The 115,343-nt window shown below is 72.2% G+C and carries 97 protein-coding genes and 1 pseudogene (2 of these 98 running past the window's edge); 60 read left to right on the forward strand and 38 right to left on the reverse strand.

What is annotated here, in order from left to right; all coding sequences use genetic code 11:
• From ABEA34_RS12410 to mctP, 6 genes are all read left to right on the forward strand, one after another.
• A protein-coding gene (locus ABEA34_RS12410) for an RNA polymerase sigma factor (RefSeq protein ID WP_345521592.1) crosses the window boundary here: on the forward strand, positions 1-748 show its 3' portion. 479 nt of this gene lie to the left of the window's left edge; only the last 748 of its 1,227 coding nucleotides appear in the window; its start codon lies beyond the left edge, outside the window; the stop codon is at positions 746-748.
• On the forward strand, positions 745-2,658 hold the full coding sequence (locus ABEA34_RS12415; RefSeq protein ID WP_345521593.1) for a M3 family metallopeptidase: 1,914 nt from the start codon (positions 745-747) through the stop codon (positions 2,656-2,658). Before ABEA34_RS12410 ends, ABEA34_RS12415 begins: the two co-directional genes overlap by 4 nt.
• Before the next feature lie 215 nt (positions 2,659-2,873).
• On the forward strand, positions 2,874-3,578 hold the full coding sequence (locus ABEA34_RS12420) for a PadR family transcriptional regulator (RefSeq protein ID WP_345521595.1): 705 nt from the start codon (positions 2,874-2,876) through the stop codon (positions 3,576-3,578).
• Entirely contained in the window at positions 3,571-3,960 is a 390-nt protein-coding gene (locus ABEA34_RS12425; RefSeq protein WP_345521596.1) for a DUF1707 SHOCT-like domain-containing protein, read from the forward strand. Before ABEA34_RS12420 ends, ABEA34_RS12425 begins: the two co-directional genes overlap by 8 nt.
• 119 nt (positions 3,961-4,079) lie before the next feature.
• Entirely contained in the window at positions 4,080-4,385 is a 306-nt protein-coding gene (locus ABEA34_RS12430; protein ID WP_345521597.1) for a DUF3311 domain-containing protein, read from the forward strand.
• Positions 4,382-6,022, forward strand: coding sequence for a monocarboxylate uptake permease MctP (mctP, locus tag ABEA34_RS12435; RefSeq protein WP_345521598.1), 1,641 nt, complete (start codon positions 4,382-4,384; stop codon positions 6,020-6,022). The genes ABEA34_RS12430 and mctP overlap by 4 nt, the downstream gene beginning before the upstream one ends.
• On the opposite strand, the gene ABEA34_RS12440 is transcribed toward mctP, so the two are convergent.
• Complete coding sequence (locus tag ABEA34_RS12440; protein ID WP_345521599.1) at positions 6,019-7,743, reverse strand: cholesterol oxidase substrate-binding domain-containing protein; 1,725 nt, start codon at positions 7,741-7,743, stop codon at positions 6,019-6,021. The two genes, mctP and ABEA34_RS12440, sit on opposite strands and share 4 nt — an antisense overlap.
• A 141-nt stretch (positions 7,744-7,884) precedes the next feature.
• Between ABEA34_RS12440 and ABEA34_RS12445 the strand changes: the two genes are divergently transcribed.
• On the forward strand, positions 7,885-9,114 hold the full coding sequence (locus ABEA34_RS12445; RefSeq protein ID WP_345521600.1) for an acyl-CoA dehydrogenase family protein: 1,230 nt from the start codon (positions 7,885-7,887) through the stop codon (positions 9,112-9,114).
• Positions 9,111-9,692 (forward strand): hypothetical protein, encoded by a 582-nt coding sequence (locus ABEA34_RS12450; RefSeq protein ID WP_345521601.1) that lies wholly within the window; start codon positions 9,111-9,113, stop codon positions 9,690-9,692. The genes ABEA34_RS12445 and ABEA34_RS12450 overlap by 4 nt, the downstream gene beginning before the upstream one ends.
• On the opposite strand, the gene ABEA34_RS12455 is transcribed toward ABEA34_RS12450, so the two are convergent.
• Together ABEA34_RS12455 and ABEA34_RS12460 are read right to left on the reverse strand one after the other, a co-directional pair.
• Positions 9,682-10,653, reverse strand: coding sequence for an LLM class flavin-dependent oxidoreductase (locus ABEA34_RS12455; protein WP_345521602.1), 972 nt, complete (start codon positions 10,651-10,653; stop codon positions 9,682-9,684). The two genes, ABEA34_RS12450 and ABEA34_RS12455, sit on opposite strands and share 11 nt — an antisense overlap.
• Positions 10,654-10,814: 161 nt before the next feature.
• Entirely contained in the window at positions 10,815-11,720 is a 906-nt protein-coding gene (locus tag ABEA34_RS12460; RefSeq protein WP_345521603.1) for a GNAT family N-acetyltransferase, read from the reverse strand.
• Between the two features lie 58 nt (positions 11,721-11,778).
• Between ABEA34_RS12460 and ABEA34_RS12465 the strand changes: the two genes are divergently transcribed.
• Together ABEA34_RS12465 and ABEA34_RS12470 are read left to right on the forward strand one after the other, a co-directional pair.
• Positions 11,779-13,275 (forward strand): DUF1800 domain-containing protein, encoded by a 1,497-nt coding sequence (locus tag ABEA34_RS12465; protein ID WP_345521604.1) that lies wholly within the window; start codon positions 11,779-11,781, stop codon positions 13,273-13,275.
• A gap of 25 nt (positions 13,276-13,300) precedes the next feature.
• Entirely contained in the window at positions 13,301-14,629 is a 1,329-nt protein-coding gene (locus ABEA34_RS12470) for a DUF1501 domain-containing protein (protein WP_345521605.1), read from the forward strand.
• A 76-nt stretch (positions 14,630-14,705) separates the two neighbouring features.
• On the opposite strand, the gene ABEA34_RS12475 is transcribed toward ABEA34_RS12470, so the two are convergent.
• From ABEA34_RS12475 to ABEA34_RS12485, 3 genes are all read right to left on the reverse strand, one after another.
• Positions 14,706-15,296, reverse strand: coding sequence for a YceI family protein (locus ABEA34_RS12475; protein WP_345521606.1), 591 nt, complete (start codon positions 15,294-15,296; stop codon positions 14,706-14,708).
• 157 nt (positions 15,297-15,453) lie between these two features.
• On the reverse strand, positions 15,454-15,588 hold the full coding sequence (locus ABEA34_RS12480) for a hypothetical protein (protein ID WP_345521607.1): 135 nt from the start codon (positions 15,586-15,588) through the stop codon (positions 15,454-15,456).
• Positions 15,589-15,627: 39 nt separating this feature from the next.
• Positions 15,628-15,864 (reverse strand): hypothetical protein, encoded by a 237-nt coding sequence (locus ABEA34_RS12485; RefSeq protein ID WP_345521608.1) that lies wholly within the window; start codon positions 15,862-15,864, stop codon positions 15,628-15,630.
• A gap of 7 nt (positions 15,865-15,871) precedes the next feature.
• On the opposite strand from ABEA34_RS12485, the gene ABEA34_RS12490 reads away from it, so the two are divergent.
• From ABEA34_RS12490 to ABEA34_RS12505, 4 genes are all read left to right on the forward strand, one after another.
• Positions 15,872-16,153, forward strand: a complete 282-nt coding sequence (locus ABEA34_RS12490) for a hypothetical protein (protein ID WP_425576873.1) — start codon at positions 15,872-15,874, stop codon at positions 16,151-16,153.
• A gap of 11 nt (positions 16,154-16,164) precedes the next feature.
• Positions 16,165-17,985, forward strand: coding sequence for a glutamine--fructose-6-phosphate transaminase (isomerizing) (gene glmS, locus ABEA34_RS12495; RefSeq protein ID WP_345521609.1), 1,821 nt, complete (start codon positions 16,165-16,167; stop codon positions 17,983-17,985).
• A gap of 64 nt (positions 17,986-18,049) precedes the next feature.
• Complete coding sequence (locus ABEA34_RS12500; RefSeq protein WP_345521610.1) at positions 18,050-19,798, forward strand: DEAD/DEAH box helicase; 1,749 nt, start codon at positions 18,050-18,052, stop codon at positions 19,796-19,798.
• Positions 19,799-19,837: 39 nt separating this feature from the next.
• Positions 19,838-21,721, forward strand: coding sequence for a penicillin-binding transpeptidase domain-containing protein (locus ABEA34_RS12505; RefSeq protein ID WP_345521611.1), 1,884 nt, complete (start codon positions 19,838-19,840; stop codon positions 21,719-21,721).
• 3 nt (positions 21,722-21,724) lie between these two features.
• On the opposite strand, the gene ABEA34_RS12510 is transcribed toward ABEA34_RS12505, so the two are convergent.
• Both ABEA34_RS12510 and ABEA34_RS12520 read right to left on the reverse strand, forming a co-directional pair.
• Positions 21,725-22,063, reverse strand: a complete 339-nt coding sequence (locus ABEA34_RS12510; protein ID WP_345522785.1) for a hypothetical protein — start codon at positions 22,061-22,063, stop codon at positions 21,725-21,727.
• Positions 22,064-22,069: 6 nt separating this feature from the next.
• Positions 22,070-23,763, reverse strand: a pseudogene (locus tag ABEA34_RS12520) (elongation factor G); the annotation flags it as partial.
• A 124-nt stretch (positions 23,764-23,887) separates the two neighbouring features.
• On the opposite strand from ABEA34_RS12520, the gene ABEA34_RS12525 reads away from it, so the two are divergent.
• The 3 genes from ABEA34_RS12525 (at position 23,888) to ABEA34_RS12535 (ending at position 30,393) form a co-directional block, all read left to right on the forward strand.
• The gene (locus ABEA34_RS12525) at positions 23,888-26,602 is read left to right on the forward strand and encodes a helix-turn-helix transcriptional regulator (protein ID WP_345521612.1); all 2,715 of its coding nucleotides are present in this window, start codon (positions 23,888-23,890) and stop codon (positions 26,600-26,602) included.
• 131 nt (positions 26,603-26,733) lie between these two features.
• The gene (locus ABEA34_RS12530; RefSeq protein ID WP_345521614.1) at positions 26,734-28,632 is read left to right on the forward strand and encodes a M4 family metallopeptidase; all 1,899 of its coding nucleotides are present in this window, start codon (positions 26,734-26,736) and stop codon (positions 28,630-28,632) included.
• Between the two features lie 303 nt (positions 28,633-28,935).
• A complete protein-coding gene (locus tag ABEA34_RS12535) occupies positions 28,936-30,393 on the forward strand; it encodes an NAD-dependent succinate-semialdehyde dehydrogenase (protein ID WP_345521615.1) in 1,458 nt (485 codons plus the stop codon).
• Here the strand turns inward: ABEA34_RS12535 and ABEA34_RS12540 are convergent.
• Positions 30,379-31,353 carry a hypothetical protein gene (locus ABEA34_RS12540; protein WP_345521616.1) on the reverse strand — a complete coding sequence of 325 codons (975 nt, stop codon included), beginning with the start codon at positions 31,351-31,353 and terminating at the stop codon, positions 30,379-30,381. The genes ABEA34_RS12535 and ABEA34_RS12540 overlap by 15 nt on opposite strands.
• Positions 31,354-31,411: 58 nt before the next feature.
• Here ABEA34_RS12540 and ABEA34_RS12545 point away from each other — a divergent pair, with 58 nt between their 5' ends.
• A complete protein-coding gene (locus tag ABEA34_RS12545) occupies positions 31,412-32,416 on the forward strand; it encodes a DUF2332 domain-containing protein (protein ID WP_345521617.1) in 1,005 nt (334 codons plus the stop codon).
• 87 nt (positions 32,417-32,503) lie between these two features.
• Entirely contained in the window at positions 32,504-33,769 is a 1,266-nt protein-coding gene (locus ABEA34_RS12550) for an MFS transporter (RefSeq protein WP_345521619.1), read from the forward strand.
• Here ABEA34_RS12550 and ABEA34_RS12555 read toward each other — a convergent pair.
• The 6 genes from ABEA34_RS12555 to ABEA34_RS12580 all read right to left on the reverse strand — a co-directional run bounded on the left by ABEA34_RS12555 (position 33,764) and on the right by ABEA34_RS12580 (position 39,811).
• Positions 33,764-34,996, reverse strand: a complete 1,233-nt coding sequence (locus ABEA34_RS12555) for a low temperature requirement protein A (protein WP_345521620.1) — start codon at positions 34,994-34,996, stop codon at positions 33,764-33,766. The two genes, ABEA34_RS12550 and ABEA34_RS12555, sit on opposite strands and share 6 nt — an antisense overlap.
• Positions 34,997-35,018: 22 nt before the next feature.
• A complete protein-coding gene (locus tag ABEA34_RS12560) occupies positions 35,019-36,038 on the reverse strand; it encodes a LuxR C-terminal-related transcriptional regulator (protein ID WP_345521621.1) in 1,020 nt (339 codons plus the stop codon).
• A 66-nt stretch (positions 36,039-36,104) separates the two neighbouring features.
• Positions 36,105-36,653, reverse strand: a complete 549-nt coding sequence (locus ABEA34_RS12565) for a TIGR03086 family metal-binding protein (RefSeq protein ID WP_345521623.1) — start codon at positions 36,651-36,653, stop codon at positions 36,105-36,107.
• Positions 36,650-37,639: a sigma-70 family RNA polymerase sigma factor gene (locus ABEA34_RS12570; protein WP_345521625.1), complete on the reverse strand. Its 990-nt coding sequence runs from the start codon at positions 37,637-37,639 to the stop codon at positions 36,650-36,652. Before ABEA34_RS12570 ends, ABEA34_RS12565 begins: the two co-directional genes overlap by 4 nt.
• Positions 37,640-37,661: 22 nt before the next feature.
• Positions 37,662-39,212 (reverse strand): glycerol-3-phosphate dehydrogenase/oxidase, encoded by a 1,551-nt coding sequence (locus tag ABEA34_RS12575; RefSeq protein ID WP_345521627.1) that lies wholly within the window; start codon positions 39,210-39,212, stop codon positions 37,662-37,664.
• The gene (locus ABEA34_RS12580; protein WP_345521629.1) at positions 39,209-39,811 is read right to left on the reverse strand and encodes a TetR/AcrR family transcriptional regulator; all 603 of its coding nucleotides are present in this window, start codon (positions 39,809-39,811) and stop codon (positions 39,209-39,211) included. Before ABEA34_RS12580 ends, ABEA34_RS12575 begins: the two co-directional genes overlap by 4 nt.
• A 17-nt stretch (positions 39,812-39,828) precedes the next feature.
• Here ABEA34_RS12580 and ABEA34_RS12585 point away from each other — a divergent pair, with 17 nt between their 5' ends.
• A complete protein-coding gene (locus tag ABEA34_RS12585) occupies positions 39,829-41,409 on the forward strand; it encodes an FAD-binding oxidoreductase (protein ID WP_345521631.1) in 1,581 nt (526 codons plus the stop codon).
• Positions 41,406-42,311 carry a diacylglycerol/lipid kinase family protein gene (locus ABEA34_RS12590; protein ID WP_345521633.1) on the forward strand — a complete coding sequence of 302 codons (906 nt, stop codon included), beginning with the start codon at positions 41,406-41,408 and terminating at the stop codon, positions 42,309-42,311. The genes ABEA34_RS12585 and ABEA34_RS12590 overlap by 4 nt, the downstream gene beginning before the upstream one ends.
• A 94-nt stretch (positions 42,312-42,405) precedes the next feature.
• Here the strand turns inward: ABEA34_RS12590 and ABEA34_RS12595 are convergent, their stop codons facing one another.
• The gene (locus tag ABEA34_RS12595; protein ID WP_345521634.1) at positions 42,406-43,071 is read right to left on the reverse strand and encodes a pirin family protein; all 666 of its coding nucleotides are present in this window, start codon (positions 43,069-43,071) and stop codon (positions 42,406-42,408) included.
• A gap of 16 nt (positions 43,072-43,087) precedes the next feature.
• Between ABEA34_RS12595 and ABEA34_RS12600 the strand changes: the two genes are divergently transcribed.
• Entirely contained in the window at positions 43,088-44,449 is a 1,362-nt protein-coding gene (locus ABEA34_RS12600; protein WP_345521635.1) for a GH1 family beta-glucosidase, read from the forward strand.
• Positions 44,450-44,492: 43 nt separating this feature from the next.
• Positions 44,493-45,860, forward strand: coding sequence for a CapA family protein (locus ABEA34_RS12605; RefSeq protein WP_345521636.1), 1,368 nt, complete (start codon positions 44,493-44,495; stop codon positions 45,858-45,860).
• Here ABEA34_RS12605 and ABEA34_RS12610 read toward each other — a convergent pair.
• Positions 45,835-46,803 (reverse strand): M28 family metallopeptidase, encoded by a 969-nt coding sequence (locus tag ABEA34_RS12610; protein WP_345521637.1) that lies wholly within the window; start codon positions 46,801-46,803, stop codon positions 45,835-45,837. The two genes, ABEA34_RS12605 and ABEA34_RS12610, sit on opposite strands and share 26 nt — an antisense overlap.
• A 50-nt stretch (positions 46,804-46,853) precedes the next feature.
• Here ABEA34_RS12610 and ABEA34_RS12615 point away from each other — a divergent pair, with 50 nt between their 5' ends.
• From ABEA34_RS12615 to ABEA34_RS12625, 3 genes are read left to right on the forward strand one after another with little or no spacing between them, the layout of a single operon-like run.
• Positions 46,854-47,738: an ABC transporter substrate-binding protein gene (locus tag ABEA34_RS12615; RefSeq protein WP_345521638.1), complete on the forward strand. Its 885-nt coding sequence runs from the start codon at positions 46,854-46,856 to the stop codon at positions 47,736-47,738.
• Positions 47,735-48,583, forward strand: coding sequence for an amino acid ABC transporter permease (locus tag ABEA34_RS12620; RefSeq protein WP_345521640.1), 849 nt, complete (start codon positions 47,735-47,737; stop codon positions 48,581-48,583). The genes ABEA34_RS12615 and ABEA34_RS12620 overlap by 4 nt, the downstream gene beginning before the upstream one ends.
• Entirely contained in the window at positions 48,580-49,317 is a 738-nt protein-coding gene (locus ABEA34_RS12625; protein ID WP_345521642.1) for an amino acid ABC transporter ATP-binding protein, read from the forward strand. The genes ABEA34_RS12620 and ABEA34_RS12625 overlap by 4 nt, the downstream gene beginning before the upstream one ends.
• 143 nt (positions 49,318-49,460) lie before the next feature.
• Here ABEA34_RS12625 and ABEA34_RS12630 read toward each other — a convergent pair whose 3' ends face one another.
• Positions 49,461-50,435, reverse strand: a complete 975-nt coding sequence (locus ABEA34_RS12630; RefSeq protein ID WP_345521644.1) for a hypothetical protein — start codon at positions 50,433-50,435, stop codon at positions 49,461-49,463.
• A gap of 147 nt (positions 50,436-50,582) precedes the next feature.
• Between ABEA34_RS12630 and ABEA34_RS12635 the strand changes: the two genes are divergently transcribed.
• The 5 genes from ABEA34_RS12635 to ABEA34_RS12655 all read left to right on the forward strand — a co-directional run bounded on the left by ABEA34_RS12635 (position 50,583) and on the right by ABEA34_RS12655 (position 55,876).
• A complete protein-coding gene (locus tag ABEA34_RS12635) occupies positions 50,583-51,740 on the forward strand; it encodes a CaiB/BaiF CoA transferase family protein (RefSeq protein ID WP_345521646.1) in 1,158 nt (385 codons plus the stop codon).
• A 52-nt stretch (positions 51,741-51,792) separates the two neighbouring features.
• A complete protein-coding gene (locus tag ABEA34_RS12640; protein ID WP_345521648.1) occupies positions 51,793-53,244 on the forward strand; it encodes a flavin-containing monooxygenase in 1,452 nt (483 codons plus the stop codon).
• A 48-nt stretch (positions 53,245-53,292) separates the two neighbouring features.
• Positions 53,293-53,487 carry a CsbD family protein gene (locus ABEA34_RS12645; protein ID WP_345521650.1) on the forward strand — a complete coding sequence of 65 codons (195 nt, stop codon included), beginning with the start codon at positions 53,293-53,295 and terminating at the stop codon, positions 53,485-53,487.
• A 220-nt stretch (positions 53,488-53,707) separates the two neighbouring features.
• A complete protein-coding gene (locus ABEA34_RS12650) occupies positions 53,708-55,195 on the forward strand; it encodes a DEAD/DEAH box helicase (RefSeq protein ID WP_345521651.1) in 1,488 nt (495 codons plus the stop codon).
• An 84-nt stretch (positions 55,196-55,279) separates the two neighbouring features.
• A complete protein-coding gene (locus tag ABEA34_RS12655) occupies positions 55,280-55,876 on the forward strand; it encodes a CPBP family glutamic-type intramembrane protease (RefSeq protein ID WP_345521652.1) in 597 nt (198 codons plus the stop codon).
• Here the strand turns inward: ABEA34_RS12655 and ABEA34_RS12660 are convergent.
• Both ABEA34_RS12660 and ABEA34_RS12665 read right to left on the reverse strand, forming a co-directional pair.
• A complete protein-coding gene (locus ABEA34_RS12660) occupies positions 55,873-56,781 on the reverse strand; it encodes an NAD(P)H-binding protein (RefSeq protein ID WP_345521653.1) in 909 nt (302 codons plus the stop codon). The two genes, ABEA34_RS12655 and ABEA34_RS12660, sit on opposite strands and share 4 nt — an antisense overlap.
• Before the next feature lie 28 nt (positions 56,782-56,809).
• Positions 56,810-57,535, reverse strand: coding sequence for a MerR family transcriptional regulator (locus ABEA34_RS12665; protein ID WP_345521654.1), 726 nt, complete (start codon positions 57,533-57,535; stop codon positions 56,810-56,812).
• A gap of 140 nt (positions 57,536-57,675) precedes the next feature.
• On the opposite strand from ABEA34_RS12665, the gene ABEA34_RS12670 reads away from it, so the two are divergent.
• The 18 genes from ABEA34_RS12670 (at position 57,676) to ABEA34_RS12755 (ending at position 81,588) form a co-directional block, all read left to right on the forward strand.
• Positions 57,676-58,887: an acetyl-CoA C-acetyltransferase gene (locus tag ABEA34_RS12670; RefSeq protein WP_345521655.1), complete on the forward strand. Its 1,212-nt coding sequence runs from the start codon at positions 57,676-57,678 to the stop codon at positions 58,885-58,887.
• Between the two features lie 31 nt (positions 58,888-58,918).
• A complete protein-coding gene (locus ABEA34_RS12675) occupies positions 58,919-61,114 on the forward strand; it encodes a 3-hydroxyacyl-CoA dehydrogenase NAD-binding domain-containing protein (RefSeq protein WP_345521656.1) in 2,196 nt (731 codons plus the stop codon).
• Between the two features lie 12 nt (positions 61,115-61,126).
• A complete protein-coding gene (locus tag ABEA34_RS12680) occupies positions 61,127-61,777 on the forward strand; it encodes a histidine phosphatase family protein (protein WP_345521657.1) in 651 nt (216 codons plus the stop codon).
• A 39-nt stretch (positions 61,778-61,816) separates the two neighbouring features.
• Positions 61,817-64,807 (forward strand): S8 family serine peptidase, encoded by a 2,991-nt coding sequence (locus ABEA34_RS12685; protein WP_345521658.1) that lies wholly within the window; start codon positions 61,817-61,819, stop codon positions 64,805-64,807.
• 133 nt (positions 64,808-64,940) lie between these two features.
• On the forward strand, positions 64,941-65,531 hold the full coding sequence (locus ABEA34_RS12690; RefSeq protein WP_345521659.1) for a PadR family transcriptional regulator: 591 nt from the start codon (positions 64,941-64,943) through the stop codon (positions 65,529-65,531).
• Positions 65,528-66,250, forward strand: a complete 723-nt coding sequence (locus ABEA34_RS12695; RefSeq protein WP_345521660.1) for an ABC transporter ATP-binding protein — start codon at positions 65,528-65,530, stop codon at positions 66,248-66,250. Before ABEA34_RS12690 ends, ABEA34_RS12695 begins: the two co-directional genes overlap by 4 nt.
• Positions 66,247-68,868, forward strand: coding sequence for an FtsX-like permease family protein (locus ABEA34_RS12700; RefSeq protein ID WP_345521661.1), 2,622 nt, complete (start codon positions 66,247-66,249; stop codon positions 68,866-68,868). The genes ABEA34_RS12695 and ABEA34_RS12700 overlap by 4 nt, the downstream gene beginning before the upstream one ends.
• 65 nt (positions 68,869-68,933) lie before the next feature.
• Positions 68,934-69,542, forward strand: coding sequence for a TetR/AcrR family transcriptional regulator (locus ABEA34_RS12705; RefSeq protein ID WP_345521662.1), 609 nt, complete (start codon positions 68,934-68,936; stop codon positions 69,540-69,542).
• Between the two features lie 67 nt (positions 69,543-69,609).
• Positions 69,610-70,395 (forward strand): TIGR03084 family metal-binding protein, encoded by a 786-nt coding sequence (locus tag ABEA34_RS12710; protein WP_345521663.1) that lies wholly within the window; start codon positions 69,610-69,612, stop codon positions 70,393-70,395.
• Positions 70,388-72,094 (forward strand): acyclic terpene utilization AtuA family protein, encoded by a 1,707-nt coding sequence (locus ABEA34_RS12715; RefSeq protein WP_345521664.1) that lies wholly within the window; start codon positions 70,388-70,390, stop codon positions 72,092-72,094. Before ABEA34_RS12710 ends, ABEA34_RS12715 begins: the two co-directional genes overlap by 8 nt.
• Positions 72,094-73,212: an acyl-CoA dehydrogenase family protein gene (locus ABEA34_RS12720; protein ID WP_345521665.1), complete on the forward strand. Its 1,119-nt coding sequence runs from the start codon at positions 72,094-72,096 to the stop codon at positions 73,210-73,212. Before ABEA34_RS12715 ends, ABEA34_RS12720 begins: the two co-directional genes overlap by 1 nt.
• Before the next feature lie 14 nt (positions 73,213-73,226).
• Positions 73,227-74,777, forward strand: coding sequence for an acyl-CoA carboxylase subunit beta (locus ABEA34_RS12725; protein ID WP_345522786.1), 1,551 nt, complete (start codon positions 73,227-73,229; stop codon positions 74,775-74,777).
• Entirely contained in the window at positions 74,774-76,648 is a 1,875-nt protein-coding gene (locus tag ABEA34_RS12730) for an acetyl/propionyl/methylcrotonyl-CoA carboxylase subunit alpha (protein ID WP_345521666.1), read from the forward strand. The genes ABEA34_RS12725 and ABEA34_RS12730 overlap by 4 nt, the downstream gene beginning before the upstream one ends.
• On the forward strand, positions 76,645-77,829 hold the full coding sequence (locus tag ABEA34_RS12735) for an acyl-CoA dehydrogenase family protein (protein ID WP_345521667.1): 1,185 nt from the start codon (positions 76,645-76,647) through the stop codon (positions 77,827-77,829). The genes ABEA34_RS12730 and ABEA34_RS12735 overlap by 4 nt, the downstream gene beginning before the upstream one ends.
• 44 nt (positions 77,830-77,873) lie before the next feature.
• A complete protein-coding gene (locus tag ABEA34_RS12740) occupies positions 77,874-78,485 on the forward strand; it encodes a carboxymuconolactone decarboxylase family protein (RefSeq protein WP_345521668.1) in 612 nt (203 codons plus the stop codon).
• 41 nt (positions 78,486-78,526) lie between these two features.
• On the forward strand, positions 78,527-79,771 hold the full coding sequence (dinB, locus tag ABEA34_RS12745) for a DNA polymerase IV (RefSeq protein ID WP_345521669.1): 1,245 nt from the start codon (positions 78,527-78,529) through the stop codon (positions 79,769-79,771).
• Positions 79,772-79,776: 5 nt separating this feature from the next.
• Entirely contained in the window at positions 79,777-80,553 is a 777-nt protein-coding gene (locus ABEA34_RS12750; protein WP_345521670.1) for a carboxymuconolactone decarboxylase family protein, read from the forward strand.
• A gap of 9 nt (positions 80,554-80,562) precedes the next feature.
• Positions 80,563-81,588: a YihY/virulence factor BrkB family protein gene (locus ABEA34_RS12755; RefSeq protein WP_345521671.1), complete on the forward strand. Its 1,026-nt coding sequence runs from the start codon at positions 80,563-80,565 to the stop codon at positions 81,586-81,588.
• Here ABEA34_RS12755 and ABEA34_RS12760 read toward each other — a convergent pair.
• Genes ABEA34_RS12760 through ABEA34_RS12770 form a run of 3 tightly spaced genes read right to left on the reverse strand, consistent with a single transcriptional unit; the run spans position 81,576 to position 84,439 of the window.
• A complete protein-coding gene (locus ABEA34_RS12760) occupies positions 81,576-83,039 on the reverse strand; it encodes a glycosyltransferase family 39 protein (RefSeq protein WP_345521672.1) in 1,464 nt (487 codons plus the stop codon). The two genes, ABEA34_RS12755 and ABEA34_RS12760, sit on opposite strands and share 13 nt — an antisense overlap.
• The gene (locus ABEA34_RS12765; RefSeq protein ID WP_345521673.1) at positions 83,036-83,830 is read right to left on the reverse strand and encodes a tyrosine-protein phosphatase; all 795 of its coding nucleotides are present in this window, start codon (positions 83,828-83,830) and stop codon (positions 83,036-83,038) included. The genes ABEA34_RS12760 and ABEA34_RS12765 overlap by 4 nt, the downstream gene beginning before the upstream one ends.
• 45 nt (positions 83,831-83,875) lie before the next feature.
• The gene (locus tag ABEA34_RS12770) at positions 83,876-84,439 is read right to left on the reverse strand and encodes a protein-L-isoaspartate O-methyltransferase family protein (protein WP_345521674.1); all 564 of its coding nucleotides are present in this window, start codon (positions 84,437-84,439) and stop codon (positions 83,876-83,878) included.
• 61 nt (positions 84,440-84,500) lie between these two features.
• Here ABEA34_RS12770 and ABEA34_RS12775 point away from each other — a divergent pair, with 61 nt between their 5' ends.
• Positions 84,501-84,887 (forward strand): PLDc N-terminal domain-containing protein, encoded by a 387-nt coding sequence (locus ABEA34_RS12775; RefSeq protein WP_345521675.1) that lies wholly within the window; start codon positions 84,501-84,503, stop codon positions 84,885-84,887.
• 4 nt (positions 84,888-84,891) lie between these two features.
• Here the strand turns inward: ABEA34_RS12775 and ABEA34_RS12780 are convergent, their stop codons facing one another.
• The 5 genes from ABEA34_RS12780 to ABEA34_RS12800 are packed head-to-tail and all read right to left on the reverse strand — an operon-like array spanning position 84,892 to position 90,514.
• The gene (locus tag ABEA34_RS12780) at positions 84,892-85,944 is read right to left on the reverse strand and encodes an acyltransferase family protein (RefSeq protein WP_345521677.1); all 1,053 of its coding nucleotides are present in this window, start codon (positions 85,942-85,944) and stop codon (positions 84,892-84,894) included.
• 25 nt (positions 85,945-85,969) lie between these two features.
• The gene (locus tag ABEA34_RS12785; RefSeq protein ID WP_345521678.1) at positions 85,970-87,199 is read right to left on the reverse strand and encodes a class I SAM-dependent methyltransferase; all 1,230 of its coding nucleotides are present in this window, start codon (positions 87,197-87,199) and stop codon (positions 85,970-85,972) included.
• Positions 87,196-89,172, reverse strand: coding sequence for an FAD-dependent oxidoreductase (locus tag ABEA34_RS12790; RefSeq protein WP_345521679.1), 1,977 nt, complete (start codon positions 89,170-89,172; stop codon positions 87,196-87,198). Before ABEA34_RS12790 ends, ABEA34_RS12785 begins: the two co-directional genes overlap by 4 nt.
• Positions 89,169-89,906: an anti-sigma factor gene (locus tag ABEA34_RS12795; RefSeq protein ID WP_345521680.1), complete on the reverse strand. Its 738-nt coding sequence runs from the start codon at positions 89,904-89,906 to the stop codon at positions 89,169-89,171. The genes ABEA34_RS12790 and ABEA34_RS12795 overlap by 4 nt, the downstream gene beginning before the upstream one ends.
• Positions 89,903-90,514 (reverse strand): sigma-70 family RNA polymerase sigma factor, encoded by a 612-nt coding sequence (locus tag ABEA34_RS12800; RefSeq protein ID WP_345521681.1) that lies wholly within the window; start codon positions 90,512-90,514, stop codon positions 89,903-89,905. Before ABEA34_RS12800 ends, ABEA34_RS12795 begins: the two co-directional genes overlap by 4 nt.
• Before the next feature lie 113 nt (positions 90,515-90,627).
• On the opposite strand from ABEA34_RS12800, the gene ABEA34_RS12805 reads away from it, so the two are divergent.
• Both ABEA34_RS12805 and ABEA34_RS12810 read left to right on the forward strand, forming a co-directional pair.
• Positions 90,628-91,374, forward strand: a complete 747-nt coding sequence (locus ABEA34_RS12805) for an enoyl-CoA hydratase-related protein (RefSeq protein ID WP_345521682.1) — start codon at positions 90,628-90,630, stop codon at positions 91,372-91,374.
• Between the two features lie 48 nt (positions 91,375-91,422).
• Complete coding sequence (locus ABEA34_RS12810) at positions 91,423-93,609, forward strand: HelD family protein (protein ID WP_345521683.1); 2,187 nt, start codon at positions 91,423-91,425, stop codon at positions 93,607-93,609.
• Here the strand turns inward: ABEA34_RS12810 and ABEA34_RS12815 are convergent.
• On the reverse strand, positions 93,593-94,861 hold the full coding sequence (locus ABEA34_RS12815; RefSeq protein WP_345521684.1) for a hypothetical protein: 1,269 nt from the start codon (positions 94,859-94,861) through the stop codon (positions 93,593-93,595). The two genes, ABEA34_RS12810 and ABEA34_RS12815, sit on opposite strands and share 17 nt — an antisense overlap.
• A gap of 168 nt (positions 94,862-95,029) precedes the next feature.
• On the opposite strand from ABEA34_RS12815, the gene ABEA34_RS12820 reads away from it, so the two are divergent.
• From ABEA34_RS12820 to ABEA34_RS12830, 3 genes are read left to right on the forward strand one after another with little or no spacing between them, the layout of a single operon-like run.
• Entirely contained in the window at positions 95,030-95,947 is a 918-nt protein-coding gene (locus ABEA34_RS12820; protein ID WP_345521685.1) for an NAD-dependent epimerase/dehydratase family protein, read from the forward strand.
• Positions 95,944-97,161: a glycosyltransferase family 4 protein gene (locus tag ABEA34_RS12825; protein ID WP_345521686.1), complete on the forward strand. Its 1,218-nt coding sequence runs from the start codon at positions 95,944-95,946 to the stop codon at positions 97,159-97,161. The genes ABEA34_RS12820 and ABEA34_RS12825 overlap by 4 nt, the downstream gene beginning before the upstream one ends.
• Entirely contained in the window at positions 97,158-99,629 is a 2,472-nt protein-coding gene (locus tag ABEA34_RS12830; RefSeq protein WP_345521687.1) for a hypothetical protein, read from the forward strand. The genes ABEA34_RS12825 and ABEA34_RS12830 overlap by 4 nt, the downstream gene beginning before the upstream one ends.
• 15 nt (positions 99,630-99,644) lie before the next feature.
• Here the strand turns inward: ABEA34_RS12830 and ABEA34_RS12835 are convergent, their stop codons facing one another.
• The gene (locus ABEA34_RS12835) at positions 99,645-100,334 is read right to left on the reverse strand and encodes a class I SAM-dependent methyltransferase (protein ID WP_345521688.1); all 690 of its coding nucleotides are present in this window, start codon (positions 100,332-100,334) and stop codon (positions 99,645-99,647) included.
• On the reverse strand, positions 100,331-101,653 hold the full coding sequence (locus tag ABEA34_RS12840; RefSeq protein WP_345521689.1) for a nucleotide sugar dehydrogenase: 1,323 nt from the start codon (positions 101,651-101,653) through the stop codon (positions 100,331-100,333). The genes ABEA34_RS12835 and ABEA34_RS12840 overlap by 4 nt, the downstream gene beginning before the upstream one ends.
• A gap of 192 nt (positions 101,654-101,845) precedes the next feature.
• Between ABEA34_RS12840 and ABEA34_RS12845 the strand changes: the two genes are divergently transcribed.
• Positions 101,846-103,678 carry a polysaccharide biosynthesis protein gene (locus tag ABEA34_RS12845; protein WP_345521690.1) on the forward strand — a complete coding sequence of 611 codons (1,833 nt, stop codon included), beginning with the start codon at positions 101,846-101,848 and terminating at the stop codon, positions 103,676-103,678.
• Here ABEA34_RS12845 and ABEA34_RS12850 read toward each other — a convergent pair.
• The 7 genes from ABEA34_RS12850 to ABEA34_RS12880 form a co-directional block, all read right to left on the reverse strand.
• Positions 103,575-104,918, reverse strand: coding sequence for an O-antigen ligase family protein (locus tag ABEA34_RS12850; RefSeq protein ID WP_345521691.1), 1,344 nt, complete (start codon positions 104,916-104,918; stop codon positions 103,575-103,577). The two genes, ABEA34_RS12845 and ABEA34_RS12850, sit on opposite strands and share 104 nt — an antisense overlap.
• A complete protein-coding gene (locus ABEA34_RS12855; protein WP_345521692.1) occupies positions 104,919-105,926 on the reverse strand; it encodes a Gfo/Idh/MocA family protein in 1,008 nt (335 codons plus the stop codon).
• Between the two features lies 1 nt (position 105,927).
• Positions 105,928-107,016 carry a DegT/DnrJ/EryC1/StrS family aminotransferase gene (locus ABEA34_RS12860; RefSeq protein WP_345521693.1) on the reverse strand — a complete coding sequence of 363 codons (1,089 nt, stop codon included), beginning with the start codon at positions 107,014-107,016 and terminating at the stop codon, positions 105,928-105,930.
• Positions 107,017-107,037: 21 nt separating this feature from the next.
• Positions 107,038-107,634, reverse strand: a complete 597-nt coding sequence (locus ABEA34_RS12865) for an acyltransferase (RefSeq protein WP_345521694.1) — start codon at positions 107,632-107,634, stop codon at positions 107,038-107,040.
• 139 nt (positions 107,635-107,773) lie between these two features.
• On the reverse strand, positions 107,774-109,006 hold the full coding sequence (locus tag ABEA34_RS12870) for a glycosyltransferase family 4 protein (RefSeq protein ID WP_345521695.1): 1,233 nt from the start codon (positions 109,004-109,006) through the stop codon (positions 107,774-107,776).
• Positions 109,003-109,599 (reverse strand): sugar transferase, encoded by a 597-nt coding sequence (locus ABEA34_RS12875; protein WP_345521696.1) that lies wholly within the window; start codon positions 109,597-109,599, stop codon positions 109,003-109,005. Before ABEA34_RS12875 ends, ABEA34_RS12870 begins: the two co-directional genes overlap by 4 nt.
• On the reverse strand, positions 109,596-110,864 hold the full coding sequence (locus ABEA34_RS12880; RefSeq protein ID WP_345521697.1) for a DegT/DnrJ/EryC1/StrS family aminotransferase: 1,269 nt from the start codon (positions 110,862-110,864) through the stop codon (positions 109,596-109,598). Before ABEA34_RS12880 ends, ABEA34_RS12875 begins: the two co-directional genes overlap by 4 nt.
• A 287-nt stretch (positions 110,865-111,151) precedes the next feature.
• Between ABEA34_RS12880 and ABEA34_RS12885 the strand changes: the two genes are divergently transcribed.
• The 4 genes from ABEA34_RS12885 to ABEA34_RS12900 form a co-directional block, all read left to right on the forward strand.
• The gene (locus ABEA34_RS12885; RefSeq protein ID WP_345521698.1) at positions 111,152-112,375 is read left to right on the forward strand and encodes a glycoside hydrolase family 5 protein; all 1,224 of its coding nucleotides are present in this window, start codon (positions 111,152-111,154) and stop codon (positions 112,373-112,375) included.
• A gap of 23 nt (positions 112,376-112,398) precedes the next feature.
• The gene (locus ABEA34_RS12890; protein WP_345521699.1) at positions 112,399-114,333 is read left to right on the forward strand and encodes an anthranilate synthase family protein; all 1,935 of its coding nucleotides are present in this window, start codon (positions 112,399-112,401) and stop codon (positions 114,331-114,333) included.
• 99 nt (positions 114,334-114,432) lie between these two features.
• Entirely contained in the window at positions 114,433-114,999 is a 567-nt protein-coding gene (locus ABEA34_RS12895) for an anthranilate synthase component II (protein ID WP_345522787.1), read from the forward strand.
• Positions 114,996-115,343, forward strand: the 5' end (the start) of a protein-coding gene (locus tag ABEA34_RS12900; RefSeq protein WP_345521700.1) for an anthranilate synthase component I family protein. Its footprint extends 948 nt past the window's final position; 348 of the gene's 1,296 nt are visible here — the first part of the coding sequence; its start codon is at positions 114,996-114,998; its stop codon lies off the right edge, out of view. Before ABEA34_RS12895 ends, ABEA34_RS12900 begins: the two co-directional genes overlap by 4 nt.

Genomic DNA, 115,343 nt, shown 5'->3' on the forward strand with positions numbered 1-115,343 from the left:
GCGCAAGATCAAGGACGCCCACATCCCGTTCCGGGTCCCGGGGGCCGACGACCTCCCGGCTCGGCTGGCCGCGGTGCTCGCGGTCGTCTACCTGGTCTTCAACGAGGGCTACCTGTCGTCCTCCGCCGATGCCGACCCGGTGCGGGAGGACCTCACCGCCGAGGCCATCCGGCTCGGCCGGATCCTGCGCCGGCTGCTGCCCGACGAGCCCGAGGTCGCGGGCCTGCTCGCGCTGATGCTGCTGACCGAGGCGCGCCGTACGGTCCGGGTCGCGGGCGGCGAGCTGGTCGTGCTGCACGAGCAGGACCGCGGCGGCTGGGACCGGGCGCTCATCGCAGAGGGGCACGAGCTGGTCCGGGAGTGCCTGGCCCGCAACCGGCCCGGCCAGTACCAGCTGCTCGCCGCGATCAACGCCGTGCACACCGACGCCCCCGTCGCGTCGGCCACCGACTGGGCCCAGATCGCCGCGCTCTACGACCAGCTGTACGCCCTGGTGCCCGGCCCGGTCGTGGCGCTGAACAGGGCGGTCGTGATCGCCGAGCTGGACGGCCCGGAGGTCGCCCTGGCCGAAGTCGACCGGCTCGACCTGACGACGTACCACGCCTGGCACGCGACCCGCGCCGACCTGCTGCGCCGGCTCGGCCGCAGCGCCGAGGCGCGGGCGGCGTACGACGCGGCGATCGCGACGACCGAGAACGCGGCCGAGCGCGCCTACCTCTCCCGGAGGCGTGGCAGTCTGGCGCCATGACGCTTGCTGCTCTGGCGATGCCCTCTGTCGACGACGCCCAGGCCTGGGTGGAGAGCCGGGCCCGGGACGGCCTGGCGGCCGCCCGTGAGCTGGTCGACGCGCTCCGGTCCTCGCCCCCGGAGACCACGCTCGAGCTGCTGCGGCAGTGGGACGAGGTCTCCCGCCACCTCGGCGACGTCGCGGCCGTCGGCTCCCTGCTGGCCAACGTGCACCCCGTCGAGGCGGTGCGCACGACCTGCGAGCAGACCGAGGTCGAGGTGGACCGGCTCGTCACCGAGCTGCGCCAGGACCGCGGTCTCTACGAGGTCTTCGCCGCTGCCGACGCGACCGGGCTCGACCCGGTCGCCACCCGCCTGCTCGACAAGACGCTCGACGACTTCCGGCGTGCCGGCGTCGACCTCGACGACGAGGCCCGCGCCCGCCTGGTCGAGATCAACGAGCGGCTGACCGAGCTCGGCCAGGACTTCGGGCGGACCATCCGCGACGACGTCCGGACGGTGCGGGTCCCGCCGGAGCGGCTGGCCGGGCTGCCGCAGGACTGGCTCGACGCGCACCCGGCGGACGAGGACGGGCTGGTCACGGTCACGACCGACTACCCCGACGCGCTGCCGGCGCGGATGTTCGTCCACGACGCCGGCGTACGCCGCGACGTCACCGTCGCGTTCCTCCAGCGCGGCTACCCGGTCAACGAGCCCTTGCTGCACGAGATCTTCGCGCTGCGCCACGAGCTGGCGACCCTGGTCGGGTACGCCGACTGGGCGTCGTACGACGCCGACGTGAAGATGATCAAGAAGGGGCCGGCGATCCCCGAGTTCATCGACCGGATCGCCGAGGCCGCCGACGAGCCGATGCGCCGCGACCTCGACCTGCTGCTCGAGCGCTACCGCCGCGACGTCCCCGGCGCCACCGCCATCGACACGGCCGACTCCCTCTACTACGAGGAGCTGGTGCGCCAGGAGCGGCACGACGTGGACTCCCAGCGGGTGCGCACCTACTTCGACTTCCCGAAGGTCCAGCAGGGCCTCCTCGACGTGACCGCCCGGCTCTTCGGGGTGACCTACGAGCCGGTGGTCGACGCGGTCGTCTGGCACGACGAGGTGACGGCGTACGACGTGCACCGCGACGGCGCGCGGATCGGGCGGATCTACCTCGACCTGCACCCGCGCGACGGCAAGTACAAGCACGCCGCGCAGTTCACCCTCGTCGACGGGCTCGCCGGCCGGCAGCTGCCCGAGGGCGTGCTGGTCTGCAACTTCTCCCGCGGCCTGATGGAGCACGACCACGTGGTCACGCTCTTCCACGAGTTCGGGCACCTGCTCCACCACGTGCTGGCCGGGGCGGGCGAGTGGACCCGCTTCGCCGGCGTCGCCACCGAGTGGGACTTCGTCGAGGCGCCGAGCCAGATGCTCGAGGAGTGGGCGTGGGACGCCGACGTGCTGCGGACCTTCGCGACGTCCGCGTCCGGTGAGCCGATCCCGGCCGACCTGGTGGCGCGGATGCGGGCGGCCGACGACTTCGGCAAGGGCTACCAGGCGCGCACGCAGATGTTCTACGCCGCGATGTCCTACTGGTTCCACACCGACCGGCCCGCCGACCTGTCCGCCGCGATGCGCGAGCTGCAGGCCCGCTACTCGCCCTTCGCCTACATCGACGACACCCACATGTTCGCGAGCTTCGGTCACCTCAGCGGCTACTCCTCGGCGTACTACACCTACATGTGGTCGCTGGTGATCGCCAAGGACCTCTTCTCCGCCTTCGACCCGGCCGACCTCTTCGCCCCCGACGTCGCCGGTCGCTACCGCGACCGGGTGCTCGCCCCCGGCGGCACGAAGGACGCCGCCGACCTGGTCGCCGACTTCCTCGGGCGGCCGTACACCTTCGACGCGTACGCCGCCTGGTTGGCGCGGTAGCTCCTGCGGGTTTCACCGGCTGACCGCCGAATCCCGCACGACACGCCGCCTCGGACCGGCGTGTCGTGCGGGTTCTGGCGGCTGACCGGTGAAACCGGCTTGTGTCGTCACCACAGTCGGCGTAATCTAGCGATATATCGCGACAGGTTGACGACAGTCCCAGGACTGTCGCCCCGCGATATCGACACACTCGTACTCAGCAAAGGAGTTCCCCCATGGGACACCCAGGATTCAACCGACAGTGGGCGCAGTACGGCGAGCAGGAGCGCCGCCAGCACGGAGGCCGCCGCGGCGGCGGGCCGTGGGGCGGCGGAGGTCCGTGGACCGGGCCGGGTGGCTTCGGCCGGCCCGGGCACCCGGGTCCGCCGCCGTGGGTCGCGGGCCTGTTCGGCCTCGCCCAGGGCGACCGCCAGCGCGGGCCGCGGGTCCGCCGCGGCGACGTCCGGTCCGCGATCCTCGACGTCGTGCACACGGCCCGCACCACCGGGGAGCCGGTCAACGGCTACCAGGTCATCCAGCAGATCACCGAGCGCAGCAACGGCGCTTGGCGGCCGAGCCCCGGCTCGGTCTACCCGACCATCTCGCAGCTCGAGGACGAGGGCCTGCTCCAGACGGTCGACCAGAGCGGTCGCCGCAGCCTCGAGCTGACCGCGACCGGCGAGACGTACGTCGCCGAGCACGCCGACGAGCTGGCCGCCGTGTGGGCCCCCTTCCAGGAGGAGCGCACCGCCGAGGGCGACGCGTTCGCCGACATCAAGCCCGAGATCGGTCAGCTCATGGGCGCCGTCTGGCAGGTCATGACGACCGGCAGCGACCCCCAGCGCGCAGCCGCAGCCGAGATCCTCGCCGAGACCCGGCGCCGGCTCTACGGCCTCCTCGCCGAGGGCGACGACCTCGCCCAGGACACGACCGATGAGTGACGAGCACCTGCGCATCGGCGACGCCGAGCGCGAGCAGGCGGCGGCGGCCCTGGGCGAGCACTACGCCCAGGGCCGGATCACCGCCGACGAGCACGCGGAGCGGCTCGACCAGGTCTGGCACGCGCGCACCCGCGCGGAGCTGCAGCCGGTCTTCCGCGACCTGCCCGGCCCGGCGCTTCGTACGACGTCCGAGGATCGCCCCCGGTCGTCCCGCCGCGGCTTCCGCCCACCGCTGTTCGCGATCCTGGCGGTCCTCCTGCTGCTCACCATGATCACCCACAAGCCGCTCATCCTGATCGGTCTCCTGGTGGTCGTGTTCGTGGTGTCGCGGCGTCGTCACCGCTTCGCGAGCCCGGCCCGGATGCAGCACTGGTCCAGATGACGCGTGCCGGGCCGCAGCAACCAGCCTGTCGAGCGTCCCCGAGGTGTACGGGCCGGCTGCGTGGGTAAGTCGCCGGGAGGTGACGCACGTCACCACGCACACCTATCTCGGAGGTGTTCATGTCCGACGTCCCCGCACGCACCGGTCCGCCCTCGGCGAGCCGCTGGGCCCTCATCTACGTCCTGCTCACGCCGGCGGTCATCCTGCCGCTGTGGGTCGGGCTCTACGACCGGGTCGACCCGACGTTCGTCGGCTTCCCCTTCTACTTCTGGTTCCAGTTCGCGCTGATCCTCGTCGCGGTCGCGCTGACGCTCCCGGCGTACCTCCTGGCGCAGGTCGCCGACCGCCGCGACCGGGTCCGGCACGGGCTGCCACCCGTGCCCGACGGCACCGGGTCCGACCGGAAGGCCGGTGACGAGCGGTGATCGACCACGTCAACGGCGTCGTCTTCGCCGTCTTCATCTTCCTCTTCCTGCTCGTCACCGTGCTCGGCTTCGCCGCCGCGCGCTGGCGCCGCGCGGACCTCGACAGCCTCGACGAGTGGGGCCTCGGTGGCCGCGGCTTCGGCACCTTCATCGCCTGGTTCCTCATCGGCGGCGACATCTACACGGCGTACACCTTCATCGCGGTCCCCGCGACCCTGTACGCCGGCAGCGCGGTCGGGTTCTTCGCGGTGCCGTACACGATCGTGGTCTACCCGCTGATCTTCCTGTTCCTGCCGCGGCTCTGGTCGGTCAGCCACCGGCACGGGTACGTCACGCCGGCCGACTTCGTGCAGGGTCGCTACGACAGTCGCGGCCTCGCGCTGGTGATCGCGCTGACCGGCATCCTCGCGACGATGCCCTACATCGCCCTGCAGCTGGTCGGCATGGAGGTCGTGCTCCAGGTGATGGGCATCGGCACGACCAGCGACACCTGGTTCGTCCAGCACCTGCCGCTCTTCATCGCGTTCGGCGTGCTGGCGGCCTACACCTACTCCAGCGGGCTGCGGGCGCCGGCGCTGATCGCCTTCGTCAAGGATGCCCTCATCTACCTCGTGATCCTGGTCGCGGTCTTCTACATCCCCTCGCAGATCGGCGGCTGGGACCACATCTTCTCGACGGTCACAGACGGGTTCGCCGACTTCAACGCCACGAACGCCGACGCGATCGCGGCCGGGGACGCGGCGCCCAAGGCCGTGATGCCGCCGCAGCCGCTGCAGTGGGCCTACGCGTCGCTCGCCCTGGGGTCGGCGCTCGCGCTGTTCATGTACCCGCACTCGGTGACCGGGGTCCTCTCGACCCGGAGCCGGTCGGTGATCCGGCGCAACGCGGCCCTGCTCCCGGCGTACTCCTTCCTGCTGGGGTTGCTCGCCCTGCTCGGCTTCGTCGCGATCGCGGCGGGCGTGAAGGTCGACAACCCGCAGCAGTCGGTGCCGCAGCTCTTCGAGGACCAGTTCAGCCCGTGGTTCGCCGGCGTCGCGTTCGCCGCGATCGTCATCGGCGCGCTGGTGCCGGCGGCGATCATGTCGATCGCGGCGGCGAACCTGTGGACGCGCAACATCTACAAGGCGTTCATCAACCGCAGCGCCACGCACAAGCAGGAGGCGACGCAGGCCAAGCTGGTCTCGCTGCTCGTGAAGTTCGGCGCGCTGGTCTTCGTCCTGGCACTGTCGAAGGACTTCGCCATCAACCTGCAGCTGCTCGGCGGGGTGTGGATCCTGCAGACGCTGCCGGCCATCGTGATCGGGCTGTACACCCGGTGGATGCACCGGTGGGCGCTCTTCGCCGGCTGGGCGGTCGGCATGGCCTACGGCACCTGGCTCGCGTACGGCGTGAAGTCGCCCGTGCAGGACCACTTCGGTGGCCCGCTGGTCAACTTCCCGGGGACCGAGACCAAGGTCTACATCGCCGTCGTCGCGATCCTCGCCAACCTGCTCGTCGCGGTCGTGCTCACGTTCGTCCTGCGCGCCCTGAAGGTGGACGAGGGCGTGGACCAGACCCGACCGCAGGACTACCACGCGGACGCCGGCGACCCCGGGGTCGAGGAGGAGCTCTCCCCGGACGTGCCGGCGCACGCCTAGAGGAGCAGCTTGTCCACGAACGCGCTGCTGAAGACCCGGGCGGGGTCGAGGATGTCGAGCATGGCCCGCCCGGAGTCCCAGTTGTCGTTCGTCGGATAGCCGGTCCGGAAGGTGGTCGGCACCCTGGTGTCGACCACGTCGTTCGACGTCCAGGCACCGGCCGACGTGTAGGCCCAGCCCTTCGACCACTCGGGCCGCACGTCGGCGTACGACGCGTAGTTGCTGTAGATCCACTGCTCCATCTCGGCGTAGAACACGTCGGCGTACGGCGTGCCGGGCAGCGTCAGGATGTCCAGCCAGACCGCGCAGTCCCACTCGGGGTGGTCGGGCCGCGGCCGCAGCGCCGACAGCTGCGGTGACCGCGTGGCGCCGACGTCGGCCGGCTTGTCGAGGCCGGTGACCCGGATCTCGACGGGACCGTTCATCGGGAACCTGCCCTGGCTGCGGAAGTCGGCGAGCCGGGCCGAGTAGCGGGACGTGAACTCCTGGATGACCCGCTGCACGTCGGCGCGCTTGCAGACGATCGCGTAGCCGTTGGCGGTCACCCGCAGCGTGGACGGCCGCACGTAGAGGAGCAGGTTCTTCGACCAGCCCCAGATGTCGTAGGTGAAGGTGGTGACCAGGCCGGCCGCGACGATGTTGTAGTTGAGCGGGCCGAAGTCGACGACCGCTCCGGGGTTGCCCCCGATGATCTGCGCAGACAGGTCGAAGATCGACTGCGGCAGGCTGTCGCTGAAGGTGTAGTTGTACGGGCTGTTGACCTGCCGCGACAGCAGCGGCTTGGACGGTGCGACGCTCCACACCTTCAGCCACGGCTTGTCGGTGAAGGGGAACCAGATCGCCTCCACGCGGCCGGCCGAGCTCAGGTAGCTCGTGAACGTCCTGCCGCTGGAGCCCGCCGGCGCGAAGAGCTCGGTCGCCGGCACGTCGAACCAGCTCTGGCAGCGCAGCCGCTGGTTGGCGCCGGCCTGCAGCACCACCTCGGTGATGAACGAGCGGCCGACGTGCGTCATCAGGGCGCCGGCCTCGACGTCGTTGCGGTGGTAGGTCTTCAGCACGTACGACGAGGTCGCGGCGTCCCACACGACCGCGGTGATCTGCTGCACCAGGTTGCTGATGGAGCCGTACGTGTGGCCGGCCGGCTTCGTCTCACCGGTCTTCGGTACGGCGGTGCCGTGGCCGTCGATCGCGAGCACGCCCCCGACCGTCAGGTCGCCGGGGGCGGGGGAGGCCGTGATGCCGAGGCCGGCCGCCTCGAGCGCGGTCATCATCGCCAGCATCGTGGCGCCGGTCTGCACCCGGACCCGCGAGCTGCTCGTGTCCACAGAGATAGCCGTCAGCTTGGTCTTGGTGTCGACGAGCACGACCTTCGCGGCGTCGCTGCCGTTGACGGCGAGGGAGAGGGGCGACCAGTTGTGCGAGCTGCCCTTGGCACGCAGCCGCCAGCCGTTGGCCCGGGCCCAGTTGGCGAGCGTGACGACGTCCGCGGGCGTGTTCGGCGTGCACGTCCAGACGGCGTCGACGGAGATGGCGCCCGACCAGTTCTTGTAGGCCTGCTGGAAGAGCGGGATGCCGCCGGGGAAGGACGGTGGGGTCGGCAGCGCCGACTGGGCCGCGGGGATCTGCTCGAACGGGATCCAGGCGGCGACGCCGACTGCCGCGACGCCCTGCATCAGGCGCCGTCGGGACAGTCCTCGTGCGCGCTCGTCGTCGTCACTCATGATGCGGTGCTCCCTCAGCCGGTCTGTCCCCACATCCCGGTGTGACGCCCGTCACTGTAACGAGTTCTAGTTTTGCCGGCTGTGGTCCGTTCGGGTCATTTCCGGGCCAGGGGTGCGGGGCCGCTCGGTAGCCTGCGACACGTGAGCACCCCCGAACCCACGCAGCCCTCGTTCGACCTCGGCCAGGACCACCTCGACCTCCGCGACTGGCTGCACGGCTTCGCCGCCGACGTGATCCGGCCCGCCGCGTCGGAGTGGGACGAGAAGGAGGAGTTCCCCTGGCCGGTCCTCGAGGAGGCCGCCAAGGCGGGCATCTACTCGGTGGACTTCATCGTCGCGCAGGCGCTCGACGAGACCGGCCTCGGCTTCCCGATCGCGATGGAGGAGCTCTTCTGGGGCGACGCCGGGATCGGCCTCTCCATCGTCGGCACCTCACTCGCGGCGGCCGGCGTACGCGCCAACGGCACCGACGAGCAGGTCGCCGAGTGGGTGCCGCAGATGTACGGCGCACCCGGCGACCTCAAGCTCGGCGCGTTCTGCTCCTCCGAGCCGGACGCCGGCTCCGACGTCGGCGCGATGCGCACCCGGGCGACGTACGACGAGGCGACCGACGAGTGGGTCCTCAACGGCACCAAGACCTGGGCGACCAACGGCGGCATCGCCGACGTCCACGTGGTCACCGCCGTGGTCGACCCCGAGCTGCGGACCCGCGGCCAGGCGTCGTTCGTCGTTCCGCCGGGCACGAAGGGACTGAGCCAGGGGCAGAAGTTCCACAAGCACGGCATCCGCGCCTCCCACACCGCCGAGGTGGTCCTCGACCAGGTGCGCATCCCCGGGCGCTGCCTGCTCGGCGGCAAGGAGAAGCTGGACGCCCGCCTGGCCCGGGCCCGCGAAGGCACCCGCGCCGGTGGCAACGCGTCCATGGCGACCTTCGAGCGCACCCGGCCCGCGGTCGGTGCCCAGGCGATCGGCATCGCCCGCGCGGCCTACGAGGTGGCCCTCGACTACGCGAAGACCCGCGAGCAGTTCGGCAAGCCGATCATCGAGAACCAGGCGATCGCCTTCATGCTCGCCGACATGGCCGTCTCGATCGAGGCCTCCCGGCTGCTCGTGTGGCGGGCGGCCTGGATGGCGCGGCAGGGCAAGAAGTTCGAGAAGGCCGAGGGCTCGATGTCCAAGCTCTTCGCTGGGGAGACCGCGGTCAAGGTGACCGAGCGCGCCATGCAGATCCTCGGCGGCAACGGCTTCACCCGCGAGTACCCCGTCGAGCGGTTCGCCCGCGACGCCAAGATCTACACGATCTTCGAGGGCACGTCCGAGATCCAGCGGCTGGTGATCGCGCGCGCCGTCTCGGGGGCGCCCATCCGGTGAGCCGCTTCTGCGGCCACATCGCCGGCGTCGGCACCACCAGCGGGGTCCGCGTGGTCGTCGGCCGGTGGGACGAGTCGCCGTACGGCGTGTTCGCGGACGTGATGGTCGAGACCGCCGACGGGCACCGGGTGCTGCTCGCGCCGACGCAGGAGGTCGCCGAGTTCGTGGCGTCGACCTACACGTTCGACGAGGTGCGGATCGAGCCGATCACCCTCAACGGCTGGGTCCTGAGCTCCGCCTCTCTGTCGCTCTCGCTGGCGCTGGGCGCTCGCACCGGACTCGGCCGGCTGCTGCGGCTGGTGCCGGCACGGCTCGCGGAGAGTCCTGCCTGGTGCACGGTCACCGACCCGGTCGCCCGCATCGTGCTGCGGGGCGTGCGCACGCGCGGGACCGCCGGCAACGGCCGTCGCGAGTGGTACGGCGCGACCGACGTGCACGCGATCACCGCGGCGACCGGCAGCTTCGACGGCGCCGACCTCGGGACGCTCACGCCGGTCACCCCGGCGCCACGCTTCGGCTTCTCGTCGACCCCGAAGCGGCCGTCGGTGACGGCCGTCGTCACCACCGTCAGCGAGTAGCCCGCACGGCCGGCAGCACCGTCTCGCACACCGCGCGCAGGCTCTCCCAGGACGGCTCCGCCGGGAGCCCGCCGCAGGCGGGGTGGCTGGTGACCAGCCGGACCTCGCCGGAGCGACAGCGCTCGATGAGGTCGTCGGCGCTGACGACGAGGTAGACGCCGGCCGCGCGCATCTCCTCCACGGTGCGCGAGTGGTCGACGACGTACGACCCGGCCTCGCCGTGCCACTCCTGGTACGCCGTCGCGTCGGCGAGGAGGTGGTGCCCGTAGCGCTCCCAGAAGTCGTCGGGCCGCTGGGCGCAGAAGACGTTCGCCGGACCACCGTCGGGTGCCTGCAGCACGAAGCCCGGCTCGCGTCCAGTCTCGCGCGCGGTCTCCTCGTAGATCCGCTTCAGCTCGTCAGAGCCGTGCTGGGGCTGGAAGTTGAGCCCCAGGCGCGCCGCCCGCCGCGCCGCCGCGGGCGAGCCGCCGCCGTAGAAGAGGAAGGGGTGCGGCTGGGAGTACGGCGCAGGGGTGGTCGTCCCGGACGACCATGCGTCGAGCACCGCGGTGATGCGCTCCTCGATGTCCGCGCCGCGGCCGGCCCAGGAGCGGCCGTAGAGCTCGTACTCCACCGGCCGGTAGCCGAGCCCGAACGTGTAGGCCACCCGGCCCTTGCTGAGGTGGTCGAGGACCGCGATGTCCTCGGCCAGCCGCACCGGCTCGTAGAGATTCACCAGCAGCGCGGAGACCGTGATCGGCACCGTGCTGGTCACCGCCGCGAACGCCGAGGCCACGAGCAGCGGGCTGGGCAGGTAGCCGTCGTCGGCCGCGTGGTGCTCGGAGATCATCAGCGCGTCCATGCCGTGGGCGTCGACGTACGCCGCCTGCTCGACCGCACGGGCGAAGATCTCCTGGCGCGTGGCCGGGTCGGCGCCCGGGGCGCGGAAGTCGTAGCGGGTGGCGAACTGGGTGCGGGGCATGGGCTCAGCCTCCCAGACCGACTGGAACTTGTTCTAGTTCCGCGTCGCGCGACCGGACTGGACCGGGTCTGCCCCAAATGAGGTAGCCGTCGCGGGTGCTGGTCGCACCCGATCTCGGACTGCGAACAGTGACACCAGGAGGAAGGGGAGCTCCGATGTCATCAGAGGTTGATCGCCCGGTTGACCCAGGTCTGGGTCACGACCATCCCGACCCGTTCGTAGAGGCCGAGCGCGCCGGTGCGCGAGTCGGTGTTGAGTCCCGAGGTCGTGGCGCCGTGCGCCCGGGCCGCGGCGAAGGCGTCGACGAGCATCGCCTGGGCGATCCCCTGTCCACGCTGGTCCTTGCGGGTCGCGATCCGGTCGACGTAGCCCTCGGTGCCGACCGGACGGACGACGGTCGCTCCCACCGCCACGCCGTCGGCGTCCGTGACCAGGCGGAGGTTCCACGGCTCGAACCCCGGACGTTCGACGGTGCGCGAGAGGAAGTCCTCGAACGGCTCGCGGTCGCGCACCGACCACTCCAGGAACGCGTCCTCGAGCACGGTCCAGCAGGCCTCGTAGTCGTCGGGCGTCGCCTCGCGGATCGTGTAGCCGGCCGGCAGCGCGCGCTCGGGCACGGTCGCCCCCTCGGGCAGCTGGAGCACCCAGCTCTCCCAGCGGACGTGGTAGCCGAGCGCCTCGAGGAGGCGGTCGCCGTCGGAGCCGCGCGGCACCGGCATCCCGACGACGGAGGCGCCGGCGGCCCGCGCCCGTGCCTGCATCCAGCCGGCCAGCACGGTGCCGATGCCGCGCCCCCGGTAGTCGGGGTGCACGGCGGCGTCACCGCGGTCGGCGCCCATGTGCTCGGCGTACGCGACCAGTGCCTCGCCGTCGAAGACACCGATCGTGCTGGCGCTGACGTCGTACGACGGCCGCTGCCAGTCACCGACGATGTCGCCCTCCTCGATCCCGATCTCGCCGGTGTCATGGCTCTCCTGCGCCGCCATCACCTCGAAGACCGCGCGGGCGTCGGACATCACCAGAGGCCGACCGGACAGACCGGCGGGCACGTCGAGCGTCTCGGACATGGACGCCAGTGTCGCGCAACCGGGCTGGCCACGTCCGCCTCTTTTCGGAGCGTGCGAGATGGCGACTGACCAGGCCTCCCGCGTGTCGGCGCCGAGGGCGGTCTCGTACCGACCCGGCAGCTACCCCCGCACCCAGGTGCTCCGCGAGCCTGCCCGCCACCTCGTCAACCGGTTCAGCTACGGCATCACGCCGCAGCTCGCTGCCGAGGTCCGCGCAGCCGGCGGCCACCTCGCCTGGTTCGACCGCCAGCTCGCCTCGGCGTACGACGGCAGCGCCGACAACCTCTGTGACTGGTGGCCGGACCTGCACCGGGACGCCACCGACCTCTTCAACCGCACGACCAGCGGCGTACGCGGCGGCTGGGAGGTCATGTACGACTACGGCAACCGCACGATGATGCGCCGGATGACGTCGCCGCGGCAGGTGCTCGAGGTGATGACGGAGTTCTGGGAGAACCACTTCCACGTCGCCACGAGCTCCGACAACATCTACGTCTTCCGGACCGGGTACGGCGAGGTCGTCCGCCGGCACGCGCTCGGGCGCTTCGACGAGCTGCTGCCCGCCGCCGTGCTGCACCCGGCGATGCTGATGTTCCTCGGGGCCGCGCGCTCGACCAAGGCGCACCCCAACGAGAACCTCGGCCGCGAGCTGCTCGAGCTCCACACCGTCGGCGTCGGCAGCTACGGCGAGGACGACGTGAAGAGCTCGGCCCGGATCCTGACCGGCAACCGGGTCGACCTGTACCGGACCTGGGAGGCCTCGTACGTCCCCGGCGACCACTGGACCGGCCCGGTGCAGGTGATGGACTTCCAGCACCCCAACGCCGACTCCGACGGTCGCGCGGTCACCGCGGAGTACCTCTCCTACCTGGCGCACCATCCCGCGACCGCCCGCCGGATCGCGACCAAGCTGGTGCGTGCCTTCGTGAGCGACACGATCCCGGCGAGCCTCGTGGACCGGCTGGCCTCGGTCTACCTCGCCAACGACACCGCGATCGTCCCGGTGCTCAAGGCGCTGGTCCGCTCGCCGGAGTTCAGGTCGGCCGTGGACGAGAAGGTGCGCGACGGCGACGAGGACGTGCTGGCGACCTACCGCGTCCTCGGTGTCGGCGTGCGGAAGCCGAGGACGGAGGCCTCCGCCGCCAACCAGGTCTACTGGCAGACGGCGATGCTGGGGCTCGCCCCGCTGACCTGGCCGCGTCCCGACGGGCAGCCCGTCGACAACGCCTCGTGGTCCTCACCGACCCGGGCGCTGGCGTCGATGACCTTCCACTGGGACATGGTCAACGGCTGGTGGCCCGGCGACGCCGTGTCCTTCCCCCGGCCACGCTCCTGGCTGCCGCGCAATCGGCCGATCCACTTCCGGGACCTGGTCGACCACCTGTCCCGACGGCTGCTGCACCGACCGTCGACGGGGGCGCTGCTCAAGGCCTGCTGCCAGGCCGCCGAGCTCCGGCCCGAGAGCCGGGTCGCGCGCAGCTCCCCGCTCTTCCGCGAGGCCTGGCCGCGGGTCCTCGCGACGATCCTCGACAGCCCGACCTTCTACCAGCGCTGACCTGCGCGCCGACCGAGGAGACCTCATGAGCGCCCTGCCTGATGAAGCACTGTCTTTCGAGGCCGTTCCCCACGACCCCACGCATCCCTGTGACTGCCGACCCGCCGGTCGCGACCTGAGGCAGGCCTTCGCCCCGAGCCGGCGCACGCTGCTGCGCGGTGCGGCCCTGACCGGCGCCACCACCCTGTTCGGGACGGCCGCCGTCACGACGGGTCCGACGATCGCCGCGGAGGCCGCGCCACGGCGTACGCCGACCTCGGCCGTCGTCGTGATCTCGCTGCGGGGAGCCGCCGACGGCCTGTCGCTCGTGGTCCCGCACGGCGACCCGGCGTACTACCAGGCCCGGCCCGGCATCGGCATCCAGCGGGAGGCCCTCGTCGCCGCTGACGGGTTCTTCGGGATGCACCCGGCGATGGCGCCGCTGGTCCCGATGTGGGAGGCCGGGAAGCTCGCCGCGATCCACGCGACCGGGTTGCCCGCGCCCAACCGCTCGCACTTCGCCGCGATGGAGGAGCTGGAGGACGCCGACCCGGGCTCGACCCAGCGGGTCGGGTGGCTCAACCGCCTGGTCGGAGGGGACGACGTGAGCTCCACCCTGCAGGGCCTGGTCGTCGGCCCGAGCTTGCCCGCCTCGATGCTCGGTCCGGAGCCGGTGATGTCCTTCGTCTCGCTGGAGACTGCGCGGGTGGCCGGCGGCGACCGGGCCAGCGACCCGCGCGGCATGCGGATGAAGGCCCTCCGCACCCAGTGGACCACCAGCCGGACGACCCTCGCCGGCGGGTTCCGTGAGGCCCTCGACGCTGTCGTCGACCTCGATCCCGCCCGGGCCGCCCGCAGCCGTCGTCGGCTCTACCCGGAGGGTGACCTCGGTGACGCGCTGTCGGCGGTGGCGCGCACGCTGCGCGCGGACGTCGGCGTCTCGGCGGTCACGGTCGACTGCGGCGACTGGGACATGCACGTGGGTCTGGGCAACAACGGCGGCGGCTGGATGCAGCGCAACGCCGCCGACCTCGCCTCCGCGATCGCCGCGTTCTTCACCGACCTCGGTCCCACCGCCGACCGGGTCACCCTCGTGACGATCAGTGAGTTCGGCCGCCGGGTGCAGGAGAACGCCAACGGCGGCCTCGACCACGGGTGGGGCAACGTGATGCTCGCCGCCGGGGCGGGCGTGAAGGGCGGCAGGTACTACGGCACCTGGCCGGGCCTGACCGACAGCCTCGATGCCGACGTGTCCGTCACGACCGACTACCGCAGCGTGCTGGCGGAGATCGTCGCGGCGCGCACGACCGCGTCCACTGCGACCGTCTTCCCGGGCTTCCGGCGGGAGCGGGTGGGGTTCATGCTCGGCCAGTAGGACCGACCCCCGACGTACGACGACGGCCCGCCCCTGGTCGGGGCGGGCCGTCGGTCGCGCAGTGTGGTGCGGTGGATCAGGCGTTCTTGATCGCGGAGACGTCGAACTCGAGCTTGATCTTCTCGGAGACGAGGACGCCGCCGGTCTCGAGCGCCGCGTTCCAGGTCAGGTCCCAGTCCTTGCGGTTGATGCTGGTGCCGCCCTCGAAGCCGATGCGGAGGTTGCCGAAGGGGTCCTGCGCCGAGCCGGTGGGCTCGAAGGTGATCGTGATCGGCTTGGTGGTGCCCTTGATCGTCAGGTCGCCGGTGACGACCCAGTCGTCGCCGTCGCGCTCGACCTGGGTGGAGGAGAAGGTGATCTCCTTGTTGGTGTCGGCGTCGAAGAAGTCGGCCGACTTCAGGTGGCCGTCGCGGTCCGCGACACCCGTGTCGACGCTGGCGGTCTGGATGGTCAGCGAGACCGAGGAGTTGCTCGGGTTCGCGGCGTCCACGTGGGCGGTGCCGGCGAAGTCGGTGAAGTGGCCGCGGACGGTGGTGACCATCGCGTGGCGGGCGCTGAAGCCGAGGCGCGTGTGGGTCGGGTCGATCGTGTAGTCGCCGGAGATGTCCTCGACGGCGGCGGTGGGAGCATCGAACTGCTCGGTGGACTTGCGGTTGAAGAACGACATGTTGACTCCTGGTCGAGGTGAGTAGTTGAACCTTTGACCATCGTAACCGGACCGGGGTCCGATTCATTCCCGGATCACGTACGTGTTCCCCGTCGTCGTCCGAACATGCGTCGACCCCGCCCGGAGCCGTCCGGACGGGGTCGAGCTGCCGCGAGTGTCAGGCGGCGTGCGTGATGTGGGTGGCCGGCGCTGCGGCGTCGGTCCAGTGGGCCTCGAGGTGCGTCCGGCCCTGGGTGTCGGTGACCGTCACCCAGGTCTGCACCAGGCCGGTGGCCATGCGGTGGTTGCTCATGAGATCGCCCTCTTCGTTCGTGCTGTGTTCACCTTCTGTTCACCTAAGGTAACTCATCCCCACCCACGGTGTCACTTCTTCGGCGAAATCGGCCTTCTCGCCCCACTTCGCCGGGTCGAGAACGGCGTGGCGGGGGGTGCGCGCTCCATCCACGCCGCACGGCGCCCGGTGGATCTCGACGTACGGCGGTGGTGACAGGCGTCCTGCGCCCGGAAAGCCGCCTTCCTGCCCGAAATCGGGCAGGAAGTTGCGTTTCGCCCGGGAAGTGCGGACCATCGAACTCGTGCCGACTCCCGCCTCTCCCGGGGCCGATCCCGACCTGGTCGCCCGCATCGCGGCCAGCACCGGGCTCACCGCCTCCGAGGCCGCCCGCGTGGTGGAGGACGTGATCGCCTTCCACGCGGAACCCGTGGAGGACTACGTCCGGCGGCGGCACGCCCAGCTGAAGACCTATGGAGCGAAGAACCCGGAGATCTTCGCCCGCATCGCCGCGGAGCTGGCCGACCGCGTGGTCGCCGCTCCCGATCTCACCGAGCGGCAGCTCCGCCGCCTCGTCTACGGATAGGAACCAGGAACATGTGCGGAATCGTCGGCTACGTCGGGACCCAGCAGGCCACCCCCGTGCTCCTCGAGGGGCTGACCCGGCTGGAGCACCGCGGCTACGACTCGGCGGGCATCGCGCTGCTGGGGGGCACCGCGCTCAAGGTGGCCAAGAAGGCCGGCCGGGTCCGTGACCTCGCGGACGGGCTGCCCAAGCGGTTCGCCGGCCGGGTCGGCATCGGCCACACCCGGTGGGCGACCCACGGTCCCGCCAACGACGTCAACGCCCACCCCCACACGGACGCGAAGGGCCTGGTGGCCGTCGTCCACAACGGCATCATCGACAACGCGGCCGCCCTGCGGCAGCGGCTGACCGACGAGGGCGTCGACCTCGCCAGCGACACCGACACCGAGGTCCTCGCCCACCTGGTCGGGCTCTCCGACGCCGCGACCCTCGAGGGCAAGGTCGGCGACGCGCTGGCGCAGGTCGAGGGCACCTACGGCCTCGCCGTCCTGCACGCCGACTTCCCCGACCGGATGGTCGTTGCGCGCAACGGCAGCCCGCTCCTCATCGGCGTGGGCGAGAAGGAGATGTACGTCGCCTCCGACCTCGGCGCGATCGTCCGGCACACGACGACCGTCGCCCACCTCGGCGACGGCGAGATCGCCACCGTCACGGCCGGCGGCTTCACGACGTACGGCGGGGACCTGCGCCCGGTCACCCGGACCGCCGTGACCGTCGACGTCGACCCGGCGGCGTACGAGGCCGGCGACCACGAGTCCTTCATGCACAAGGAGATGCTCGAGCAGCCGGCCGCGGCGGCCAGGGCGCTCAGCGGCCGGCTCGACGAGCGGTTCGGCACCGCGCATCTCGGCGGCCTCAACATGGACGCCCGCGAGACCCGCGCGATCCGCCGGGTCAAGATCCTCGGCTGCGGCTCGGCGTACTACGTCGGCCAGATGGGCGCCGCGCTCGTCGAGGAGCTCGCCCGGATCCCCGCCGACGCGGAGGCGGCGAGCGAGTTCCGCTACCGCGACCCCGTGATCGAGGCGGACACGCTGTACGTCGCGGTGAGCCAGTCCGGCGAGACCATCGACACCCTGCTCGCCGTCCAGGAGATCCGCCGCAAGGGCGGCCGGGTCGTCGGGCTCGTCAACGTGGTCGGCAGCGCGATCGCCCGCGAGTGCGACGGCGGGATCTACCTGCACGCCGGCCCGGAGGTCGCCGTCGCCTCGACCAAGGCGCTGACCAACATGTTCCTCGGCTTCGCGCTGCTCGCGCTGCAGCTGGGCCGCGTCCGCGACCTGTCGATCGCGGACGGTCGCCGGCTGATCAACGGCCTGACCCGGATCCCTGCGCAGATCCAGGAGATCCTCGACGACGAGGCGGCCATCGCCGCCGTCGCCGAGCAGCTCTCGGAGGCCGAGAGCGTCTTCTTCGTCGGTCGCGTCCGGGGCTTCCCGGTCGCCCGCGAGGGTGCGCAGAAGTTCAAGGAGATCTCCTACCGCCACGCCGAGGCCTACCAGACCTCCGAGCTCAAGCACGGCCCGCTGGCGCTCATCTCGCCGGCCGTGCCGACCGTCGCGATCGTCCCGGACGACGAGCTCACCGACCGCAACGTCGGCGCGCTGCACGAGATCGCCGCCCGCCGCGGCCCGCTGGTCGTCATCACGCACGAGGGCGTCGACCTCGGCGAGGTCGACTGCGTGCGGATCGACGTACCCCGCAACGAGCGTGAGCTCGACCCGGTGCTGCTCGTCGTACCCCTGCAGCTGCTGGCGTTCCACGCCGCCCAGCGGCTCGGCCACGACATCGACAAGCCGCGCAACCTCGCGAAGTCGGTCACGGTCGAGTAGCAGTGACCCAGCCCACCGCGCCGGCGAAGGTGGCGCCTGTGGGCGAAAGCACTACCGTTGACGGGTGAGCAACGATGAGAACGACGACACTTCGACACCTGAGGTGACGTTCGCCGACCTCGGGCTCAGCGACAAGGTCCTGAAGGCGCTGGCCGACGTGGGCTACGAGAAGCCCTCCGCCATCCAGGCCGCGACCATCCCGCCGCTGCTGGCCGGCCGCGACGTCGTCGGCCTCGCGCAGACCGGCACCGGCAAGACCGCGGCGTTCGCGCTGCCGATCCTGTCCCGCCTCGACCTGGCGCAGAAGAAGCCGCAGGCGCTGGTCCTCGCGCCGACCCGTGAGCTCGCGCTCCAGGTCTGCGAGGCGTTCGAGAAGTACGCCGCGCACATCAAGGGCGTGCACGTGCTCCCCGTCTACGGCGGTCAGGCGTACGGCGTCCAGCTCAGCGCGCTGCGCCGCGGCGTGCACGTCGTCGTCGGCACGCCGGGCCGGATCATGGACCACCTCGAGAAGGGCACGCTCGACCTCACCGAGCTGCGCTTCCTGGTGCTCGACGAGGCCGACGAGATGCTCAACATGGGCTTCGCCGACGACGTCGAGACGATCCTCGCCGACACCCCGGACGACAAGAACGTCGCGCTCTTCTCCGCGACCATGCCGGCCCAGATCCGCCGGATCTCCAAGCAGTACCTGAACAACCCCGAAGAGATCACGGTCAAGAACAAGACCTCGACGGCCCCCAACATCACCCAGCGCTACCTGCTGGTGTCCTACCCCCAGAAGATCGACGCCCTCACGCGCATCCTCGAGGTCGAGAACTTCGAGGGCATGATCGTCTTCGTCCGCACCAAGAGCGAGACCGAGATGCTGGCCGAGAAGCTGCGCGCCCGCGGCTTCTCCGCCGCCGCGATCAACGGCGACGTCGCCCAGGCCCAGCGCGAGCGCACGGTCAACCAGCTGAAGTCGGGCAAGCTCGACATCCTGGTCGCCACCGACGTCGCCGCCCGCGGTCTCGACGTCGAGCGGATCAGCCACGTCGTCAACTACGACATCCCCACCGACACCGAGTCCTACGTGCACCGGATCGGCCGCACCGGCCGCGCCGGCCGCAGCGGCGACGCGATCTCGTTCGTGACGCCGCGCGAGCGCTACCTGCTCAAGCAGATCGAGAAGGCCACCCGGTCGCCGCTCAACCAGATGCAGCTGCCGACCGCCGACGACGTCAACGCGACGCGGCTGTCCCGCTTCGACGACGCCATCACCGCGGCCCTGGAGCAGACCTCCCGGATCGACCGCTTCCGCGACATCATCGAGCACTACGTGCGCGAGCACGACGTGCCGGAGACGGACGTCGCCGCCGCGCTGGCCGTCGTCGCGCAGGGTGACACCCCGCTGCTGATCGACCCCGCCGCGGACGCCCGCCAGCAGCAGCGCGACGACCGTCCGGTCCGCAACGACCGCCCCGGCGGCGACCGCGGCGGCCGACCCGAGCGCGGCGAGCGCCGTCCGCGCGGCCGCTCCGACGTCCCGATGGCGACGTACCGGATCGCGGTCGGCAAGCGCCACAAGGTCGAGCCGCGCCAGATCGTGGGCGCGATCGCCAACGAGGGCGGCCTGTCCCGCGGGGACTTCGGCCACATCGACATCCGCGGCGACCACTCGCTGGTCGAGCTGCCGGCCGACCTGCCCGGCGGTGCCTGGGACAAGCTCCGGGGCACCCGGATCTCCGGCAAGCTCATCGAGCTCACCCCGGACGCCGGCTCCCCGTCGTCCAACGCCGGACCGCCGCGGAAGCCGCGGCACAAGGACTGAGCGCGTGCTCTGACGGCGGCGGCTGGTAGAACCGAGGGCGTGCGCCTCCTCGTCTCGATCGCCGCCACCGTCCTCTCCGTCACGGCCCTCGTCGGGTGCGACGGCGCCGACAAGGCGACCGGCCCCGACCCGGACAAGGCCGCCGACGCACTGGCCTCGGCGCTGGAGTCGGGGGATTTCGCCGACGTGGCGTTCACCGGCGAGCAGACGCCCGACCTGGTCGCGGCCGACTACGCCGAGGTCGTCGACGGCATGGGCGACCTCGAGCCGACCGTCACCGCCGGCGGCGTGAGCGAGAGGGGCGGCACCGCGACCGCGACGCTGGCGTGGGTCTGGCCGGTGGCCGACGACGAGTGGAGCTACACGACCGACGTGAAGCTCACGAAGGCCGACGACGAGTGGCAGACGACCTGGTCGCGCGCGCTGGTCGAGCCCAGCCTGCGCAAGGCGACCGTCCTCGACATCACCCCGATCGGCGGACCGCGGGGGCTGATCCTCGGCAACCACGGCGACGTCCTGGTCACCGAGCGGGAGGTGACCCGCTTCGGCATCGACCGTTCGCAGGTGTCGGCCGCGCGGGCGGGGGAGTCCGCCCGCCGGCTGGCGCAGCTCGTCGACATCGACCCCGGGGCGTACGCCAAGCGGGTCGAGGCGGCGGGGGACAAGGCGTTCGTCGAGGCGATCACGCTGCGCAAGGAGGACGTGCCGCTCCGGCTGGCGCGCGGGTACGACGGCATCAAGGGCGCGGTCGCGGTCCCCGACCGCCTCCCGCTGGCGCCCGACCGGGGGTTCGCCCTGCCGATCCTCGGGTCGGTCGGCGAGGTGACCGCCGAGATGATCAAGGACCACCCGGACCGCTACCAGGTCGGCGACGAGGCGGGGCTGTCCGGGCTGCAGGCGCGCTACGACGAGCAGCTGCAGGGCGTGGACGGCGCGGTCGTCAACGCGGTGGCGTCCGACGGGATGGAGCGCGAGCTCTACCGCGTGGACGGCCAGCCGGGGAAGCCGCTGGAGCTGACCCTGGACCTCCAGCGTCAGCAGGCCGCCGAGGCCGCGCTCGCGAAGGTCGGGCCGGCCAGCGCGCTGGTCGCCGTACGCCCCTCGGACGGCGCGATCCTGGCCGCGGCCAACGGTCCCGGCACCGACGGCTACAACTTCGCGACGTACGGCCAGGCGGCGCCGGGCTCGACCTTCAAGACGGTCAGCAGCCTCGCCCTGCTGCGCGCCGGGCTGAAGCCGTCGTCGGTCGTGCCGTGCACGAGCCGGATCGTCGTCGACGGCAAGCCGTTCGAGAACTACGACGACTACCCGAGCGGTGCGCTCGGCGACATCCCGTTGAGCACTGCTGTCGCCAACTCGTGCAACACCGCCTTCATCTCGCAGGCGGGCAAGGTGAAGGCCGGCGCGCTCGCCGACGCGGCCGCGTCGCTCGGGCTCGGGATCGACCACGACCTCGGCTTCCCGGCGTACTTCGGCCAGGTGCCGACCCCGAAGTCGGACACCGAGGCAGCCGCCGACCTGATCGGCCAGGGCGGGATCCTGGCGTCGCCGATGGCGATGGCGACCGTGATGGCGTCGATCCAGTCCGGCACCACCGTCGTGCCCCGGCTGATCAGGTCGGTCAAGGTGTCCGTGCCGGAGGACGCCCCGCCGCTCGGGGCCGGTGAGGCCGCCGGGCTGCGGCAGATGCTGCGCGGCGTCGTCACGTCGGGCAGCGGCCGCGGCCTGCTCGACCTCCCCGGACCGCCGGCGATCGCCAAGACCGGGACGGCCGAGTTCGAGAAGAACGGCAAGACCCTCACCCACGCGTGGATGGTCGCCGCGCAGGGAGACCTGGCCGTGGCGGTGTACGTCGACGAGGGTGCCTCCGGCTCCGGCACCGCCGGGCCGATCCTGGAGCAGTTCCTGCGGGCGGCGCGGTAGGCGTCAGGCCCGGGCGGCCACCGTCCGGGCGACCTCCTCGGGCATCGGCTCGTAGTGCGCGAAGCTCCGGGTGAAGACGCCGGCGCCGTGGGTCGAGGCGCGCAGGTCGACGGCGTACCGGACCAGCTCGGTCTGCGGCACCTCGGCGAGCACCTGGGTGCGGTCGCCGACCTTGTCGGTGCCGAGCAGGCGGCCGCGGCGGGCGGACAGGTCGCTCATCACGGGGCCGATCAGGTCGTCGGGGACGAGCACCGACACGCGGTCGTAGGGCTCCAGCACGGTCACCGCCGCGGCCGCCGCCGCCTCCCGCAGCGCGAGCGCGCCGGCGGCCTGGAAGGCCATGTCGGAGGAGTCGACGCTGTGCGACTTGCCGTCGGTGAGGGTGACGCGTACGTCGACGACGGGGTGCCCGAGGCGCACCCCGCGCTCCATCTGCGCGCGCACGCCCTTCTCGACACTGGGGAGTACTGCCGCGGCACGGCTCCGCCGACCACCTTGTCCACGAACTCGAACCCCGCACCCTCGGGCAGCGGCTCCACCTCGAGGTGGCACACGGCGTACTGCCCGTGCCCGCCTGACTGCTTCACGTGCCGGCCCAGGCCGGTCGCGGGACCGGCGAACGTCTCGCGCAGGGACACCACGAACGGCACCTGGTCGACGTGGACGGCGTACCGCTCGGTGAGGCGTTCGAGGGTCACCTCGGCGTGCGACTCGCCCATGCACCACAGCACCAGCTGGTGGGTCTCGGCGTTGTTGTCGATGCGCAGCGACGGGTCCTCGGCCGCGAGCCGGCCGAGCGCGTGCGAGAGCTTGTCGTCGTCGGCCTTGCTGCGCGCGACGATCGCGACCGGCAGCAGCGGCTCGGGCATGCTCCACGGCCGCAGCACCCGGGGGTCGTCGACGTCGGAGAGGGTGTCGCCGGTCTCGGCGCGGGTCAGCCGGCCGATCGCGCAGATGTCGCCCGCGACCACCCGCTCGGCGGGAGCCTGGGTGCGGCCGACGACGTGCGCGAGGGTGCCGATCCGCTCGTCCTCGTCGTGGTCGGGATGCCCGGCGGCATCGCCGAAGAACGCCGCGAAGTGACCCGACACGTGCACCGACTGGTCGGCCACGAGCGTCCCGGAGAAGACGCGCACCAGGCTGAGCCGGCCGACGTACGGGTCGCTGGTCGTCTTGACGACCTCGGCCACCAGGGGTCCGGACGGGTCACCGGAGATCGGGCTCGCCGCGGCTCCCGACGGCAGGAAGACGTCGGGGGAGGGATGCTCGGCCGGTGAGGGAAAGCCGCGTACGGCGAGGTCGAGCAGCTCGAGGCACCCCACGCCGGTCAGCGAGCACACGGGTACGACGGGGAAGAACGTCGCCCGCGCGACCGCACGCTCGAGGTCGTCGAGCAGCACCTTCTCGTCGATCTCCTCGCCGCCGACGTAGCGGTCCATCAGCGTCTCGTCCTCGGACTCCTCGATGACCGCCTCGATCAGGTCGCCGCGCAGCGCGGAGGTGTCGGCGCTGGGTGCCAGCAGCCCGGTGAGGCCGACGACGGCGCCGCCCTCGCGGACCGGGACGAAGAGCGGCAGCACCCGGTCGCCGAAGGCCGCCTGCGCCTGGCCGAGCAGCCCCTCGTAGTCGGCGCGGGCCTGGTCGAGCTTGGTGATGACGACGGCGCGCGGCATGCCGACGCTCGCGCACTCCCGCCAGAGCGCGCGGGTGCCCTCGTCGACGGCCTCGTTGGCGGCGACCACGAAGAGCGCGCAGTCCGCGGCGCGCAGCCCGGCGCGCAGCTCACCGACGAAGTCGGCGTACCCGGGGGTGTCGATCAGGTTGATCGTGGTCCCCTCGCGGACCAGGGGAGTGACGGCGAGGGAGATGGTCCGGCCCTGGGCGTGGTCGGCGCGCGAGACGGCGCCGGAGGCGGCGAGCAGGGTCTCGGCCAGCGTGGTCTTCCCGGACCCGGCGGGGCCCACCAGCACCACGTTCCTGATCCGGTCCGGGCTGGTTGCCGCCGGGCCCGGTAGAGCTCTCCCGCCTCTTCTCTCGGACATGAGCCGACCTCCTGCCGTGCCTTCCGAGCGGTCGCCATCGACCTCTCGATCCGAGAGAACTCCTCTTCGCGGGAGCGCACAAGGGCTGTCGGGCACGGATCGGGTCGATTAGCCTGAGGGCTCCATGTCTCGGGTGATGGGCCGTCTCGGCCTGCTCGCGGAGGTGCACGACCTCCTCGAGCAGGGTCAGTCCGTCGCGCTCCACGGGCCCACGGGGATCGGCAAGAGCGCCCTGCTCGACGCCCTCGAGGAGCAGCGTCGCGAGCGCTCCGACGCCCTGGTGCTGCGGGCCAACGGCGCTGCCGCCGAGCACGGCCTGCCGTACGCCGCGCTCCAGGACCTGGTCGACCAGCTCCCGGCCGAGCTGGGTGGCGCGCTGCCCGGGCTCGCCGCACCCGTCGACGAGGACCGGCTCCGGACCGTGCTCTGCACCTCGTTCCGGTCGCTGCTGGAGCAGGCGTCCTCCGAGCGGCCGGTCCTGATCCTGCTCGACGACGTGCAGTGGCTGGACCCGCAGTCGGCGTGCGTGATCGGCTACGGCCGTCGCCGGCTCGCCGACCGGGTGGGCCTGGTCGCCACCGTGGGGCCGGCCCGCGACCCGCTGTCGGACGGCGACGTCGACCTCTCCGACCTGCACCACCTCGAGGTGCCCCCGCTCGACGCCACCGCGATGATCGAGCTGCTCGGCGCGCACGGCGTACCCGCCCACGTCGCGCAGCGGCTGCACGTCGAGTCGGGCGGGCTGCCGTCCCTGGCGCTCGCCCTCGGCGGCGCCGCCCGCGAGCAGCCCGTGCTGCTCGGCCGCCCCACGCCGATGCCGGCGAGCCTCGAGCGCGTGCTGCGTGACCGGTACCTCGCGCAGGAGGAGGGCGTGCAGACCACGGTCGCGCTCGCCGCGCTCCTGCACCGGCCGTCGGTCCGCCAGCTCGAGCGGGCCGGCCGGGCCGATGCCGACCTGCATCTCCGGGCCGCCGCGGAGGCCGGCCTGCTGACCCGCTCGGGCGACCTGCTCAGGTTCACGCCCACCGAGCTGGGCCGCGTGGTGACCGAGGCCGTCCCCGCCGTACGACGGGCCGAGTGGCACCGCGCCCTCGCCGAGGTCGCGCCCAACCCGGCCGAGCGGGCCCGGCACCGGGCGCTCGCCGATCCCCGCCCCGACGCCGACGCGGCGCGCGAGCTGGCCGTGGCGGCGCGGGAGTCCGCCGACGTCGGCAACCGCTCGATCGCCACCGAGCTCTACCTCCTCGCCGCCGACCGGGCGCCGGCCGAGCTCGGCGCTGAGCGTGTCGAGTGGCTCGCGTGCGCCGTCGAGACCGGGGCGCCCGGCAACCACGTCGAGCTGGTCCACCGGGCGCTCGACGACTTCCTCGAGCTGGCCGCCGAGCCGGGACAGACGGTGCGGGTGCGGCTGGCGCTCCCCGAGCTCGCCGGGTCCGGGGTCGCGGCGCTCGACGAGGTGCTCGCCGCCGCCCTGACCGACGCCGGCGAGGACGACCGGCTGGTCGCGATGGTCCTGATCCAGCGGTCGCGGGTCGCGCTGATGGAGTCGCGCCCCGACGAGGCGGGTCGGCTGGCCGAGCGCGCCGCCGGGCTGTTCCACCGCGCGGGCGACCGGGTCGCCGAGGCGTCGGCCCGGACCACCCTCGCGGTCGCGTCGCGGTGGACGGGCTCCGGCCTCCACGACGGGCACCTGGCCGACGCGCTGGCCCTCGTCCCCCCGAGCGAGCCGGCCCTGCCCGGCCTGACGCACACCTCGCCGGCCTACATCGCCGCCCGGTTCGCGCTCTACGACGACCGGCTCGAGGAGGCGTGGTCGGCCAACCTCTCCATGCTCGCCCAGGTCGAGCGCGGCGCCGGGATGGACCAGGTGCACGTGCTGCGCTGCCTGGTCGAGGTCGGCGTGCGCCTCGGGCGCTGCCGCGAGGCGATGGCGTACGCCGCGCGCGCGGCCCAGGTCGGTGAGGAGTTCGGCCTCGACCCGCACACCGGCTGGTACATCAGCGCCCTGGCGGAGCTGGCCGGCGGCGACCTCGGGACCGCGCGGACCCTGGCGGAGCGGGGCGCCCTGGCGGCGGAGGAGCGAGGCGACACCCGGTACCTGCAGCGGCACCTCCTGGTCCTCGGGCAGGCCCAGCTCCGCGCGGGCGACGCCGAGGCGGCCCGGGCGACGCTGGTCCGGATCCGCGACATCGAGGACGAGCACCGCATCAGCGACCCCACGGTCAACCGGTGGCAGCCCGAGCTGGTGTCCGCGCTGGTCGCGCTGGGCGCCGTCGACGAGGCGGCTCGACTGATGGCGGAGGCCCGGTACGCCGTCGACGGCCGCTCCGGCACCGACGGCGTCGGCGCCCAGCTCGACCGGGCCGAGGCCGAGGTGCTCTGCGCTCTCGGCGACCTCGACGGCGCGATGCACCTGCTCGACCGGGCGGGCAAGGTCTGTGCCGACATCGGGATGCGCGTCGAGCTCGGCCGCACCCTGCTGACCCGTGCGCACGTCGAGCGCCGCGGTCGTCGCGCGGCTGCCGCGCGCACCACCCTCGAGGCGGCCGAGTCGGTCTTCGCGTCGCTGCACGCCCAGCCGTGGCTGGTGCAGGTGCGCGCCGAGCTCGCGCCGTGCCCGGTCGACGGCGCCGACGACCCGATGCTCGGCCGGCTCACCGATACCGAGGCCCGGATCGCCCAGCTCGTCTGCCAGGGCGCGAGCAACCGGCAGATCGCCGAGCGCCAGCACCTCTCGGTCAAGACGGTCGAGGCCGCCCTGACCCGGATCTACCGCAAGCTCGACGTCCGGTCCCGCACCCAGCTCGCGACCCTGCTGGTGCCCGCCCCGACCGAGTAGGCGACCCCGAGCAGCAAGGGTTTCCCCGCTACCGGTACCCCGTGGGGGTTCCTAGCGTTCGACTCGACGTCCCTGGACACCCCGGGCACGCCGTACTCCCACCCCCACCACCCTTCGAGGGAGATCCATCGATGAGTACCAGAACGCTGCTCGGAGCGGCTCTGGCGGTCACGGTCTCGGGCGCAGTCGCCCTGGGCCCGCAGGCGCCGTCGTACCCCACCTCCGCCGCCCCCGTCGCGAAGTCGGCCGGCAAGAGCGCCGACCACCGCCCCGTCTCCGACCGGGTGGCGCGCACCGCCGCCCGGACGTACGTCGCGGACCACCGCGCGAGCTTCAAGGCCAGCTCGCACGACGCCTTCCGGCAGGCGAGCACGACGGCCGGCACGACCGGCACGCAGTACGTCGCCTACACCCGCACCTACCGCGGGCTGCCCGTGGTGGGCGGTGACTTCGTCCTCGCCGTCGACCGGTCCGGCAAGGTGACCGGCCGCAGCGCGACCCAGTCGCGGGTGATCGCGCTGCGCTCGACCAGGCCGACCGTGAAGCCGGCGGCGGCCCGTCGTACGGCGAAGCGCCAGGTCGGCCACGTCACCCGCGCGTCGAAGCCCCAGCTCGTCGTCCTCGCGAAGTCGCGTCCGACGCTGGCCTGGCAGACCCTCGTCGTCGGCACCACGAAGCACCGGCCCACGAAGCTGACCGTCTACACCAACGCCCGCACCGGCAAGGTCATCGACAGCTGGGACCGCGTGGTCGACGGCAGCGGCAACGGCTACTACTACCCCGGCGTCACCATCGGTACGTCGCTGAGCGGCTCGACGTACCGGATGTCCGACTCGACCCGCTCCGGTGTCTCCTGCGCCAACCAGGCCGGCACGATCTACACCGGCCCGGACGACTCCTGGGGCAACGGCTCGGGCACCAACCTCGAGACCGGCTGCGTCGACGTGCTCTACAGCGTCGACAAGGAAGTCGACATGCTGTCGGCCTGGCTCGGTCGCAGCGGCGTCAAGGGCAACGGGACCAGCTACCCGGCACGCGTCGGCCTCAACGACGTCAACGCCTACTTCGACGGCTCCAAGACCAACTTCGGGCACAGCCAGGACAACGCCCGCCAGCTCACCGCGATCGACATCGTCGCCCACGAGAACGGCCACGGCGTCTTCGAGACCACGCCGGGTGCCTCCACCGGTGACAACGAGACCGGCGGCATGAACGAGGCCACTGGCGACATCTTCGGCGCCCTGACCGAGGCCTACGCCAACAACCCCAATGACCCGGCGGACTTCACCGTCGGCGAGGAGGCGGACCTGGTCGGTGACGGCCCGATCCGCTACATGTACAACCCGAGCATCGTGGGCGACCCCAACTGCTGGTCGTCGAGCATCAAGAACGCCGAGGTCCACGCGGCCGCCGGCCCGCTCAACCACTGGTTCTACCTGCTCTCGCAGGGCTCGGCAGCCTCCCCGGCGTCGCCGACCTGCAACGGGTCGACCGTCACCGGTGTCGGCATCCAGGCCGCCGGCAAGATCTTCTACAACGGCCTGTTGCTGAAGACGACGTACTGGACCCACGGCAAGGCCCGGGTCGCGACCCTGACCGCGGCCAAGAACCTGTACGGCAGCACCGACTGCACGACCTTCAACCGGGTGAAGGCCGCCTGGGACGCCGTCTCGGTCCCGGCCCAGTCCGGCGAGCCGACCTGCGGATCGGGCGGCGGCGGGGGCACCTGCACCAAGGTCACGGCCACGGGTACGGCGTCGTCGGGCACCTCGACGTACAAGCCGTCCTCGACGGGCTTCTCGGTGACGACCGCCGGCACCATCAACGGCTGCCTCACCGGCCCGAGCGGGGTCGACCTCGACCTCTACCTGCAGAAGAAGAGCGGGTCGTCGTGGGTCGACGTCGCCGCCAGTGAGGGGTCGACCGCGACCGAGAGCGTCACGTACTCGGCCGGCACCGGCACCTACCGGTGGGACGTCTACGCGTACTCGGGCTCCGGCTCGTTCACGCTGAAGTACGACACCCCCTGACAGCAGCACTGAGCACCACAGCGAGAAAAACCGAGGCCCCGGCGCGAACGCCGGGGCCTCGGCCCTTCGTGGCTCCCGATCCGGGGCGAGGGGGTGCTCCAGATCGTGCCCACCAAAGGGCGAGCCCCTCGCTGCATGGGGTCAGCAAGGGGCTCTTGCCGACACAAGGTGCTCCCTCCGAGTCGACACTCATATGGTGGCACGCCACTGGTGAGGGTGTCTGCGGTTTGCGACAAGGACTGGGGCCGTCTTCCGCGCCACCGGGTGCTTGGGAGACAGGGCCCGGGGTGCGAGGCTGGCCACATGAACGGACTCGACCTTCTCGGCCCCGACCAGCGGGGTCTCTACATCGGCGGCGCGTGGCGTGAGGCGGAGGGCGGTGAGCGGCTCGACGTGATCGATCCGGCCGACGGATCGGTGCTCACCGACGTCGCGGACGGCTCGGTCAACGACGCCGTCGACGCCCTCGACGCCGCGGTCGCCGCCCAGGCCGCCTGGGCCAGGACGCCACCGCGCGAGCGCGGGGAGATCCTGCGGACCGCCTTCAGCCTGATCACCGACCGCGCCGACCAGTTCGCGCACCTGATGAGCCTCGAGATGGGCAAGACGGTCGCGGAGGCGCGCGGCGAGGTCGGGTACGGCGTCGAGTTCTTCCGCTGGTACGCCGAGGAGGCGGTGCGCATCCACGGCCGCTGGATGCAGGCGCCGGCCGGCGGGAGCCGGTTGCTGACCATCAAGAAGCCCGTCGGCCCCTGCCTCTTCATCACCCCGTGGAACTTCCCGCTCGCGATGGGCACCCGCAAGATCGGCCCGGCGATCGCCGCTGGCTGCACGATGGTGGTCAAGCCGGCCAGCCAGACGCCGCTGACGATGCTCGCCCTGGCCGGGGTGCTCGCGGAGGCCGGGCTGCCCGACGGGGTGCTCAACGTGGTCACCACCACCCGGCACGGCGAGTTCAGCCAGACGCTGCAGGCCGACGACCGGCTCCGCAAGGTCAGCTTCACGGGCTCGACGGGCGTCGGGAAGGTGCTGGTGCGGCAGTCGGCCGACCAGCTCCAGCGGCTGAGCATGGAACTCGGCGGCAACGCGCCGTTCCTCGTCTTCGAGGACGCCGACGTCGACGCCGCCGTGGACGGCGCGATGATCGCGAAGATGCGCAACATGGGCGAGGCGTGCACGGCCGCCAACCGGTTCCTGGTGCACCGCTCGGTCGCGCAGGAGTTCGCCGAGAAGCTCGGGCAGCGGATGGGCGGGCTCACCCTCGGCCGCGGCCAGGACGAGGGCGTCGACGTCGGCCCGCTGATCGACGAGAAGGCGGTCGAGAGCGTGAGCCAGCTCGTCACCGACGCCATCCACGACGGCGCGACCGTCGTGACCGGCGGCCAGGCGCCCGACGGGCCGGGCTACTTCTACCCGCCCACCGTGCTGCTCGACGTCCCCGTCGAGTCCGAGATCAACGTGCAGGAGATCTTCGGCCCGGTCGCGCCGATCAGCACCTTCGAGACCGAGGAGGAGGCGATCCAGCAGGCCAACGACACGGAGTACGGCCTGGCGTCGTACGTCTACACCCGCGACCTGGCCCGCACCATCCGGATCGCCGAGTCCCTGGACTTCGGGATGATCGGGATCAACTCCGGCCTGATCTCCAACCCGGCGGCGCCGTTCGGCGGGGTCAAGGCGAGCGGGTTCGGCCGCGAGGGCGGGTTCGAGGGCATCGAGGAGTACCTCGAGACGACGTACGTCGCGCTACCGGCGGGCTGACGCCGCCTGCCGGCCGAGCCAGACGTCCCAGCCGCGGTCGAGCGGGTCGCGGCCCGCGGCCGCCGGCTGGTCGGAGGCCCAGCTGGCGAAGGCGTCGTGGCCGTGGTGCAGGGTCAGCCACGCCGACGTCCTGGTGGCCGCGAGGGCGGTGAGCGAGGTGTGGGCCAGCGGCGCGAGCGTCCGGCCGTAGCGGGCGACGGTCAGCTGGGCGGCGGGCACCGAGGCGCTGCCGATAACGAGGTCGAGGTCGAGGCGGACGTGGTCCTGCCGGCGGTCGAGCTGCCACGACCGGGCCCACACCGGCTGGCCCTCCGCCCCGGCGTTGCGCTGCACCGCCTGGAAGAGCGCCACGTCGGATGCCCGCACCCGGGCGCTGGCGGTGAACGTCGCCTCCCCGGCCCGGAAGACCCAGGTGGTGGCCGCGGTCCCGTGCCCGATCCGCCGGACCTCGGCGATGTCGTGGGCGGTCGCTCCCGCCGAGCCGACGGAGATCGTCTCGCCGTCGGCTCGAACGTCGTACCCCACCGTCCCGAGCAGCGCCTCGGTGAGGGACAACCAGGTGCTCAGGACGTCCGTCTCGTCCCGGCGCGCCGCGAAGCCCGGGTCGACGGTGAGCGCGGACTTCGGGTCGAGCGCCGGCACCAGCGTCAGGAGGTACGCCGGGTAGTCGAGGTCGGCGGCCACGGCGCCGATCGCGGTGACCAGGGCGGAGAGCGCCGCCGGGGTCTCGACGTCGCCGGCGTAGGTGACGGTGATCGCGGCGGACCGGTCGGGCGTCGGTGTCGCGACGTCGACGTCGATGACGTGGTGCAGCCGGCCGATGTGGGTCTGCACGGTGCGGGACTCGTCGACCGGCTCCGCGCACCCCGCGAGGATGCTCGCCAGCAGCGCCGCGACCAGGACGATCGCGGCGGTCGCATGCGGGCGCGCGTGACCGCGTCGCCCCCCGACGATGCCCATGTCGAGAATGGTGGCCTATCCGGGCGACGTCCGGACCGGAACGACGAGGATGGCCGCGATGGATGTCTACGGCGAGACCCCTCGGCAGTATGCCGACTTCGCGGCCGACGCCGCGCCGACCTCGCCCTGCTTCGCGGACTGGTCGCGGCGGATCGCGGCGGACCCGGAGGTGATCGCGTGGATCGACACGCTCCCGGTCGCCAAGCGGCAGCCCAACCTGGTCCTGGCGGCCGCGCGCTGGCACGGCGTACCCGCTCCCGGCCCGTACGCCGCGCTGCGGTCCGCGCTGCTCGACGACGACGGCACCATCCGGGCGACGATCCTGGCGCGCGCGACCCAGACCAACGAGGTCGGCCGCCTGGCCACGCTCGTCCCCGCCTTCGCGACGCTCGCGGCCGATGGGCCGGTCGCGCTCCTCGAGGTCGGCGCCAGTGCGGGGCTGTGCCTCTACCCCGACCGGTGGTCCTACGCCTGGACGACCGATGACGGCGTACGCCGGGCCGGCGCGGGGCCGGAGCTGACCTGCGACGTGCGCGGTCCGGCGCCCCTGCCTGACCGCCCACCGGCGGTCGCCTGGCGGGGCGGGATCGACCTCCACCCGCTCGACGTCACCGACGAGGACCAGATGGCCTGGCTGACGACGCTGGTCTGGCCGGAGCACGACGACCGCCGTTCCCGGCTGCGCGCCGCCGTCGACATGGCCCGCGCCGACCCGCCGGCGATCCTGGGCGGCGACCTGCTCGAGGAGCTGCCGTCGCTGGTCGAGGAGGCAGCCCGGCACGCGCCCGTGGTGGTCTTCCACAGCGCCGTGATCGCCTACCTGCCCGAGGTCCGGCGCGAGGAGTTCCACGAGCTGATGACCGCACTCGTCGCGGAGGGTCGCTGCCACTGGGTCAGCAACGAGGGTCCGCGCGTGCTGCCACGGGTGACCACGACCGGCCCGGACCGGCAGGAGGACGAGCCCGGGTTCGTCCTCGGCATCGACGGCCGCGCCGTCGCGTCGACGCAGGGGCACGGACGCTGGCTGCGCTGGTACGACGCCCTTGACTTCAACTCCGGTTGAGATTGTCGGATGGGTCCGTGCACGCGGGCCGATGAAACCGGTGGGGACCGTCGGTCGGAACCGTCAGACTGGTGGCCAGGAGGGCAGATGACCGACACCGACGTCGCGTCCAGGACCCGGCTGCCGCGCGCGCTGACGCCGTTCCGGCACCCGGCCTACCGCCGGCTCGCGGTCGCGCTGGTGCTGGCGACGTTCGCGGGCGGCGTGTGGGTCGTGGGCCTGGTCTGGGAGGTGATCCGCCTCGGCGGCGGCCCGGCCCAGCTGTCCCTCGTCTCGACCGCCGGCGCCGTGGGCGTGCTGCTGCCGGCCCTGCTCGGCGGCGTGGTCGCCGACAGGGTGCCGCAGAAGGCGATCCTGCTGGGCGTCGCGACGACCGAGTTCGCCTGCATGGGGCTCGTGGCCGCCTTCTCCGTCACCGACCTCACCCGGCTCTGGCAGCTGGCGGTCGTCGGCTTCGTGATCGGCGCCGCCATGGCGTTCTACTACCCGGCCTACTCGGCCTGGCTGCCCGCCCTGGTGCCCGAGGAGGACCTGCTCGCGGTCAACGGCTTCGAGGGGATGATCCGCCCGACGATCGGGCAGGCGCTCGGCCCCGCGGTCGCCGGCGTCGTGGTCGGCGCCGCCTCACCGGGTGCCGCCCTGTCCGTCGCGGCGGCCTGCTCGCTCGCCGGGCTGGTCGCCCTGTCGACGGTGCCGCTGACGCCGGTCCGGCGCGACGCGGACCACCCGGCGACGTCGGTCCTCCACGACCTCCGCGAGGGCTTCGTCTACATGGTGCGGACGCCGTGGCTCCTGGCCACGCTGCTCTTCGCGTCGCTGCTGGTGTTCCTGATCATGGGGCCGCTCGAGGTGCTGCTGCCGTTCCTGATCAAGGACAAGCTCGGCGGTGGACCGGGCGACCACGCGCTGGTGCTGGCGGCCTTCGGCGTCGGTGGTGCGGTCGGCTCGTTGACGGTCGCCTCCCTGCGGATGCCCCGGCGCTACCTCACCTGGATGAACCTGATGTGGGGCTTCGGGTGCCTGCCGTTCGTCGCCATGGGCGTGGCCACGGAGATCTGGATGCTGGTCGTGGCCGCCTTCGTCCTGGGCGTGTTCTTCTCGGCCCCGATGGTGATCTGGGGGACGCTGCTCCAGCGGCGCGTCCCGCCGCACCTGCTGGGCCGGGTCGCCTCGCTCGACTTCTTCGTCTCGATCAGCCTGATGCCGCTGTCGATGGCGGTGGCCGGCCCGGTCTCCGAGGCGATCGGGCTGCGCACGACCTTCCTGATCGCCGGCACCGTCCCCGCCGTGGTCGCCGTCGTCGCGATCGTCGCCGCCCGGCTGCCGCAGGACGAGGTCGCCCACCCGCTATAGGCGGGCCACGACGACTTCCTGGTGCCGGTGCCCGATCGTCTCGTAGCCGACGACCGTGACCCAGGGCGTCAGGGCGACCACCAGCAGCGACCACGTGAGCGACACGCCGGCCGCGACCAGGACGACGCCCACCGTCAGCACGACGGCGGAGCCGAGCACGAGCAGCAGGTGGAACGGGTCGAGGGTCCGCATCAGCAGCGCGTAGAGCCCGAACAGCAGCGCGACGAACACGGCCAGGGGGACGGCGACCGTCAGGACGGTCTGGGTGTCGTTGAGCACCGAGTGCTCCTGGAGCCGGTACGCCGCGGCGTGCAGCCCGGCGCCGACGGCGACGATCGCGCCGAAGACGGGGATGTGCCCGTAGCCCCAGGCGAAGGAACGCTCCCGGTGGGCATGCAGGAGGTCGCCGCTCGGCAGCACGAAGTAGGTCCACCACATCCCGAACGTGACCCCGACACCGGCGATCCCGAGCACGGCGACGTCGACGGTCCAGCCCTTCTCGTCGAGGATCGCCGCGAGCGTGGCCACCGTGCCGATCAGTCCCTCGCCGAGGGCGATGATGACGAGCAGCCCGTACCTCTCGGCGATGTGGTGCGGGTGCCACGGGGTGCCGACCAGCATGCGCTCGGCGACGAACGGGCCGATGGCCTCGACCAGGATCAGCACCACGATCAGCACGAAGGTCACCGGGATGGATGCGGGGACGAGCGCGACCACGATCCACCCGGCCTGGCTGATCAGGAGCGTGACGATGAAGGTCCGGCAGACCGTGGTCCGCTCGGGATCCTGTCGCGAGGCGCGCCACCACTGGAAGACCATCGGCACCCGCATCACGACGTAGCCGAGGACCATGACGCCGTTGTCGACGTGGGCGCCCTCGTGCAGCGAGTCGAACATCCGGGGCAGCCCGAGCGCGAGGATCAGCACTCCGACCATCTGCACCATCGTGGTGATCCGGTAGAGCCAGTCGTCGGTGTCGTACGCCGACGCGAACCACGAGAAGTTGATCCACGCCCAGCTCACGGCGAAGATCGCGAACGCGAAGCCGAGGATCCCGTCGGCGACGTGGCCGGCGGCCAGGAAGTGAGCGAGCTCGCTCGCCGCGGTGCCGAAGGCGATGACGAAGGTCAGGTCGAAGAGCAGCTCCAGGTTGGTCGCGGCCCGACCGTCCTCGTGCGGGTCCCGGCCCGACATCCGCACGACCGCGTGCGTCATCCGCTCCGACATGCGGGTCAGCCTAGGGTGAGGATCAGGCGTCGGGACCGAGCGTGGACGCGAGCGCCCCGCGCGAGTGGATGCCGAGCTTGCGGTAGACGTGCGAGAGGTGCCACTCGACGGCCTTCACGGTGACGACGAGCCGGTCGGCGATCTCGCGGTTGGTGAGCCCGGTCGCGGCCAGCCGGGCGACGCGCTGCTCCGCGGCGGTCAGCGACGCCAACGTCTCGCCGAGCACCGGCAGTGGCTCCTCGCCCATCCGGCTCAGCAGTCTCCGGACCCGCCCGAGCAGCGGCCAGAGGTTCTCGTTGCCGGCGTACGTCTCCGCGGCGCGCAGGAGGGCCAGCCCCTCCGCGGCGTCGCCGTCGCCGCCGAGCAGCAGCAGCCCGGCGAGGTCGGTCTCGATCTGCGCCTGCAGCCGCGCGGCGGGCACGCCGTCGAGCTCGTCGAGCGCCTGCCGCAGCAGCGACGAGCGGTCGGTGTGCGCGTCGACCGTGGCCAGGGTGCGCAGCCCGAGCGCGATCGGGTACGGCGCGCCGGTGGCGCCCGCCAGGGTGAGGTGCTCGCGCGCGAGCGCGGTGCCCTCGACCCGGTGGCCGAGTCGCACGGCGGCGAGCGCGGCCGCCGTACGCCACGGGATCGTGTCGGGGACGTCCTCGCCGGGGTCGAGCAGGCGGGGGATCCGAGCGAAGTGGCCGGACGCGAGCTCGATCTCGTTGACCGCGGCGCACAGCTCGCCGCGTCCGTAGTGGGCGGTCGCCCCGGTGAGCCCGGGCCGGTCCAGGTAGGCGCCCAGGCGATCGCCGACCGTGCGAGCCTCGTTGAGCTCGCCGCGCGCGAGCCGGCAGTCGAGCGTGGTGGCGAGCAGCGTGGCACGTTGCTGGTCGTCGAGCGCGTCCTCCGCGGCCTCGCCCGCCTGGGTGAGGTAGCCCAGGGCGGCTCCGATGGCTCCCGCACGCGAGTTCAGGAGCCCGCGGCTGAGCAGCTCCGCGGGGTCCAGGATCGCGCCACGCTTCGCGACCTCGGACGCGGAGCCGGCCTGGGGGGATGCCATGGTGCCGAGCGTAGGAACCGACGCTCCGCGGCGAGGGGAAACGCGGGAAACTTTGCGCTGGACCAGTCAGCCGCGGCCGAGGAAGGCCAGGAGCCGGACCTCGTCGGCGGCGGCCGAGGGCACCGCGAGCGCGGGCGCGAACCGGACGCCGCGGTCGGCCGGGGTGATCGTCAGGTGGGCCACCGGCAGCAATGCCGCGGCCAGCTCGGCGGGGATCGGGGCGGGCTCCGTGGCCCGGCCGACGTCCCAGCCGTGGATGGTGACCTCGAGCGCGGCGGTGGCGACCAGGAGCGGGCTGGCCAGGTCGAGCCCGCCCACCAGGACGTCCCCGGGTCCCGGCCGGCTCCACGCCCCGAGCAGGGCGCAGGCCTTCTCCTCGATCGCGGCGATCCGGCCCTCGGTGGTGTGGGTCAGGTGCACCGCCACCTCGCCGCCGGCCGCCTCGGTGAACGCGTCGAGCGAGTCCTCCATGTGCACGAGCAGGTCGCCCAGCCGCCACCCGGCGCACGGGGTGGGCCGGTCGAGCAGGCCGCCGCGCACGCCGGCCAGCCGGGCCCGCGTGTAGTCCAGTGCCCGACCGAGGAGCTCGACCGAGGCGGGGAGGGTCGTCGTCACGGAGCGCTCGAGGCGCCGATGCGGTCGTCGGGCAGGCCGGCCGGCAGGCCGAAGGTAGCGAAGAGGGAGAGGTCGAAGAACGCCGTGCAGTGCCGCACCCGCTCACCCTCGAGCTCGAGCACCTGCAGCTGGAAGGGCCTGAAGTCGCCCTGCGGCGTCCGCATGTAGAGGCCGTACGCCGGCTGCCCGTTGGCCTGCGTCGCCACCATCTTCATGTCGTGCGCGTTGCCCGGGCACTCGGTGCCGATCAGCCAGCCGATGTTCTCGGCGCCGCGGTACCAGCTGGTGAACGGCGGCATGTCCCACGTCGCCTCGGCGGTGAGCATGCCGACGATCGAGTCGATGTCCTTGCGCCAGAAGGCGTCGACGTACCGCTCGAGCAGCTGCTGCTGCGCCGCGGTCAGGTTGGGCTCGACCGTGTCGGCGGTGAGGCCGCGCTCGGCGAGCTGGGCGTGCGCGCGCTGCAGGGCCGAGTTGACCGCCGCCGTCGACGTGTCGAGCGCCTCCGCGACCTCGGCGGCCGACCAGCGCAGCACGTCTCGCAGGATGAGGACGGCGCGCTGCCGGGCGGGGAGGTGCTGGAGCGCGGCGACGAACGCCAGCCGGATGGTGTCGCGCTCGGCCACCTCGACCGCCGCGTCGGGCACCGGCTCCAGCCAGGTGATCTCGTGGTCGATCTCGAGGGCGTCCCCGGCCATCGCGTCGGCGGTGCCGAGGCCGGCGGGCAGCGGGCGGCGCGGCCGGTTCTCGAGGTTGGTGAGGCAGACGTTGGTGGCGATCCGGTAGAGCCAGGTGCGCACCGACGAGCGGCCCTCGAACTTCTCGGCCGCCTTCCATGCCCGCAGGAACGTCTCCTGCACCAGGTCCTCGGCCTCGTGCACGGAGCCGGACATCCGGTAGCAGTGCGCCAGCAGCTCGCGCTGGTAGCGCTGCGTCAGCCGCGGGAAGTCGTCGAGCTCGGTCCCGGGATCGTCGAGGGTCGCCATGGTCGGTCCAGTCTGCATGGGACTACCGACCAGCGTCGACCGCCAGACTCATCGCCCGTTCGGCCGCGGGTACGGCGAGGGCGCGGTCGGCCGCGATCAGCCCGACCCGGGTGCGGCGGTCGAGGAGGTCGTCGACGTCGGCGGCACCCTCGTGGGTGACGCCGAAGATCAGCTCGGCCAGCGTCACCGGGACGTCCTCGGAGATCGGTGCGAGCAGCTCGTTGTCCCCGAGCCCGCTGACCTCACGGGCGTTGTCGAGGACCAGCCGGGCGTCGGTGCCGAAGCGGCGGACCAGCCTGGCCGGCTCCTCGAGCTCGGCGAGCCGTGCCCGGGGAGCGGCGCCGAGCAGCGGCAGCTCGGCCGTGCGGCACGGTCCGGCGTCGAGACCCGCGTGCGCCACCGCCGCGTCGACGGCGTCCTCGGCCATCCGGCGGTACGTCGTCAGCTTGCCGCCGACGATCGTGATCACGCCGGTGGTGCTGGTGAGCACCGCGTGCCGGCGCGACAGGTCGGACGTCGTACCGGACCCGTCGCCGGAGGACAGCAGCGGTCGCAGCCCGGCGTACGCCCCGATCACGTCGCTGCGGTGCAGCGGCTGCGCGAACGCCGCCGACGCGACGTCGAGGAGGAAGCCGATCTCGGCCTCGGACGGCTCGGGCACGTCCGGGATCTCACCGTCGACCGGCTCGTCGGTGAGACCGATGTAGATCGTGCCGTCGGGCTGGGGCAGCACGTTGATGAACCGCCCCGTGGTGCCGGGGATCGGGGCGAAGACCGACGTGTGCAGGCCCGGGATGCTCGACCCGCGCAGCACGAGGTGGGTGCCGCGGCTCGGGCGCAGGGTCACCTCGGGGACCAGGTCGCCGGCCCACACGCCGGTCGCGTTGACGACCGTCCGGGCGGTGACGGTCGAGGTCTCCCCGGTCAGCTCGTCGCGCAGCTCCACCTGGGTGCCGGTGGCGGTGAGCACGCGGGCGCGGGTGCGGACGTGGGCGCCGTACGACGCGGCGGTGCGCGCGACGTTGGCGACCAGGCGGGCGTCGTCCTCGAGCTGGCCGTCCCAGGTGACCAGCGCGCCGCGGAGCCCGGCCGTCCGCAGCGGCGCCAGCTGGAGCGCCTCGACCGCGGTGATGTGCCGCGGCCGCGGCAGGGTGTCGGAGGAGGTCCGGGCCGCCCGGCGCAGGACGTCGCCGCCGACCAGGCCGGCGCCGGTGAGGACCGCCAGCCGACGGCTGGTGATCGACCCGAGCGGGATCACCATCGAGATGGCGTGGGTGAGGTGCGGCGCGGTGCGCTCCATCAGGATGCCGCGCTCGACGGCGCTCTCGTGGGCGACGCCGAACTGCAGCTTCGCGAGGTAGCGCAGGCCCCCGTGCACCAGCTTGGAGGACCAGCGCGACGTGCCGAACGCGAGGTCGTGGGCATCGACGGCGAGCACGGACAGGCCGCGGGTGACCGCGTCGAGCGCGACTCCCACCCCGGTGATGCCGAGCCCGATGACCACGACGTCGACCTCGGCCGGGGCGCCGGCGAGGCCGGGCGTGATGCGGGTGGCCGTGCCGACGGCGGTCATGGCAGCAGCCCCCGGGTCAGCGCCCGCCGGAGCTCGCCGTCGAGGTCGTCGAGCGACACCTCGTCGCCGACCATGGTGTGCGCCGACAGCACGAAGCCGTGGGCGGCGAGCAGCATCGCGCGTGCCATCAGCTCGGGGTTGCCCGCGCGGACCTCGCCGGAGGCCTGGGCCTCGCGCAGCGCCGCGACGGTGAGCTCGAGGATCGCGTCCTGCGAGCGACCGCGCCGGGAGAAGAGGTAGGGGAGGATCAGCTCGGGGTCGAGGTCGACGATCCGCAGGAAGAGCTCGTTGTCGCGGAGCCGCTGGACGGTGCCGACGATGTCGCCGACCAGCCGCTCGACGGTCGGGGTGTCGGGGTCCTCGTCGGCCAGCGCGTCGGCGACGACGCCGCCCCACTCGCGGGTCATCAGGTCCGAGAGCAGCTGCGGCATGTCGGCCCAGGTGCGGTAGATGGTCATCCGCGAGACGCCGGCGCGGCGGGCGACCTCGGTGAGCGTCGTCCGCCGCCAGCCGACGTCGAGGATGCAGTCGCGGGCCGCGTCGAGGTAGGCGTCCCGGGCGGTGTCGCGGGGATCCTGGTTGTGACGAAGTGACGTCATGTGTCACAGTGTAACGCATGCAGTCGAGACAGCAGACCGAGATGCACCCGTCCCGCTGGGGAGACCCGGCCCGCGCGCAGGCCCTGCCCGACGACGCCCGGGGGATGGTGGAGCTGGTCTTCGGCACCGAGGACCACCCGGCGGCCCTCGACCCGGCCGTCCCCGCGTCGGCGATCGACCCCGCGGTGCTCGCCGCGCTGGTCACGCTGGTCGGACCGGAGCAGGTCGTCACCGACGACGACACCCGGCGGCTACGCACCCGCGGCAAGTCCACCCCCGATCTGCTCCGGATGCGCGCTGGCGACCTGAGCGACGCACCCGACGCTGTCGTCCGACCAGGCTCGCACGACGAGGTCGCCGCCGTGCTCGCCTTCGCGGTCGAGCACCACCTGGCGGTCGTCCCGTTCGGCGGGGGTACGTCGGTCACCGGCGGCCTGGTCGCCCGGCGCGAGGGCTTCGCCGGCGTGCTCAGCCTCGATCTGGTGCGGATGAAGCGGCTTGTCGCCGTCGACCACACCTCGATGACCGCGACCCTCGAGCCCGGGCTGCGCGGCCCGGAGGCCGAGGCGCTGCTCGCCGCCGAGGGCGTCACGCTCGGGCACTACCCGCAGTCGTGGGAGTACGCCACGATCGGCGGCTTCGCCGCGACCCGGTCCAGCGGCCAGTCCAGCGCCGGCTACGGCCGCTTCGACGCCCTCGTCGTCGGGCTGACGGTCGCCACCCCGCGAGGTCGGCTCGACCTCGGGAGCGCCCCCGCCAACGCCGCCGGCCCCGACCTGCGCCAGCTGGTCCTCGGCTCCGAGGGCGTCTTCGGCGTGATCACCTCCGTCACCGTGCGGGTCCGGGCGCTGCCGGAGGTCAAGGTCTACGAGGGCTGGCGCTGGCCGTCGTTCGTCGACGGCGCCGCGGCGATGCGCACCCTGGCGCAGGCAGGCCTGCTGCCGACGGTGATCCGGCTCTCCGACGAGGCCGAGACGGCCATCAACCTCGCCGACCCCGCCGCCATCGGCGGCGAGGGCGCGGCGGGCTGCCTGATGATCACCGGCTTCGAGGGCACGCCGAGCGCCGTCGCCGCCAAGCGGGCCGCGGTCACCGCGGTGCTGACCGACCTCGGCGGCACCGCCGTCGGTGAGGCGGCCGGCGAGAAGTGGGCGCACGGCCGGTTCGACGCGCCGTACCTCCGGGACTCGATGCTCGACGTCGGCGTGCTCGTGGAGACGCTCGAGACCGCGACGTTCTGGTCCAACGTCGACCGGCTGTACGCCGACGTGAAGGCCGCGCTCACCGCCTCCCTCGGCGACCCGTCGATCGTGCTGTGCCACGTCTCGCACGTCTACGAGACCGGGTGCTCGCTCTACTTCACCGTCGCCGCGAAGGAGAGCGACGACCCGCTCGCCCAGTGGCACCGCGCCAAGGTGGCCGCCAGCGACGCGATGATCGCCGCCGGCGCCACGATCACCCACCACCACGCCGTCGGCACCGACCACAAGCCCTGGCTTGCGCAGGAGATCGGTCCGCTCGGCGTCTCGGTGCTGCGGGCGGTCAAGGCCGACCTCGACCCCACCGGCATCCTCAACCCGGGGGTGCTCGTCCCGTGACACGTTCCTTCACGTTCCTGGTCAACCCGACCTCCGGCGGGGGAGCGGCTCCCGGGGCGGTCGTGCCCGTCGCCCGCGTCCTGCGCGACGCCGGTGCGGTCGTGGACGTCACGTACTCGCCCGGCCCGCAGGCGATGGCCCGCCTGGTCGACGAGGCCGTCGCCCGCGGCGACGTGGTCGTGTCGGTCGGCGGCGACGGCATGCTCTCCTCGCTCGCCGGGCTGGTCGCCGGCCGCGACGCGACCCTCGGGGTCGTCCCGGCCGGCCGCGGCAACGACTTCGCCCGGATGCTCGGGCTCCCCGACGACGCCGAGGGCCAGGCGCGGGTGCTGCTCGAGTCCGCCGTACGCCGGATCGACCTGCTCTCCGTCTCCGGCCTCGGCCCGACGCGGATGGTCGCCGGTTCGGTCTACGCCGGCGTCGACGCGCGGGCGGCGGAGATCGTCGACGGGGCGACCTGGCTGCCGCGCTCGCTGCAGTACCAGTACGCCGCCCTGCGCGCGCTCGCCACCTACCGCCCCGGTCACTACGTCGTCTCGGTCGACGGCGAGTCCCGGGAGTACGACGCCGCCACGGTCGTCGTCGCCAACTCGGCGTACTACGGCAGCGGCATGCAGATCGCGCCGCCCGCCTCCGTCGAGGACGGCATCCTCGACGTCGTCGTGATCGAGGCCGCCTCCCGGCTGGCGCTGATGCGCTCGCTGCCGAAGGTGTACGACGGCGCGCACGTGCACCTGCCCGAGGTCACCGTCCTGTCCGGCAAGCGGGTCGAGGTCAGCGGCAGCTCGCGTGCCGCGATCCCGGTCGGCGGTGACGGGGAGCCGCTCGGGCCCCTGCCCGCCCCCGGCGCCGCGCCCGCCGTCGTCGAGGTCGTCCCCGGCGCGCTCTCGGTCATCTGTTGAGTCGTGACTTCTGACGCTCGAGTCGGGACTTCTGACGGTTCAGTCTGGCGAATGAACCGTCAGAACTCCCGACTCACCGGTCAGAACTCCCGACTCAACCGGAGAAGGACCACACCATCAGCTCGGTCGGCACCGCGGCCGTCACGGCGTGCCCCGGCTCGTCCGTGAACCGGAACGCGTCGCCCTCGGCGAGCGGCTCGGCCATCGACGAGCGGACCAGTGCCCCGCTCGCGACGTACACGTGCAGGAGCGGCTCCTCCGGGAGCACGACGGTGTCGCCGGCCGCCAGGCGCGCGACCCGGAGCACGGCGTCGCCGATGCGGACGACCTCGGTCAGCTCTCCCGGCACGAGCGAGACCGGCGTCACCGAGTACGCCGGCGCCGCGTCCTGCACCGCCGGGTTGAGCCAGGCCTGGACGAAGCGGGTCGGTCCGTCGGGGCCGGCGATCTCCGCGTGCGTCACGCCGGAGCCCGCGGACAGCACCTGCACCTCACCGGGTCGCACCACACCGGTGTGACCCGACGAGTCGGAGTGGTGCAGCGCGCCGGTGAGCACCCAGGTCACGATCTCGACGTCGCGGTGCGGGTGGTCGTCGAAACCGCGGCCCGGACCGAGCAGGTGGTCGTCGTGGCAGACCAGCGGGCCGAATCGGGTGTTGTCCGGGTCGTAGTGCGCGCCGAACGAGAACGAGTGCCGGGTGAAATGTCCCTCACCCCGGGTGAGGAAGCGACCGGTTCCACGGCGGATCTCGACGCTCACAGGCATCATTGTGCCCGTGCCCGACCATCGCCCGACCTCGGGTCTACCTCAGCTCCCACCCGGCTTCCGCTTCGGGACGAGCACGGCGTCGTACCAGATCGAGGGGGCGGCGACCGAGGACGGCAAGGGCCCCAGCATCTGGGACACCTTCTGCAGCCAGCCGGGCCGGATCCAGGACGGCTCGAGCGGTGCGGTCGCGTGCGACCACTACCACCGGTACGCCGAGGACATCGCGCTGATGAAGCAGCTCGGGGTCGGCGGCTACCGGCTGTCCGTCTCGTGGCCGCGCATCCAGCCGAACGGCTCCGGCCCCGCCAACGCCAAGGGCCTCGCGTTCTACGACCGCCTCATCGACGAGCTGCTCGCCAACGACATCAAGCCGATGGTGACGCTCTACCACTGGGACCTGCCGCAGGCGCTCGAGGACGACGGCGGCTGGCTCAACCGCGCGACCGTCGACCGGTTCGCCGAGTACGCCGGGATCCTCGGTGAGAAGCTCGCCGACCGGGTCGAGCACTGGGTCCCGGTCAACGAGCCCAACGTCGTGATGATGATGGGCTACGCGATCGGCATGCACGCCCCCGGCCGCGAGCTGATGTTCGACGCCATGCCCGTCGCCCACCACCTGCTGCTGGCGCACGGCCGGGCCACGGTCGCGCTGCGCGCCGCGGGGGCGACCAGTGTCGGCTGCGCCAACAACCACGCCCCGATGTGGCCGGCGAGCGAGGACGCCGCCGACATCGGTGCCACCAAGCTCTTCGACGCTCTGTGGAACGGCATGTTCAGCGAGCCGATGCTGCTCGGCCGCTACCCCGTCGACCTGGCCCCGCTCTTCGAGGGCATCGTCCAGGACGGCGACATGGCCACGATCCGCCAGCCGCTCGACTTCTACGGGGTCAACTACTACAACCCGTTCAAGATCGGCGCCGCCGGCGAGGAAGCGGAGATGCCGTTCGAGTTCCGCGAGCTGCTCGGCTACCCCGTCACCGACTTCGGCTGGCCGGTCGTGCCCGACGCGCTGCGCGAGTGGCTGATCCTGCTGCGGGCGCGCTTCCGGGCCGCCCTGCCGCCGATCTACATCACCGAGTCGGGCTGCGCCTACAACATGGGCCCGGACGAGAACGGCGTCGTCGACGACCAGCCCCGCATCGACTACCTCGACGCGCACCTGCGCGCGGTCGCCACCGCCGTGCAGCGCGGCGTCGACGTACGCGGCTACTACACGTGGTCCCTGATGGACAACTTCGAGTGGTCGGAGGGCTTCCAGCAGCGCTTCGGCCTGGTGCACATCGACTACGAGACGCTGAAGCGGACGCCGAAGCGCTCCTTCGCGTGGTTCGCCGAGATGGTCGCCGCGCAGACCCGGTCGCTGGGCTGACGGCCCGCCCGCTCAGCGCGCAGCGGCACCTACCGTTGTCGGCATGAGGCGGCTCGGTGCGTGCGTGGTGGCGCTGGCGGGCCTCGCCACGGCTGCGTGCACGTCGGCCCCGGTGCTCGCGCCGCCACCGCGACCGACGCCGTCGTCGTCAGCCCCGGCACCGTCCTCGGGAGAGGACTCGTCGACCACCCGGCCGCTGGTGCTGGCGGTCAACGCCCGTCGGCCGCCACTCGCGCTGACCGAGGCGCAGGCCCGTCGGGTGCTGCGGGGCGCCGCGACCGACTGGCGCCAGCTCGGCCAGCCCAGCGGGCCGCTGCGCACCACCCACCGCACGGACCCGCTGGGCCACCTGCCGATGGACATGGTCGCGGTGACGGTCGCGGACGCGGTCGGCCCTGCCGTACGGGTGGCCACGGTCGGCGGGATCGACCCGCTGCGCGAGCCTGCGGCGTACCCCCTCCAGGTCCAGGGCCCCGCGCCCGGACCGGTCACGACGCTGACGGTCGTCGGCGACGTCATGCTCGGCCGGCGGGTGACCGGCTCGCCGCTGGCGCCGCTGGCCGCTCGCCTGGCGTCGGCCGACCTCACCGTCGGCAATCTGGAGAGCACGCTGGCCGAGCTCGGGCCGCCGCGGCAGGACCCGGTCACCGACTCGTTCTCCGCAGACCCGGGCGTGCGCGCCGACCTGCGCGCCGCGGGCTTCGACGCGGTCAGCCTGGCCAACAACCACACCGGCGACTTCGGCGCCGCGTCCCTGGTGCGGACCGTGGAGCTGCTCCGGGCGGGCGGCCTCGGGACGTTCGGCGCCGGTCGTGACCTGGCGCAGGCCCGCGAGCCGGAGGTGCTCGAGCGGCACGGCGTCCGCTTCGGGTTCCTCGGGTTCAACGCCATCGGCGAGACCCCCGAGGCCGCGCCGGGCCGGCCGGGGGCGCTCTCGGTCAGCATGCCGCCGCGCACCGGGCCGCTCGACCGGGGCGAGCTCGACCGCGTCCTCGCCGACGTACGCCGCCTCCAGCGCCGGGCGGACGTCGTGGTGGTGATGCCGCACTGGGGCACGCAGTACTCGCACCGGCCCGAGGCGATCCAGCACCAGGTCGCTCGCGAGCTCGCAGATGCCGGCGCGGACCTCGTCGTCGGCGGCCATCCGCACTGGGTGCAGGGTGCCGAGCAGATGGGCGGCACCCTGGTCGTCCACTCGCTCGGCAACTTCGTCTTCGACATGGACTTCATGTCCCAGACGATGGAGGGGCTGGTGCTGGAGGCGACGTTCTGGGGAGACCGGCTGATGGCGGCGGACTTCGTGCCCTACCGGCTCGGTCCCGACTTCGCGCCGCGGGTGGTGGCGCGGGACGAGGCGGCCGGCATCCTCGACCCCTTCTGGGACCTCAGCTCGCTCGCAGCCACGAGATGAGCAGGTCGCCGACGCGGCCCAGCTGAGCAGGGCTCACGACGGCGGGGACATCGGCCGCCGAGTGGTAGCCGGCGTACGGCGTGCTGCCGACCCGGGCCGCGAGGAAGCCGGCGTCGGCGAACGACTCGTGGTCGCTGGCCGAGTCGTGCTCGACGACCGTCGGGATCCCGAGGTCGTCGGCCACGTCCGCGAGCCGGTCGCGCAGCGCGGCCGGCGTCCCCCCGACGGACGACAGTGGCACCACGGTGCCGACGCCGACCCGGTCCAGCGAGACCATCGCGCGCAGGTTGATCCCGAGCTCGTCGGTCAGCTGCTCGACGTACGCCTTCGACCCGAAGTGGTGGAGGTCGCCGGGCCCGCGCGGCTCCTCGCCGCCGAAGGCGACCAGCACCACCTGGGGGAAGCCGCGGAGCACGTGGGCGAGCTCCAGGAGCACCGCGACGCCCGAGGCGTTGTCCTCGGCACCGGGTGCGACGGCGACGGTGTCGAGGTGCGCCCCGACGACGACGTACGGCGCGGTCGGGTCGAACCCGAGGCCGGTCGCGACCACGTTGCTCGACCTCCCGGCGCGGACCGGGACGCCCCACGAGTCACCGGCCGGCACCCGGAACGGCTGGCGGTGCACGGAGTAGCCCGTTGCGGCGAACCGCCCCTCGACGTACGTCGCGGCGCGACGGAAGCCCGGGCCGGTGGCGAGCCGGGGGCCGATCACGTCGGCGAGGTGGCGGACGGTGCGCATGGCCCGCTGCCCGCTGAACCGGGGCAGCAGCTCGAGGGTGCCGCTGTGCTGGGCCGGGGTCGCGCTGGGGGTGGGGGTGTGGGTCGCGCTCGTGGCCGATGGGGTGGTGGGTGCCGGTGGCGGTGGCGAGGACCCGCCGGGGTCGTCCGAGCAGCCCGCCCCGAGCACGAGGACTGTGACGCAGACGACCATCCAGCGGCGCATGGTGAGACCGTAGCCCGGCGGGGGGACGGCATCAGCCCTACGCTTCTCCCATGCGTGTACGTCGAACCCTGGCCGCCGTGGCCGTCCTGCCCCTCGCCCTCGCCGCAGTCGCCTGTGCCCCGGAGTCCGACGGCGGTTCGTCCGCCAAGGACCCGTCCGGATCGCCCGCCGCCACCGGCGACGCGTGCGCCACCGACGCCCTCGCGCTGCGGACGCCCGGCCAGCTGACGATCGGCACCGACTCCCCGGCGTACGAGCCGTGGTTCGTCGACAACGACCCGACCAACGGCAAGGGCTACGAGTCCGCCGTGGCGTACGCCGTCGCCGAGCAGCTCGGCTTCAGCAAGGACCAGGTGAAGTGGGTCAAGGTCCCCTTCAACTCGTCGTACAAGGCGGGTCCGAAGGACTTCGACTTCGACATCAACCAGATCTCGATCAGCGAGAAGCGCGCCCGGGCCGTCGACTTCTCCGACGGCTACTACGCCGCCGGCCAGGCCGTGCTCGCGCTGAAGGGCACCAAGGGCGCCGAGGCGAAGAGCCTCGCCGACCTCAAGGGGCTGCGCCTCGCGGCGCAGACCGGCACCACCTCGCTGACCGCGATCCGCGACGTGATCAAGCCGGACACCGACCCGGTGGTCTTCGAGGACACCAACGCCGCCAAGCAGGCGCTGCAGAACGACCAGGTCGACGCGATCGTGGCCGACGTCCCCACCGCCTTCTACATCTCGTCGGCGGAGATCGACAACAGCGTGCTGGTCGGGCAGTTCCAGCCCGAGGCCGGTGAGCAGGAGGAGTTCGGCCTGCTGTTCGAGAAGGGCAGCGAGCTCGTCCCGTGCGTCAACACCGCCCTGGGGGCGCTTCAGGACGACGGCACGATCGCCCAGCTCGAGCAGCAGTGGCTCTCCGACGCCGTGGACGTTCCCGTCCTCCAGTGAGCGACTGGACGCCGAGCCAGCACGAGCTCGAACGCCGGCGGCTGCGTCGGCAGCTGCGGACGCGGTCGGTCGCGATCGCGACGGTGATGACGGTCGTCGTCTTCGTCGCGCTCGGCCTCGGGATCACGGGGTCGCCGGGCTGGGCGTCGGTCAAGGAGCTGTTCTTCAGCCGGGCCGACGCGCGCGAGGCGCTGCCCGACATCTGGAGCGCCCTCTGGCTCAACATCAAGATGTTCCTCATCGCCGAGGCCTTCATCCTGGTCTTCGCGATGCTGATCGCCCTGGCCCGGGTGAGCCGGTCCCCGTGGCTGACGCCGCTGCGGCTGGTCGCCGTCGCCTACACCGACGTCGTCCGCGGGATCCCGACGATCCTGCTGGTCTACCTGCTCGCGTTCGGCATGCCGGCGCTGCGGCTGCAGGGGACGCCCAACAGTGCGTTCTTCTGGGCGACGGTCGCGCTGATCATCTCCTACAGCGCGTACGTCGCCGAGGTCTTCCGCTCCGGCATCCAGGCGGTGCACCCGTCGCAGTGGGCGAGCGCCGAGGCGCTGGGGCTGTCGCGTCCCCAGACGCTGCGGCACGTCGTCGTACCCCAGGCCGTGCGCCGCGTCGTACCCCCGCTCCTCAACGACTTCGTGTCCCTGCAGAAGGACACCGCCCTGGCGTCGGCGGCCGGTGTGTTCGAGGCCGTCTTCGTCGCGCGCGACTACGGCAACTACAACTTCAACTACACGCCGCTGGTCGTCGTGTCCTGCTTCTTCATCGTGCTGACCGTGCCGCTGGCGCGGCTGTGCGACGGGCTGACCGCGCGGATGCGGCGCCGCGAGCTGGCGGGTGCCTTGTGAGCGCGCTGCTCGAGGTCTCCGGCCTGCGCAAGTCGTACGGCGAGCGCCTCGTCCTCGACGACGTCTCGCTGACCGTCGAGCCGCACGACGTGATCTGCCTGATCGGCTCGTCGGGCTCGGGCAAGTCGACGCTGCTGCGCTGCCTGAACCTGCTCGAGGAGATCGACGACGGGATCATCACCTTCGACGGCCGCGACATCTCCGACCCGCGGGTCGACGCCCGCGAGGTCCGGTCGCGGATCGGCATGGTCTTCCAGGCCTACAACCTCTTCCCGCACCTCTCGGTCCTCGACAACTGCACGCTCGCCCCGCGCAAGGTCCACGGCGTACGACGAGCGGAGGCGGAGGCCCGGGCGCTCTCGCTGCTGGAGAAGTTCGGCCTCGCCGAGCACGCGACCAAGCACCCCGACCGGCTGTCCGGCGGCCAGCAGCAGCGCGCCGCCCTGGTCCGCGCGCTCTGCACGAACCCCACACTCCTGCTCCTCGACGAGATCACCGCCGCCCTCGACCCCGAGCTCGTCGGCGAGGTGCTGGCGATCGTGCGGGCCGAGGCCGAGGCCGGCATGACGATGGTGATCGCCACCCACGAGATGGCCTTCGCCCGCGACGTCGCCACCTCCGTCTGCTTCCTCGACCAGGGCCGGATCCTCGAGCAGGGCCCGCCCGCCGAGATCTTCAGCGCCCCGCGCGAGGAGCGGACCCGGGAGTTCCTGCGGCGGGTGCTGCCGGCCTGATTGCGCGGGGCAGCGGTGAGTGGGCAACCGTTTTCGCGGCCCGCCCTGTCTTGAACGGTTGCTGGCTCACCGCTGCCCGGGGGTGACGCGAGCGGCGGTGAGTGGGCAACCGTTTTCGCGGGTCATCGGTGCTGGAATGGTTGCTAGCTCACCGCTCCCCGCGGGGCCGAGCGGCGGATCCGGTCACGCCGTGGCCCGACCGCGGCGGAGACCGACCCGAAGAGCAGCTCCCACTGCGTCCCGAATGTCGGCGGCGGCCCGTCGTACCCACCCTTGAGGAGAGTGCGGTAGACCTCGCCGACCAGGATCTTCGGTCGGGCGATGCGTTCCTTGGTGACCTGCACGTACTGCTGATCCCCAGAGCGGAACAGCGCGTAGCGGTCGAGGTCCGCGTTGTACTGCTCGCGGTCCTCCTGATGGTGGCTTCCTTCGTACTCGACGACGGTCCGCCAGGCCGCGTAGACGAGGTCGCCGATGAGAGTGACCTCCTCGCCGACCGGGACCGCGACGTTGACCTCGGGGTTCGCGAGCCCGGCGAAGGTGAGGATGGGTCGGAGCTCGCTCTCCTTGAAGGACCGCGACCGCCCGTCCAGGTGCTCGAGGATCCAGAGCGCCTCGTCGGCACCGTGTCGCCACAGTCCGCTCAGCGCGAGGGCGCGGATCGCGGCGGCGTCGGTGTGTCCGTGGTGCAGGAGCCAGTCACCGACCTTGATCGCGTCGATGACGCGCGCGTGCGCACAGTAGGAGAGGTACGCCGCTGCCACCGTCACCCCGACCTGATCGGTTGGCGGCAGCCGTTTGGTGCGGTGGAGGAAGACTCCGTCGAGGTCGAGATGCAGGTCTCCCTGCACGACGAAGCGGATCGGGCGTCGTGGGCCGAAGTCGAGGCCGAGCTGCTGGAGGCGGGTGATCCCCGTGAGCCGAGCCCCCTCCGGCAGGGCGAGCCGGGCGGCGCTGATCCAGTCGTCCGCGGTCATCTCATGGTCGGCGTGCCGCCACACGCCGTGGTGGATGCGAACGAAACGCCTGCCCTGCAACATGCGGGAGGTGATGCCCGCACTCAAGGCGTCGGTGCGGGTGAAGGGGCCGTGCTGGAGCCGGGGCGGGATCGGGTGCATGCCAGCAGTGCACGTTCGGATGGGCCGACGGGGTCCCCGCTGACGCTGCGGCTGTGGATGGACCTGCGTGGACGGTGCCTGTGGATGTGGCGTGGCCCGAACCCGGACGACCCCAACCGTGACACCACTTCTGTCATGATGCGGGACATGACGTACGAGCTCGGACAAGGCACTGGCCCGCTCAAGGGCGTGAAGGTCGTGGAGATCGCCGGGATCGGACCCGGACCGCACGCGTGCATGATCCTGGCGGACCTCGGGGCGGACGTGATCCGCATCGAGCGACCGGGCGGGCAGGCGCTCGCGGGCGGGGCGACGATGCTGCTCAACCGCGGCCGGCCGAGCGTGGCGCTCAACCTCAAGGACCCGCAGGCCGTGGCGACCGTGCTCGAGCTGGTGCGGACGGCCGACGTGGTCATCGAGGGGATGCGGCCGGGGGTGACCGAGCGCCTCGGCCTCGGCCCCGAGGACTGCCAGGCGGTCAACCCCAAGATCGTCTACGGGCGGATGACCGGCTGGGGCCAGGACGGGCCGCTGGCGCAGGCGGCCGGGCACGACATGAACTACATCGCCATCACCGGTGCGCTGCAGATGATGGGTCAGGACAAGGCCCGCCCGCACTTCCCGAGCAACCTCGTCGGGGACTTCGGCGGCGGCTCGACGTACCTCGTCATCGGCATCCTCGCCGCCCTCCTCGAGGCGAAGGTGAGCGGCCAGGGGCAGGTCATCGACGCCGCGATCGTGGACGGTACGGCGCACCTCAACGCGATGACAGCGGCCTTCCTCGCCAGCGGCGGCTACCACGAGGAGCGCGCCAGCAACCTGCTCGACGGCGGCGTCCCGTTCTACGACATCTACGAGACCTCGGACGGCAAGCACATGTCGGTCGGGTCGCTCGAGCCGCAGTTCTTCGACGCGCTCGTCACCCTCCTCGGCGTCAAGGACACCTGCCCCGGCCAGGGCGAGCCGCAGCGGTACGACGAGATGCGGCAGATCTTCACCGACACCTTCAGGAGCCGGACGCAGGCCGAGTGGATCGAGGTCTTCGAGGGCACGGACGCCTGCGTCGCCGGGATCATCCCCTTCACCGAGGCCGTCGAGCACCCGCACCTCACGGCCCGTGGCACCTTCGTCGAGCGCGACGGCATGGTCCAGCCCGTCCCGGCCCCCCGTTTCTCCCGCACCGAGCCGAGCCTGTCGCTGCCGCCGTCGAAGGCGGCCGGCGAGCACACCCGCGAGGCCCTCGCCGCCTGGGGGATCACCGACATCGACGAGCTGATCGACAGCGGCGTCGCCGTCCAGACCTGACGGCCTCGTCGAGCCCTATGCCTGTTGACAGATATTCAGTAGGGTTCGTCGCATGAGCACCGAGCACCCCGTCGAGCACCTGGACGTCCTGATCATCGGAGCAGGCCTCTCGGGGATCGGCGCCGCCTGCCAGCTGCGCGAGCGGCAGCCCCGCCGGACCGTCGCCGTGCTCGAGAGCCGCGAGGTCAGCGGCGGCACCTGGGACCTGTTCCGCTACCCGGGCATCCGCTCCGACTCGGACATGTACACCTTCGGCTACCGGTGGCGGCCCTGGCGCAACGAGCGCGCGCTCGCCGACGGCGACGCGATCCTCGACTACCTGCGCCAGGTCGCCGGCGAGTACGGCGTGGACCGGCTGATCCGCTACCGCCACCGGGTCGTCGGTGCGAGCTGGGACAGCGACACGGCGCGCTGGACCGTGCGGTCGCAGACGCCGGACGGCGAGGTGACGCTGACCGCGAGCTTCCTGTGGAACTGCGGCGGCTACTACGACTACGACCAGGGCTACACGCCGCAGTTCCCCGGCCTCGACGACTTCCGGGGCCAGGTCATCCACCCGCAGCACTGGCCCGAGGACCTCGACTACACGGGCAAGAGGGTCGTCGTCATCGGGTCCGGCGCGACCGCGGTCACGCTGGTGCCCGCGATGGTCGCCGGCGGAGCCGGTCACGTGACCATGCTGCAGCGCTCCCCGACGTACGTCCTGTCGATGCCGGGCAAGGACCCGCTCGCCCAGAGGCTCGAGCGGCTCCCCGAGAAGGTCCGCTACCCCATCCTGCGATGGAAGAGCATCCTGGTCTCGGTCGGGCTCTACCAGCTCAGCCGCTGGAAGCCCGACGTGCTGCGCGGCTTCATCCGCAAGAACACCATCCGGCAGCTCCCGCCCGAGGTCGACGTCGACGTCCACTTCAAGCCGACGTACGACCCCTGGGACCAGCGGCTCTGCCTGGTGCCCGACGGCGACCTCTTCCGCGCGCTCCGCAAGGGCAGCGCCTCGGTCGTCACCGACACCATCGAGACCTTCACCGACACGGGCATCCGCCTGACCTCGGGCGAGGAGCTCGAGGCCGACATCATCGTGACCGCGACCGGGTTGCAGCTGCTCGCCCTCAACGCGCCCCTGGAGGTCGACGGCAGGCCGGTCGAGCTGCCGGAGACCATGGCCTACAAGGCGATGATGCTCAGCGGCATCCCCAACTTCGCCTTCACCATCGGCTACACCAACGCGTCGTGGACCCTCAAGGCCGACCTCGTCTCCGACTACGTCTGCCGCCTGCTGGACCACCTGGACCGCCACGGCCTGCGTACGGCGACGCCGCGCCCGGACCCCACGGTCGGCCAGCGGCCGCTGATGGACTTCTCGGCCGGCTACGTGCTCCGCGCCCTCGACGAGCTGCCCAAGCAGGGCGACCGGGCGCCGTGGCAGCTGAAGCAGAACTACCTGACCGACGTCCGCAAGATCCGCCGCGACCCCATCGACGACGGTGTCCTGACGTTTGCCTGACGGCACGATGGGTCACCCCTCCTGGGTCGGACTACCAAGGAGGCAGACATGGGTCTGAAGGACAAGGCAGAGAACAAGGTCGAGAACCTCAAGGGCCAGGGCAAGGAGTCGGCTGGCAAGGCCACCGGCAACGAGCAGCTCGAGGCCGAGGGCAAGGGCGACCAGGCGTCGTCCAAGGTCAAGGACGCCGGCGAGAAGGTCAAGGACGCCGTCGGCGACATCAAGGACGGCCTGACCAAGTAGTCAGACGTACCCAGGATCACACCGCGTCGATGCGGGTCTGACGGGCTGCTGCGTCTACAGTTGTCGAAGCAGCCCGTTCAGTCTTGCCTCGGGCTTCGGCCGATCTCTTCCGAGATCGAGCCCCTCACCTTGTGAGGCAGCTTCTCCGCTCTTCGCCCAACGGCGAGGTTCAGCTTGGCGAGACACGCCAACAGTGAGTGATCTTCTCTTGTCTACTGCAGTGTCTGCTGCGGGCTTCACCGACCTCGGTGTCCCCGCCCCCCTTGCCGCCGTCCTCAGCGACCTCGGCATCACCTCCCCGACTCCCATCCAGGCCGCCACACTGCCCGACTCCCTCGCGGGTCGCGACGTGCTCGGCCGCGGCCGCACCGGCTCCGGCAAGACGTACGCGTTCCTGCTGCCGCTGGTCGCCCGCCTCACCGCCTCCGGCAAGCAGGCTCAGTCGCGCAAGCCGCGTGCGCTGATCATGGCCCCGACGCGTGAGCTCGTGAACCAGATCAACGAGGCCCTCAAGCCGCTGGCCAAGACCGCCAACCTCACGACCGTGACCGTCTTCGGCGGCGTCGGCCAGAACCCGCAGGTCAACGGCCTGCGCAAGGGCATCGACATCGTCCTCGCCTGCCCCGGCCGGCTCGAGGACCTGATGGGCCAGGGTCACGTCGACCTGAGCCAGGTCGAGATCACGATCCTGGACGAGGCCGACCACATGGCCGACCTCGGCTTCCTGCCCGGCGTACGCCGGATCATGGACACCACGCCCCGCACCGGCCAGCGCCTGCTCTTCTCGGCCACGCTCGACAAGGCGATCGACGTGCTGGTCAAGCGATTCCTGCAGAACCCGGTCACGCACCAGGCCGACTCGGCGCAGTCGCCGATCTCGACCATGGACCACCACGTCCTGCACCTGTCCCGCGACCAGCGCGTGTCGGTCCTCACCGACCTGACCAGCGCCCCGGGCCGCACCGTCGTCTTCACCCGTACCAAGCACGGCGCCAAGGCGCTGACCCGCCAGCTCAACAGCAACGGTGTCCCCACCGTCGAGCTGCACGGCAACCTGAGCCAGAACGCTCGCACGCGCAACATGGAGGCCTTCCACTCCGGCAAGGCCACCACGCTGGTCGCGACCGACATCGCGGCGCGCGGCATCCACGTCGATGACGTGGCCCTCGTCGTGCACGCCGACCCGCCGGTCGAGCACAAGGCCTACCTGCACCGCTCCGGCCGTACGGCGCGCGCGGGTGCCAAGGGCACCGTCATCACCCTGATGACCGACGACCAGGTGCGCGACGTGCGCGACCTGACCCGGGCCGCGGGCATCAAGCCCACGACCACCAAGATCAACGGCGCCAGCCACCCGCTGCTCGCGGAGCTCGCTCCCGGCGAGCGGTCGCTGCCCGGTGGCCTCGTCACCGAGGCGACCTTCGAGGGCAACCGCAACGGCGGTGGCGGCGGTGGCCGTCGCTCCGGCGGTGGCGGTGGCGGTGGCGGTCGTCGCTCCGGTGGCGGCGGTGGTCGCTCCGGCGGCGCCCCCAAGTCCGGTGGCGCCAAGTCGGGCGGCGCGCCCAAGTCGGGTGGCGCCAGGTCCGGCGGCCAGCGCAAGGCCGGTGCCGGCAAGTCCGGCGGGGCCGGTCGCAGCTACACGACCTCGACGCCGTCCGGCGGCGGCAAGTCCGGCCACAGCAGCGCGTCCTTCAGCTCCGGCCGCTGATCGTCCCCTTCGTGGTCGAGGTCACCGAGGTGCGGGGTGTGCGAACGCCCCCTACCGGGGACATCGACCACGAGGGGTGATCGGATGTCGACAGCAGTACGCCAGGCCGTGACGGTCGGCTTCCTGGCGCTCGGCACCGTGCTGCTCGGGATCTCCTTCCGGATCGAGCCCGGCAGCGCCTGGTTCTACCCCTCCGCCCTCGCGCTCGCCGCGACCTGGGCCGTCGGCGCGTTCGCCAGCGGCCCGGTGCCGCTCGGCAAGCGGGGCCCGGTGCTCCCGCTGCTCGTCGGCGCGGGACTGGCCGGCGTCTTCGTGCTGGGAGCGCTCGTCGTGCGGGAGATCCCGCTGCTCGAGGACCAGGTCGCCGCGGTCACGGCGTACGCCGTCCGCGGGTCGGGCCCGCTCGTCTTCGCGGTCACGCTCCTGACCGGTGCCGGCGAGGAGCTCTTCTTCCGGGGCGCGGTCTACGCGCGCGTGCCGGAGCGCCCGGTCATCGGCAGCACCCTCGTCTACGCGCTCGTCACCGTCGCGACCGGCAACGCGGCGCTGGTGCTGGCCGCCGCGCTCCTCGGCCTGGTGGTCGGGCTCGTGCGGCAGCGGTCGGGCGGCGTGCTGGCACCGGCGATCACCCACATGACCTGGTCGCTGGTCATGCTGCTGGCGCTGCCGGCCTTGTTCTAGCCCTCGGCCACCGCGCGCCGCACGGCCTCGACGTAGGTGAGCGGCTCGCCGGGCACGACGTCGCGGATCGAGTGGTCGGTCACGATCACCTCGGTGCCCATGGACTCGATCAGGTTGCGCCCGGTCGTGGCGTCGACGTCGGTGACGAAGGACAGCCAGCGCGCCGACAGCTTCGGCGTGAGCACCGGCACCGTCAGGATCGGGACCCGCTTGCCCTGGATGACCTCGCTGGCCTGCTGCAGCATCTCGACGTAGCTGAGCTGGTCGGGGCCGCCGATCTCGTAGGTCTGGCCGAAGGCCTTGTCGAGACCCACGACGCCCGCCAGGTAGCGGACGACGTCGTCGAGGGCGATCGGCTGGGTCCGGGTGGCGGCCCACTTCGGGACCACCATCGCCGGCAGGTGCTTGACGAGCTGGCGGGTCATCTCCCACGAGATGCCGCCGGCGCCGACCACGATCGCCGCGCGCAGCACCGTCACCGGGACGCCCGACTCGCCGAGGAGCCGCTCGACCTCGCGGCGCGAACGCAGGTGTGGCGACAGGTCGTCGCCGTCCTTGCCGAGTCCGCCCAGGAACACGATCTGGCGTACGCCGCAGGCCGCGGCCGCCAGGCCGAAGGCACGGGCCGCGTCCGCGTCGCGCTCCTCGAAGTCGTCGTCGTCCAGGGCGTGCACGAGGTAGACCGCGACGTCGACGCCGTCGAGAGGTGCGGCCAGCGTGCCCGGGTCGCTGACGTCGCCCCCGACGGCCTCGCCCGGCCCGTCGTACGTCTCGGGGTGGCGGGTCATCGCCCGCACGTGGAGCCCGCGGTCGATCAGCTCGGGGACGAGCCGACTCCCGACGAACCCGGTTGCTCCGGTGACGAGAACGACGCTCTGCTCAGGGGATGGGGACACACCTGACATGTACCCAGGCTAGGCCCGTTGATGTCGGCTACCGGGCCCGGCGGGCGATGTCCTCGCGGCGGGTCTCGTCCATGGCCGCCTCGTACGCCGAGACCAGGCTGGCGATCGACAGCGGCTTGAGCCGTTCGACGACCTCGCGCAGGGTGTCGGCGTCCGCGCCGGCCTCCCGGTAGACCGGCCAGACCATGGTGCGGAAGAGCTCGTTGAGCTCCTTGGCGAGCTGGCGGCCGTGCGACGCGTAGACCTCGGCGGCGGCGAGCGCGGCCTCGAGAGGGAAGCCGAGGTCGAGCAGGCCTAGGCCCACCGAGAGCTGGGAGACCGCCACCTCGTAGCGGCCCCGTCGGGCAGGGAAGACGATGCCGAGCGCGGACAGGGTCGTCAGGTCCTCGTCGGAGAGGCTGCGGCCCGCCCGGGTGTCGAGCTCGGCCCGCGACATCTCGACGGGCAGGTCGGCCTGCCAGGGCGCGAGCATCGTGCGGTGCAGGGCGATGTCCTGGGGCGTGGCGTCGGCAGGGATGCGGGCGACGTACTTCTCGATCGCGGACAGCGTGAAGCCGTGGGCCTGCAGCTCCTGGACCAGCTCGAGCCGCGCCACGTGGTCGGGGCTGTAGTAGCCGGACCGTCCGCGCCGGATCGGCGGCGGCACCAGGCCCTTGGTCGTGTAGAAGCGGATGTTGCGCACGCTCATGCCGACCCGCGTGGTCAGCTCGTCGAGCGTCAGCAGCTCCCGCAGTGACTCGCCGCTGTCGTTCATGGCACTCCTTGCTCCATCCCCCGGGCGGCCCGTGACCTGCGCCACACGACCCACCGCCTTGACGGTGACAGTAATAGTGTCACAATCGAGCGCACAGGCTCGTATCGCACAGAGTTCCACTGATCATGGAGTAGGACGACATGGCTGAAGCATTCGTGTACGACCACATTCGGACGCCGCGCGGCAAGGGCAAGGCGGCAGGGACGCTGCACGAGGTGAAGCCGGTCGACCTGATCGTCGGTCTCCTCGACGAGATCCAGGTCCGCAACCCCACCCTCGACCCGGAGCGCGTCGACGACGTCGTGCTCGGCGTGGTCTCGCCGATCGGCGAGCAGGGTGGCGACATCGCCAAGACCGCGGCGCTCAAGGCCGGCTACCCCGACACCGTCGCGGGCGTGCAGCTCAACCGCTTCTGCGCCTCCGGCCTGGAGGCGGTCAACCAGGCCGCGTCGCGGGTCCGCGGTGGCTTCGAGGACCTGATCTTCGCCGGCGGCGTCGAGTCGATGAGCCGCGTGGCCATGGGCTCCGACGGCGGCGCCTGGGCCTCCGACCCGGCCACCGCCTTCCAGGCCGGCTTCGTGCCGCAGGGCATCGGCGCCGACCTGATCGCCACGATCGAGGGCTGGAGCCGCGACGACGTCGACGCGTACGCCGCGGAGTCGCACCACCGCGCCGCGAAGGCCTGGGCCAACGGCTACTTCTCCGACGCCGTGGTCCCGGTGCGCGACCTCAACGGCCTGACGATCCTCGACCACGACGAGACGATCCGTCCCGACACCAGCCCCGAGGGCCTGGCCGGGCTGAAGCCCAGCTTCGCCGGCATCGGCGCCGACGCGGGCTTCGACGACGTGGCGCTCGAGAAGTACCACTGGGTCGAGCGGATCAACCACGTGCACCACGCCGGCAACTCGTCCGGGATCGTCGACGGCGCCGCGCTGATGGCGATCGGCACCGAGGAGATCGGCAGCCAGCTCGGCCTGACCCCGCGGGCGCGCATCATCGCCACCGCGGTCTCTGGTGCCGACCCGACGATCATGCTGACCGGTCCCGCGCCGGCCGCCCGCAAGGCGCTCGCCCGCGCGGGTCTCGAGGTGTCGGACATCGACCTCTTCGAGATCAACGAGGCGTTCGCCGCCGTGGCCATGCGTTTCATGCGCGACCTGGACATCAGCCACGAGATCACCAACGTCAACGGCGGCGCGATCGCGATGGGTCACCCGCTCGGCGCGACCGGCGCGATGATCCTCGGCACCCTGGTCGACGAGCTCCAGCGGCGCGACCTGCGCCGTGGCCTCGCCACGCTCTGCGTCGGCGGTGGCATGGGCATCGCCACCATCGTCGAGCTCGTCTGACCGCCTTCCGGCTTCGAAGAACAGGACTTTCATGAGCACCAGCACCACGGAACAGACCGCGGTCCAGTACGACCGCGACGCCGACGGCATCGTCACGCTGACCCTCGACGACCCGACCGCCAGCGCCAACACGATGAACGAGCTCTACCTCGAGTCGATGGCCGCGGCGGTCCAGCGGCTGTACGACGAGCAGGACGACGTCACGGGTGTCGTCATCGCCAGCGCGAAGAAGACCTTCTTCGCCGGCGGCAACCTCAAGAACATGGTGACCGCGACCAAGGACGACGCCGGGTCCGTCTTCGCCATGGGCGAGGCCGTGAAGGCCGGGCTGCGCAAGCTCGAGAAGTTCCCGAAGCCCGTCGTGGCCGCGATCAACGGCGCCGCCCTCGGCGGTGGCTTCGAGATCTGCCTGGCCACCAACCACCGGATCGCGGTCGACGACGACAAGGTGCTCATCGGCCTGCCCGAGTCGACCCTCGGTCTGCTGCCCGGCGGCGGCGGTGTGACCCGCGTCGTCCGCCTCCTCGGTCTGCAGCAGGGCCTGATGGACGTGCTGCTGCCCGGCACGCAGTTCAAGCCGAGCGCCGCGAAGGAGAAGGGCCTGGTCGACGAGCTGGTCGCGACCCGCGAGGAGCTGGTCCCGGCCGCGAAGGCGTGGATCAAGGCCAACCCCGACGAGTCGCAGAACCCGTGGGACAAGCCCGGCTACAAGATGCCCGGCGGCAACCCGAAGTCCCCCGCGATCGCGGCGTTCCTGCCGGCGTTCCCGGCCCTGCTGCGCAAGCAGACCAAGGGTGCGCTCTACCAGGCGCCGCGGGCGATCCTGTCCGCCGCGGTCGAGGGCGCGTCGGTCGACTTCGAGACCGCCTCGCGCATCGAGTCGCGCTACCTGACCAACCTGATCGTCAACCAGGGCTCGAAGAACATGATCCAGGCGTTCTTCTTCGACCTGCAGGCGATCAACGCCGGCAAGCTGCGCCCGCAGGGCATCGAGCCCTACAAGGCGGTCAAGGTCGGCGTCCTGGGCGCCGGCATGATGGGCGCCGGCATCGCCTACTCCTGTGCCCGTGCGGGCATGGAGGTCGTGCTCAAGGACGTCAGCGCCGAGGGCGCGGCCAAGGGCAAGGCCTACTCCGAGTCCCTCAACGCCAAGGCCGTCTCGCGCGGCAAGCTCACCGAGGAGAAGTCGCAGGCGCTGCTCGACCGCATCACGCCGACCGCCGACCCGGCCGACCTGGCCGGCTGCGACCTGGTGATCGAGGCGGTCTTCGAGGACCCGGCCCTCAAGCAGCAGGTCTTCGCCGAGATCGCGCCGTACGTCAACGCGGACGCGCTGCTCTGCAGCAACACCTCGACCCTGCCGATCACCGAGCTCGCGACCGGCGTGGACCGCCCGGCCGACTTCATCGGTCTGCACTTCTTCTCCCCGGTGGACAAGATGCCGCTGGTCGAGATCATCAAGGGCAAGGAGACCTCGGACGTCGCCCTCGCCAAGGCGTACGACGTGGTGCAGCAGATCCGCAAGACCCCGATCGTCGTCAACGACAGCCGTGGCTTCTACACCTCGCGCGTCATCGGCACGATGGTCAACGAGGGCCTGGCGATGCTCGCCGAGGGCGTGCACCCGGTCAGCATCGAGCGCGCCGGCACCCAGGACGGCTACCCGGTCGGCCCGCTCCAGCTCAGCGACGAGCTGAACATGGAGCTGATGGCCAAGATCGGCAAGGCGAGCAAGGACGCGGTCGAGCGCGACGGCGGCACCTACACGCCGCACCCGGGCGAGGCGGTTGTCGCGAAGATGATCGAGATCGGTCGTCCGTCGCGGCTCAAGGGCGCGGGCTTCTACGAGTACGTCGACGGCAAGCGCACCGGCGTCTGGTCGGGCCTGGCCGAGACCTTCCCGGTCGCCGCCGAGTCGATCCCGTTCGCCGACATCAAGGACCGGCTCCTCTTCGTCGAGGCGATCGAGACCGCGAAGTGCTTCGAGGAGGGCGTCATCGAGTCGGCCGCCGCGGCCAACATCGGCTCGATCATGGGCATCGGCTTCCCGGCGCTGACCGGCGGGGCCGCCCAGTTCATGACCGGCTACGAGAACGCCGAGGGCCAGATCGGCCTCGGTGCCTTCGTCGCCCGTGCCGACGAGCTCGCCGAGAAGTACGGCGACCGGTTCCGCCCGACGGCGTACCTGCGCGACCTGGCCGCCTCCGGCGGCTCGTTCCCCGCGTAACCGCCCGCCGCTGTGGGGGTCCTGCTGCTGGTCCGGCACGGTCAGGCGTCGTTCGGCACCGCCGACTACGACGTCCTGTCCGAGACCGGCTGGGAGCAGGGCCGCCTGCTGGGCGGGTGGCTGCGCGAGCGCGGCGCGGCCCCGACCGCGGTCGTCCGCGGTGGGATGCGCCGCCACCGGGAGACCGCCGAGGTGGCGGGGTGGAGCGCCGAGGTCGACGCCGGCTGGGACGAGTTCGACCACCTGAGCGTGGTCGCGTCGGACCCGGACGCACCGGCCGGCGACCTCGACCGCCGCGCGTTCCAGCGGGCCTTCGAGCTCGCGACCGCGCGCTGGACCTCCGGCGGGCACGACGACGACTACGCCGAGCCGTGGCCGGCGTTCCGGGCCCGGGTCGACGCATCGTTCGCGGCCGCCTGCGCCCGAGCGGGGACGGGGGAGACCGCTCTGGTCGTGACGTCGGGGGGCCCGATCGCGGCGGTGTGCGCGCGCCTGGTGGACCCGGACGCCGATGACGCGACCTTCGCCCGGCTGTGGGGACGCTTCAACACCGTGCTGATCAACTCGTCCGTGAGCCGGGTCGTCGTGGGCCCGAGCGGACCCCGGCTGCTCACCTTCAACGAGCACCCCCATCTCGAAGGCGACGTCCTCACCTACCGCTGACCCCTTGACTAGACCACTTTTGTGACCTTGGGTGATGCGGTGACGTTCTCTGGGTGGGCATCGGCCAACAGTTCACGATCGCGCCGGATCCTCGGCGCCGTATCGACGGGTGCGGTCCTGGCCGCCCTGCTCGCGGGGGTGCCCCTCGAGTCGGCGTCCGCCGCGACCGGCGGCAGCTCGCCGGGTGTGACCCTGAAGGCCGGCCGGTACGTCGTCATGCTCCGCGAGCCGTCGGCGACCGGGGCCAGCACGGGGACGACCTTCAACGCCCGCTCGCAGCGGGTGACGGCCTACCGCACGCACCTGCGGCAGACGCACGCCAGCATCGCCAAGCAGTACGGCACCAAGCCGGTCATGGACTTCACGGCCGCGACCAACGGCTTCGTCGCCGACCTCACGAAGGCGCAGGCGCTCGACCTGTCGACCGACAAGCGGGTGCTGCTGCTGGAGAAGTCGCAGACGCTCAAGCTCGACACCTGGCACACGCCGAAGTTCCTCGGCCTGACCGGCAAGAACGGTGCGTGGACCAAGCACGGCGGCGCGAAGAAGGCCGGCGCCGGTGTGGTCGTCGCCGACCTGGACAGCGGCATCTGGCCGGAGTCGAAGTCGTTCGCCGGCGAGAAGCTCACGAAGAAGGCCAAGACGCCCTGGGACATCAAGCGCCGGGGCACCTCGACCCGGATGGAGAAGGCCGACGGCAGCCTCTTCCGCGGTGAGTGCGTGATCGCCGAGAAGTGGGACCGCGACGACTGCAACACCAAGATCATCAGCGCCCGCTACTACGGCGACAGCTTCTTCCAGTCGGTCCCGCCGGCCGACCTCGCCGCCACCGAGAACGTGTCCCCGCGTGACGGCGGGGGCCACGGCACGCACACGGCGAGCACCGCTGCCGGTGACCCGGTCAAGAACGTGACGACCGAGAAGCGGAAGTTCGGCACGGTCATGGGCATGGCCCCGGCCGCCCGGCTGGCCGTCTACAAGGTGTGCTGGGAGGCGGCCGACCCCGACAAGAGCGGCTGCAACAACGCCGACTCCATCGCGGCGATCGACCAGGCCGTGATCGACGGTGCCGACGTCCTCAACTTCTCCATCGGTGGCGGGGCCAGCCCGACCCTCGACGGCGTCGAGCTCGCCTTCGAGGGCGCGGCCGAGGCCGGCATCTTCGTCTCGGCGTCCGCCGGCAACTCCGGACCCGGCGCCTCGACCCTCGACCACCCGTCCCCGTGGCTGACCACGGTGGCCGCGTCGACGGCGTACAACTACGAGAACACGGTCGTGCTCGGCAACGGCAAGAAGCTCGTCGGCGCCTCCATCGCCACCAAGCCCGTCAAGAAGACCAAGGTCGTCGACGCCGCGAAGTCGGCGGCCGCCGGGGTCGACGCCGACGAGGCCGCGCTCTGCGCCCCGGACTCGCTGGACACGGCGAAGGTGAACGGCAAGATCGTGGTCTGCCTGCGCGGCGTCTACGACCGCGTCGCCAAGAGCGCCGAGGTCAAGCGGGCCGGCGGCAAGGCCCTGATCCTGATCAACCCCTCGGAGAACAGCCTCGACGCCGACTTCCACGCGGTGCCGACGATCCACCTCCCCAACACGGACCAGAAGGCGGTGTTCAACTACCTCGCCGCCGCGGGCGGCAAGGCGACCGCGTCGTTCGTGATCGGCAACCAGACGAAGACGAAGACGCCGCTGCCGCAGGTGGCCGCGTTCTCCTCGCGCGGCCCGACCCTGGTGTCGGAGGGTGACCTGCTCAAGCCGGACATCTCGGCGCCCGGCGTCAGCATCCTCGCTGCGGTCGCGCCGCCGTCGAACTCGAACCGCAAGTACGACCTCTACTCCGGTACGTCGATGGCGGCACCGCACATCACCGGTCTCGCCGCCTTCATGCAGGGCGTGCACCCGAGCTGGACGCCGATGGAGATCAAGTCGGCGATGATGACGACCGCGGTGCCGACGAAGAACGAGAAGGGCAAGGCGTCCCGCGACGCGCTCGCCCAGGGCGCGGGCCAGGTGACGCCCCGCAAGTTCTTCGACCCGGGCCTCTTCGTGACCTCGGACGCCGCGCAGTGGCGGGGGTTCATCACCGAGCAGGGGATCGACACCGGCGTACCGGCGCTGGAGCCCAAGCAGGTCAACCAGCCGTCGATGGCCGACGGCGCGGTGACGGCGACGACGTCGTTCCGTCGCACCTTCCGGTCGACGCGCGCCGGCACGTGGAGCATCAAGTCCGACGTGCCGGGCTTCAAGGTGGCGACCACGCCGAAGAAGCTGCGTGCGGACCGGCGCGGCGACCTCGTCGACGTGAAGTTCACCTTCACGCGGACCAACGCCAAGCTCGGCAGCTACAGTCAGGGAGCCGTGACGCTGAGCGGTCCCACCTCGGTCCGGCTGCCGGTCGCGCTCAAGCCGGTCGCCGTGGCCGCCCCCACCGAGGTCACGGGTTCGGGCACCACGGGGTCGGTCACCGTCCCGCTGACCGCCGGCTTCACCGGCGACCTCGACGTCACGGCCCACGGTCTGGCGAAGTCCACCACCGTCACGGACAGTGTCGCCGCCGGCGCCGCGGACTTCCAGTGCGTGACGGTGACCCCGGGCACCAAGCTGGCGAAGTTCGAGGCCGACGCCGCCGACGCGGACGCGGACATCGACGTCTTCGTCCTCGCCGCCTCGACGTGCGACACGACGGACCCGAACGGGCAGTTCAGCCTCGTGGGCCAGTCGGCGACCGCGTCGGGTGACGAGGCCGTGACGCTGCTCAATCCCGATGCCGGCACCTACGTCATCGAGGTCGACGGCTTCTCGGCCGGCTCGTCGGGCAGCCCGATCGCCTACGACTTCGACTTCTGGGACATCGATGCCGCGGCCACGGCCGGGAACCTCACGCCCACGCCCGACCCGGTCCCGGTGCAGGCGAACAAGAAGACATCGGTGAAGGTGGACTGGACCGGGCTCGACCCGGCGTCGCACTACCTGGGCTACCTGGCGTACGCCGGCTCGCCCGACCTCACGATGCTGGACGTCACGACGCCGTAGCCGACGTCGCACCGAGGTCCCGGCGACGTGGTCGCCGGGACCTCGGCATGTCCGCACCCGGCCGTTGCATACGTGGTATACATACCCGGTATCCACTCGCCGCGGGGGCGGGTGCGACGGTCGGGAGGCTGGGATGTCGGTGAAGCAGGCGCTGCTCGCGCTGCTCGAGGAGGGACCGCGCTACGGCTACCAGCTGCGCGCGCAGTTCGAGCAACGGACCGGGGCGACCTGGCCGCTCAACGTCGGGCAGGTCTACACGACGCTGACCCGGCTGGAGCGCGACGGGCTGGTCGTGGGCGCCGGCGCCGACGACGAGGGTCACGTGGTCTACCGGATCACCGAGGCCGGCAGGGGAGAGGTCGCCACCTGGTTCACCACCCCGGTCTCCCGGACGCAGCCGCCGCGCGACGAGCTCGCGATCAAGCTCGCGCTCGCCGTCACGGTGCCCGGCGTGGACGTGGGCCTGGTGATCCAGCAGCAGCGCTCCGCGTCGATGACCGCGCTCCAGGACTACACGCGCCTCAAGCGCCGCGCCGCCGAGGGCGCGCAGCCCGAGGACCTGGCCTGGTCGCTGGTGCTCGACTCGCTGGTCTTCTCGACCGAGGCGGAGATCCGCTGGCTCGACCACTGCGAGTCGCGGTTGCGCCGGGCGCAGCTCGAGCGACCGGAGGTCCTGCTCGACGAGATCCTTGCGGAAGAGGCCGACCAGGAGGCCAACCGGTGAGCGCCGTGCTGCAGCTGACCGACGTCACCCGGGTGCACGGGTCGGGCGAGACCGAGGTGCACGCGCTGCGTGCCGTCTCGTTCGCCGCCCACGCCGGTGAGCTGGTGGCGGTCATGGGCCCCTCCGGATCCGGCAAGTCGACCCTGCTGACCCTGGCCGGCGGCCTCGACGCACCGACGTCGGGCACGGTCCAGGTCGAGGGCGTCGACCTCGCCGGGCTCGGCAACACCGGCCGCGCGCGGATGCGGCGTACGTCGATCGGCTACGTCTTCCAGGACTTCAACCTGATCCCGGCGCTGACCGCGGCCGAGAACGTCGCGCTGCCGGCCGAGCTCGACGGGGCCGGCGCGCGAGCGGCGCGCACCGCGGCGCGGGCGGCGCTCGAGGAGGTCGGCATCGGCGACCTCTGGGACCGCTTCCCCGACAACATGTCCGGCGGTCAGCAGCAGCGCGTCGCGATCGCCCGGGCCGTCGTCGGGGAGCGGCGGCTGATCCTCGCCGACGAGCCGACCGGCGCGCTCGACACCGAGACCGGCGAGGAGATCCTCCGCCTGCTGCGGGCCCGCTGCGACGCCGGCGCGGCCGGCGTCCTGGTGACCCACGAGGCCCGGCACGCCGCCTGGGCCGACCGCGTGGTCTTCCTGCGGGACGGCGTCGTCGTCGACGAGACCGGATCCGACCGGGCCGACGTGCTGCTCGACTCGGGCTCCTCGCGATGAGGTGGCTCCGGTCCTGGCGGCTGCCCCTGCGGCTCGCCAGGCGTGAGGCCGCGCGCGCCCGAGGCCGCAGCATCCTCGTCCTCGTCATGATCGCCCTCCCGGTGCTCGCCGTGACGGCTGCGGACGTCGTCATCCAGACGTCCGACGTCTCGACCGTCGAGGGGCTGGACCGGCGGATCGGCGCCGCCGACGCGCTGGTCACCTACCAGCAGGGCAGCGGCGAGGTCTTCCAGGACGTCGACCCGGTCCACTCGACGTCCATGGGCGCCGAGGAGCAGGAGCCGCTGCCCGACCTCGCCGCCGTCGAGCGCGCGCTCGGCCCCGGCACCACCGGCATCACCTGGGGTGAGGGCACCGTCGGGGTCGAGACCGCGAAGGGCGTGGCCGACACCGACGTGAGCGAGGTCGACCTGCGCGACCCGCTCGCCGACGGGATCTTCGACGTCACCTCCGGGCGCCCCGCGGCGGCACCCGACGAGATCGTGGTCAACCACGACCTCGCCGACCGCGGCTTCGCGCTCGGCGACGACCTGACCGTCCGCGACGGCACGACCTACACGGTGGTCGGCATCGGCGACGACACGACGGATCGCGGCTACCCGAAGGCCGTCGGGCTGCCGGGAGCGTTCGGCATCGCGAAGGACGGTCTCGACGCGGGCTTCCTCGTCGGCGGCGGACCGGTCAGCTGGGAGCAGGTCCGCGCGCTCAACGTCGGTGGTGGCCTGGTGCTCTCGCGCGCCGTCGTGCTCGACCCGCCGCCGCGCTCCGAGGTCCCGGACCAGGTCAAGATGTTCAGCGGCGGCACCGACTCGGCCACGATCGCGGTCATCGTGCTGATCGTCGTGATGGCGCTGATCGAGGTGGTGCTGCTCGCCGGGCCGGCGTTCGCCGTCGGCGCCCGCCGCCAGTCGCGCTCGCTCGCCCTGATGGCCGCGACCGGGGGTACGCCGCGCCAGGCCCGGCGCGTGGTGCTGGCCAGCGGCGTCGTGCTCGGCGGTCTCGGTGCGGTGCTCGGCGTGGTGCTCGGACTCGTGGTCGGGTGGCTGGTGCTGCCGATCGTCCAGCGCTTCTCGGACGCCTGGCTCGGTCCCTTCGACGTCCCGTGGCCGCACCTGGTCGGCATCGCCGGCTTCGGGCTGCTGAGCGCGTTGCTCGCGGCCGTCGTGCCGGCCTGGATCGCGTCGCGCCAGGACGTCGTGGCCGTGCTGGCGGGCCGCCGTGGCGACCGCCGCCCGTCGCTGCGCTCGCCGATCCTCGGCACGGTCCTGCTGGGTGTCGGGGTCGGGGGCGCCGTGCTCGGCGCCAAGGGGTTCGGCGAGTTCTTCATCGCCGGGGCCGCGATCCTGGCGGTGCTCGGCATGATCCTGCTCGTCCCCGTCGTGCTCGTGGCGGTGGCCCGGCTCGCGCGCCGCTTCCCGCTGACGCTGCGCTACGCCGTACGCGACGCGGCCCGGCACCGGTCGCGCACCGTGCCGGCGGTGGCCGCCGTCGCCGCGACCGTCGCGGGCGTCGTCGCCCTGGGGATCGGGGTCACCAGCGACGAGGCAGCGAACGCCGGCACCTACACCAGGTCCCTCCCGACGGGGACGGGAGCCGTGACCGAGTACTCCGCGACCGCCGAGCAGTGGGACCGCCTGCGGGCCGCCGTCGTCCGGGAGCTGCCGGGTGCGACCGTCACCCCGATCCACGGCGTGCTGGAAGGAGGGGACGCGTCCGAGCCGTCCTACTACGTCGACACCCTCCTGCCGGGGAGCACGGCCGATGCCCGCTTCCTCGACAACACGGGGTCGGCGCTCGGCTCGTCGACCCTGGTCAGCGACGACGGCCTGCCGGACGTGCTGGACGTGCCGTCGTCCTCGCGGGAGCCCGCCGTCGCGATGCTCAGGGCGGGGGGTGCCGTGGTCTTCACCGACCGGGGCGTCGACACCGAGCGGGTCGAGCTGGTCGCCCACCGGTGGAACCCGGACGGGACGCACGAGAGGGTGACCCGCGCGACGGTGCCGGCGCTCGTCGTGCCGATCGCCCACAACCAGGCGGGGCCGGGCGTCGTCATGCCGAGGGCGGCGGCGAAGCGGCTCCAGGTGCCGGTCGGCACCGTGGGCCAGGCCGTCACCGGGATCGACATCAGCGACCGGCAGGAGACCGACCTCGGCGAGGTGCTGACCGGGATCGACGAGAACGCGTCGATCTACGTCGAGCGCGGCTACCAGGCCGACGACGAGACCGTGATCATCCAGCTGGTGCTGGCCGCGCTGGGTGCCGTGCTGATGCTCGGCGGCACCCTGACAGCGACCTTCCTGGCGCTCTCGGACGCCCGCGCCGACCTGGCCACGCTCTCCGCCGTGGGGGCGGCCCCGCGGACGCGCCGGGGGGTGGCGGCGGCGTACGCCCTGGTGGTGGGGCTGGTCGGCGCGGCCCTCGGCGCGGTGGTCGGGTTCATCCCCGGCGTCGCGATCAGCTACCCGCTCACCAACGGCTACGGAGACGTCGACGCGCACTACCTCGACATCCCGTGGCTGCTGGTCCTCGGGCTCGTCGTCGGGCTGCCGCTCCTCACTGCGCTGATCGTCGGCGTGACCGCACGGTCGCGGCTGCCGTTGGTCGCCCGCCTCGACTGACCCACCGCCCCACCAAACAAAAAGTCAGGCTTGACTGTTTGTTGGTGGGGCGGCAGGCTGGCCCGGTGACGACGGCAGCGGGAGCGACGCGGGTGCCCCAGGAGGAGCGCACCCGGGTGATGCGGGCCCGGCTGCTGGAGGCGACGGTGGACTGCCTGGTGGAGCGGGGCTTCGCCGGCACGTCGACGACGCTGGTCTCGGAGCGGGCCGGGGTCAGCCGGGGAGCGCAGCTGCACCACTTCCCGACCAAGAACGACCTCGTCGTCGCCGCCGTCGAGCACCTCACCGAGAAGCGCGGCGCCGAGCTGGCGGCCGCGGCTGCGGCGCTGCCCGACGGCCCCCGGCACACCCGCGCGGTGATGCAGATGCTCGGCGACCACTTCGCCTCGCCGGTCTTCAACGCCGCGCTGGAGCTCTGGGTCGCGGCCCGCACCGACGCCCAGCTGCTCGCCGCCGTCGGACCGCTCGAGCAGCGGGTCGGTCGGGAGACGCACCGGCTGACCGTCGAGCTGCTCGGCGCCGACGAGTCGGTTCCCGGCGTACGCGAGCTCGTGCAGGCCACCCTCGACCTGGTCCGCGGGCTGGGCCTGGCCAACACGATCACCGACGACGCCCACCGTCGCGGCCGGATCCTCGACCGCTGGGCCGACGTACTGGACAAGGAGCTCGCATGAGCACCCCACGAAACTGCGGGTCTCCCCCGCTTCGCTCCTCCGACCCACACTTTCGAGGGGACCCCGCATGAGCCTGCTCGACGACCTGCTCGACGACCTCAAGGCCGAGGGCGACAGGCTCTGGAGCACCGTCTCCGGCCTCGACGCGGACGGCTGGCAGACGCCCACGCCCGCGGCGGGCTGGACGGTCGCGACGACCGTGGCCCACCTGCTCTGGACCGACGAGGTCGCCGTCGTCGCCGCGACCGACAAGGACGCGTGGGACGCGATCGTGCTCGAGGGCATGGCCGACCCGACCGGGTACGTCGACCAGCAGGCGATCGAGGTCGCCCGGCTCTCTCCCGCGGCCCTGCTCGCCAGGTGGGGCAAGGCGCGCGAGGCACTGCCGGCCGCGCTCCGGGACTTCCCGACCGGGCAGAGGATGCCGTGGTTCGGGCCGCCGATGTCGCCCGCGTCGATGGCGACCGCACGGTTCATGGAGACCTGGGCGCACAGCCTCGACGTGTACGACGCGCTCGGCGTCGAGCCCGAGAGGAGCGACCGGATCCGGCATGTCGCGCACCTCGGCGTACGCACCCGCGACTTCGCCTACTCGGTGCACGGTCTGCCGGCGCCGGGCGAGGAGTTCCGGATCGACCTGGTCTCGCCGTCCGAGGAGCAGTGGAGCTGGGGTCCGGAGGACGCCGCGCAGACGGTGACCGGGTCGGCGTGGGACTTCTGCCTGCTGGTCACCCAGCGGGTGCACCGCGACGACACCGACCTGGTGGCGACGGGGGCCGACGCCGAGCAGTGGCTGACGATCGCGCAGGCCTTCGCGGGTCCGGCCGGCGAGGGGCGCGCTCCCCGTGGCTGACGCGATGCGCATCGGCAACTGCTCCGGCTTCTACGGCGACCGGCTGGCCGCGATGCGGCAGATGCTGGAGGGCGGCCAGCTGGACGTCCTCACCGGCGACTACCTGGCCGAGCTGACCATGCTGATCCTCGGCAAGGACACCATGAAGGACCCGTCGCTGGGCTACGCCAAGACCTTCGTCCGTCAGCTCGAGGACTCGCTCGGGCTCGCGCTCGAGCGGGGCGTGCGGATCGTCAGCAACGCCGGCGGCCTCAACCCCGCCGGGCTCGCCGACCGGCTGCGCGAGGTCGCACACGGGCTCGGGCTGGATCCCGCGATCGCGCACGTCGAGGGCGACGACGTACGCGCGCTGGACCTGCGTCCCGGTGCGCTGACCGCCAACGCCTACCTCGGCGGCTTCGGCATCGCCGCAGCCCTCACCGCCGGCGCCGACGTGGTCGTCACCGGCCGCGTGACGGACGCGAGCCTGGTCGTCGGACCAGCGGTCGCGCACCACGGCTGGACGCCGACGTCGTACGACGAGCTGGCGGGCGCCGTCGTCGCGGGGCACGTGCTCGAGTGCGGCACCCAGGCCACCGGCGGCAACTTCTCCGGCTTCAAGACGCTGCCCCATGACGGCACGCCGCTCGGCTTCCCGCTCGCGGAGATCGCCGCCGACGGCTCGTGCGTCGTCACCAAGCACGACGCCACCGGCGGCGCGGTCACGGTCGACACCGTCACGGCCCAGCTGCTCTACGAGATCCAGTCGACCCGCTACCTCAACCCCGACGTGACGACGCTGCTCGACACCGTCGAGCTGCACGAGGTCGGCCGCGACCGGGTCTCGGTCTCGGGGGTGCGTGGCGAGGCGCCGCCGGAGCGGCTCAAGGTCTGCGTCAACGAGCTCGGCGGCTTCCGCAACACGGTCGAGCTCGTGCTCACCGGCCTCGACATCGACGCGAAGGCCGACTGGGTGCGCGAGCAGCTCACCCCGGCGCTCACCGCGAGCGAGGTCAGCTGGACCCGGACCGCGCTCCCCCCGGTCGACGCCGACACCGAGGAGGGTGCGTCCTGCCTGCTGCGGTGCACGGTCAAGGACGCCTCGCCCGACCCGGTCGGTCGCGCGTTCACCAGCGCGGCGGTCGAGCTCGCGCTGGCGTCGTACCCCGGCTTCACGATGACCGCGCCGCCCGCGCAGCCGACGCCGTACGGCATCTACCGGGCGGAGTACGTCGACCGCGCGGCCGTCACCCACACCGTCGTGCACGCCGACGGCCGGCGCGAGGTAGTCGCGGACCCGACCGAGTTCAGCACCGCCGACGACCGGGACAGCCTGCGGCCGTCGCCCTTCCCGGCGCCGATCGACTCGCTCACCCGGCGCGCGCCGCTCGGCTCCTTCGTGCACGCGCGCTCCGGCGACAAGGGCGGCGACGCCAACCTCGGCCTGTGGGTGGTGCACGACGGCTCGGACAAGTACGAGGCCCGGGTCACCTGGCTGACCAAGCTGATCACGCCGCGCAAGGTGCGCGAGCTGCTGCCCGAGGCCGCCGACCTCGACGTCGAGGTGCACGTGCTGCCCAACCTGGGTGGCGTCAACGTGCTCATCCGTGGCCTGCTCGGCGACGGCGTGGCCGCGTCGACACGCTTCGACCCGCAGGCCAAGGGGCTCGGCGAGTGGATGCGCTCGCGGGTCGTGCACGTCCAGGAAGGCCTGATCTGATGAGCGAGCTGCGTGAGCTCGGAGCCGAGTTCGTCCGGCGCGAGGTCGCGCCGTACCTCCAGGAGTGGGAGGACGCCGGCGAGATCCCGCGGTCCGTGCACCTGGCGGCCGCGAAGCAGGGCCTGCTCGGCATCTCGTTCTCCGAGGACGTCGGCGGCGAGGGTGGCGACGTCCTCGACACGGTCGACCTGCAGGAGGGGATGCTCGGGGCCGGTGCCTCGAGCGGCTTCCTGTCCGCGCTCTTCACCGGCGGCATCGCGCTGCCGCACATCGCGGTGTCGGGCAACGCCGACCTGGTCGACCGGTTCGTCCGGCCGACGCTGGCCGGCGAGACGATCGGCGCGCTCGCCATCACCGAGCCCGGTGGCGGCTCCGACGTCGGCGGCATCACGACCACTGCCGTCCGCGACGGCGACCACTTCGTCGTCAACGGCGCCAAGACGTTCATCACCAGCGGCGTGCGCGCCGACTTCGTCACGACCGCCGTGCGCACCGGCGGCCCGGGCGCGGGCGGGGTCAGCCTCCTCGTCGTCGAGAAGGGCACGCCCGGCTTCACCGTCGACCGGTCGCTGCGCAAGATGGGCTGGCACTGCTCCGACACCGCCGAGCTCTCGTACGCCGACGTGCGGGTGCCGGTCGCCAACCTGGTCGGTGCGGAGAACTCGGGCTTCCTGCAGATTGCCGCGCAGTTCGTCGTGGAGCGGCTGGCGCTGGCGGTGCACGCCTACGGGATCGCCTCCCGGTCGCTGGAGCTGACGGCGGCGTACTGCCGCGACCGCGACACCTTCGGCAAGCCGCTGATCTCGCGTCAGGTGGTGCGGCACCAGCTCGTCGAGATGCGGCGCCAGGTGGAGGTGGCACGGACCTACACCCGCGAGGTCGCCCGCCGCCACGCGGCTGGGGAGCAGGTCATCGCCGAGGCCTGCCTGGCGAAGAAGACCGCGTGCGACACCGCGACGTACGTCTGCGACCAGGCCGTCCAGCTGCACGGCGGGACGGGATACATGCACGGGACCGAGGTCGAGCGGCACTACCGCGACGCCCGGATCCTGCCGATCGGAGGAGGGGCCAGCGAAGTGCTGACCGATCTCGCAGCCAAGCTGCTGGGCTACACGTGAGCAACCGCGAGGCGATGCTCGAGAAGCTCGCCGCCCTGGACACCGAGCACGCCAAGGCCGTCGCCGGCGGTGGCGAGCGCTCCGTCGAGCGCCACCACCAGCGCGGCAAGCTGCTGCCCCGTGAGCGGATCGAGCTGCTCGTCGACGAGGGCTCCGCGTTCCTGGAGCTGTCGCCGCTCGCCGGCTGGGGCTCGGACTTCGCCGTCGGCGCCAGCGTGGTCACCGGCATCGGCGTGATCGAGGGCGTCGAGTGCATGATCACCGCCAACGACCCGACCGTGAAAGGCGGCGCCTCCAACCCGTGGACCGTGAAGAAGATCTTCCGGGCCTCGCAGATCGCCGAGGAGAACGGGCTGCCCACGGTCTCGCTGGTGGAGTCCGGCGGTGCGGACCTGCCGACCCAGAAGGAGATCTTCATCCCGGGCGGCAAGCTCTTCCGCGACATCACCCGCGCCAGCGCCCGCAAGGAGCCGACGATCGCGCTGGTCTTCGGCAACTCAACCGCCGGCGGCGCCTACGTGCCGGGCATGTCCGACTACACCGTGATGGTGCGCAACCAGGCCAAGGTCTTCCTCGGCGGGCCGCCGCTCGTCAAGATGGCGACCGGCGAGGAGTCCGACGACGAGTCCCTCGGCGGCGCCGAGATGCACGCGCGCACGTCGGGCCTCGCCGACTACCTGGCCGAGGACGAGCACGACGCGATCCGGATCGGCCGGCGGATCGTCGCGCGGCTCAACTGGCGCAAGGCGACGGCCGCGCCGACGTCGTACGCCCAGCCGGACGAGGACCCGGACGGCCTGCTCGACCTGATCCCGAGCGACCTCAAGGAGCCGTTCGACCCGCGCGAGGTGATCCGCCGTATCTGTGACGGCGTGAGCGATACCAATGCTGTCGTCTTCGACGAGTTCAAGCCGCTCTACGGGCCGTCGCTCGTCGTCGGCTGGGCGCAGCTGCACGGACGCCCGATCGGCATCCTCGCCAACGCGCAGGGCGTGCTCTTCTCGCAGGAGGCGCAGAAGGCCACGCAGTTCGTGCAGCTCGCCAACCAGACCGACACCCCGCTGCTCTTCCTGCACAACACCACCGGCTACATGGTCGGCAAGGAGTACGAGCAGGGCGGGATCATCAAGCACGGCGCGATGATGATCAACGCGATCAGCAACTCCACGGTCCCGCACCTGAGCGTAATCATGGGGGCGTCGTACGGCGCCGGCAACTACGGCATGAACGGCCGCGCCTTCGACCCGCGCTTCCTCTTCACCTGGCCGTCCGCGAAGTCCGCGGTGATGGGCCCGGCGCAGCTCGCCGGCGTGCTCGAGATCGTCGCGCAGCAGTCCGCGGAGTCCAAGGGCCAGACCTTCGACGCCGAGGGCTTCAAGGGCGTCAAGGAGATCGTCGAGGCCCAGATCGAGGAGCAGTCGATGCCCTACTTCCTGTCCGGGATGCTGTACGACGACGGGGTGATCGACCCGCGCGACACCCGCACCGTGCTCGGCATCTGCCTCTCGGTCATCGAGACCAAGGCGTACGCCGGCACCGACCGGTTCGGGGTGTTCCGCGCATGACGATCCAGCGACTGCTCGTCGCCAACCGGGCCGAGATCGCCTCGCGGGTCTTCCGGACCTGCCGCGCTCTCGGGATCGAGACCGTGGCGATCCACTCCGATGCCGACGCGCTGCTGCCCTACGTGCGCGAGGCCGACACCGCCGTGCACCTGCCGGGCACCGCACCGGCCGACACCTACCTGCGCGCCGACCTCGTCATCGACGCGGCCCGCCGTACGGGCGCCGACGCGATCCACCCCGGCTACGGGTTCCTGTCCGAGAACGCCGACTTCGCCCGAGCCGTCATCGACGCCGGCCTGACCTGGGTGGGACCGGCGCCCGCGTCGATCGACGCGATGGGCTCCAAGATCGAGGCCAAGCGGATCATGCGCGAGGCCGGCGTACCCACGCTGGAGGCGCCCGCCGAGCCCACCGAGGCCGACCTGCCGCTGCTGGTCAAGGCGTCCGCGGGTGGCGGTGGTCGGGGCATGCGGATCGTCCGCGCGCTGGCCGATCTGCCGGGCGAGATCGCCCGGGCCGAGGCCGAGGCGCTGTCGGCGTTCGGCGACGGCACCGTCTTCGTCGAGCCGTACGTCGAGAACGGGCGGCACGTCGAGGTCCAGGTGGTCGGCACGGCCGTCTACGGCGAGCGCGACTGCTCGCTGCAGCGACGTCACCAGAAGGTCGTCGAGGAGGCGCCGGCTCCCGGGCTCGGCGACGAGGTGCGTGCGGCGCTGCACGACGCGGCCCGCAAGGCCGCCGAGGCGGTCGACTACCAGGGTGCCGGCACCGTCGAGTTCCTCTACGACCCGGCCACCGAGCGGTTCTTCTTCCTGGAGATGAACACCCGCCTCCAGGTCGAGCACCCGGTCACGGAGCTGGTGCACGGCGTCGACCTGGTGGAGCTGCAGCTCGCGGCGGCGGAGGGTCGATCACGGGGCAACGGGACCGACCTGGGCCCCCGCGGCCATGCCATCGAGGTGCGGCTGTACGCCGAGGACCCGGCGGCCGACTACCAGCCGCAGAGCGGCTCGCTGACGACCTTCGAGATCCCGCTCGAGGGCGGCATCCGCGTGGACGCCGGCTTCGAGAGCGGCAGCGAGGTGTCGACGCACTACGACGCCATGCTGGCCAAGGTCATCGCCTACGCGCCGACCCGGGAGGCCGCGGCCCGCAAGCTCGCGGGCGTCCTGAGCCGGGCGAGGATCCACGGGCTGGTCACCAACCGGGACCTGCTGGTGTCGATCCTGCGGGACCAGGCGTTCCTCGCTGGCGACGTCTCGACCGCTTTCCTGGGTGATTTCGAGACCGGACCTCGTCCCTCCTCGACCAACGGTCCGGCCGTGGCGGCGGCGATCGCGCTGGCCGAGCAGGCCAAGGAGCGCCGTACAGTGCAGCGCGGCGTCCCCGTCGCCTGGCGCAACGTGACGTCGCAGCCGCAGCGGACGGTCTTCGAGGAGGCGACCGTCGAGTGGCTCGGCGCCTACGTCGTCGACGGTCACACGGTCGTCTCGGCGAGCCCGACCGGCGTCACGCTCGAGACCGACGGCGTGCGCACGACGTACGACGTGGCCGTGGTCGGTGACGCGGTCGACGTGGACAGCCCGCACGGCCACGTCCGGCTCACCCGGGTGCCCCGGTTCGTCGACCCGGCCGACGCGGTGGCGAGCGGGAGCCTGCTCGCGCCGATGCCGGGCACCGTCGTCCGGGTCGCCGTCGAGCAGGGACAGACCGTCGCAGCCGGCGAGCTCGTGCTCGTCCTGGAGGCCATGAAGATGCAGCACTCCGTGACCGCGCCGTACGCCGGCGTCGTCACGGAGGTCAACGTGAATCCCGGTGCGCAGGTCGCCTCCGGAGAAGTACTCGCCGTCGTCGAAGGAGAAGAAGCATGAGCACCACGCACGGGTTCACCGATACCCCGTTCCAAGAGACCCAGGAGCGCCAGGAGCTGCGCAAGCAGGTGGCGAAGCTGGCCGGCAAGTTCGGCCGCGACTGGTTCACCGAGAAGGCCCGCAGCGGCGGCAAGACGACCGAGCTCTGGCTGGAGATCGGCAAGAACGGCTACCTCGGCATCAACATCCCGGAGCAGTACGGCGGGGGTGGCGGCGGCATCGGCGACATCGCGGCCGTCTGCGAGGAGCTAGCCGCGCAGGGCTGCCCGCTGCTGCTCATGGTCGTCAGCCCCGCGATCTGCGGCACGATCATCACCCGCTACGGCACGGAGGAGCAGAAGCAGCGCTGGCTCCCAGGCATCTGCGACGGCACCGGCACGATGGCCTTCGCCATCACCGAGCCCGACGCCGGCACCAACTCCCACAACATCACCACCACCGCCCGGCGCGACGGCGACGGCTGGGTCCTCAACGGCCGCAAGATCTACATCTCCGGCGTCGACGAGGCCGACAACGTGCTCGTCGTCGCGCGCACCGAGGACGCCAAGACCGGCAAGCTCAAGCCCTGCCTCTTCGTGGTCCCGACCGACGCCGAGGGCTTCGAGGCCAAGTCGATCCCGATGGAGATCGTCAGCCCCGAGCTGCAGTTCCAGGTCTTCATCGACGACGTCCGGCTGCCCGCCGACGCGCTCGTCGGCGACGAGGACGGCGGGCTGGTCCAGCTCTTCGCCGGCCTCAACCCCGAGCGCATCATGGCCGCGAGCTTCTCCACCGGACTCGCCCGCTTCGCGCTCGACAAGGCGACCGCGTACGCCAAGGAGCGCGTCGTCTTCAAGGACGCCATCGGCTCCCACCAGGCCGTCGCGCACCCGCTCGCGCAGTCGCACATCGAGATCGAGATGGCCCGGCTGATGACCCAGAAGGCGGCGGCGCTCTACGACGCCGGCGACGACATGGGTGCGGGCGAGGCCGCCAACATGGCCAAGTACGCCGCCGCCGAGGCCGCGTGCGACGCCGCCGACCGGGCCGTGCAGACCCACGGCGGCAACGGGATCACCCAGGAGTACGGCATGGCCGGCCTCCTGGTCGCCACCCGCGCCGGCCGGATCGCCCCGGTCAGCCGCGAGATGATCCTCAACTTCGTGGCCATGCACTCCCTGGGCCTGCCCAAGTCCTACTGAGGTCAGGTGGCCAGGTAGACGCCGGTCTGTCACAGTCGGTGGTGATGACAGACGACGTGAGCGACGGTGGCACCGACAGCTGGACCAGCGGTGGAGCCACCGCGCTCGCGGAGCACGCCCCGGAGGTGTTCGCGGCGTACGGGCTGCTGACGTCGGTGCGGCCCATCGGCGTGCACGACGAGATGCTGGAGTCGGCGGCGGTCGCGGCGTTCGCCGAGCAGTTCGGGGTCCACGCGGATGCGATCGACCAGCAGGTCCGCGACCGGTTCACCCGGACGACGGGCGACCACGCGGCCGCGGTCGTCGACATGGTCTGGATCTCGGACGTGTCGCCGCGGATCCGGGAGACGCTCGACGCGGTCTTCGGGCCCTCGGACGTCTGGCCGGGGAAGCGCCGCTACCCGGTCTCGGACACCCAGGTCGCGATCCAGGGCTTCGCGCAGTCGGTGGCGCTCCTCGACCGCCTCGACGCCGACCTCACCGACGCGGGCCAGGCGGCGCTGGCGCTGGTCGACGCGATGAACCGCACCCCGTCCGAGATCCCCGGCTCGACGGTCGAGGCCGTCCACGAGCTCCTCACCCCCGCGCAGGCCGTCGAGGTCGTGCTCGACGCCGCCCGCAGCTCGGCCGACCGGATCCCCGCCGCGCTCGGCTGACCGGCGCTTGCCTCGATCGAACATCTGTTCGATCATGAGTCGTGGGCAGAGTGCGGGACAGCGAGACGGCGAGCATCCTGCACGCCGACCTCGACTCGTTCTTCGCCTCCGTCGAGCAGCGCGACGACCCACGGCTGCGCGGCCGCCCGGTCATCGTCGGAGGCGGCGTCGTGCTCGCGGCGAGCTACGAGGCCAAGGCGTACGGCGTCCGCTCGGCGATGGGTGGGCGGCAGGCGCAGCGGCTGTGCCCGGACGCGCTCGTCGTGCCGCCCCGATTCCCGGCGTACGTCGAGGCGAGCCGCGCGGTCTTCGAGGTCTTCGACGACACCACCCCGCTGGTGGAGGGGATCTCGATCGACGAGGCGTTCCTCGACGTCGGCGGCCTGCGCCGCCTCGTCGGCGACCCGGAGACGATCGGCGCCACGCTGAGGCGGCGGGTGCGCGACGAGGTGGGCCTGCCGATCTCGGTGGGGATCGCGCGCACCAAGTACCTCGCCAAGGTGGCGAGCGCCGTCTCCAAACCCGACGGGCTGCTCCTGGTCCCGCCGGACGGTGAGCGGGAGTTCCTGCACCCGCTGCCGGTCGAGCGGCTGTGGGGCGTCGGGGCGGTGACCGCCGCCAAGCTGCACGCCGACGGGATCCGCACGATCGGCGAGCTCGCCCGGCGCGAGGAGCTGGAGCTGACGGCCGCGGTCGGGCAGGCCGCGGGCCGCCACCTCTGGGCGCTGGCCAACCTGCGCGACCCCCGGCCGGTCGAGGTCGGTCGCCGGCGCCGGTCGATCGGCTCGCAGGCGGCGATCGGGCGGGCCGGTCACCGCAAGCGGCGCGAGGACCTCGACGCGCTGCTCGCCGGCCTGGTGGACCGGGTCGCGCGGCGGCTGCGCGGAGGCGAGCGGATCGGGCGGACGTTCACGCTGCGGCTGCGGTTCGACGACTTCACCCGGGTGACGCGGTCGACGACGATCCCGCGCTCGACCGCCTCGACGGCGACCTGGCTGGAGACGGGCCGGGGTCTCCTCGACACGGCCTGGCCACTGGTCGAGGAGCGCGGCTGCACCCTGCTCGGCATCACCATCTCCGGCCTGGTCGACGCGAGCGGCGAGGAGCAGCTCGAGCTGCCGCTCTTCGCGGCCGAGACCGCCGCCGGGAGCCTCGACGTCGCGCTCGACCGGGTGCGCGACCGGTTCGGGTCCAGCGCCGTGAAGCGGGCGGTGCTGGTGGGCCGTCACGCCGGGCTCGAGATGCCGACGCTGCCGGACCCCGGTCCGACCCCACGTCTACGCTGACCGCCATGTCCAACCCGATCGAGCGCTACGCCCCCGGGGCCGCGGCCGCGCTGTCCGCCGTCTACTCCGCTCGCACCGCCCTGGACATCGACCTCGAGGACCCGCGCGTCGAGAACTTCGCCGACCAGTTCGGGGTCGACGTGTCGATGATCGACGACGACCTGCGGCGCCGATTCCTGGAGGCGACCGGGCCGACGGCGTTCGAGGTCACCCAGGCGATCTACGTCGACGACTACTCGCCGAGGATCGTGGTCGTGTCCGGTGAGGTGCTCGGCGGCGGCTCCTGGTCGGGCGAGCAGGGCGAGCCGGCGGACCTCTGGCCGCTGCTCGAGGAGTTCATGCGCCAGGTGGCGCGGCTCGACACCCTCGACCCGGTCCTCACCGAGCTGATCCGGCTCCGCGGCGCCCGCCAGCACGAGTGCCGGCTGTGCGCGTCACGCCGCTCGGTCGCGGCCCTCGACGCGGGCGCCGACGAGTCGACCTTCGACGCCGTCGACGCGTACGCCGAGAGCGACCTGCCGGCCGCGACGAAGGCCGCGCTGGCGCTCACCGACTCGATGATCTGGACGCCCTTCGTCATGCCCCGCACGGTCGCCGAGGACGCGCTGGAGCACCTCGCGCCGGAGCAGATCGTCGAGGTCGTGCTCGACGTCGCGCGCAACGCGGCCAACAAGATCGCCGTCGCGCTCGGTGCCGACGCGGCCGCGGTCACCGACGGCGTGGAGCTCTTCACCACCGATGCCGACGGCAACCTGAGCGTGGTCCCGCACGACCCTCTGTAGCGTGGGTCCGTGGGCAAGGTGATCGACGGCGCCGATCGCGCCCAGCGGAGGTTCCCGCCTCTCGGGTTTCCGCTCGCCGTCATCTACAAGTTCTTCGACGACCAGGGCAACTACCTGGCCGCGATCATCACCTACTACGCCTTCGTCGCGATCTTCCCGCTGCTGCTCCTCGGCTACTCGATCCTCGGTCTCGTGCTCCAGGGCAACGAGACCCTGCGCGACGACCTGATCGACTCCGCCCTCGCCCAGTTCCCGATCATCGGTGACCAGCTCGGGCAGCCCGAGGGTCTGCAGGGGTCGACGACGGCGATCGTCATCGGCGGCCTGATCGCCCTCTACGGTGCGCTCGGTCTCGGCCAGGCCCTGCAGAACGCGCTCAACATCGCCTGGTCGGTGCCGCGCAACAGCCGCCCCAACCCCCTCCTGCTCCGGCTGAAGAGCCTCGGGCTCCTCTCGACCGCGGGCTTCGCGGTCCTCGCTCTCTCGGTGCTGTCCGCGCTCAGCACCAACACCCAGGTGCTCGGCGAGAGCATCGCGTCGTACACGTGGCCGATCGCGCTGGTCACGATCATCGTCATCACCTGCGTGCTCACGGTGCTGTTCCGCTTCGGCACCTCACGCGGGCACAAGTTCTGGGGCGCCGTGCCGGGCGCGATGACCACGGCCCTGCTCTGGTTCCTGCTGCAGTACGTCGGGACGGCGTACGTCACCAACGTCGTCACCGAGACCAAGGGGATGAACCAGACGTTCGCGGTCGTCCTCGGTCTGATGGGGTTGATCTACATCGCGGCGGTGATGGGCATGATCGGCATCGAGGTCAACGTGGTGCTCAACCGGCGCCTGTGGCCGCGGGCGCTGCTGACCCCGTTCACGGACCGGGTCGAGCTGACCGAGGCCGACAAGCGCGCCTACACCGGCTACGCGCTGGCCCAGCGGCACAAGGGCTTCGAGACCGTCGAGGTCTCCTTCACCGACACGCAGAAGCTGCGCATCGTCCAGGCGGAGCCTGACGACGACGCCGATCACGCGTCGTAGTGACCGAGCGCGGCCCACGCCTCCGACCAGGAGCGGCGTGGGCCGTCGCACACCCACACGCCGGCTCCGACCTCCTCGTTGTCGGCGTCGTCGCTGTTGCGCAGGCGCGCCCGCAGCTCGCAGCCCTCGAACCACGGGTCCGGTGACCGCTGCAGCACGACGACGACCGGCAGCGCGTCGTCAGCCGGCGGTCCCCAGAAGCGGTAGCCGTTGTGGCCGCTGTAGACGGGGAGCCCCACGTCGTACCAGGACATGGAGCCCGCCTCGCCGTAGTTGCCGGTGAAGATCACCGCCGTACGCCGCTGCTCGGGGCTCAGGCCGTCGACGACCGAGCGGACCTGGTCGGTGTAGTCGGGCCAGCCGATGCTGTCGAGCTGCACGTCGTTGACGTCGGCCCAGAACGAGCCGGCGAACGTCGAGGCCGGCACGGCTGGGACGACCGCGGGGTAGGCGACGGCCGCGGAGGCGACCAGCACCACGCCGGTGATCGTGAGGCGGCGCGTCGACCAGCGCTCGGCGAGGTCGGTGCACCCGGCCGCGACCAGCGGCGGGACCAGCCCGGCGAGGTAGTAGCCCTTCCCGCCGGTGACCAGGAAGACCACCAGCACCACCAGGAAGGCGACGGCGAGCGGTCGCGCCCTCGCCCAGTCGGGGCGGCGCAGCAGCCGCACGATGCCGAAGACCCACAGGGCGCCGATCAGGGGGCTGAACATCACCAGCGCCTGCAGGACCATGCCGACGCGGCCGCCCAGACCGCCGTACTCGTCGGCGATGTCGGCTGCGAGGTCGAGGACCGGCCAGTCGTGCTGCGCCTGGCAGACCAGGTTGGGGACCCACATCGCGAGCGCCGCCAGGCCGCCGAGCCACGGCCAGACCGTCCGGAGCACCGGGCGGGTCTCACGGACCAGCGCGACGCCGACGAGGACGCCGAGCAGGCAGAAGACGACGGCGTGCTTGTTGTTGAGCCCGACCCCGGCGAGCACGCCTGCCAGCAGCCACAGTCGCGGCCGGTCGTCGACGAGGGCCTGCAGGACGACGACCAGGATCGCCGTCCAGAAGAGCAGGTCGAAGGTCGCGGTCGAGAGCATGTGCCCGAGGCCGGGCACCAGGGCCGAGAAGGCGACCGTCACCGCGGTCAGCACCTGGCCCGCTCGGGCGGCGCCGAGCAGCCGGGCGGCCTGCACCGACAGCAGCACGACCGCCACGACCGCGAGGATGCTGGGGATCCGCAGCACCACCAGGTCGTGCGGCGCGGCCAGGTCGGCGAGCCGCGCGAGCATCGGGGTGAACGACGGCTGGTCCGGGTAGCCCCACGCCGGGTGCTGCCCGGCGGAGACGAAGTAGAGCTCGTCGCGGTGCGGTCCGTAGAAGGGCGACATCGCGAGCAGGGCCAGCGCCTGCACGGCGACGACCGTGCAGACCTCCCGGGTGGCGTAGGCCGGCCGGCTCACCCCACCAGTCTGGCCCGCAGCCTCGTCAGGGTGTCGGAGGACAGACCGAGTCCGTCGCGCAGGTAGCCGTCGACGGAGCCGTACAGCTCGGTGACCGCGTCGTACGCCGTCTGCAGGTAGGACTCCTCGACGACCATCGTCGGCTCGTAGACGGCTTTCTTGTCCTCGCCGAGGTGCTCGGCGATCAGGGCGAGGTACTTCGCCCGGGTCGCCGTCGACACCGTGTTGGTCAGCAGGTAGTCGGTGAGGATCGTGGCCCGGTCCACCCCGGCGATCTCCAGCAGCAGGGCGGCGGCCCACCCGGTGCGGTCCTTGCCCGCGGTGCAGTGGAAGAGCTGCGGCACCGGCGCGGTCGCGAGGTCCGTCAGCAGCTCGGCGTACGCCGCCCGCGCACCGGGCGTGCGCACGAACGCGTCGTACACCTCCCGCATCACGCGGACCGCGGACTCGGCGTCCTCGAGGCCGGAGACGAGCTCCATCGGGATGCCGGAGATCTCGACGTGGTGCCAGCTGGCGCCCGCGACCTCGACGTCGGGGTGCGCGTCGATCTCCATCTGGCCGCGCAGGTCGTGGATGCGGGTGATCCCGAGGTCGGCGAGCGTGCCTGCGTCGGCGGCGGTCAGCTGCAGCTCGTTGGAGCGGTAGAAGACACCCCTGGCGACGCGTCCACCGCCGGCGACGGGGTAGCCCGCGCCCGGACCGGCGACGTCGCGGAAGTTGTCGGCGGAGGCCAGGCGGGCCAGCTCGCGCGGGGCATCGCTGGCGACGGGACGGTCGGCGGTGTCGGTCACGCCCGCAGGATACGGGCGGTCGGCGAACCCCGGGTGAACGCGGGCTCAGCGCAGCGGCACGAACCGGTAGCGGCCGTGCCGGCTGACCCGTGGGTCGCCGGTGCGCTGCTCGATCAGCACCATCTCGCCGGCCACCGGCACCACCATCCGCGCCTCGGCGCCGAGCTGGGCGACCAGCTCGGTGGGGAGGGTGCGGGCCTCCGCGGACACCAGGATCCGGTCGTACGGCGCGCCCGCGGGGTCGCCGAGCACGCCCGGCGTCGCCGGCCGGATGCCCGCCCACGGCCAGTCGCCGCTCGCCAGGTTGTCGCGGCCGAAGGCGACCAGCTCGTTCTCGAGCTCGACCCCTCGCACGCTGCCACTCGGCCCGACCAGGTGGGCGAGCAGCGCCGTCGTCCACCCGGACCCGGACCCCACGTCGAGGACCCGGTCACCCGGCCGCACGTCCAGCAGCCGCAGCATCGCCTCGACGGTCCGGGGCTGCGAGCTGGTCTGCCCGTGCCCGATCTCGATGGGGCCGTCGTACGCCGCCCGGTGGCGCGCCGACGCCGGCAGGAACCACTCCCGCGGCATCGAGGCGAAGGCGTCCGCCACCCGGTCGGCGTCCATCCACCCGAGTGTTCCACGCGATCGGCAGACGGCGAGCGTCTGCGTCCGGCACACTCGCGCCGTGATCAAGCTCGAGGGTCTTGTCGGGATCGTCGTCTTCGCGCTCTGGGTGTTCTGCCTGGTCGATGCGATCGGCACCCACTCCGACCGGGTCCGCAACCTGCCCAAGGTCGCCTGGATCCTGCTGATCCTGCTCTTCCCGTTCGTCGGGTCGATCGCGTGGCTCGTCGCCGGCCGCCCCGAGTCCTCCGGCCCCCGCCGCTCGGCGTACGAGCGCGAGCAGCCGGAGTTCCCCGAGTACGACCGCCCCGGCCGCGCCGCCGCCGTCGACCCCGAGAAGGACGCCGAGTTCCTTCGCCAGATCCGCGAGCGCGCCGAGGCCCAGCGCAAGCAGTACGACGACCAGAAGAGGCGCGAGCGCGAGGCGGACGGTCCTCCCGAGGGGTGATCCGCTAGGTGGCGGACTCGATGCTGCCGGTCACGCGCTCCGTGCTGTCGTGCTCCGCCGGGTGTGGCCGGAAGCGGTCCTTCAACCGCAGGAAGCGGCGCTCGACCAGCTCGTAGGACAACGTGGCGGCGGCGACGGTCGCGATCACGTTCCACGGCCACTCGTGCAGCACGATCTGCGGGTCGCCCGGCCCGTTGCGGACGAACAGCCCCTGCCACAGGTAGATCCCGTAGGAGATCGTGCCCAGGTAGAGGATCGGCTGGAGCTCCAGCAGGCGCACCAGCCACGACCGCTGGTTGCCGCACACCCAGAGCAGCACCAGCGCGATGGCGAACCGCTGGATCTCCAGGTAGTTGGCGTCGATCCAGAGGCTCGAGAAGAGCAGGGGAGCGGCCATGGCAGCGACCCCGGCGAGCAGCGTCAACGGCGAGCCTGCCACCGCTCGCACGATCCGGTTGCCTGGTCGTCCGCACACCAGCAGCGCCAGGATGCAGCCGATGAGGATGGCGTCGGCGGCGGGCAGGAAGTAGCGGTCCACGTAGTGGTTGAGGTCGGCGGGGGGATACGTGCGCCACCACCACGACGCGCACACCCCGGCGAAGGCCAGGGGCAGGGCGATCCGGCGCCCCCAGACCATGACGATCGGCCACAGCAGGTAGAACTGCTCCTCGACGGCGAGCGACCACAGGTGGGAGGTCTCCCTGGCCAGGGCCGGGAAGGGCGCGTAGTTGGTGAGGTAGAGGCCGCCGGCGACCAGCGCCTCCCACGGCACCGTCGCCCACCCGATCACCCCGAACGCCGCGACGGCGATCAGGTAGAGGGCCAGCGCGGGGTAGAGGCGCAGCACCCTCCGGCCCCAGAACCGCCAGACGCTCCGGTCCCCCGAGTTCATCAGCAGCCCGGTGATCAGGAACCCGGACAGGACGAAGAACATGGTGACGCCGTCCGCCCACTTGTGGCCGAGGTGGGTCGAGATGGTCGCGGCGACGGCGATGGCCCGCAGCCCGTCGAAGCCTGCGATGCGGCCCTGTCCCGGCACCACGAGCTCGTCCTTCATGCCCGCATGCTAGGTGACGAGGGCCTCAGACGCGTTCGAGGAGCACCTGCTCCACGTCGAGGTAGCCCGACGCGAAGCCGGCGCGCGAGTAGCAGAGGTAGAAGTGCCACATCCGCAGGAAGGTGGCGTCGAAGCCGAGGCCGCGCACCTCGTCGGCCCGCGACAGGAACGCCTCGTCCCAGCGCCGCAGCGTCTCGGCGTAGTCGGCCCCGAACGCCAGGCGGTCGGTCACCCGCAGCCGCGTGTGCTCGGTCGTGACCTCGTCGATCGCCTCGGCAGAGGGCAGGAAGCCGCCGGGGAAGATGTACTTGTTGATCCACGTGTAGCTGCCGCGGGTCGCGAGCATCCGGTCGTGCGGCATCAGGATCGCCTGGATGCCGGCGCGGCCGCCGGGGGCCAGCAGGCCGTCGATCGCGGAGAAGTACGTCGGCCAGAACTCGAGCCCGACCGCCTCGATCATCTCGACGCTGAGCACGGCGTCGTACTCGCCCTCGACGTCGCGGTAGTCGCACAGGTCGACCTGGACCCGGTCCGAGAAGCCGGCGGCCTCGATCCGCACGCGGGCCAGCGCCTGCTGCTCGGAGGAGAGAGTGATCGAACGAACGGTGGCGCCCCGGGACGCGGCACGGTTCGCAAGCTCACCCCATCCGGTGCCGATCTCGAGCACCCGGGTGCCCTCACCGACGCCGGTGACGTCGAGGAGACGGTCGATCTTGCGCCGCTGCGCGGTCGCCAGGTCGAGGTCCAGGTCGCCCTCGAACATCGCCGACGAGTAGCTGAGCGACTCGTCGAGGAAGAGCCGGAAGAGGTCGTTGGAGAGGTCGTAGTGGTGCGCGATCAGCTCGCGGGTCTGGTCCTTGGTGGTGCGGTCCGAGTGCGGCATCCGGTGCTGCACCAGCCCGCGCAGCCGCTGGAGCGACCGCGGGACCAGGTCGGCGATGTCCGCGGCCAGCACGGTCAGGAACGACGTCAGGTCCTCGGCGTCCCAGGCCCCCGTCAGGTAGGCCTCGCCGAAGCCGATCAGGCCGTCCCGGCCCAGCCGGGCGAAGACCTCGTCGGGCCGGTGCACGGTCATCGTGGGACCGCCGGTGCCGATCACGCGGCCCTCGAGGGAGACGGAGACGGGCAGCCGGCGTACGGCGGACAGGAACAGCCGGCGGGCCACGGCAGCGGAGACGGCCGTGCGCGGACCGCCGGGCACGCCGTCGAGGCCGGGCCAGGCGCCGGGGGTGGGGCGGGTCGGGGTGAGTGTCACCGGACTCCCTCCTGGTGGTGGTCGGGTCGGGGGCGGATCGGGAGCCGGCGCAGCCACAGCGCGATCCCGTGCGCCCGGATGAGCAGCGCGCCGCGGAGCGTGGCCGGGGCCGCACGGAGCGCGCTGGTGTCGCTGCGGTGTCCGGTCAGGGCGGCGTTGAAGGTGGCACCGTCGTCGGTGGTGAGGTTGACGCTGATGAGGAGGTCCGCGGCGGGCACCGGGACGGTGAGGTCGTACGTCCCGTCGGTGCCGTGGAACGGCGAGACGTACATCTGCTTGGGCGTCGTGGCCCGACCGCGCTCGTCCGGGTGGACGAGGTAGGCGTGCCGGTCGCCGTACGTGTTGTGCACCTCGACGACGACGCAGGGCTCGGCCTCCGAGGGCCACACCCAGAAGACGCTGATCGGGTTGAAGCAGAAGCCGAACGCCCGCGGCTGGGCGGCCATCAGCACCCGTCCGCTCCCGAGCTCGATGTCGTGCTGCCGCAGGAAGTCCGCGACGTTGTGCCGGATGGTCCGGTCGGGGTCGCCGAGGTGGTCGCGGGCCTCGAAGCGGCCCAGGACCGGGCTCAGCAGGCCGTGGTCGGGCAGCTCGTCGAGGTCGACGAGCCAGGTGTGGGAGCGGTGCGTGAACGACCGCTTCCAGGGCGTACGCCGGGTGTGCCGGATCGTCGTCGCGTAGATGCCGGTCCCCACCGGGTCCGAGGGGTGCGGCTGGGGCTCCCCCCATGCGAACCCCAGCCGCTCGGCGGCGCGCCGGCCCGAGCGCGCACCGTCCTCGTGGAAGCCCCAGCCGTGGTAGGCACCGGCGAAGGCGACACGCTCGGTCTCGATCTCGCCCAGACGGGCCTGGGCGGCGACGGACCCGGGGGTGTAGAGCGGGTGCTCGTACTCCATCCGGTCGATGACGGCGGCCGGGTCGACGAGGTGCTCGCCGCCGAGCGTCACCAGGTAGTGGGTGTCCGTCGGCAGCCGCTGCAGCCGGGTCAGGTCGTAGGTGACCGTGACGTGGCCCTGCGGGTCGCCCGGCGCGTCGACGGGCCGCCGGAAGTTCCAGGACGCCCGGGCACCCTCGGCCCGCGGCAGCACCGAGACGTCGGTGTGCAGCAGCGCCACGTTGGGGGAGTAGGGCAGAGCCGACAGGACCTCGCGCTGCGTGGCCGTCGGCGCGGCCAGCATCGCCAGCGCCTGACCGGGATGCGTCGCGACCACCACGGCGTCGTACGACGTGACGACGCCGTTGCCGTCCGTCACCTCGACACCGTCGCCGGTCTCGAGGACCGAGGTGACCTTGGTGCCGGTGCGCACCTCGTCGATCGCGGCGGCGACCCGCTCGACGTACGTCCGCGAGCCGCCGGTGACCGTGCGCCACTCGGGTGAGCCGAAGACGCCGAGCATGCCGTGGTGGTCCAGGAACGAGAAGAGGTAGCGCGCCGGGTAGTCGAGCGCCACAGCCGGGTCGCACGACCACACGGAGGCGACCAGCGGCTCCATGAAGTGCCGCCGGAAGTACGGCGTGAAGCGCCCGGCGTCGAGGAAGTCGCTGAGCGTCTGGTCGGGACCCTCGGCGGCCATCAGCCGCCGCGCCTGCCGGTGGAAGCGCGGGATCTCGGTGAGCATGCGGAGGTACGCCGGGCGCGCGAGGTTCGTGCGGTCCGGGAAGAGACCGCGGCGCCCCAGCGCACCCGCCCACTCCAGGCCGGTGGCGTCGTCGCGCACCGACAGCGACATCTCGGACGGCTGCGTCTCGACGCCGAGCTCGCCGAAGAGCCGCAGCAGGGTCGGGTAGGTGCGCTCGTTGTGGACGATGAAGCCGGTGTCGATCGCGAGGTCACCCACCTGGTGGGTGTCCGCGTGCCCGCCCAGGCGGTCGTCGGCCTCGTAGATCGTGACCGACGCCGTCCGGGACGCGACGTACGCCGCCGTCAGCCCGGCGACGCCGGAGCCGACGACGGCGACCCGTCGGGTCGTCAAGCCTTGTCCCCGAAGTCGAAGAGCGCGATCGGGTCCGTCGTCGGCGACGAGGACCCGCCCGCGGGCTCGACGGTGATGCCGGCTGCGGTGGCCGTGGCGGCGTCGCCCTTGAGCAGCACGGTCTGGTCGGCCTTCACCGGCATCAGGCCGGCGGAGACCATGCCCCGGCCGGGCATGTCGAGCCAGAGCTGGTAGACCTTGCCGGCCGGCGGCGGCGGCATCTTCTCGGTCACGATGACCGCCTCGTGGAGCTCGTCGGAGTGCGTGACGGTGGCCTTGGCGCCGCCCGGGAAGTCGAGCGAGGTGCTGCGGGCGTCGTCGGCACTGAGCACGGCCTCGGCGGCCGTGGGCGCCTGGCTGCTGTCGTCCTGCCAGGGCTGCTGCCACACGGCCGTGGCGCCCCCGCCCAGCACTAGGACCGCAGCAGCCGCAGCCAGAAATCGGGCACCGCGTCCCTGCCGGCGGCTGCCCGACGCGGGCCGGACCTCCGGGGTCTCGGGCGGCAGCGGACGCACCGTCTTGATTCCGGCGAGGACGTGGTCGCGCAGGGCGGCCGGCGGCTCGACGGCGGTGGTCTCGGCGAGGAGGGCGGACGTCTCGCGGAGGCTGGCGACCTCGGCACGGCACTCGGCGCACTCGGCGAGGTGCCGCTCGAACCCGGCGCGCTCGATGTCGTCGAGGGCGTCGACGGCGTACGCGCCGGACAGGGCGTGGATGTCGTTCGGCGTGGTCATGAGCCGACCCCCATCACGTCGCGGAGCCGGATGAGCCCGTCTCGGATGCGAGTCTTGGCGGTGCCGACCGGAAGGTCGAGCATCGTCGCCACCTCCGTGTGGGTGTAGCCACCGAAGTAGGCGAGGCTGATGGCCTCGCGCTGCACCTCGGTGAGGGTCTGCAGGGCACCGCGGACGCGGTGCGCCTCGAAGGACGCGTTGGCCGCTTCCGCGGTCGTGTCGTGGTCGATCGGCTGGTTCGTCTGGTGGTACGTCGTGTCGCGGCGGGTGGACGCCTCGGCGGACCGCACCCGGTCGACCGCCTTGCGGTGGGTGATCGTCAGGATCCAGGCGAACGGGCTGCCCTTGTCGGGGTCGTACCGACCGGCGGTGCGCCAGATCTCGAGGAACGCCTCCTGCGTCACCTCCTCGGCCTGCGCCGGGTCGCGGACGACCCGGAGCGCCAGCCCGAAGATCCGGGCGGACGTGGCGTCGTAGAGCACGGCGAAGGCGGCCTCGTCGGCCCGGCCGGCCCGCCTCAGCAGGTCGGCGAGGTCGGGGGACCCGGCGGGGTCGTCCCCGGGAGGCCCGTCGGGCTCCGGGGAGCTCACCGGTCGAAGGTGATCCATGTGTTGATCCTTGCCCACGCGTGGTCGGTTGAGAGTTGTTCGGTACCCGCCCGCGGACGGATTGGACCGCGGTGGAGATTTTTGCCCAGATCCGTTGCGGCAAGATGTCGCGCATGCCCGAGCTCGTGCACTACTCGACCGACGGTGCCGTCGGCACCCTGACCCTCGACTCGCCGCACAACCGCAACGCGCTGTCGCGCCAGCTCGTCGCCGAGCTCTTCGCCGGTCTGGAGCGAGCGGCGGCCGACCCCGAGGTGAAGGTCGTCCTGATCACGTCGAGCGGGCGGGTGTTCTGCTCGGGGGCCGACCTGTCCGAGGCGTCGACGGGCGGCATGGACGAGGGCACCCGCAAGATCGTCGAGCTCCAGCGGCTGATCGTGGCGCTGGACAAGCCCGTCGTCACCCGCCTCGGTGGTGCGGTCCGGGCGGGTGGCATCGGCATCGTCGCCGCCTCCGACATCGTGGTCGCGGCCGAGGACGCGACGTTCGCGCTCACCGAGGTGAAGCTCGGGCTGGCGGCGGCGATCATCTCGTTGACGGTCCACGCCCGGATGCACCCGCGGGCAGCGGCCCTGACGACCCTCGGCGGCGAGGTCTTCACCGGCACCGAGGCGGCGGCGTACGGCCTGGTCACCACGGCGGTCCCCGCCGAGGAGCTCGACGCCGAGGTGGCGCGGGTCTGCGCCTCGCTGGCGACGGGCGCCGCCCAGGGGCTGCGCGAGTCGAAGCGGATCCTCAACCGCGACCTGCTCGCCCGCATCGACGCGCACGGCGACGAGATGGCCGAGCTGTCCTCCCGGCTGTTCGCCTCGGACGAGGCGCGCACGGCGATGACGGCGTTCCTGTCTCGGAAGAAGTGACGGGCAGGTAGGCTTGTCGACTCGCTGAAAACGTTCGAGGGGACAGGCGTGTCGGAAGAGCTGGTCGAGCGGGAGATCGCTGCCGAACAGGCATTCGTGGATCGGGTCTACCGCCAGCTGGAGGTGTCCGCGAAAGCGGCGCAGGACCTCGCCGAGGAGGGCCACAGCCGGGGACGGCTGGGCCACGAGGGTGGGCTGGTCGAGCGGGACGCGATGGTGTTCCAGGCCGCGCGCCGCATCGCGCAGCTCGACGCGGCGCACGAGGGGCTCGTCTTCGGGCGCCTCGACATGCTGCCCGAGCTCGACCCCCAGCCCCGCTACGTCGGCCGGATCGGCCTGCGTGACGACAACCGCGACTCGCTGCTGATCGACTGGCGCGCCCCGGCGGCCGCGGTGTTCTACCAGGCGACGGCGGCCGAGCCCCAGCGCGTCGTACGCCGGCGGGTGCTGCGCAACGACTCCGACGTCGTGGTCGGGGTGGAGGACGAGCTGCTCGACGCCGAGGCCCAGACGGACCTGCCGATCATCGGCGAGGGGGCGCTGATGGCCCAGCTGTCCCGGGCCCGCGACCGGTCGATGCACTCGATCGTCGCCACCATCCAGGCCGAGCAGGACAAGGCCATCCGGGCGCCCGGGCGCGGGGTCGTCTCGATCTCCGGCGGACCCGGCACCGGCAAGACCGTGGTCGCGCTGCACCGCGCGGCGTACCTCCTCTACACCGACCGCCGTCGCTACGAGACCGGAGGCGTCCTCGTCGTCGGTCCCAGCGGCGTCTTCATGCGCTACATCGAGCGGGTGCTGCCCAGCCTCGGCGAGACCGCCGTCGCCCTGCGGTCGCTCGGCGAGGTGGTCGACGGCGTGCGGGCCACGCGGCACGACGAGCCCGCGGTCGCCGACATCAAGGGCTCCGGGGCGATGGCCGAGGTGATGCGGCGCACGTCGCGGCAGCAGGCGCCCGGCAGCCCCAGCGAGTTCCGCATCTTCTGGCGCGACGACACGATCCTGCTCACCCGCGGCCAGCTCGGGGCGATCCGCCGCAACCTGATGTCGCAGGGCCGCCGCAACCGGCAGCTGCCGCGCATCATCGGCACCCTCCTCGACGCGATGTGGCGCCAGGTCCGTGGCGAGCGCGGCCGCGACCGGGGCCGCGAGGCGTTCGACGACGACATGCAGTCCAACCAGGCCTTCCTCGACTTCGCGGCCGCCTGGTGGCCCCCGCTCGACGCGGCCGAGGTGTTCGGCTGGCTGCGCGACCCCGAGTTCCTGGCCCGTGTGGGCGACGGGGTCCTCGGCCCCGAGGAGCAGCGCCTGCTCGCGAAGTCGTGGGCGCAGTCCCCCGACCTCTCGGTGCAGGACATCCCGCTGCTCGACGAGCTGCGCTACGCCCTGGGCGACGTGCCGGCGCGCACCGACGACGAGGCGTCGCTGGCCGACTCCGGCCTGCTCGACGGCGGCGTCGACATGCAGGAGCTGTTCACCGCGGCCGACCGCGAGTTCGCGCCGACCGGCCGGGCCTGGGCGCCGCCGACGCACAAGATCGACGACGACCCCTTCGCGCACGTGCTCGTCGACGAGGCGCAGGACCTGACGCCGATGCAGTGGCGGATGGTCGGCCGTCGCGGGCGCTCGGCGTCGTGGACCATCGTCGGCGACCTCGCCCAGTCGTCCTGGCCGGTGCCCGCCGAGTCCGCCGCCGCCCGTGCGGCGGCCATCGAGGGCAAGGAGCTCCACGAGTTCCACCTCTCGACCAACTACCGCAACTCCGCCGAGATCTACGCCTACGCCGCGGCGTACGCCGAGCGGGTCGGTCTCGACATCGACCTGCCGACGGCGGTGCGGTCGACCGGCGTCGAGCCTGTCGTCCGCCCCGGCGTCGCCGAGGGCGACCTCGAGGCGGCGACGCGGGAGGCGGTCGCCGCGATCGCGGCCGAGGTCGGCGGCACGGTCGGCATCGTGGTGCCCGCCGCGCGCCGCTCGGAGGTCAACGCCTGGCTGGCGTCCTGGCCCGAGTTCGCCGAGGACGCGGCCGGGGCCCGGGCCGCGGTCGACTCGGCGGTCACCCCGTCCGGCGAGGACCGCATCGTCGTGCTGACCGGTCTCGACACCAAGGGTCTCGAGTTCGACGGCATCGTCGTGGTGCGACCTCAGGAGATCGAGGACGAGTCGGCCACCGGCCGCGCCACGCTGTACGTCGTGCTCACGCGCGCGACGCAGCTGCTCACGACCCTGGGCTGACCGCCGGGCCCGACCGGGAGAACATCACCCACGACACGGCCGCGGTGGTGAGCCCGAGCACCCCGAGGCTGACGTTGGTCGACAGCACGATGCTGGACTCGAGCGACCACCCGCCGGTCGCGAGCCGCAGACCCACGAAGACGGCCAGGGACATCACGCAGATGCCCGCCACCAGGGGCCGCTCGCCCAGGCCGTCGACCGTCGTCCTGAGGAAGACGAACAGCGCGACCCCGAGCGCCGCCGGCGCGAGCGTCGACAGCAGATCGGCCTCGCTCGCGTACTGCCTCGACAGCAGGACGGTGAGGAGCGGTCCCGCCAGCCACCTCAGGCCGGCGAAGACGACGATCCCGCAGATCGACGCGACCACGAAGTTCGCCAGCACGACGCGACGGGCCGCCGCCCGGCCGTGGGTCGCCACGCGCGCGCCGATCAGGGGCAGCATCACGATCGCGATCGGCGACGCCGCAGCCGTGAGGACGCCCAGCATGACGAAGAAGTAGTTGAAGACCGCCTCGCGCGTCGGTGCGCCGGCCGCGGCGTACTGGCTGACCGGCAGCAGGAAGAGGGCGGCGTACGCCAGGTCGCCCGGGACGCGGCCGAGGGCCGACCGGACCAGCGAGCCCAGGTTGGGGATGCGGCCACGCGTCGGCCGAGGCAGCCTGAGCAGGACGAAGGCGGCCAGCACGGCGCTGCACGCCGCCCAGAGCAGGAACGTCAGCTCGACGCTCTGCAGCACCGCGACGGCCGCGAGGGCGGGGAAGACGCCGTTGGCCAGCACCAGCAGCCAGGCGCCCTCCCGGAAGCGCATCAGCCCGCGCTGGAAGGCGTAGAGCATCGCGGTGCAGTTGGACGCGTAGGCCATCACCACGATGACGGCCAGGCGCAGCGCGTCGGTGTCGGGGAGGGCGGACGCCCACCGGTCCTCGGGCACCAGCGCGAGGGCCGCCAGCAGGAGGGTCGCGATGCCGGCCGCGGCGACCAGCTGCACGCAGAGGATCCGGAGGCTCTCCTCCATGACCGGCCTGATCGCGATGCGCAGCGGGATCGCGACACCGCCGCCCAGCCCCAGGATCGGGATCAGGAAGGCGAGGTAGCGGCGGTCGACGGAGTAGTCGCTGAGCAGGACGGGATCGCTGAGGACGGCCACGATCTTGTACGCCGCCACGTTGCCGAGCGCCGCGGCCGCGATGCTCGCGAAGGTGACCACCAGGGACGCGCGGGTGCTGCTCCGGGAGTCCGGTGCATCAGCCACAGGTTGTCCCACGTCACTCCGAATCCATCTCGCCTGCACACGTGATCAGGGGTGCGGGCCCGATGACCTGCCAGGGACAGTATCCACTTACCCTGTTTCCCAGCCGACGCGACCTGGAGGGTCTCGGCGCCCGTCCACCCCCACCGCCACGCAGTAAGGTCCCTGCTCATGACTGCTCCGCGCCTGACCGTCGCGGTCACCGGAGCAGGGGGATTCATCGGGCGGCACATGGTCGAGACGCTGCGCCGCGACGGGCACCGCGCCATCTCCGTCGAGCGCACGGGTGAGGCGTCCGGCGACCACGTCGTCGACGACCTCTCCGACCCCAGCTCCCTGGCGGCGGACCTGAAGCGCGCCGGCGTCGAGGCCCTGGTGCACGCAGCGTGGACGGGCCATCCCCGCAGCGCCGGCAACGACTACGCGAGCCAGCTGCGGGACTGCCTCGTCCCGACCACGAACGTCGCCCTGGCCGCGGGCCTGGCCGGCGTGCGCAGCGTGGTCCTCATCAGCTCCGGCGGCGGGATCACCGCGATCCGGCAGCGCACGTCCGCGCCGGCGGCGTACGGGTGGGCGAAGGCGGTGGCCGAGGGGATCCTCGAGGCGCACGCGGAGATGTTCGACTACGCCCTGACGACCATCCGCCCGACCGCCGTCTACGGGCCCGGCCAGCTGCCGGAGCGGGGGCTCGGGGCGGTGAGCGTCTTCGCCGACGCGATGCTCAGCGGTGAGCCGATCCGGGTCCTCGGCCCGGACACGGCGACGCGCGACTACCTCCACGTCGCCGACCTCACCCGGGCCGTGCTCGCGGGCATGACGACCGAGGTCCACGGCGCCTTCGACCTGGGCGGCCCGCGGCCCGTCAGCATCCGGGAGCTGATCGCGGTGCTGGAGTCCGCCACCGGGCTCACCGCCGACGTCGAGCACCTGCCGGCCTCCGGGTTCGACCCGAACGCCGTCGAGCTCGACAACACTCCCTTCCACGCCCTCACCGGGTGGGCGCCGGAGTGCGATCTCGAGCACTCGGTCACCGACGTCATCGACTGGTTGAGGGACCACCGAGCTCACGACCGGTCCCGGCGAGGATGAGTCGGCTCCTCGCCATCACCGGTCGCGCTCCCTACTCGACGACCGAGGAGGCCTTCGTCCAGGACGAGCTGGAGACGATGGTCCGCCACGACGTCGACGTGGTCGTCGTACCGACCAGGTTGGCGACCGACGCGCCCAACGCGGGAGCCGTGCGCAGCGGTCTCGTGGACCGCGTGGTCGCCCAGCCGCTCATCGGCCCACGGGTGCTGCTCGGGGCGCTGGCGACGCTGGTGCGGCACCCCGTGCTGACCGTCGTGGCGGTGACCGAGGCCCTGGTCGGCTCGGGTTCGCTCCGCAACCTGGCGGCCAACGTGGTCTCCGTGCCCAAGGCCCTGTGGGCGGCACGCCTCGCCCGCCGGGTGGGGGCGACGCACGTCCACGCCTACTGGTACGCGCACCAGGCGACGATCGCGATGATCGTGGGCCGGATCGCGGGCATCCCGTGGAGCGCCACCGGCTTCCGCTGGGACATCGACGCCGACAACGCCCTGGACGCGAAGATCGAGCGGGCGGCGTTCCTCCGGGTGGCCGACGAGCTCGGCGAGCGGCTGGTGCGGGAGCGGGTCGCCGCCTCCCGCCGGCCGGGCTGCCCGGTCTACCTGATCCGGACCGGGGTGGAGATGGCGCCGCCGGTGTCGACGGCCGCGCCCGCCCGCCCGCCGGTGCTGTGCTGCCCCGGTGGGTTCGTGGAGAAGAAGGGGCACCGCTTCCTGATCGAGGCGCTGCAGCCCTGGGCCGCGGACGGACGGGAGTTCGAGCTGCACCTCTTCGGTGACGGACCTCTGCGCGCCGACCTCGAGGGGCGCCTGGAGACCTCCGGGCTGGCGCGGCACACCACCCTCCACGGCATCGTCGAGCTGAGCGTGCTCCGCGGATTCCTGCGCGAGCGTCGTCCCGTGGTGGTCCTGCCCAGCATCCGCGCCGACGACGGCCAGGAGGAGGGGATCCCGGTCGTCCTGATCGAGGCGATGGCCGCCAGCTGCCCGGTCGTGTCGACCCGCACCGGCTCCATCCCGGACCTCGTCCTGGACGGGTGCGGCTGGTTGGTGCGGGACCGCGACCCCGAGGCCCTGCGGGTGGCCCTGGAGGACGCCGTGACCCACCCCGACCGCACGGCCGACGTGGTCGCCCGCGCCCGGGAGCGCGTGGCCGGTGAGTTCGACCGTGACGTGTCGGCCATGCGCCTGGTCGAGCTGTGTGAGACCGCCACATGAGGCTGGCCGACGTCCTCCTGCTCGGCGTCGTGGGTGTGCTGGTCTCCTACGGGGCGCTCGCCCTCGTTGCCTTCCGCCGCACCCGTGACCCGGCCACGACCCTGGCGCTGGCCTTCGCGGCGTACTGGACCCTGGTCGGCGGCGTCTACTTCCTGCACGCGAAGCGCACTGCCGGCGGCGCCACCTACACCTACCTCGAGGACCGGCTGTTCCCCGTCACCATCGACGGCGACTACGCGCTGACGCTGCTGGCCTACAGCGTCTTCCTCTTCGTCTGCATCGGCACGTTCATCGCGCTGTCCCGGGCCTACCGGTCGGGGGGCGACGAGGCGCTGTCGGCGTGGGAGCGGCTGTCGCAGCGCTTCGTCCACTGGCGGCTCCTCGTCCTGCTGATCCTCCTGACGGCGGCCAAGCTGCTCGTCGTCCGGTCGCTGATCGCGGCCAACGCCGACGGGGCGAGCCTGTACGAGGCGACGCGCACCGTGAAGGGCGGGTCGGGCCACGAGCTGCTCGTCTACCAGTACCTCAACATCTCCACGTCGTACGCGATGGCCACCGGGTTCGCGCTGTGGCTGGGCTTCGTGAGCGGGCGAGCCAGCTACCGGCCTGCGCACCGCATCGTGATCTGGACCTGCTACCTGGTGCTCCTCGCCGAGGTGGTCGGTGAGAACGCCGTCCTCGGCAACCGGGCGGTCCCCCTCGTCGTGCTCGCGGGTGTCGCTGCGGGCTGGGCACGCTGGCGCTACGTGCCGAGCACCGGTCGAGCCCGCACCAGGCTGACCGTCATGCTGGTCGGGCTCGGGACCGCCGCCCTCCTCGGCCTCGGCGCGATCGGCAACGCCCGCGGTGGCGGGCTCACCACGCCCGGGACGATCGCCACCAGCATCCTCGACAACCTGAAGAACCCCGCCAACGTGCTGACCCAGGTGGGGAACAGCGCCGAGAAGGTCGCGGCGCACATGTCCCTGCTGGGCGTCATCCGCGACGGCCCCGGCCTGCGCGAGCCCTTCGCGGCGAACAGCTATGCGGTCTACGCGACCCTCGTGAACGCGCCCCCCGACCAGGTCTTCACGATCCATCCCGTCGCCGCGTGGTGGCTGCGCGTCGGTCCGGTCGGGGTCGTCCTCGCCGGGCTCCTGATCGGGGTGGTGCTGGCCTTCTTCCAGCGCCTGTCGTTCCGCCCGCGCGGCGCCGTCCTCTCGGCCTTCGCCCTGCCGGCCGCGGTGCTCCCGGCGGCCGGCATCCCTACCATCATGTTGCGCAGCGGTCCCGAGACCACGAGGTCCGTGGTGATCGAGCTGCTGATCATCCCCGCTCTGCTCTGCCTGCCCGCCACCTTGTTCGGACGTACACCCGTCGGTGTCGTCACCGCCGCCCATCAAGCCGTACCCCCCAGATCCTCAGGAGTCAGCACGATGACCACTCCACTGACCAACGACGTGGCCCGAGCCTTCGCCGCCATCCGCCGACGGTGGTGGATCGTGGCCGCGGCGGCCGTGCTCGGCGCGGCGATCGGGTTCGCCGGTGCGTCGTCCGACGACACCGCGACCTACGACTCCAACGTCGCGATGCCCCCGGCGACGAGCACCGATGCCACGTGGACCGCGCCCACGACGCGGATCGCAGCGGACCTCCATTCGTCGCAGACGCAGGCGAAGCTCGGCGCGGTGGTGGACGGCACCACGCTCGTGACGACGGGGACACCCGAGCCGGCAGCCTCCGTGGACATCCGCGTGACGGCCCCGACCGCCGAGAGGGCCGCGGCCGCGACGGCGGCGTACGCCCAGGAGGCGGCCAGCCAGTACGACGCCTACATCCGAGAGCTCGCCGAGGGCCGGATCCGCTCCATCGAGCAGGGCATCGAGGCGATCGGCCAGGGGTCGGGGGACCGGTCGGTCGCGACCCGTGCCGACCTGGCGGTGCAGAAGTCGACCGTGCAGCAGCTGATCGACCGCAAGACCCCCGTCACGACCCCGGACGCCCTCACGTCGGGTGGCTCGACCCTGCAGACGGTCGTCCTGCTGACGATCGCCTTCGCCGGGCTGGCGGCGGCACTGGTGGGCTTCCTCGGGCTCGGCAGCCGGACGCTGCGCTTCACCGACGACGTCACCGACGTCACCGGCGACGGCAGCCTCGTCGCCTCGGTGACCGGTGACGGGAGCTGGGCGATGGGCAGCCTCGTCGACCGCCTCGCCGCGGACAGCGGCCAGTCCGTGACCCTGGTGCCGGTGGGGACGAAGGACATCGACGACCTCCGGGACACGCTCATGGTCGGCGTCACCGATCCGTCCCAGGTCCGGGTCAGCCCGCCGGTCGGTGCCGGCGGGGCCGGCAACCCCGAAGGGCCGGTGCTGCTGGTCGCTCGTCTGGGCGCGGACACGCGTCGCCAGCTCGACGCGAGCCACCGGACCTTCTCAGCGGCCAACTCCCAGTTCGTCGGGGTGGTCGCGGTCGACGGTCACGCCTGACCGGTGCGGTCGGGCTCAGCCCGGCTTCGAGATCAGGACGATGCGGTGGGTCCGCAGGAGCGGCACCGCCCGCAGGGCGCGGAACACGAGCGGGTGCCGCGAGACCCGGCGGGCGATGGGCGGTGCGAGCGTCGTACGTCGCGACCGCAGCTCGCCGTCGGGGAACAGCTCCTTCAGGCGGGACAGGGTGACCTTGCGGACGTCCGGGTTGGCGGGGTTGTCGAAGGAGAAGTCGTAGCTCAGCACCGCGCCGCCGGGGCGGACGAGGCTCCACATCTGCCGGGCCAGCGCCTGCTGGGCGTCGGCGTCCAGGACCGAGGAGAAGACGGTCGACTGGTACACGATGTCGAAGGGCTGCTCGAACGAGAGCCGGGCGGCGTCGCCCGCATGGATCGCGAGTGCCGCGGGGAGCCGGGCGCGGGCGCTCTCGACCCGATCCGCCAGGAGCTCGTTGCCCACCAGGTTCTCGGGCAGGAAGCCCCACCGGAGGAACCGGAGCAGGTTGTCGCCCGTGCCGCAGCCGACCTCGAGAACGCGCAGCTCGGTGAACGGGCGGAACCCCGCCTCGATGAGCATCGTCCGGGTGACCGCGTCGTTCTCCTGGATCCCCCAGAACACGTCGTTGTTGGTGACGGCGTACCGGTCCGCCGGGACGGCGTCCTTCCGGCGCGCGTACTGGGCCTGGACGTCGTCCGCGTTGCTCATCGCACGCGTCCTGCCGCGAGCTGCTCCACGGGTGCCTGGCCGAGCCGGACGAACGGGACGCCGGCGAAGCGGGCCGGGTCCAGGACTCCTCGGCCGTCGACCACCCCGGTGACCCCGGGGAAGTCGGTCGTGCCGGTCGTCGCGTACTCGGGGTGCTCCGTGTGCAGGATGACGGCGTCCACCGGCTCACCCAGGTGGTGCGGCGCCAGCCCGAGCGAGGTCAGCTCGGCGTCGTCGTACCACGGGTCGTGGACGACGCTGGTCGCACCGCGGGCGGTGAGCTCGGCGGTCAGCGGGAAGACGCCGCTGAAGGCGGTCTCCTTGACCCCCGGGCGGTAGCTCGCCCCGAGGACGGCGACCTTCTTGCCGGCCACCGGGCCGGCGATCTGCTCGAGCAGGTCGACGGCGTACGACGGCATGCCCTCGTTGGCCGCCCGGGCGGCCGAGACCACCGTCGCCGACGGGTCGGTGCTGAGGTAGAGCTTCGGGTAGACCGGGATGCAGTGGCCGCCGACCGAGATGCCCGGCCGGTGGAGGTGGCTGAACGGCTGGGAGTTGCAGGCCTCGATGACCTGGTGCACGTCCACGCCGACGTCCGCCGAGAACCGGGCGAACTGGTTCGCGAGCCCGATGTTGACGTCGCGGTAGGTCGTCTCCGCCAGCTTGGCCAGCTCGGCGGCCTCGGCCACGCCCAGGTCCCACACGCCGTTGGGACGCGGGAGGTCGGCCCGGTCGTCGAAGGTGAGCACCTGCTCGTAGAACTCCCGGGCCGCCCGGGCACCGTCCGCGGAGAGGGCGCCGATGAGCTTGGGGTACTTGCGGAGGTCCTCGAACACCCGGCCCGTCAGCACCCGCTCGGGCGAGAAGACCACGTGGAAGTCCGTGCCCTCCTCGAGACCGGACCCGGCCTCGAGCGCCGGCTTCCAGCGGCCGCGCGTCGTCCCGACCGGGAGCGTGGTCTCGTAGCTCACCAGGGTGCCGCGGGTCAGGTGGGCCGCGATGGAGGCGGTGGCCCCGTCCATGATGCCGAAGTCGGGGTTGCCGTCACCGTCCACGAAGAGCGGTACGACGACCACGACCGCGTCCGCCCCGGGGACGGCGTCCGCGTAGTCGGTGGTCGCGCGGAGCGAGCCGTCGCCGACCAGCCGGGCGACGTAGTCGGCGAGGTGTGCCTCACCGGGGAAGGGCTCGACCCCTCGGTTGACGGTGTCGACGGTCGTCCGGTTGACGTCGACCCCCACGACCGTGTGCCCGGCATCGGCGAACTGGGCCGCCAGGGGCAGCCCGATCTTGCCCAGGCCGACAACAGCGATCTGCATAGACGCTTCCTCTCCAACGGACGTGCTCGGCACGCGTCGCGTGTCTCGGAGCAGCGTTCATCATGCCAGCCGCGCCGACGCCGGCCGCCAGCGCTGGGACCCTCGACGCGGCAGTGCGGGAACGACCCGGTTGATACGCTGCCCGCTGCTCTCGCACAGATGACACTCCGACTGGATGGGTAACACTTCTCGGTGATCGAACTCGCAACCCGCGTACGGCTCCATCGCCGGGTCTGGATCGTCTCCTTCGACGTCCTCGCCTGGGTGTGCGCCTTCGTGTCCGCCGCCCTGCTGCGGCTCCTGGGGGTGTCCCAGGTCCCGTGGCTCGCGGTGGTGCTGTGCGGCCTGGCCTCCGGGGTGGTCTTCGTCCTGCTCGGGCGGCTCTTCCGGCTCCACCAGGGCCGGGCCCGGATGGCGAGCCTCGACGAGATGATCCTGCTCGGCCTCGTGGCGCTGCCCACGGGCGTGCTCGTCTTCCTGGTCAACCTGGCCGGGCACTGGATCCCGCGCAGCGTTCCGCTCGGCGCGACCATCGCGTTCGTCGTCATCGCCGCCTGGGGGCGGGCGACCTGGAAGCGGCTCATCGAGCGCGGGTTCGAGGTGCACGCGCCGGACGGCTCCCGGGTGCTCATCGTCGGCGCAGGGGAGGGCGGCTACGACCTGATCCGGTCCATGCTGCACGACCCGGAGCGCCATTGGCAGCCGGTGGGCTTCCTCGACGACGACCCGCAGAAGCGGCACCGGCGGATCCGGGGCGTGCCGGTGCTGGGCACGACGAAGCAGCTCGCCGAGGTCGTCCAGAAGATGGACGCCGACACGGTCGTGATCGCCATCCCGTCGGCGCACGCGGCCTTCATCCGAGACGTCAGCGAGCGGGCGGCTGCGGCCGGAGTGGACGTCAAGGTGCTGCCACCGACGGCCGGGTTGCTGTCGGAGGTGGGCATCCGCGACATCCGCGACATCAACCTCACCGACGTCCTGGGTCGGCACCAGCTCGATACCGACCTCGCGTCGATCGCCCACTACCTCGAGGGCCGGCGGGTGCTGGTGACCGGCGCTGGCGGGTCCATCGGGTCCGTGCTGGTGCAGCAGATCCACGCCTTCAACCCGGCGCGGCTCTACCTGCTCGACCGGGACGAGTCCGCGCTCCACGCCGTTCAGCTCGCCCTGAGCGGGCGGGCCCTGCTCGACAGCGACGACGTGATCCTCTGCGACATCCGCGACGAGGCCGCGGTGCTCGACGTCTTCCGGTCGACGCGCCCCGACGTGGTGTTCCACGCGGCCGCGCTGAAGCACCTCCCGATGCTCCAGCGCTACCCGGCCGAGGCCGTGAAGACCAACATCCGCGGCACGGCCAACGTGCTCGAGGCCGCGCGGGCGGTCGGCGTCGAGAGGTTCGTCAACATCTCGACCGACAAGGCGGCGGACCCGAGCAGCGTGCTGGGCTACTCGAAGCGGATCGCCGAGATGCTGACAGCCGGGTACGCCGACGGCCCGGGCGTCTTCTTGTCGGTGCGCTTCGGCAACGTCCTGGGCAGCCGGGGCTCGGTGCTGACCTCCTTCGCCAAGCAGATCCACGAGGGCGGCCCGGTCACGGTCACCCATCCGGACGTCACGCGCTACTTCATGACGATCGAGGAGGCGTGCCAGCTGGTCGTCCAGGCCGCCGCCATCGGCAGCGCCGGCGAGGCGCTCGTCCTGGACATGGGCGAGCCGGTCCGCATCCTCGACGTGGCCAACCAGCTGATCCGGCAGGACGGCGGGAAGGCGAAGATCGAGTTCACCGGCCTGCGCCCGGGCGAGAAGATGCACGAGGACCTGTTCGGCGAGGGCGAGCCGCGCGACGTACGCCCCGAGCACCCGATGGTCTCCCACGTGCCTGTCCCCGCGGTGTCGCGGAGGTCGACGGACGAGATCGCGGTCAGTGGCCCGCCGGAGTCGATCGTCGACGAGCTCCTGGCCTTCTGTCAGCGGGTGCCCGGTGCCGACCGGCACGTCTCAGCGACGTCGCGACCGTCGCCGTGACGACCAGGCAGAACCACCCGAGCGGGCTCTCGAGCACCGGTTCGGTGAATCCGTAGACGACCTGGGCGGCCAGCGCGAGCAGGACGAACCGCGCGGCCAGTCGACGGCCGGGGTCCTGGTCACGCCGGAGCGCTCGCCAGGCGACCGTCCCGGCGGCCGCGAAGACCGCGACGGCCAGCAGCACGCCGATGAGCCCGACCTCCGGCAGGAGGTCGAAGAGCGAGTTGTGGCCGTGGTAGACGTACTCGCCGGCGTCGGCGTAGATCCGGTCGGCGACCCGGTTGGGGGGTGAGGGCTCCCAGGGGTGGTGCCAGACGGCGCCCCATCCCCATCCGGTGAACGGGCGGTCGTCCGCCACGTGGAGCACCGCCTGCCACAACGGGATCCGGCCGGAGAGCCGGGTGCCGTCCCGGTCCATGGAGCTCGCCAGCGCGTCGAAGTCGGAGAACGCGAAGTAGCACGCCACGGTGGCGGCGAGGACGATGATCGCCGTCTTCCACGGCGGTCCGCGGCGGTCCCGGGCACGGACGGCCAGGAGCCCGACGGCCACCGCGGCGAGCGCGACGACGCCGAGCTTCCCGGTCACGGACTCGGTGAGGTAGATGCCGATGACCAGGATGACGAGGGCGACGATCCAGCAGACGCGGTGGAGCCAGCGGCGGGGGAAGGTGCAGAGCAGCGCCGCGATCGCGATCGCCAGCGTGTACGAGAGGATGTTGCGGTGCAGCCCGATGCCGGTGAGGTACTCGCTGTACGAGAGCGGGTAGTCGATCACGGGCAGCCGCTCGCGCACCTGGTAGAGCGACACCAGGATCACGGCGAGCCCGCCCGTGGCGAAGCCCCCGACGAGGATCCGGACGTCCACGTTGGCCGCCACGAGGACGGCGAGGCTCCCGATCCAGAGGTACAGGAGGACCAGCTGCCCGGTGATGGAGGGATCGATCGACCAGAGCATCGAGACGGTGCCCCAGGCGAGCAGGGCCAGGATCGTGACCGGAGGCCGCGGCAGCCGCAGCCACGGCAGGGTGGCGACGGTCATGACGAGGGTGACCACGGTGGCCAGGTGCAGCGACTCCCGGAACGTGGTCACCACGGTCAGGGGGTTGGACAGCAGGAAGAAGTCGGTCGCCACGACGACGAACCACAGGCCGCCGCGCAGCGTTCCCGGTAGTGCCGCGGTGCGCTCGGGACGGTGGGTCCGGATCCCGTCGCGGAGCGCGTGCAGCCGAGCGAGGGCCACCTACGGCGTCCGTGGCTCGGTCAGGTCGATGCTGCGCCCCTCCCGGGCGGAGAGGAGGCAGGCGTCGGCCACCGCGACCGTCGCCATCCCCTCGCGCATGGTGATGATGTCGCTGGAGAGTCCGACGATCGCGTCGCGGAAGCTCTCGTGCTGGACCCGGAGCGGCTCGGGCTTGGCGATCGCGTAGCGGATGCTGTCGCCCTCGGTCACGCCCCGGAAGGACGCGACCTGGTCCCACTCGGTCTCGACGAGCCCGTTGGCGTGGAAGTAGAGGTCTCCCTGGAGGGTGTCCGCGACCAAGGTGCCCTTCTCGCCCGTCACCACCGTCGTGCGCTCCTTGAGCGGCGAGAGCCAGTTGACGAGGTGGTTGATCACGATGCCGTTGGCCGAGCGCGCCGTGATCGCGATCAGGTCCTCGTGCTCGCGACCGCTCTTGTGGGCGGTCTGGGCCGACACCATGGCGTACGTCGACGAGATGACCCAGGCGGTCAGGTCGATGTCGTGGGTCGCGAGGTCCTTCACGACGCCGACGTCCGCGATGCGGTTCGGGAACGGGCCCTGGCGCCGGGTGGCGACCTGGTGGATCTCCCCGAGCTCCCCGGCCTCCAGCCGCGCTCGCAGGGCCCGCAGCGCCGGGTTGCTGCGCTCGATGTGGCCGACGGCGTTGACGAGGCCGGCGGCCTCGAAGGCGTCGACCAGCTGGAGGCACTCGGACTCGTCGGTCGCGAGCGGCTTCTCGATCAGGGTGTGGACGCCGGCTGCCGCGAGCTCGAGGCCGGTCGGCAGGTGGTACGCCGTCGGCGTGGCCACCACCGCGGCATCGATGCCGAGGGCGAGCAGCTCGGCGACGGAGCCGAGCACCGGTGCGGAGCCCGCCAGGTTGAAGCGGTCGCCGGCCGGGTCGGCGACGCCGACCAGCTCGATGCCGTCCGTGGACTGCAGGACCCGGGCGTGGTTGCGGCCCATCATCCCGATGCCGACGAGGCCGAAGCGCAGCGCCGCCGCCATGTCAGGCTCCTGCCTTCGCCAGCGCGTTGACGGCCGACACGATGCGGTCCAGGTCGTCCCGGCCGAGGCTGGGGTGGACGGGGAGCGACAGGCACTCCGCGGCAGCCCGCTCGGTCTCCGGCAGCTCCACCTCGGCCCGGAACGGTGCCAACCGGTGGTTGGGGATCGGGTAGAACATGCCGCTGCCCACGGCGTACTCCTCGCGCAGGGCGGTGGCGAAGCCGGTGCGGTCCTCCGGCACCCGGATCGTGTACTGGTGGTAGACGTGCTCCACCCCCGGGGCGACCGGCGGCGTCGTCACGCCTTCCAGGTGGGCATCGAGGTAGGCCGCGTTGGCCCGGCGCTGAGCGGTCCAGCCGCCGACCTTCGTGAGCTGGACGCGGCCGATGGCCGCGTGGATGTCGGTCATCCGGTTGTTGAAGCCCACGACCTCGTTCTCGTACTGCCGCTCCATGCCCTGGTTGCGGTAGAGACGCATCAGGCGCTCGGTGTCCGGCCCGTCGACCGAGACCATCCCGCCCTCGCCCGAGGTCATGTTCTTGGTCGGGTAGAGCGAGAACATGGCGAACGTCCCGAACGTGCCCACCGGACGGCCGTCGATCCGTGCGCCGTGCGCCTGGGCCGCGTCCTCGAACACGCGGAGCCCGTGCTCCTCGGCCACGGCCAGGTGGCCGGCCATGTCAGCCGGGTGGCCGTAGAGGTGCACCGGCATGATCCCGGCGGTCCGCTCGGTCACGGAGGCCCGGACGCTCGCCGGGTCCAGGCAGAAGGTCTCCGGATCGATGTCGGCGAAGACCGGGGTGGCCCCGGTGAGGGCCACCGAGTTGGCCGTGGCCGCGAACGTGAAGCTGGGGACGATGACCTCGTCGCCGGCACCGATGCCGCTGCTCAGCAGCCCCAGGTGCAGGCCCGAGGTGCCCGAGTTGACGGCGACGCAGGCGCGGTCCAGCGCGAAGTGCTGGGCGAACTCGGCCTCGAACGCCGCGACCTCGGGGCCCTGCGCGAGCATGCCGCTGCGCATCACGCGGTCGACGGCGGCGCGCTCCTCGTCGCCGATGATCGGCTTGGCCGGCGGGATGAACTCAGGCACTGCGGGTTCCTTTGGTCGAAGTCAGTTGGCTGCGGGGTTCAGCGCACCGTCGACCACGACGTAGTGGTCGGTGCCGGACGAGCTCACCCAGCGGCCGTCCCCGGTCGCGACCAGGGGACGACCCTCGCGGTCGACCCACCCGATCTGGCGGGCCGGCACCCCCGCGACCAGGGCGTGGGACGGCACGTCCTTGGTGACCACGCTCCCGGCGGCGACCAGGGCCCAGGCCCCGATGGTCACGGGGGCGACGCAGACGGCGCGGGCGCCGATCGCGGCCCCTTCCTCGATGGTCACGCCGACCGCCTCCCAGTCGTCGGCCGACTTGAGGTCGCCCTCCGGGGTGACGGCGCGGGGATACGTGTCGTTGGTGAGGACCACCGCGGGACCGATGAAGACGCCGTGCCCGAGCCGGGCCGGCTCGTAGACGAGGGCGTAGTTCTGCACCTTGCAGTTGTCGCCCAGCGTCACCCCGGACCCGATGTACGCGCCTCGGCCCACTACGCAGTCCCGGCCCAGCCGGGCGTGCTCGCGGACCTGGGCGAGGTGCCAGATGGAGCTGCCCTCACCGATGACGGCGCGGTCGTCGACGTCGGCCGATGGAGCCACTCTCGTCGTCACTGCGCTGCCGCTCCGATGCTCGCCACCGGCGTCACCCCGTCCACTGGACCGTGACCGCCCACCAGCCGGGTCGGTCCCGGCGCGGCGGCGACCGGCATCGTATCCGAAGCGGTCCGCGGCCCGGCCGGACCGAGGCCGGTCATCGCTTCCCGCCGGCGGTCGAGACGTCCCGGAGCTGCTGCGCCATCCGGTCTGCGATCGCGCCGAGGTCGTGGTGGACGAGGACGTAGTCGCGACCGTTGCGCCCCATCCGCTCCCGTTCGGCGGGGTCGGCGCGGGCCAGGCTCAGGAGAGCCGCGGCGAGCGCCGCGGGGTCCTCGGGCGGCACCGACAGGCCGCCGTCGCTCTCGAGCACGGCGTTGATCGGCGTGTTGACGGCGATCACGACCGGCCGGGCGGCCGCCATGTAGTCGTACAGCTTGTTGGGGCTGATGCCGTTCAGGTACAGAGGAGAGTCCCGCCAGGTGATCACGAGGACGTCCGCCTCCTCCAGGAGCGCCGGGATGTCCTCCTTCGAGATCGGGTCCTCGAACGTGACGGTGGTGAGGCCGAGCGAGCGCGCCATCCGGTCGAGCGCGGCCTTCTCCTTGCCCTGGCCGACGAGGCGCAGGGACATCGGTGGTGCCTCGGGGTCCTGCTCGACCAGCGCCCAGGCGTCGATCAGGGTGTCGAGGGCGTTGGGCACGCCGTGCGCGCCGGCGTACAGCACCGTCACGGGGCCGGTCGCGCCGCGGGCCACCTGCTCGCGCGCCTCGATCGACCCGGCGTCGACGCCGTTCGGCACGCGGACCATCGGCGGTGGGGACGAGCAGACGGAGCGCACGTGCGCCTCGCTCCCCGGGAGCACCAGGAAGATGACGTCGGCCGACGAGTAGAGGATGCGCTCGATCCCGCTCATCAGGAGCACGAGCGGGTGACGGCGCGACATGCCCATCAGCTCGACCAGGGAGAGCGGCCACAGGTCGCGGACCTCCAGGGCGAAGGGCACCCGGAAGAAGCGCGCCACGATCAGCGCGGCGAGCGCGCCGAAGAGGTGCGGGCTCGAGCCGAGCACGACGTCGGGGCGCTCGCGACGCGGCGTGCGGGCGGCCTTGACCAGGACCCGGACCGCGAAGTCGACCATGTTCAGGACGCGCCGTACGCCGTTCGCGGGCGCCACGCCGACGTCGACCGTCTGGAACCTCTTCGCGGTCGAGTAGCCGGCGTCGCCGAGATTCCAGTAGTGGGCGCGGCCGGAGATGATCACGGTGTCGACGTTCTGGCGCTCCTCCATCAGCCGGGTGAGCGTGGCGTGCCGGGTGATGCCCGGGGCCGACTCCGGGATGGCGTACTGGTTGACGAGCCAGACCTTGAGTGCTCGTCCGGTGGTCACGAGAGGGCCCTTCTGACGGTGGCGAGCATGATCAACAGGTCGCCGGTCAGCGAGCGCGAAGCGACGTACTGCTGGTAGATCTCGAGCTTGTGGGGCATGACGATGGTGCGGTAGGCCTCGACCGGGTCGGGGTAGCGGGCCAGGACCGCCTCCTCGTCGAACAGCTCGACGGCCGCGGGGTCGGTGATGCCGGGCCGGACGGAGAGGACCACCGCCCTGGCCTCGTCGGGCCAGTCCTCGACGTACTGCGGGACCTCCGGCCTGGGGCCGACCAGGCTCATGTCACCGGCGATCACGTTGAACAGCTGGGGGAGCTCGTCCAGCTTGGTCCTGCGCAGCTGCCGCCCGAGCCGCGTGATCCGCGCGTCGCCGGAGACGGTGACCTGCGGGCTCGGTGCCGGGGAGGACGCCATGGTCCGGAACTTGAGGATCTGGAAGGGGCGGCCGTGGTGACCCACCCGTGTCTGCCGGAAGAGGACCGGCGACCCGTCGAGGACGCGGACGAGGACGGCGACGGTCAGCAGCACCGGGGAGAGCAGGACCGCTCCCACCCCTGCGCCCACGAGGTCGACGATGCGCTTGAGCACGGTCACGTCCCCGCGAGGCAGGACCGGACGGCCGCGATCACGCGCTCGACCTGGCGGTCGGTCAGCGCGGACGAGATGGGCAGGCTGACCACCCGCTCGAACGACTCGCTGGCCACCGGGAACTCCTCGTCGTGGAGGTCGTAGCGCTCGCGCCAGTAGCTCATCTTGTGCAGCGGGATGAAGTGGACGCTCGTGGCCACACCGACGGCGCTGAGGGCCGCCACGAACGCGTCGCGGTCCACGGGGGCGTCGAGGAGACGCACGCTGTAGAGGTGCCAGGCGTGGGTCGTGCCGGCGTCGGGCGCGGCGGGCAGCTCGAGCGGGAGCTGGGCGAACGCCTCGTCGTAGCGGGCGGCGATCTGCTGCCGACGCTGCCGCATGTCCTCGGCCCGGGAGAGCTGGACGCGACCCATCGCGGCCGCCATGTCGGTCATGTTGTACTTGAAGCCGGGGGCCACGACGTCGTACTGCCAGCTCGCCCCGACCCGCGTGTAGCGGTCGAGGACGTCGCGGTCGATCCCGTGCAGGCGCATGGTGCGGACGCGCTGCGCGATGCGTTCGTCCGGCGTCGTGAGCATGCCGCCCTCGCCGGTCGTCATCGTCTTCGTGGCGTAGAAGCTGAAGACCGTCGCGGCCGAGGCGGAGCCGCCGACCGTCCGGCCCGCCCGGGCGGCCGGGAACGCGTGCGCGGCGTCCTCGACCGTCACGAGGCCGTGCTTCGCGGTGAAGGTCTCCAGGGAGACGGGCTCCATGGGCAGGCCACCGAAGTGCACCGGCACGACCCCGCGGGTGCGCGAGGTGACCTTCTGCTCGGCGAGGTCGAGGTCGAGCGTGAGGGTGGTCGGGTCGACGTCCACGAACACCGGGTCCGCCCCCAGGTAGCGGACCACCTCGGCGGAGGCGGTGAAGGTCCACGTGGGCACGAGGACCTCGTCGCCCGGGCCGATCCCGGCCGCCTCGAGGGCCAGGTGGAGCCCGGCCGTCGCGCTGTTCAGGGCGACGGCGTGGGCCGCGCCCACGCGCTCGGCGAACTCGCGCTCGAACGCGGCCGTCACCGTGCCCGTCGTCAGCCAGCCCGACCTGATCGCCTCGCTGACTGCCGCTGCTTCCGACTCGCCGACGTCCGGCTGGGCGAACGGGATGGTCTCGTCGAGCGTCGCGATGATGAAGTCCTGAGATCGGGGAGCGTTGACCCGCGGATCGTACCTAAGTCCGGGCGCGGGGCCCGACGCGCGTGCGGAGTGGTTGCAGGCGGTGGGTTCTGTCGCCATGATGCGCGACGTGACCCGAGCCTGGAGCGTCGTCGTCGTCCTCACCGCGCTGCTGGTCGCCTCGCTCCCGACCGCCGTCGTCGCCGACCCTGCTCGGCTGCCCCGCCTGCATGCCACGACCGGCGCCCACCCGGGCGTCTTCGACGAGCGCGGCGCGCGGGTGCTCCTCAACGCCGTCAACGTCAACGGGCTCGGGGAGTACTACCAGGCGAACCCCGACTTCGCGACGACCGTGCCGGTGCGCCGGTCGGACTTCGCGGAGATCGCCCGGCGGGGGGTTCAGCTCGGTGCGGCTGGTCGTGAGCTGGTCGCGGTTGGAGCCGACCCGGGGTGCGTACGACGAGGCCTACGTCGCGCGGATCAAGAGGGCCGTGCGGCAGGCGGCGTCGTACGGGCTCTACGTGGTGCTCGACATGCACCAGGACGCCTGGGGCGTCGCCGTCGACACCCCGCCCGGCGTCACCTGCCCGGACGGCACCAGCCCCGCGAACGGCTGGGACGGCGCGCCGGAGTGGGCCACTTTCACCGACGGTGCCACCACGTGCCGCAACGGCGAGCGCGAGCTGGCGCCGGCGGTGCGGCACGCCTGGGAGAGCTTCTACGCCGACAGGCACGGCATCCAGACCCACCTGGTGCGGACCTGGGCCCGGCTCGCCGGTGACGTCGCCACGAACCCCGCCGTCGCCGGGTTCGACCTGCTCAACGAGCCCGGCTTCGGCACCACCCCCGGCGCGGACGTCGACGGCCTGGGGGCGTTCTACGGCAGGGCGATCACGGCGATCCGCCGCGCCGAGCGCCGCGCCGGCGGTTTCCACCACATCGTGTTCTTCGAGCCGGGCGTGCTCTGGTCGGCCGTCGGGTCGAGCCCGACGCCAGCGCGGTTCACCCAGGACGAGAACATCGTCTTCGCTCCCCACGTGTACGCCGAGAGCATCTCGCCGAACACGATCGAGAGCGGCTTCGCGTCGGCCCGGGCCACCGCGGCGTCGTACGGCGTGACCGTGTGGGTCGGGGAGTGGGGCTTCTTCTCCGCCGACCCGGCGGACGACGCCGACGAGCTCGACCGCTACACCGACGCGCTCGACACCCACCAGTACGGCGGCGCGTGGTGGAGCTGGAAGCAGGCGTGCGGCGATCCCCACGTCATCCACCAGCCCGGCGGTCTGCCCGACTCCGTCTCGCCCAGCCTGATCCGCTACTCCTGCCCGTCGGGCGCCCGGGCGACCGGCCCGGCGCCGGCGTACGCCCAGGCGCTCCTCCGCCCGCTCGCCCGCGCCGTGCCGGGGAGGATCAAGCGGCTCCGGTCCGACGGCCGCGCCGGCACCTTCGACCTCGTGGGCACGCGGGACCGCACGGCCGACCGGTGCGCGCTGCGGGTGTTCGTGCCGAAGGTGTGGGCGAAGGAGAAGGTCCGGGTCACGGGGATCGACCGGCTCCGGCGCCACCACCGGCAGGGCAACGTGGTCCTCTCCGGCTGTGTCCACCGGAAGTTCCGGCTTCGCATCGGGTGAGTGGGCGCAACTAGAGTTCGGCCATGACGACGACACCCTCTGCCCGGGAAGCCATCGCGGCCATCCAGGGGCACGAGGCGTGGGCGATCATCCGGCGCTCCACGCGGGCCGGCGACCGGCCGACGGTCGGGATCGTCGGCGGCCGCCGCAGCGTCGTCGACTCGATCCTCGACGTACCGCTGACCGAGGGCGTGCCCGAGGCCGGGCACATCGCCGACCGGCTGGTGGCGATCCCGTTCCGGCAGGTGCAGGAGCGCGGCTTCGAGGCCCACGACGACGGCACCCCGCTCGTGGTGGTCGACGTCGAGTCCGAGCTGGAGTTCTCGGTGGCGGAGGTGGTCGACGCCATCGACGACACCGGCGTCGACTTCGCGGACCGTGGCGGCTTCGAGACCGACGACGCGGAGTACGGCAAGCTCGTCGAGGCGATCATCCGCGACGAGATCGGCCAGGGCGAGGGCGCCAACCTGGTCATCGGGCGCCACTACCGGGCGAGCGTCGCCGACTGGAGCGCCGCCACGGCGCTCACCGTCTTCAGGCGCCTGCTCGAGCGCGAGCGCGGGTCGTACTGGACCTACGTCTTCTTCACCGGCGACCGCTACCTGATCGGCGCGAGCCCCGAGCGGCACGTCTCGATCCACGGTGGCGACGTGCGGATGAACCCGATCAGCGGGACCTTCCGGCTGCCCGCCGACGCCGGCCCGGCGCTGAAGCCGCAGCTGCTCGACTTCCTCGCCGACGAGAAGGAGATCTACGAGCTCTTCATGGTCGTCGACGAAGAGCTGAAGATGATGTGCGACATCTGCCACGAGGGCGGCCAGGTGCTCGGGCCGTTCCTCAAGCCGATGAGCCGGCTCGTCCACACGGAGTACCTCCTCGCCGGCCGCACCAACCGGGACCCCCGGGAGGTCCTGCGCGACACGATGTACGCCGCCACCGTCACCGGCTCACCGGTGGAGAACGCGTGCCGGCTGATCAAGCAGTACGAGTCCGTCGGCCGCGGCTACTACGGCGCCGCGCTGGCCATCCTCGGCCGCGACGAGGAGGGCGGACCGGTCGTGGACAGCCCGATCGTCATCCGCACGGCCGACGTCGGGCTCGACGGCCGGCTCACGGTCACCGCCGGCGCGACCCTGGTGCGCGACTCCGACGCGGCGTACGAGGTGGCGGAGACGCATGCCAAGGCCGGTGGCATCCTCAGCGCCTTCGGCCTGGTGCCGCCCGCGCCGACGCCGAACGTCGACGTCGCGGAGCTCGTCAACGACGAGGACGTCCTGCTCGCGCTCAACAGCCGCAACCGTCGGCTGTCGAGGTTCTGGCTCACCGACCAGGGCGGCGCCGCGCCCGACCCGCGGCTCGCGGGGAGGTCCGTCGTCATCGTCGACGGCGAGGACGACTTCGTGAACATGCTGCGGCACGTGCTCGGCGTCTTCGGGATGACCAGCGAGGTGGTCCGGCACGAGGAGTACGCGCCGGGCGTGCTCGACGGCTTCGACCTCGTGATCGTCGGTCCCGGGCCGGGCGACCCGCGCGACGGGGACGACCCGAAGATGGCGCAGCTGCGGGCCGCGGTCGCCGAGCTGATGGCGGCCGAGCGGCCGTTCCTCGCGGTCTGCCTGGGGCACCAAGCGCTGTGCCACCACCTCGGGATCCCGCTCGCCTACAAGGACATCGTCTTCCAGGGGACGCAGTCGCCGGTGAGCATCGACGGGCGCACCGAACGGGTCGGCTTCTACAACACCTTCGTCGGTCGCCTGGGTGCCGAGGGTGCCCCCGACGGCGTCGTCGTCGAGGCCGATGTCCAGACCGGTGACATCCACCTGGTGCGGGGTCCGCACTACCGAGGGATCCAGTTCCACGCCGAGTCGATCCTCACCGAGCACGGCTTCGACCTGCTGCACACCCTGGTGCGTGACCTTCTGGTCGAACCCGGCGACAACCCGACGGCCGGGCGGTAGGCTTCGCCCTACGGCGGTGCCGTTCGTGGGCCCGGTGAAGACTGCCCCCCAGCTTCATCGGGCCCTCCGCCATCTCCTCACTAGGTTGGGCCCGTGACGATGCCGGAGCCCGACGTGGTCGTGGTCGACCACCACGACTCCTACACCTGGAACCTCGTGCACCTCGTCGCCTCGGTGACCGGCGTGCTGCCGACCGTCGTCCAGCACGACGAGGCCTCCGTCGAGGACGTGCTGGCCCACTCCCACGTCGTGCTCTCTCCCGGTCCGGGCCACCCGGCCGAGCCGGCCGACTTCGCGGTCGGCGTCGAGGTGCTGCGCCGGGCGGCGCGGCCGGTGCTGGGCGTCTGCCTGGGCATGCAGGGCCTGGTGACGGCGTACGGCGGGACCGTCGGCCGGGTCGAGCCCGCGCACGGCGAGGTCGCCGCGGTCGACCACGACGGTCGGGGCGTCTTCGCCGGCCTGCCGTCGCCGCTGACGGCCGTGCGCTACCACTCGCTGGCGGCGCTCGTCGTGCCCCCGGCGCTGGAGGTGACCGCGACCGTGGGCGACGTGGTGATGGGCGTCCGGCACCGCACCCTGCCCCTGGAGGGCGTGCAGTTCCACCCGGAGTCGATCCTCTCCGAGCATGGTGCCCGCCTGGTCGCGAACTTCCTGGGGCTGGCGTGAACGCGGACCCGGTCGCCTTCTTCCGCTCGGTCGCGTCGTCGCACGAGCGCTGCTGCTGGCTCGACGGCGGCGGCGCCCGCGAGTGGTCGGGCCGACGGTCGCTCGTCGGCTGGCTGGCACCCGAGGACGTCTCCCTGACGTACGACGCTGCCGCGCGGCTGGTCACCCGCCATGCGAACGGCCGGGCCGAGGTGGTCGGCGACGACCCCTTCGTCGTGCTCGAGGCGGAGCTGGCCGCCGGGTCGCCCACCGACCAGTGGTTCGGCTACTTCGGCTACGCCTGCCGGCCGGACCTGCCCGCGTCGTACGGCTCCGGCCTGCCCGACGCCGTGTGGATGCGGCCG

Source organism: Nocardioides conyzicola (assembly GCF_039543825.1).
GTDB classification, from domain to species: domain Bacteria; phylum Actinomycetota; class Actinomycetes; order Propionibacteriales; family Nocardioidaceae; genus Nocardioides; species Nocardioides conyzicola.

Excerpts from the sequence above, each read along its gene's own strand:
- ABEA34_RS12415 (WP_345521593.1), top strand. The coding sequence starts at position 745 with ATGACGCTTGCTGCTCTGGCGATGCCCTCTGTCGACGACGCCCAGGCC.
- ABEA34_RS12420 (WP_345521595.1), top strand. The coding sequence starts at position 2,874 with ATGGGACACCCAGGATTCAACCGACAGTGGGCGCAGTACGGCGAGCAG.
- ABEA34_RS12425 (WP_345521596.1), top strand. The coding sequence starts at position 3,571 with ATGAGTGACGAGCACCTGCGCATCGGCGACGCCGAGCGCGAGCAGGCG.
- ABEA34_RS12430 (WP_345521597.1), top strand. The coding sequence starts at position 4,080 with ATGTCCGACGTCCCCGCACGCACCGGTCCGCCCTCGGCGAGCCGCTGG.
- ABEA34_RS12440 (WP_345521599.1), bottom strand. The coding sequence starts at position 7,743 with ATGAGTGACGACGACGAGCGCGCACGAGGACTGTCCCGACGGCGCCTG.
- ABEA34_RS12455 (WP_345521602.1), bottom strand. The coding sequence starts at position 10,653 with ATGCCCCGCACCCAGTTCGCCACCCGCTACGACTTCCGCGCCCCGGGC.
- ABEA34_RS12460 (WP_345521603.1), bottom strand. The coding sequence starts at position 11,720 with ATGTCCGAGACGCTCGACGTGCCCGCCGGTCTGTCCGGTCGGCCTCTG.
- ABEA34_RS12465 (WP_345521604.1), top strand. The coding sequence starts at position 11,779 with ATGGCGACTGACCAGGCCTCCCGCGTGTCGGCGCCGAGGGCGGTCTCG.
- ABEA34_RS12470 (WP_345521605.1), top strand. The coding sequence starts at position 13,301 with ATGAGCGCCCTGCCTGATGAAGCACTGTCTTTCGAGGCCGTTCCCCAC.
- ABEA34_RS12475 (WP_345521606.1), bottom strand. The coding sequence starts at position 15,296 with ATGTCGTTCTTCAACCGCAAGTCCACCGAGCAGTTCGATGCTCCCACC.
- ABEA34_RS12480 (WP_345521607.1), bottom strand. The coding sequence starts at position 15,588 with ATGAGCAACCACCGCATGGCCACCGGCCTGGTGCAGACCTGGGTGACG.
- ABEA34_RS12485 (WP_345521608.1), bottom strand. The coding sequence starts at position 15,864 with ATGGTCCGCACTTCCCGGGCGAAACGCAACTTCCTGCCCGATTTCGGG.
- glmS (WP_345521609.1), top strand. The coding sequence starts at position 16,165 with ATGTGCGGAATCGTCGGCTACGTCGGGACCCAGCAGGCCACCCCCGTG.
- ABEA34_RS12510 (WP_345522785.1), bottom strand. The coding sequence starts at position 22,063 with ATGGCCTTCCAGGCCGCCGGCGCGCTCGCGCTGCGGGAGGCGGCGGCG.
- ABEA34_RS12525 (WP_345521612.1), top strand. The coding sequence starts at position 23,888 with ATGTCTCGGGTGATGGGCCGTCTCGGCCTGCTCGCGGAGGTGCACGAC.
- ABEA34_RS12530 (WP_345521614.1), top strand. The coding sequence starts at position 26,734 with ATGAGTACCAGAACGCTGCTCGGAGCGGCTCTGGCGGTCACGGTCTCG.
- ABEA34_RS12535 (WP_345521615.1), top strand. The coding sequence starts at position 28,936 with ATGAACGGACTCGACCTTCTCGGCCCCGACCAGCGGGGTCTCTACATC.
- ABEA34_RS12540 (WP_345521616.1), bottom strand. The coding sequence starts at position 31,353 with ATGGGCATCGTCGGGGGGCGACGCGGTCACGCGCGCCCGCATGCGACC.
- ABEA34_RS12545 (WP_345521617.1), top strand. The coding sequence starts at position 31,412 with ATGGATGTCTACGGCGAGACCCCTCGGCAGTATGCCGACTTCGCGGCC.
- ABEA34_RS12550 (WP_345521619.1), top strand. The coding sequence starts at position 32,504 with ATGACCGACACCGACGTCGCGTCCAGGACCCGGCTGCCGCGCGCGCTG.
- ABEA34_RS12555 (WP_345521620.1), bottom strand. The coding sequence starts at position 34,996 with ATGTCGGAGCGGATGACGCACGCGGTCGTGCGGATGTCGGGCCGGGAC.
- ABEA34_RS12560 (WP_345521621.1), bottom strand. The coding sequence starts at position 36,038 with ATGGCATCCCCCCAGGCCGGCTCCGCGTCCGAGGTCGCGAAGCGTGGC.
- ABEA34_RS12570 (WP_345521625.1), bottom strand. The coding sequence starts at position 37,639 with ATGGCGACCCTCGACGATCCCGGGACCGAGCTCGACGACTTCCCGCGG.
- ABEA34_RS12575 (WP_345521627.1), bottom strand. The coding sequence starts at position 39,212 with ATGACCGCCGTCGGCACGGCCACCCGCATCACGCCCGGCCTCGCCGGC.
- ABEA34_RS12580 (WP_345521629.1), bottom strand. The coding sequence starts at position 39,811 with ATGACGTCACTTCGTCACAACCAGGATCCCCGCGACACCGCCCGGGAC.
- ABEA34_RS12585 (WP_345521631.1), top strand. The coding sequence starts at position 39,829 with ATGCAGTCGAGACAGCAGACCGAGATGCACCCGTCCCGCTGGGGAGAC.
- ABEA34_RS12605 (WP_345521636.1), top strand. The coding sequence starts at position 44,493 with ATGAGGCGGCTCGGTGCGTGCGTGGTGGCGCTGGCGGGCCTCGCCACG.
- ABEA34_RS12610 (WP_345521637.1), bottom strand. The coding sequence starts at position 46,803 with ATGCGCCGCTGGATGGTCGTCTGCGTCACAGTCCTCGTGCTCGGGGCG.
- ABEA34_RS12615 (WP_345521638.1), top strand. The coding sequence starts at position 46,854 with ATGCGTGTACGTCGAACCCTGGCCGCCGTGGCCGTCCTGCCCCTCGCC.
- ABEA34_RS12630 (WP_345521644.1), bottom strand. The coding sequence starts at position 50,435 with ATGCACCCGATCCCGCCCCGGCTCCAGCACGGCCCCTTCACCCGCACC.
- ABEA34_RS12635 (WP_345521646.1), top strand. The coding sequence starts at position 50,583 with ATGACGTACGAGCTCGGACAAGGCACTGGCCCGCTCAAGGGCGTGAAG.
- ABEA34_RS12640 (WP_345521648.1), top strand. The coding sequence starts at position 51,793 with ATGAGCACCGAGCACCCCGTCGAGCACCTGGACGTCCTGATCATCGGA.
- ABEA34_RS12645 (WP_345521650.1), top strand. The coding sequence starts at position 53,293 with ATGGGTCTGAAGGACAAGGCAGAGAACAAGGTCGAGAACCTCAAGGGC.
- ABEA34_RS12655 (WP_345521652.1), top strand. The coding sequence starts at position 55,280 with ATGTCGACAGCAGTACGCCAGGCCGTGACGGTCGGCTTCCTGGCGCTC.
- ABEA34_RS12660 (WP_345521653.1), bottom strand. The coding sequence starts at position 56,781 with ATGTCAGGTGTGTCCCCATCCCCTGAGCAGAGCGTCGTTCTCGTCACC.
- ABEA34_RS12665 (WP_345521654.1), bottom strand. The coding sequence starts at position 57,535 with ATGAACGACAGCGGCGAGTCACTGCGGGAGCTGCTGACGCTCGACGAG.
- ABEA34_RS12670 (WP_345521655.1), top strand. The coding sequence starts at position 57,676 with ATGGCTGAAGCATTCGTGTACGACCACATTCGGACGCCGCGCGGCAAG.
- ABEA34_RS12675 (WP_345521656.1), top strand. The coding sequence starts at position 58,919 with ATGAGCACCAGCACCACGGAACAGACCGCGGTCCAGTACGACCGCGAC.
- ABEA34_RS12690 (WP_345521659.1), top strand. The coding sequence starts at position 64,941 with ATGTCGGTGAAGCAGGCGCTGCTCGCGCTGCTCGAGGAGGGACCGCGC.
- ABEA34_RS12700 (WP_345521661.1), top strand. The coding sequence starts at position 66,247 with ATGAGGTGGCTCCGGTCCTGGCGGCTGCCCCTGCGGCTCGCCAGGCGT.
- ABEA34_RS12710 (WP_345521663.1), top strand. The coding sequence starts at position 69,610 with ATGAGCCTGCTCGACGACCTGCTCGACGACCTCAAGGCCGAGGGCGAC.
- ABEA34_RS12720 (WP_345521665.1), top strand. The coding sequence starts at position 72,094 with ATGAGCGAGCTGCGTGAGCTCGGAGCCGAGTTCGTCCGGCGCGAGGTC.
- ABEA34_RS12725 (WP_345522786.1), top strand. The coding sequence starts at position 73,227 with ATGCTCGAGAAGCTCGCCGCCCTGGACACCGAGCACGCCAAGGCCGTC.
- ABEA34_RS12730 (WP_345521666.1), top strand. The coding sequence starts at position 74,774 with ATGACGATCCAGCGACTGCTCGTCGCCAACCGGGCCGAGATCGCCTCG.
- ABEA34_RS12735 (WP_345521667.1), top strand. The coding sequence starts at position 76,645 with ATGAGCACCACGCACGGGTTCACCGATACCCCGTTCCAAGAGACCCAG.
- ABEA34_RS12740 (WP_345521668.1), top strand. The coding sequence starts at position 77,874 with ATGACAGACGACGTGAGCGACGGTGGCACCGACAGCTGGACCAGCGGT.
- ABEA34_RS12750 (WP_345521670.1), top strand. The coding sequence starts at position 79,777 with ATGTCCAACCCGATCGAGCGCTACGCCCCCGGGGCCGCGGCCGCGCTG.
- ABEA34_RS12770 (WP_345521674.1), bottom strand. The coding sequence starts at position 84,439 with ATGGACGCCGACCGGGTGGCGGACGCCTTCGCCTCGATGCCGCGGGAG.
- ABEA34_RS12780 (WP_345521677.1), bottom strand. The coding sequence starts at position 85,944 with ATGAAGGACGAGCTCGTGGTGCCGGGACAGGGCCGCATCGCAGGCTTC.
- ABEA34_RS12795 (WP_345521680.1), bottom strand. The coding sequence starts at position 89,906 with ATGACCACGCCGAACGACATCCACGCCCTGTCCGGCGCGTACGCCGTC.
- ABEA34_RS12800 (WP_345521681.1), bottom strand. The coding sequence starts at position 90,514 with ATGGATCACCTTCGACCGGTGAGCTCCCCGGAGCCCGACGGGCCTCCC.
- ABEA34_RS12805 (WP_345521682.1), top strand. The coding sequence starts at position 90,628 with ATGCCCGAGCTCGTGCACTACTCGACCGACGGTGCCGTCGGCACCCTG.
- ABEA34_RS12820 (WP_345521685.1), top strand. The coding sequence starts at position 95,030 with ATGACTGCTCCGCGCCTGACCGTCGCGGTCACCGGAGCAGGGGGATTC.
- ABEA34_RS12825 (WP_345521686.1), top strand. The coding sequence starts at position 95,944 with ATGAGTCGGCTCCTCGCCATCACCGGTCGCGCTCCCTACTCGACGACC.
- ABEA34_RS12830 (WP_345521687.1), top strand. The coding sequence starts at position 97,158 with ATGAGGCTGGCCGACGTCCTCCTGCTCGGCGTCGTGGGTGTGCTGGTC.
- ABEA34_RS12835 (WP_345521688.1), bottom strand. The coding sequence starts at position 100,334 with ATGAGCAACGCGGACGACGTCCAGGCCCAGTACGCGCGCCGGAAGGAC.
- ABEA34_RS12840 (WP_345521689.1), bottom strand. The coding sequence starts at position 101,653 with ATGCAGATCGCTGTTGTCGGCCTGGGCAAGATCGGGCTGCCCCTGGCG.
- ABEA34_RS12855 (WP_345521692.1), bottom strand. The coding sequence starts at position 105,926 with ATGGCGGCGGCGCTGCGCTTCGGCCTCGTCGGCATCGGGATGATGGGC.
- ABEA34_RS12880 (WP_345521697.1), bottom strand. The coding sequence starts at position 110,864 with ATGGCGACAGAACCCACCGCCTGCAACCACTCCGCACGCGCGTCGGGC.
- ABEA34_RS12890 (WP_345521699.1), top strand. The coding sequence starts at position 112,399 with ATGACGACGACACCCTCTGCCCGGGAAGCCATCGCGGCCATCCAGGGG.
- ABEA34_RS12895 (WP_345522787.1), top strand. The coding sequence starts at position 114,433 with ATGCCGGAGCCCGACGTGGTCGTGGTCGACCACCACGACTCCTACACC.